Below are 113,026 nucleotides of genomic sequence, written 5' to 3'. Positions count from 1 at the left end.
TGCGGTCGTGGCCAGCACATTGGCTTCGCGGGCATTTTCCGCATTCTTGCGCACGGTGCTGGTGAGTTCTTCCATCGAGGAAGCGGTTTCTTCCAGTGAGCTGGCTTGCTGTTCCGTGCGCAGCGACAGGTCGCTATTGCCGGTGGAAATTTCCGTGGCGGCAAGGGCTACCGTGTCGGAATCCTGGCGGACGGAGGACACAACCGAAGTCAGCGATACCTGCATGCGCTGCAGCGCGGACAGCACGCTGACGCTATCGTTCGGAGCGACGCTGAGTTTTCCTGTCAGGTCGCCGGCGGCAAGCAGGCTGACGGCTTCGCACAGCTGTTTCGGTTCGGCGCCCAGCTCCTTGAGCAGGTGACGCGTGATGAGCCAACCCGCCAGGGCCGCCAGCACGATGGACAGCAAGCTGGCGCCGATCAGGATATTCCTGTTGAGAATGTAGCGTTCGTTGTCTTCCTGCAGGATGAGAGCGGAGCGCTGGTCCGTCAGAGCGAAATACTCATTGCTGGCGGCGACGAGGGCGGCCAGCAGCGGGCGGCATTCCTCGTTCATCTTGACGATGGCTTGTTCGGTTTTCTTTTGCAGCGCCAGGTCCACGATGCCTAGGGCCACGGGAGCATAGCGTTTTTCGATGCTGTCGATCTTGTTGATGATGGCGCGCACCTCGTCCGATACCTCCGGCTGCTGTGCCAGCTGCAGCAGCTGCTGCATGTTCTTGACGACATCGGCGTGCGCCTGCAAGACCTGCCTGCGTTCGATTTCCAGGTCTTCCGGCCTGGTGACGAGTACCAGGTTCCTGGCCGCCACGGCACGCATGTCGATCGCGTCACGCACGCGGTGCGCCGTATTGGCGCGGGCCGTGATGCCGTTGACATACTGGTCAAAGCCGGTGTTGAAGGTGGAAAAACTGCGCACGGACAAGACCGAGATGCCGATGAGGAAAAAGACCAGCAGGCCGAAAGCCAGAGTGAGCTGGGTGCGTACGGTGAATTTATCCATGATGTCTCTCCCAAAAATACGTGGTGACGATTAGAAAGGGGGCTTGCGCGGGACGCGGGCAGGCGATTGCCTGGCAACGGGTCGTGGCCTGCGCAGTGCTTCTCTATCCAGAACACGGATTCGTGGTGTGAGGATCGCGTTACTTGAAAACCGATTTAAATAATTTATTTGTTTTATTTATTAAAATCATTTTTACATAAAAAATTCAGTAAATCAATGAGATTTTACGGAGCAAAAAAACAACTTTTCGACATGCGCGGCTTGTTCCCGCGCCTGTGGAGCGGGTATGGGAGAAGCGTCCGAAGGGAGGCGGATCAGCCGGGAATTGGCGTGCCCTGGTGAAACGCCATTTGCCAGCGGCCATCGCGCCACTTCCACAGCGAACTGCGCAAGCTGGCGCTGGCGGGCAGGGCGCTGCTGGCGTGCCGCTGCGAGCGGTAGGTAACGAAGGCAACATCTTCGGCCAGCAAGCGGGCCTGGAAATCGCTGATGCTGCGCAGGCAAAAATCTTCTGCAGGCAGATCTGCCAAGGTCGCCGCGCGCGTCCAGAGATTGCCCGAGCTGCCGAATTCGACGAACTCGTCGGCCAGCAGAGCTGCCAGCCTGGCGCTGTCAGCGCGCACCGCCTGGCTTTGCAGCGCCGCTTCCAGCGCCTGCAACTGCGCCGCCAGGTGTGCGTTGCCTTGCGGACTGTCCCGCGTGCGGTCCATTGCCAAGGTCTTCAGATGGGAAACGCGCCGGCGCCCGATACATTCAGGCAGGCGACCTTGTCGCTGGAAAAATACTTGATTTGTCCCAGGCCGATGGCATAGCAGCCGTCACTGAGCGGGGAAATGGGGCCGGTGAGTTTCTCACCGCTGGTCAGGGTCACCACCCACGGCGTGGTGGCCGGTTTGCCCGCGTGGGTCAGGGCGTGTTGTACCAGGTCTGACATGTTGCCTCCGTTGGAAATCAAAACCCGATGATAGCAGTGTCGCACCGCCGCTGGTTTGCCGCTACGCGGGCCTGGTGCCTTACGCGTCGGCCAGCAGGTTTTTCGGCAGGGCCACCGACACCAGCTTCCAGTGCCACAGGCCGTCGCGCGCCAGGGTCAGCTCGCCGATATGGCTTTTGCTGTGTGCGCGCTGCACCACGACGCTATCCCAGGAGGTGTAGCGCAGTTTGTAGTCGGGTTTGGTAGTACGCTTGCGGCCGCTGATATCGCTGACCTTGGCGATCGGTTTTTCATAGCGGTCATTGAGCTTCATCAAGGCGACGATGCCCTCGGGCATCAGCATGGTATCGAGCAAAGGGTCGATGACGTCGGGGCTGATGTCGGCGGCCACTTCCGGCGCCGAGAACAGGGCATGCAGTTGCTGCCCCAGGCTGCCGCGCAGCTGGGGCAGGTCGATATGCGCGGCCAGGGCCTGGGTATCCTCGTCCATCGTGGCCGCGCGTATCTTGTTCATGGTGAAATACGGGCTGCCATAGAAGACGCCGGCCAGCGCGACCAGTGCCACTACAGCAAGAAGCATCATTCTTTTCATTGTGCAATCTTTTGGATGCCTGGCGACCCGGTGCGCCTGAAGTGTTGGCATTCTACATAATATTTCCCAAAATCAATATGGTAGTTTAGGTAAGTGTTGTTTTAGATCAAGTTTCGTCAGAGTAATTCTGGCGGCAAGGTGATGTCCGTCAGTTTCCAGTCCCAGATGCCATGGCGGCGCAGCAAAAATTGGCTGGCGGCGGGGCCGGCGCCGCTGCGCCGCAGCACCACTTCGTTCCACGAGCGGTATGCCATGCCAAAGTCGTGGCGCTTGCCGTCCGCCCCCTGCTTGCCGTGCAGGATCAATACCGTAATGCCGGGCGGCGAGACGATGGTGTCGAGCATTTCCTTGAAATCGTCTTCGTTGGCCGTTTCGCCGGCCGCCCGCAACTGGCGCGCCACGCTGGCGCGCACGGCGGGCAGGTCGGCCTGCTGCGCCAGGGTTTCCAGGCGCACGGATTTCGCCGCGATGCTGATGCGGTACATGGCGATGTAGGGGCTGACCCAGGTGAAGCCGATGGCGGCAACGGTAAAAATGATCGCGGTGGCGTACTTTCTTTTCATACTATATCTGCTTGGATCGCAGCTTGCCCGTGAGATTCAATAGCCGCCAAGGATCTGGTATTCCAGGCCCTGATTTCCTGCGCTGCGTACCTGGATCCTGACTTTCCTGAAGGTGATTTCTGCAGGAAAACTGGTGATCTCAAACGATAAGTCTTGCGAAAACGAAGGCCGTGCCAGGTTGCCCGCATACTCCCGGTAGGCAATGCGCAAGGTTTGATTGCTGTAGCCCTGGTATAGCAATTGCGAATTGATGGACCTGTCGATAGGTGCTGTTTCCACTCCCGGGCCGAATTTGATGCCGGGGCTGACATCTTCATGCCACCACGCCAGATCGCTTGCGATCATTACTTGGTCCAGCAGGCCATCATTGTTGCGGTCGGCAAAACAGGCATTCTTGCTCATTCCGGGTAGCAACATGTTGAATACCTGCCGTTCAGTGCAGTAAGCAGGTTTCCCCTCGACATCGGCGCGGTACAGGAAGTCACCCTCGATGACGGCGACACGTCCGCCGCCGATTGACACGGCGCGCCCGTCGTAAATCTGATACCCCGTTTTGCTTGTGTACTGGAAGGTGGACAATAGTGCTTCACCAGCAGTGACCTTTGAAACGATGTTCAGTTTCGGATCATGGCCGATGCGCTCCATCGTGCGGGTCGTCTCGCGGACCTCCATGGTGGCGCACCCGCTGAGTACCAGGGCAGCGATGGCGATGCGGCATAACTTTTTCATTGATTTCCTTGTTTGTCTTCGGAGCGCTCATGCGCAAGCAGGCGCGAGTAAGGGGAATGGTAGCTAAATATTGCCAAATGATAAGTTCAGTTGCCTGTGAAAGAAAGGAAAAATGCGCTTTTTCTCGCCGTGACAAGCGATGGCGGACCTCGATCAGCTTTATGGATGGCGGATGGTGTAGCATTCGTGCCGGCGCGGACCATCGCGCCGCAATATTGAGGACAACCATGAATATCACTATCAATCAGGTGCTGCAGTCGTATATCGATCCGCTCACCGCCAGCGAATACGCGGCGCTCGAACGCAGCCTGCTGGCCGAAGGCTGCCGCGACGCGCTGGTGCTGTGGAACGACGTGCTGATCGACGGGCATAACCGCTACGCCATCTGCCGCCAGCATGGCATCGAATTCAAGACCATCCAGAACACCAGCTTTACCTCGCTCGACGACGTCATGCTGTGGATGATCGACAATCACCTGGCGCGCCGCAGCGTGTCGGACTTCCAGCGCGGCGTGCTAGCCCTGCGCAAGAAGGAAATCGTCGCCGCGCGCAGCCCGGCTCCCGTCAGCGCCCAGGATGCGCCGGACGGCGAAAACGCGCCGAAGCCGGCCATGAGCACGCGCGAAGAGGTGGCCAAGGCGGCCCGCTTGAGCAGCAACCAGATCAGCCAGATCGAGAAGATCCAGAAGGCCGCTTCGCCGGAACTGGTGGAAGCCGTCCGCTCGGGCACGATCTCCATCAATGCGGCGGCCACCGTGGCGTCCCTGCCGCCGGAAGAACAGGTGGCGGCCGTCGCCGGCGGCAAGAAATTATTACGCCAGGCGGCCAAGGAAATCCGCGAACAGCGCGCCGCCACGCGCACGCCGCGCGAGCCGAAGGCACCCCACGTGTCACAGGACACGCCGGAAACGGGCAACGAGCCGTGGGCGGAAAACGCGGCGCAGGCGCCGTCCGAAGCGGAACGCCTGCGCGGCGAGATCGCCAGCCTGAAACAGAAAGTGGCGCAGCTGCAGGCGGAAAATACCGAATTGAACCAGCGCATCGCCGCGCTGATCGATGCATCCTGATTGCCGACTTGATTCTGGAGTAGTGCATGCTGCATAGCCGTACCCTGTTCGCCGCCATCGCCTGCGGCATCGTTGCCGTTTCTCCCGTGCTGGCGGCATCCAGTGCCGACATGGCCCGCTGGCAGGCGCAGGCCGCCAATGTCAGCATCGCGCGCGACACGTGGGGCGTGCCCCATGTGACGGGCAAGAGCGATGCGGATGCCGTCTTTGGCCTGATGTATGCGCAGGCCGAGGACGATTTCCCCCGCGTGGAACTCAATTACATCAACGCCATGGGGCGCCTGGCGGAAGTGGAGGGCGAGCGGGAGCTGTACCGCGACCTGCGCATGAAGCTCTTCATCGATCCGGCCGACTTGCAGGCGCAGTACCGCGCCAGCCCGCCGTGGCTGCGCAAGCTGATGGACGCCTTTGCCGATGGCCTGAATTTTTACCTGGCCACGCATCCGCACGTCAAACCGCGGCTGATCGCGCATTTCGAGCCGTGGATGGCCTTGAGCTTCAGCGAAGGCAGCATCGGCGGCGATATCGAATCGATCAACCTGGCGCAGCTCGAAGCGTTCTATGGCCAGCAAGCCAGGCCTGCCGCCGTGGCGCTGGCCAGCGTGGAGACCGGGTTGGATCCTGAACCCAGCGGCTCGAACGGCTTCGCCATCGCGCCCGCCATCACGAAAAACGGCCATGCGCTGCTGATGATCAATCCGCACACCTCGTTCTACTTCCGCCCCGAAGTGCAGGTCACCAGCGGCGAAGGCTTGAACGCGTATGGCGCCGTCACCTGGGGCCAGTTCTTTGTCTACCAGGGTTTTAACGACCGTCTCGGCTGGATGCATACCTCGGGCGGCGGCGATGTCATCGACGAATACCTGGAAAGCATCATCGACCGGGATGGCGCATGGTTCTACCGCTATGACGGCGGGCTGCGTCCCTTGAAGTCCGTGCCCATCACCTTGCCATATAGGCTGGCTGATGGCGGCATGGGCTCGAAAACCATCACCGTCTACTACAGCCACCACGGCCCCATCGTGCGCGCGCTGGACGGTAAATGGGTGGCCGTGCGCCTGATGAACGAGCCGTTGAGGGCGCTCATGCAGTCGTACACGCGCACCAAGGCGCGCGATTATGCGGCGTTCTACAAGACGATGGAGCTGCGCACGAATGCGTCGAACAACACGGTGTACGCGGATGCGGATGGCAATATCGCCTATTTTCACGGCAATTTCATCCCCGTGCGCGACCCGCGCTTCAACTGGAAGCAGCCCGTCGATGGCAGCGACCCCGCCACGGAATGGCAAGGGCTGCACACGGTGGCGCAAACCATCACCCTGTTCAATCCGAAGAATGGCTGGATCCAGAACACGAACAACTGGCCGTATTCGGCGGCCGGCGCCAACAGCCCGCGCCAGCACGACTATCCCGCCTACATGTCCGTGTATGGCGAAAACGCGCGCGGCCTGCATGCCGTCAAGGTTTTCCAGAACAGGACGGGTTTTACCCTGGACAGCCTGATCGCCGCCTCCTACGACAGCGAACTGACGGCGTTCGAATTTTTGCTGCCGCCGTTGTTCGCGGCGTACGATGCGCTACCGGAGAATTCGCCGCAAAAGCTGGCGCTGGCGGACAAGGTGGCTTTGCTGCGTGCCTGGGACTGGCGCTATTCGCTGACGTCCACCGCCACCTCGCTGGCCGTGTTCTGGGGCCAGGAGCTGGCCGAGCTGGCAGGCAAGCAGGCGCGCGAGCAGGGCGTGCCCGTGGTCGACTTTATGGCGACGGACAAGGTCACGGCGCAGCAGCGGCTGGCCGCACTGGCCAGTGCCGCCGATAAGCTGCGGCGCGATTTCGGCAACTGGCAAACGCCGTGGGGCGAGATCAACCGCTACCAGCGCCTGACGGGCGACGTGGCGCAGCCGTTCGACGATGCGCAAGCCAGCCTGCCCGTGCCTTACGCGTCGGGCAACTGGGGCGCGCTGGCCGCATATGGGCAGAGCAGCAAGAACACGACGCGACGCATCTACGGCGAGCGTGGCAACAGCTTTGTCGCGGCCGTGGAATTCGGCCCCCGCATCAAGGCGAAAAGCATCCTCGCCGGCGGCCAGAGCGGCGACCCGAAGTCGCCCCACTTCCAGGACCAGGCGGCCATGTATGCGCGCGGCGAATTCAAGGAGGTGCTGTTTTATCCCGAAGACGTGGCCCGGCACCTGGAGCGCAGGTACCGGCCGGGGGAGTAAGCGTTGCTGTTCATGGCAACAATGTGTCGGATTACGCTTCGCTAATCCGACCTACGGTACTGGTCCTGGGTTGATCTGAAATATCAAATCGCGTCGAGCGCCGTGCGCAAGTCATGCCGCAGGTCTTCGATGTCTTCGATGCCCACCGACAGGCGGATCAAGCCGTCGCCTATGCCCAGTTTTGCCCGCTGTTCGGGCGGGATGCTGGCATGCGTCATCAGGGCGGGGTGTTCGATCAGGCTTTCCACGCCGCCCAGGCTTTCGGCCAGGGCGAACACCTCGCAGCGTTCGAGGAAGCGCCGCGCGCCGGCCAGATCCGTATTGAGGTCGATCGAGATGATGCCGCCGAAACCATCCATCTGGCGCTGCGCCAGCGCGTGCTGCGGATGCGAGGCCAGTCCCGGATAAAACACCTTGCGCACTTCCTTTTGCTGCTCCAGCCACTGCGCCAGCGCCAGGGCGCTTTCGCAATGGCGCTGCATGCGGATGGCCAGGGTTTTCACGCCGCGCAGGGCGAGGAAGCTGTCGAACGGCCCCGCAATCGCGCCCACCGAGTTTTGCAAAAAGCCCAGCTGCTCGCGCCACTCCGCCTGGCGCTCTTCCGCGCCGACGATGGCGATGCCGCCGATGATGTCCGAATGGCCGTTCAAATACTTGGTGGTCGAGTGCACGACGATGTCGAAGCCGTGTTCCAGCGGGCGCTGCACCAGCGGGCTGGCGAAGGTGTTGTCCGCCACGGCGATGATGCCCCGTGCGCGGCAGATGTCGGCAATCGCCCGCAAATCCGCCAGTTTCAGCATCGGGTTGGTGGGCGTCTCCACCCATACCATCTTCGTTTCCGGGCGCAGCGCGGCCAGCAGGTTTTCCGGATTCGTCAAATCGACATACGTGAACTCATGGCCGGCCGAGCGGCGGCGCACCCGCTCGAACAATCGATACGTGCCGCCGTACATATCGTCGCCAGCGACGATATGGCTGCCCGCGTCCAGCAATTCCAGTACGGACGAGATGGCGGCCAGGCCCGAGGCAAACGCGAAGGCCGCGCTGCCGCCTTCCAGGTCGGCCACGCAGCGCTCGAGCGCCCAGCGCGTGGGGTTGTGCGAGCGGCCGTAGTCGAGTCCCTTGTGCACGCCGGGGCTGTCCTGCACGAAGGTGGAGGTGGCGTAAATGGGCGGCATGATGGCGCCCGTCGACGGGTCGGGCGACTGGCCGGCGTGGATGACGCGCGTGGCGAGGCGGCTCTTGCGGGGAATGTGCTGGCTCAAGATAGTGTCCTGCGTAAGTGGTTGAGAAGGTCGAAGCGGGTGATCAGGCCATAGAAGGCAGTATCGTCGGCGACGACGGCCGTCAAGCCCCGGTCCAGGGTGGCGCGCAGGGCGGGCAAGCCGCTGGACGGCGCCAGGGTTTCGATCTGCGTCGTCATGGTGGCGCCCACCAGACCCGCGAAATGGGCGGCGTCGCCCGAGACGTGCAGCAGCAAGTCCGATTCGTCGAGTATGCCGACCAGCTGGCCGCCATCGATGACGGGCAGCTGGGCCAGGTCGCTGGCACGCATGCGGTTGAAGGCCGTCAGCAGAGTGTCGCCCGGCGCCACGCTGACGACATCGCCCTCGTCGTAGCGGCGCCCGATCAGGTCGCGCAAGTCGCCCGACACGGCCCGCTGCAACAAGCCCTGGTCGCGCATCCAGCCATCGTTATAGACTTTGGATAGATAGCGCGTTCCTGTGTCGCAGACAAAGGTGACGACGCGCTTCGGCGTGGTCTGTTCACGGCAGTATTTGAGGGCGGCGGCCAGCAGCGTGCCGGTGGACGAGCCGCCGAGGATGCCTTCGGCGCGCAAGAGGGCGCGCGCGGAATCAAAACTTTCCTGGTCGCTGATGGTGTAGGCCTTGGTGACGCTGTCCATGTCGGCGATCGAGGGGATGAAGTCTTCGCCGATGCCTTCGACGGCCCACGAGCCGCTCGTGTCCGATACCTTGCCCGTGTCGATGTATTCAGTGAGGATGGAGCCTTGCGGGTCGGCCAGCACGAATTCCAGCTTCGGCTGCGCCTTGCGGAAGTAGCGCGTCAGGCCCGTCAGGGTGCCGGACGAACCGACGCCGACGACGATGGCGTCCACGTCATGGCCGCTTTGTTCCCAGATTTCGGGCGCCGTCGTCGTTTCGTGGGCCAGCGGATTGGCGGGATTGTTGAACTGGTCGGCAAAGAAGGCGCCCGGCAGTTCGCGCGCCAGGCGCGCCGCGTAATCCTGGTAGTACTCGGGATGGCCCTTGCCCACGTCCGAGCGCGTGGTGTGCACTTCCGCGCCCAGGGCTTTCAGGTGCAGCACTTTTTCCGTCGACATCTTGTCGGGCACGACGAGAATCACGCGGTAGCCCTTGATGCGGCCGACCAGCGCCAGGCCGATACCCGTGTTGCCGGCCGTTGCCTCGACGATGGTGCCGCCCGGCTGCAGGCGGCCGTCGGCTTCGGCCGCTTCGATGATGGACAGGCCGATGCGGTCCTTGATGGAACCGCCGGGATTTTGCGATTCCAGTTTCAGGAACAGCTGGCACAGGCCCGTGTCGAGCCTGGTCACTTCGACCAGCGGGGTATTGCCGATCAGCTTGTATAGCGCTGGCGGCTGGGGTGGGGATGGCATTCGATCATTCATGGTGGCTCCTGTCAGAGAAACAGCCGCCCGGGATTGTGTCCCGAGCCGCCTTCCGTGCCGCGCAGTGTAGGCGGGTGGACGAGTGCGGCGAACGAATGTTTGCATGCTTGCATATGCGCTTTGCGCATATCGGCTGCAGCGCGGCAACAGCGTGCGCGCTTCGAGTATGCGCCGTTTTTTTCCCGCTTGCCGCACCAATGACACGACTATTAAGCTGCCGCAAGCCCGCCATTGCGATTTATAATCACGCCTCGAAAAGGAACTAAACAGTATCCTGAAAACCAGACAAACAGGGCAGGCGGCAGTGGCAAAACTTTATTTCCGGTATTCCGCAATGAACGCGGGCAAGTCGACGGCCTTGTTGCAGGTCGCGCACAACTATGAAGAGCAGGGCCAGCAGGTACGCCTGTACACGGCCGCCATCGACAGCCGCTACGGCGTGGGTAGAGTGACTTCGCGCCTGGGCCCGCAGCGCCAGGTCGATATCTTCCATGCCGACACGAATTTCCTCAACGATATCCCCCAGGTCGCCTGTTTGCTGGTGGATGAAGCGCAATTTCTCAGCACGGCCCAGGTGCAACAGCTGCACCAGCTGGCGCAAGTGAAGGGCGTGCCCGTCATCTGCTACGGCTTGCGCACGGATTTCAAGGGCGAACCGTTCCCCGGCTCGGCCTATCTGCTGGCGCTGGCCGACGATATCGAGGAATTGAAGAATATCTGTACTTGCGGCAAGAAGGCCACGATGAACATCCGCGTGGATGAGCAGGGCCGCCGCATCAAGGAAGGCGAACAGATCAGCATTGGCGGCAACGAGAGTTACCGCCAGGCATGCGGGCGCTGTTTCTACTCGTAAATTATTCGGCGACGGGCGTGCCTACATCGGCATCGTCCGCCAGCGCCAGATCGCCCCGCTCGAAGGCGGCGAGGATGTCATTGGCGCGCGCCACGTCGTGTTCGCGCACCAGCACGCGGGCGCCGCCGATGGCGGCTGCCAGCAGCATGTCGGCCTGCATGTGCTGGTCGTCCGTCAGCAGCACGTCGATGCCGGCCGCTGCCAGGCAGCCGCGGATGACGTGCGCATCCGTGGGGATCATCAGCCGGGCAATTAAAACGTAGTCGTCGTGCATGGTCTCTCCTGGCGCGGTGGTATGCGCCATCTTAGCACCGGACCCGCTTTTACAGCTTGAACACGCCTACCACCTGGTTCAGCTCCTGCGCCTGCTCCTGCAAGGCGTCGGCGGCCGCGGCCGCTTCTTCCACCAGGGCCGCATTCTGCTGGGTTACCTGGTCCATTTGGGCGATGGCCTGGTTGACTTGCTCGATGCCGCTGCGCTGCTCTTCGCTTGCCTGGGCGATTTCGGCCATGATGGTGCTCACTTGCTGCACGCTGGCAACCACCGTGTCCATGGTGGCGCTGGCCTGGCTCACTTGCGCGTGGCCCAGGTCCACCGTGCTGGCGGATGCCTGGATCAAATCCTTGATATCTTTCGCCGCTGCCGTCGAGCGCTGCGCCAGGGTGCGCACCTCGGTGGCGACGACGGCAAAGCCGCGTCCCTGCTCACCGGCGCGCGCCGCTTCCACGGCCGCGTTCAAGGCCAGGATATTCGTCTGGAAGGCGATGCCGTCGATGACGCCGATGATGTCGGCGATCTTGCCCGAGGAACTGCGGATGGCATCCATGGCGCTGGCCACTTGCGCCACGGCGGCGCCGCCTTCGGCCGCCAGGCTGGAGGAGTCGTGCGCGAGCCGGCTTGCCTGCTGGGCATGGTCGACGTTCTGGCGCACGGTGGAACTGAGTTCTTCCATTGACGCGGCTGTTTCTTCCAGAGAACTGGCTTGCTGTTCCGTGCGGCTCGACAAGTCCAGGTTGCCGCTGGCGATTTCACTGGATGCCGTGGCGATCTGCCCGGCGCTGCCGCGCACATTGCTGACCACTTGCGACAAGTTGTCGCTGATGCGGTTCATGGCGAGCAGCAGGCGGCCGATTTCGTCCAGGCTGCTGGTATCGAGGTGCACCGTCAGGTCGCCGGCGGCAATCTGCGCGGCGGCCGTTTCGGCGGCGGCCAGCGGGCGCGACACGAGCGTGCGCACCAGCCAGTACAGCAGCAGGGCGAAGACGAGCAGGGCGACGAAGCCGGAAATGGCCAGCTGGTTGCGCATCTGGCGCGCTTCCAGGGTGATCTCGTCCGTGAACGTGCCGCCCGCGATGATCCATTGCCAATCCTTGAATTGACGGTAAAACAGCTGCTTTTCGCGCGCGAGGGCAGCCGTTTCGCCGGGCGCCGTCCACGTGTAGCGCATGGCGCCGTCTTTTTGCGCCAGCATTTCCTGGATGAACAGGCGGCCGTCGCTGGCCTTGAACTCGAGCGCGCTCTTGCCTTCGCTGTTCGGGTGCAGCACCAGGTGGCCGTAATTGGCGCCGGGCGCCGTGTCGACGATATAGATGTAGCCCGTCCGGCCGATCTTGACCTGGCGAATCTTCTCTTTGAGCATGGCCAGATTCTTGCTGATGTCCAGGCCGATGAACAGCACGCCGACCACCTTGCCGCCCGCATCGCGCACGGGATCATATTGCGTGATGTATTGCTTGCCAAATAAGGTGGCCATGCCAACGAAGCGCTGGCCGGCGCGCAGCGGCGCATAGCTGGGGTGGTTGTGGTCGAGCTGCGTGCCGATGGCCCGTTCGCCATCCTGCTTTTTCAGCGAGGTGCTGATGCGCACGAATTCATCGCCATTGGCGGCAAAAATGGTGGCGATCACGCCCGTCTGCGCCGTGTAGCGGTCGACCACGGCCGTGTCGAGGTTGAGCACCTTGCCGCCGTTGGCCAGGGCGGGTGTGGCTTTGCCGGCCACGGCCACCATCGCACCCGTGTCGACCGTGAACGGGCCGGGAAATTCGGCAGCGAACAGGCGCGCGAAGCTGGCCGCTTCGTTGACCATGGCCGTGTGAAACACTTCCGTGGTTGTCATGACGCTATTGAGTTCGCTGGTGACGGCCGCTTCGGCGCGCTGTTCCAGCGCAGCCGAGGTGCGGATGCTGATCAAGGTCGTCAGGCTGGCGAGGATCAGGCTGACCAGGGCAAAGGTAAAAATGGTGATCTTGCCGCCGACACTCCAGTGGCGGGGGGAGAATGATTTTGTAGGCATAGTGTGAGTCTGGCAAAGGGTAATCAGCTCGGCCATTCCTGGTCATGACATGACACGCGGGGAGGGGATCTGGTGGGGAATACTGTTGAAACTGAGGCGCGCCGGCGTTGGGAGCCGCGCACAGGCAAGCTGGATTTCAGGGCGCGATGATAGCATGTTGCTTGCGTTTTGTTACTAAGTGTTTCCCGCAGGAATCAATTTTTCGCGTAAAAACATCATCCGTATCAAGGATTATAAAAACGGCCTATTGACTTTTTCGATTTAAGTGATGCATTTGATCTTTGGTGCCGAGGGGCGATGTAATTTTTCTCACGAATGTTTCACTTTGTAATGAACGAGACGCTGCCTTTAATTCGCGTTTAAGCTTCCAGGAAGAAACTGATATTCCATGGGAGACTGCCAGGCCGTATCCTGTAGAATAATATGCAGACCAGTCGTGTATTCCCCTTACTGTCTTGCTGGCTGGCGCATGCATGGCTGCGCCGCCTGGAATTGATTCAACTAATTTTCGGAGAAGCCGATGAAGAAGCAAATGATGCTGGTCACCCTGGTGCTTGCCCTGTCGGCCCACGCTGGCGCAGCCCAGACGGACAAGAGCGCCGCTCCTCCGCTACCCATGAAGCCGCTGGCCCAGCAAACGCAGGCCGCCTTGTGGGCATCGCGCGTATTGACGCGCGTCCATTACAAGGCCATGCCGCTCGACGACGCCATGTCGGAGAAGATCTTCGACCGCTATTTCAAGTCCCTGGACGCGGAAAAGCTGTTTTTCGTGCAAGCCGACATCGACCGTTTCGCGCCCTTGCGCACCAAGCTCGATGACGCCATCATCAATGAAGACCTGACGGCGCCGTTTGCCATCTATAACCTGTACCAGCAGCGTTTCGACGAGCGCATGGCGTATGCGCGTGAATTGCTGAAAACCAAGTTCGACTTTACGGCCGATGAGAGCTACCAGCTCGACCGCGAAAAGGCCGCCTGGCCGAAGAACGACGAGGAAGTGCGGGACCTGTGGCGCAGGCGCGTCAAGAACGACTGGCTGCGCCTGAAACTGGCGGGCAAGGAAGACAAGGCCATCCGCGAGACGCTGGACAAGCGCTATGAGAGCTACACGACCCGTGCGCGCAAGCTCAACAGCGAAGACGTGTTCCAGATCTTTATGAACTCCTACGCCATGTCGATCGAACCGCATACCAATTACCTCGGTCCGCGCGCTTCGGACAATTTCGACATCGCCATGCGGCTGTCGCTCGAAGGCATCGGCGCCGTGCTGCAGACGCGCGATGAGTACACGGTGGTGCGCGAAGTCGTGCCGGGCAGCCCGGCCGGCTTGTCGGGCAAGCTGAAAGTGGGCGACCGCATCGTCGGCGTGGGGCAGGGCGAAAGCGGCCCCATTACCGAAGTGCTGGGCATGCGCATCGACGACGTGGTGCAACTGATCCGCGGCGCCAAGGATTCCGTGGTGCGCCTCGACATCCTGCCGGCCGACGCCGGCCCGGACGCCAAGCACGTGGTCTTGCCGCTGGTGCGCAAGAAAATCAGCATGGAAGAGCAGGCGGCGAAGAAATCGATCATCGAAGTGCGCGAGAACGGCGTCAAGCGCCGCATCGGCGTCATTTCCCTGCCGACGTTCTACCAGGACTTCGAAGCGCGCCGCCGTGGCGACAAGGACTTCAAAAGCGCCACGCGCGACGTCAGCCGCTTGCTGGCCGAGTTGAAGAAAGACAAGGTCGACAACGTCCTGATCGACTTGCGCAACAATGGCGGCGGATCGCTGAATGAAGCCGTCGAACTGACGGGCCTGTTCATCGACAAGGGCCCTGTCGTGATGCAGCGCAATGCCGAAGGCAAGGTCGAAGTGGAAAGCGATACCAGCGCCGGCCTGGCCTGGGATGGTCCGATGGGCGTGCTGATCAACCGCGGCTCGGCATCGGCCTCCGAGATTTTCGCCGCCGCCGTGCAGGACTACGGCCGTGGCGTGATCATCGGCGAAGGCAGCTTCGGCAAGGGCACGGTGCAGACCCTGTTCAACCTCGACCGTTTTGGCGGCAGCGAGAAAGCCCGTTTCGGCGAGCTGAAAATGACCATCGCCCAATTCTTCCGCATCAATGGCGGCACCACGCAGTTGCGCGGCGTCACGCCTGACATCAAGCTGCCAGCCATGTCGGACGCGGAAAACTTCGGCGAATCGAGCTATGACAATGCCCTGCCATGGGTGGCCATCAAGCCGGCGCCCTACATGCCGACGGGCGACCTGAAGGACATCGTGCCGCTGCTGGACAAGAAGCATGATGCGCGCGTGGCCAAGGACAAGGATTTCCAGTATTTGCTCGATGATATCGCCCTCGTCGTCAAGCAGCGCAAGGAAAACCAGATTTCGCTCAATGAAACCGTGCGCCGCAAGGAGCGCGATGCCCAGGAAGCGCGCGCCAAGGCCCGTGAAAAACGCCTGATCGCGCAGATTTCGAATCCTGCCGACGACCTGGTGGTCATTCCCGATCCGAAAGACGTGCTGAAGGGCGCGAAAGCGGCCAACAAGACGGCCAAGCAGATTGCCGCCGTGAAGGGCGCCTTGCGCACCGACGACGGCTTGCAGGGCGACGAGCGGGCCCTGAGCGCGGAACTGGACGCTGAAACGGCCGCGAAGAGCGCCAAGGACGTGCTGCTCAACGAAGCGGCGCGTATCCTGGCCGACGAAGTGGCGCTGATCAAGGCCGATACCCGCCTGGCCTCCAAGGTCTTGCCGTATGGCGCGGACACCAAGGCAACGCCGGTGACGGCGGCAAAGTAAGGCTTTTCACGCAGTAAAAAACCGGTTCCTTGCGGAGCCGGTTTTTTTTCGCCCCTGTCAGTTATCTGCCTGGTGTATTTCTATCATTCCAACAATCAATTGGATTGATATGCCGCGATGCAGCATAATTCACTTGTCTCCTCTATTCTCCTCCAAGAAAATAGATTCAGCCCGCTCTTTGTAGCGGGCTTTTTTTTTGCCTCAGATTTTGTGCGTGGGCAGTTGCACGTCGGGCTGGGCAGCCAGCAGGGCCGTTATCCAGCCGGCAAACGCCTGCAGCTTGGGCGTGGCCAATCGGCCTTGCGGCGTCAGCAGGGACATGGGCATCGGCGTCGGCGAACAGCCGGGCAGCACGGCCACCAGGGCGCCGCTGTCGAGGTGCGCGCGCACCTGGTACACGGCCGCCTGCGCCAGACCCAACCCTTGCAGCGCGCAATCGACGCTGGCGTCCGCGTCGTTGACGGCGATGGGGCCGGCCATCTGTACGCGCACGACCTCCTTGCCTTGAAGAAAATCCCAATCGAAGGCGCGCCCCGTACGGCCCGAGTAATGCATGATGCCCCGGTGCGCGGCCAGGTCGGCCAGGGTGTGCGGCGTGCCGTGCCGCGCCAGGTAAGCAGGGGACGCGCAGGTGACGAAGCGCATCAGGCCGACCTGCTTGCCGATGAAGGCGGAATCTTGCAAGGTGCCCACGCGCAAGGCGCAATCGATGCCTTCCTGCGTCAGGTCGACCAGGCGGTCTGTCAGGCTCAGCTGCAATTGCACGTCTGGCCAGGCGGCGTGGAATTGCGCGATATGGGGAATGATCAGGCGCCGGCCCACCGTGTTGGGCAGGTTGATGCGCAGCAAACCGCGCGGTTTTTTCGCGTCAGGGCCACGGAAGGCCAGTTCCGCCGTGTCGACGGCTTTCAGGATATCGAGGCAATGGTGAAAGTACTCGGCACCTTCCGGCGTGAGGGACAAACGGCGCGTGGTGCGCTGCAGCAGTTGCGTGCCCAGGTAGGCTTCCAGCTTTTGCAGGGTGGCTGTCAGCGCGGCGCGCGGCAAATTCAAGGTTTCGGCCGCCTTGGAAAAGCTGTTGGCCTCGACGATGCGCACGAAGGTCTGCATGGCCTTGATCTTGTCCATGGGATAGCTTTCATTGTTCATTTTATGTGAAAAGTGTAGGGCGATTATGCCCTAATTATCTTTGCCCCGGCTTTGCCTAGAATAGCGACATCCCTATCGAACCGAGGAAACAACATGAACAAGGCCTCACCTTCTGCTCCCCACGACATTGCGCCCGCCATGGTGCTGCTGCTGGCCATCGCTTCTGGCCTGATCGTCGCCAATCTGTATTACGCACAAACCCTCGTCGGGCCGATCAGCGCTTCGACGGGCCTGTCGGCCAAGGCGGCCGGGCTGATCGTCACCCTGACGCAGGTCGGCTATACCCTGGGCCTGCTGTTTGTCGTGCCCCTGGGCGACTTGCTGGAAAACCGCCGCCTGATCATCACTGCCCTGCTGGTGACGGCCACGGCCCTGGTGGTGGCGGCCCTTTCCACGGGCGCCATCGTGTTTCTCGCTGCCGCGCTGGCCATCGGCCTCGGTTCCGTGGCGGCGCAAGTGATCGTGCCGTTTGCCGCCCACCTGTCGCAGGAAGCGACGCGTGGGCAGACGGTGGGCAAGGTGGTCAGCGGCTTGTTGCTGGGCATTATGCTGGCCCGTCCCGTGGCATCGCTGGTGGCGGCCCATGCGAGCTGGCACGTGGTGTTTGGCGGCGCCGCCGTGCTGATGGTGCTGCTGGCGCTCGTGCTGCGCCGCGCCTTGCCCGTGCGCCAGCCCGTGTCGAGCATGAAATATCCGGCCTTGATGGCTTCGCTGTGGCATTTGCTGCTGGGCACGCCCGTGCTGCGCCGCCGCGCCGCCTATCACGCTGGCCTGTTTGGCGCCTTCAGCCTGTTCTGGACGGTCACGCCGCTGGTGCTGTCCAGCCCCGCGTTCGGCCTGTCGCAAACGGGTATCGCCATCTTTGCCCTGGTGGGCATGGCTGGCGCCGTTGCTTCGCCCATCGCCGGCCGTCTGGCCGATGCGGGGCACACCTTGCCAGCCACGGCCGCTGCGCTGGCGCTGGGCATCGTCGCCTTTGCCTTGCCGATGCTGGCGCCGGAGTCAAAACATGTGGCGCTGGGGCTGCTGGTCGTCGCTTCCATCGTGCTCGACATGGGCGTGGCGGCCAACCTGGTGCTGGGACAGCGCGCCATCTTCAGCCTGGGCGCGGAAGTGCGGGGCCGCCTGAACGGCCTGTATTTCGCCCTGTTCTTTGCCGGCGGCGCGGCCGGCTCGGCCATCGGTGCCTGGGTGTACGCCAGCTATGGCTGGCAAGCGACCTTGCTGACAGGCATGGCGTTTCCGGGCCTGGCCCTGCTGGTGTGGCTGGGAGAATTTTTACCGCAAGCCACGCGCCGCACGGCGTGAAACCCTGATGTCCGCTCATTATCACTGACGGCTATTTCTATCATCATGAAGATAAAGTGGCGTGATATGCCGCGATGCCGCAAGATGCACTTGTCTCCTCTATCTCCTCCAAGGAAATAGATTCAGCCCGCTCCCGCAGCGGGCTTTTTTTTGCCTGTTCAGATTAAATCACCACCAGATCGAGCGCCCGCATGAAGTTGGCCGCCTGCGCATGCGTGATGACGGCGCCCTTCAGCAGCGCCGCTTCGCTCAATTTGAAACCGTCGATATCGGCGCCGCGCAGGTCCGCGCCCTGGAACTTCGCCAGTTTGATCGTGGCGTTGCGCAGGCTGCCGCCTTCGAAGACGGCGTCGCGGAAATCGCAGCCGGCCAGGTAGGCGTCGGAAAAGTCCAGCTGTTTGAGTATCGCCTTGCGGAACGAAAAGCCGCGCAAATCGGCGCCCACCAGCAGGCTGTCTTCGAAGGTGAGGCCCAGGTGGGCCACTTCCTCGAACGAGGCGCCCGTCAGCTTGCAGCCGCGGTAGGTGGCCGAGGCCAGCTTGGCGCGCCGCCATTTTGTGTTGTTCAGGTCGCAGCCTTCGAAGCTGGCGTCGACGGCATCGACGGATTCGAAATCGGCGCTGCCCGCGCGGCAGCGGCGCCACGTGCTGCGCGCCAGCTTGCTGGCGAACATATTGGTGTCGGCAAAGGTGCAGCGCTCGAAGGTGCAGCCCTGCAAATCGAGGCGCGACAAGTCTTCGCCGTCGAACGCGCAATCGATGAAGTGGCGCACGGGCAGGGCCAGCTGCTGCTCGATGCCGGTGCGGTCCAGGGTCATGCCAGTTACTGCGGTGTCGTGTGTTGCCATCCGTCTCATTCCTAAAATAGAAAGCAGGGGAGGGATGGCGCGGCGGGAAAATGCACGAACCAGAACACCTCCCCGGCTGGTGTAACAGCCAAGGGTCAGCGCCGTGGGTCCGCGAGGGCGGGAGCATGCTGGACGGGGCCAGGCACTTACCGGGTTACCAACCGGTGCGCTCATTTTCGATCAGCGCGTATTGTAGCCTGTCCGAATCGCCCTTGCCAGTTTGCGCAAGGCCGGGTTAGTATCTTCTCAGGCGCAGCCACTGCGCCAACGTCGCTCGGACGGATCCGGGCGCTTACGTACAGAGATAACCATGACCGACAGCCAAGCTCCGCGCAGCTTTTCGCGCATCAATCGCCTTCCCCCCTACGTTTTCAATATCACCGCCGAACTCAAGATGGCCGCGCGCCGCCGTGGCGAGGACATCATCGACATGTCGATGGGCAATCCCGATGGCGCCACGCCGGCCCACATCGTGGACAAGCTGGTCGAGACGGTGAAACGCCCCGACACGCACGGCTATTCCGCATCAAAAGGTATTCCCCGTTTGCGCCGCGCCATTGCACACTGGTACAAGAAGCGCTACGAGGTCGACATCGACCCGGACAGCGAAGCCATCGTCACCATCGGCTCGAAAGAGGGCCTGGCGCACCTGATGCTGGCGACGCTCGACCGTGGCGACACGGTGCTGGTGCCCAATCCCAGCTATCCGATCCACATCTGGGGCGCCGTCATCGCTGGTGCCGACATCCGCTCCGTGCGCATGGGGCCGGGCGTGGATTTTTTTGCCGAGCTGGAACGGGCGATCCGCGAAAGCTACCCGAAGCCGAAGATGATGGTGCTGGGCTTCCCGTCCAACCCGACCGCGCAATGCGTGGAGCTGGAATTCTTTGAACGGGTCGTCGCGCTGGCGAAACAGCACAATATTCTGGTGGTGCATGACCTGGCGTATGCCGACATCACCTTCGATGGCTGGAGGGCGCCGTCCATCATGCAGGTGCCCGGCGCGCGCGACGTAGCCGTGGAATTTTTCACCATGTCGAAAAGCTACAACATGGCGGGCTGGCGCATCGGTTTCATGGTGGGCAATGCGGAACTGGTGGCGGCTCTGGCGCGCATCAAGAGCTACCACGACTATGGCAGTTTCACGCCCGTGCAGGTGGCGGCCATCGCCGCGCTGGAAGGCGACCAGAGCTGCGTGACGGAAATCTGCGCCCAGTACCAGCGCCGCCGCGACGTGCTGGTGAAAGGCTTGCATGAGGCGGGCTGGATGGTGGAAAAACCGAAGGCCTCGATGTATATCTGGGCGCATATCCCGCAAGCGTACCGCCACCTGGGATCGCTGGAGTTCGCCAAGCTGCTGCTGCAAAAAGCCAAGGTCAGCGTGTCGCCCGGCATCGGCTTCGGCGAATACGGCGACGAATACGTGCGCTTCGCCCTGATCGAAAACGAGGCGAGGGTACGGCAAGCGTTGCGAGGCATCAAGAATATGTTGCGTTCTGGCGACGGGAAAACGGAAGCGGCAGCATAAAAGTTTCCTCATGGAATTCTTCGTTGCCCTTAATATCACCGGTGCGTATTTCTGACATCACGAATATAAAGTGGTTTTATATGCTGCAACGCGGCATCATTCATCTGTCTCCTCTATCTTCCTCCAAGGAAATAGATTCAGCCCGCTCCCGCAGCGGGCTTTTTTTTTGCCCAATTGCCTTCCCGGTTTTTACCGCCGGGAACGGTGCAACGGCAATACGCTGCACAAGACCGCCATCGCATGACTTTTGTCATCGTCCACCGCGCTGGTCGCTGTCACCATCCCAAGTTGCATATATTGTCGCGTCAAACGCAGCCATGGGAGCGTCATGAACGATTGGCATCTGGTGAATTTGTTTATTCCAACGTTATTGCCCCTCGTCTTTTTGAGTGCCTTCTTTCTTTTTGACTTGTCCACGACGGAAAAGGCGCGGGCCAATCCGCTGGTTGCCATCAAGGATGGCCAACTGTCGTGGGCGGGGCTGGGCATGTGCGTCAACGGGCTGTATGAACTGCAGCATCCTGCCGCCGGCAAGGTGGTATCCCAATTGTGGAGCACGAATACGTTCTGGCTGGTGGTCGCCGTGCTGGTCTTTCATGCGCTGATTGCGGCGGCAGGACCTGTGTTTCCGACGAAAAAGTGTAGTTTCACCGGTGGCTTGAAAACGCTGCGCCACTATCGCGTGTTGCTTGCCTCGGCGATACTTACCATCGCGGCCGGATGGCTATACTCGGACATCCACTTGACAACACAGGGTTAACCTGACTAACCTGAAGCAAACAGGGACTTCGATCATGGCACAATTAGTACATCAATTCTTGCAAGATGAAGAGCGCAGCCGCAACCTGGTTGCGGCGGTCGGCACGAGCGCGGGAGTGATTTTGCTCACCTTGTCGATACTCAATACCTTCCTTTCCCGTTAATTTGTCCGCTAATCAGGTGCTGCCGCCGCCCGCAGGCAGCGTGTTGGTATGCGTGCGGCTGCAAGTGCTCGCTATCCCTCCCCATTTCCCGCAAACCGCCGCACCGCCACTTCCCATTGCTGCATCAGGCTGCCCGCCTGGTCGCGGCCGATGGTGGGTAAAAACGTCCTGTCGGCGCGCCAGTGCGACGCCAGCTCTTCCACGCCACGGTATTGGCCGATGGCCAGGCCCGCCAGATAGGCCGCGCCCAGGGCGGTCGTTTCAATCACTTGCGGGCGTACCACGGGGATGCCCAGCAGGTCGGCCTGGAATTGCAGCAGCAGGTTGTTGGCGCAGGCGCCGCCGTCCACGCGCAGTTCGGTGATGGGCGCTTGCGCGTCGCGCGTCATGGCATCCAGCAGGGCGGCGCTCTGGAAAGCGATCGCTTCGAGCGCCGCGCGGGCGATGTGGCCCACCGTGCTGCCCCGGCTCAGGCCCAGGATGGCGCCCTTGGCCGATGGCACCCAGTACGGCGCACCCAGGCCTGTAAACGAGGGCACGAAGACCACGCCGCCCGAATCGGGCACGGAGGCGGCCAGGCCTTCCGCTTCGCCCGCGTGGCCGATGGCGCCGAGGCCGTCGCGCAGCCACTGCACCACGGCGCCGCCGATGAAGACGCTGCCTTCGAGCGCATACGCGGGCTGCGTGCCCACCTGGCAGGCGGCCGTGCTGATCAAGCCATGCTGCGATTGCGCGCACTGCTCGCCCGTGTTGAGCAGCAAGAAGCAGCCCGTGCCATAGGTATTCTTGGCCATGCCCGGCGTGAAACAGGTTTGGCCGAACAGCGCCGCCTGCTGGTCGCCGGCGATGCCGCCGATGATGACGGGGCTGCCCAGCACCTCCGTATCCGTTTCGCCATACACGTGGCTCGATGGATGGACGGACGGCAGCAGGCTGGCTGGGATGCCCAGCCAGTCGAGCAGCTGGGCATCCCAGCAGCCTTCATGCAGGTTCCACAGCATGGTGCGCGAAGCGTTGGTGACGTCGCTCACGTGCAGGCGGCCGCCCGTCATCTTCCATGCCAGCCACGTGTCGATGGTGCCGAAGGCCAGTTCGCCGCGCATGGCCCGCGCGCGGGCACCGGGCACGGCGTCGAGTATCCAGCGCAGCTTGGTGCCGGAAAAATACGGGTCGAGCACCAGGCCCGTTTTCGCGTGGATGGCGCCGGCCAGGCCCCGCGCGCGCAAGTCCTCGCACAGCGCTTCCGTGCGGCGGTCTTGCCAGACGATGGCGTTGTAGACGGGTTCGCCCGTGGCGCGGTCCCACACCACCGTCGTCTCGCGCTGGTTGGTGATGCCCAGCGCGCCGAGGGCATCTGCCTTCAGGCCTGTCTTGGCCAGTACTTCGCGGCAGGTCGCCAGCTGGCTGTGCCAGATCTCCATCGGGTCGTGTTCGATCCAGCCCGGTTGCGGGAAGAGCTGGTGAAACTCGCGCTGCGCCACGGCGACGATGGCGCCCGTTTCATCGAACACCATGCTGCGCGAACTGGAGGTGCCCTGGTCGAGGGCCAGCAAATACGTCATGCCGCCACCTCTTGCGCCAGATGGACCGTCAGCCACTGCTGCAGGCGCGCCACGTCGGCCGGCGCGCAGCGCAAACCCAGTTTACTGCGCCGCCACAGGATGTCGTCGCTGCTTCTGGCCCATTCCACTTCGATCAGATAGCACGCCTCGGCCTCATACAGGCCTGGCGCCAGCTGCTCGCCCAGGTCGGCCATCGAAGCGGCGCCCGTCAGCAGGCGCGTGGCGCGGCTGCCGTACGCGCGCGCATAGCGGCGCGCCAGCGCGGGCGGCAGCCAGGCGTGATCGCGCTGGAAGCGGGCGAGGAAAGCGTCGAAATCATGGCTGTCCACCAGTCGATTCTCCTGCTGCAGGTCGCCGCCGGGCAGGGGCGCTTGCGACGTCCAGGCCGGGGCGCCATTCTCCAGCAGGGGCGCCAGCAAGCCCAATGCTTCCTCGGCCAGCTTGCGGTAGGTGGTGATCTTGCCGCCCCAGATATTGAGCAGGGGCGCGCCCGTCGCCGTTTCGCCGCGCGCCACTTCCAGCAGGTAGTCGCGCGTGACGGCCGACGCGTTCTGCGCGCTGTCGTCGAGCAGGGGGCGCACGCCCGAATACGTCCACACGACGTCGGCGGGGCCGATCTCGCGCTTGAAATAGCGGTTCGCCGCCTGGCACAGGTAATCGATCTCCGCCTGGCTGATCTTCACCTGGCTCACTTCCCCCTTGTATTCCTCGTCCGTGGTACCGATCAGGGTAAAGTCGTCCTGGTAGGGAATGGCGAAGATGATGCGCTGGTCCGGGTTCTGGAAGATATAGGCGTTCGGATGCTCGAACAGGCGCGGCACGATGATATGGCTGCCCTTGATCAGGCGCAGTCCCTGCGTCTTGCCGCCGCCGGCCGCGCCGGCAAATTGCGCCGTCCACGGTCCCGCCGCGTTGACGATGGCGCGCGCACGCAAGTTCTTGCGCTGGCCATCCTCGGCTTGCAGGGTGGCGTGCCAGGTGCCGCCATCGCGGCGCGCATCGATGCAGGCCGTGCGCGTGAGGATGTGCGCGCCGTGCTCCTGCGCGTCGAGCGCGTTGAGCACCACCAGACGCGCATCGTCGACCCAGCCGTCGGAATACACGAAGCCCTTGCGGTAGCCGGCCTTCAGCGGCGCGCCCGCCGCGTGCTTGTCCAGCGCGATGCCTTGCGAGGCGGGCAGGAAGGCCCGCTTGGCCAGGTGGTCGTACAGGAACAGGCCGGCGCGTATCATCCAGGCGGGGCGCTGGGCGGCGTCGTGCGGCATGACGAAGCGCATCGGCCACATGATGTGGGGCGCGGCGCGCAGCAGCACTTCGCGTTCCTGCAGCGCCTTGCGCACCAGTTTGAATTCATAGTATTCGAGGTAGCGCAGGCCGCCGTGTATCAGCTTGGTGGATGCGGACGAGGTGTGCTGCGCCAGGTCGTGCTGTTCGCACAGCACCACGCGCAAGCCGCGGCCGGCCGCGTCGCGCGCGATGCCGGCGCCATTGATGCCGCCGCCGACGACCAGCAGGTCGCAGTCGGCGGGCAGGGAGGAAAAGCGGGAAGCGGACATGGAAGGTTCGTCTTGTAAAAGTAAAAGGAAAAAAGGCGCCGCCTCAGGCAAGCAGCGACAGCACGGGCGGCAGCACCAGGGCCAGGCCGGCGACCAGCAGCAGCACGAAGACGGCGCGGCGCACGTGCTCGATGGGCAGGCGCGAAGGGTGGCGGCGCGCCAGCCAGGTCAGCCCCGTCACCAGCGGCAAGGCTTCGAGGGTCAGCCACAGGGCCGTCATGCTGAACTGGCCATGCGCCAGCACGAGGGCCAGGCGCAGCACGGCATTCGCGGCGAACAGTACGATCAGCGAATGGCGGATCATGTCGGCCGGCCATGGCTGGCGGTACAGGTGGTACACCATGGGCGGGCCGGCGCTGGCGAACAGGCCGCCCATCACGCCGGACACGCCGCCGAAGAACAGGAAGGCGGGCAGGCCGGATTGCCGCGCACGCGCGCTGGCGCGCATCACCAGCATGCACGCGCAGACGACGATGGCGCAACCGAGCAGGAAGCGCAGCAGGGTCACTTGCTGCGCGCTGAACCAGCCCAGCAGGGCCACGCCCGCACCCACGCCCAGCTGGCTGACGGCCAGTGCAGGGCCGAATACGGGCCAGGCCAGCTGCGGGCGCGTGCGGCCAAACGTGATGGCGGCATTCACCAGCACCAGCACGCTGACCACGTTGGCGACATCGCCCAGGCTGGCCAGGTGCAGCACGGCCGTCAGGCCCAGCAGGATCAGGCCGAAGGCAAAGCCCGTCAAGTTCTGCGCGTAACTGGCCAGCGCCACGCAGGCCAGGAACAGCAGATGCGACGCCACGCTCATGCCAGGCTCATTTCGCCAGCGACAGGAAGAAATCCTGCTGCGCGCAGCCGCGCCGCACGAACACGGGCGGCTGGCCCAACGGCGCATCGACTTCCACGCGCTGGCCGCCTTCGAAGGCGGCGCCGCTCCATAGGTGGATCCAGGCGTCGCCCTGCGGCAGGTAGGCGCTCCAGCGCGCAGCACCCGCCGCATGCACGGGCGCCACCAGCAGGTCGGGGCCGAACAGATACTGGTCCTGGATGGCGTAGGTGGCGCGGTCGTGCTCATAGTGCAGGAACAGGGGACGTTGCAGCGGCAGGCCGCGCGTCACGGCATCCTCGGCCAGGGCGCGGATGGTCGGCGCCAGCGCCACGTGCAGCTGCGTCATGCGGGCGAAGTGGCGGAACACCTGTTCATCCTGGTAGAACTGGAAGTTTTCGTCGGGACGGTTGCCTTCGTGCGTGCGCATCATCGACGTGAATACGGCCATCTCCGTCCAACGCTGGAACAGTTCCGCCGTGCGCAGGTTGCCGAACAAGCTCGTGTAGCCGCCGATATCGCTGTGGTGGTAGGCGTTGCCCAGGAGGCCGGACGACAGCGCGCCGCAGATCACCGTCTGCAAGCCATCGTGGCGGCTGAAGTCGACCGACTGGTCGCCCGCCCACAGCAGCGGGCAGTGCGCCTGTACGCCCGTATAGCCGGCGCGCATGAAGAAGGTGGCGTCGCCCGTCTTGCCGGCTGCTTCGATGGCGCGCGCATTGACTTCGGCCCACAGGGTCGGCCAGGCGTTGTGCATCAGGCGCGCATCGACGCCATTGTGCAGGCGCAGGTCGATCGGCAGGTATTCGCCGAAATCGGCCATCCAGCCGGACAGGCCGAAGTCGAGCATTTCCTGGCGCAGGATGCGTTCCTCGAACCACAGCGCGGCGGCCGGATTGGTGAAGTCGACGACGCCGCAATCGAATTCGCCGAAGTCCACCAGGTAGGCGCCGCCATCCATGGCCGTGGCCAGAAAGCCCTGCTGCAGCGCTTCCTGGTACAGGGTGCCGTCGTTGCACAGGTAGGGATTGACGTAGCCGAGGAAGCGGATGTCCTGTCTGGCCAGGTCGGCGATCCAGTTTTTCAGGTCCGGATAGCGCTGCGGCTGCCAGCGCCAGTCCCAGAACAGGCGCTTGCCGAACGAGGTCTGGCGCAAGCCCACCCAGTCTTCGCACCACAGGGCGCTGACGGGCAAGCCGTGCTCCTGCGCCTGCGCGAGGATGGCGCGCGCGTGATCTTCGCCGCCTTTCAGGCCCAGCATGGCGCCATTTTGCAGCCAGGCGGGCAGCTGTGGCTGGCGGCCGAAGCGCTGCGAGACGACGCCGACCAGGTCGACGAAGGTCTCGGCCAGCATGAATTCCAGGCGCTCGGGCATGGCCCAGAATTGCAGTTCGTGGAAATCCGGCTGGCGGAAATCGAAGTCCGCATACGCCGTCGTCTCCGCATGCAGGCAGTAGCGCTGCGAGGAGATAAAGCTCGGCTGCGGATAATTCGTGTGATAGTAGTCGCCGCCCGACTTGGATGTGACGTCCGCCTGCCATGTCAGGTGCGTCGACTTGTCGCGGCCCACGCCCGGCTCGGACGTCCACAAGGGGAAGTGGCGGCCGCGCAGGTCGAAGTACGACATCTGCTCGCCGCAGCCCCAGACATGCTCGTCCTGTTCCGCGGGCAGGCGCAGCCACAGGCGGTTCCAGCCCGGCGCCGCGTAGCGCACCACCAGGTGCACGCCATGCGGCGTCGCTTGCACGGCCAGCACCAGCTGCGGAGAATCTCCCGCATGGCGCGCAAAGCTCAGGGTGGCGCCGTCGCCATCCTGCGTGACGGCCAGCGCGCGCAGGGCGCTGCGCTCCTCGACATAATCTTCGATGGCGAAGTTACCGCGGTACATTTCCATGCTTTCGCGGCCCTGGCCGACGAACACGCATGGCGCAGCGGCGCCGTGGCGCAGCAGCAAGCGGCCGGCGCAGCGCAGGGCGACGCTGTCATTTTCCTGGTGTAGTGTGTACTGCATGACGATCAACTCCTGTGAAAACCGGCCGCCCTCATGGTGGCGTGGGGCGGGCCGGCGGTGCATCAACAAATAAGCACTAAATTAAAAGACGAGGAACATGCCGGCGGTCAGCTCGACGGGGCTGTAGCCGAAGTAGTTATTGTCCCCCCGGAACTGCAATACGCCCAGCTTGGCATGGCTGTTGTTGGCGATGCGCGTGGCATACGCGTAGAACGACAGGGTCGGCTGGAAGTTGTACAGGTAGCCCAGCGAGTAGGCTGTCGACGTGGGCTTGCCCACGCCATCGCCCGTGTTCGTGCCGAACGCGCCTTTGGCGTTGGCGCCGTCATAGCTGATGTGCGCCAGGCTGCCCTCGATGCGGTGCTTGCCGAGGTCGTAGGCGCCCGAGACGCCGAAGGCGTCGGCCGCATAGCCGCCCGCGTTCGACACGCGGTAGGAGGTGTAGGAGCCGCCCAAGGTAAAATCGTGCCACTTGTAGCGCGCGCCAACGATGTCCGTGACCTGGTTGCGCTTGAGGAAGTTCGGCGTGCCCCCCGTGCTGATGTCGTTGCTCTGCTGGTAATCCATGTGCGCATAGCCGAGGAACAGGTCGCCCTTCTTGTACAGCACGTTGGCGGCCCAGCTGCGGCCATCGTTTTCCAGGTCGGTGGCGGAAGACGCCTGCTGGCCGGCTGAATACGACACTTCCGCCGAGATGTTGTTCCAGGTGGGGCTGCGGTAGCGCAGCGCATTGCCGTAGAACAAGGCCGTGCCCGAATTGTTGCCGGCCAAACTCGTCGTCTTGCTGGCGTTGCCCGTGACGGGATCCTTCAGGTAGCGGCCCAGGGATTCGGGACGCGTGAGCGAGAACAGGGCGCTGAAGTCGTTGGCGCCGTAATTGTGCGCCGAGGCCAGGTCGGCGCCCAGCGAGACCCAGAACGGCGCCATGTACATGGTGCCGCCTTCGATCGAGCCCCAGGTGGTCGAGGCAAAGCCGACGGTGGAACCGCGGTTGAACAGCACGGACGAAGTGGTGTTGTTTTGCGTGCCGCCGCCCGCATTGCCGTTGAACAGGTTCAAGCCCGTCTCGACGCCGAAGATGGCCTTGTATTCATCACTGAAGACCCAGGCGCCCGTGAGGCCCAGGCGGCTGGCCATCTCGCCCTGGTTCAGGCGGTGGTTGGTCAGCTGGCGCCCGCTGGCATCCTTGCCGCGCGAAACTGTATAGCCGATGTCGCCACGGCCGTACAGTTTCCAGTTGAAGCCGGTGACCGGTTTCACGGGCGCCGCTGCCGGTGCGGCAGCCATCGCTGCTGCTGGTGCGGGCTGGGCCGCTTTCGCTTCCATCTGCGCCACCCGGTCCTGCAACTGGGCCAGCATGGCCTTCATGTCGCTCAGTTCGTCGGCGCGCGCGTTAGCGCTAACAAATGGTGCCGAGAGAAGCACGCCGGTGATGGCCGCAGCCAATGTGGTTTTGCGTAAAGTCGTTTGCATGATCTTGTCTCCTGTGTTTTTTATGAGTATGGTTGCTGATCCCTGCCTTGCCTACCTTGAAATAATCAAATCCCTCCCATGCACAAATATTTGATATCGAGGAAGTCGTCCATGCCGTAATGCGAGCCTTCGCGGCCCATGCCCGAATGCTTGACGCCGCCGAACGGCGCCATTTCATTGGCGATCATGCCCGTGTTGATGCCGACCATGCCAACTTCCAGTTCTTCCGCCACGCGCCAGACTCTGCCCAGGTCGCGGCTGTAGAAATAGCCGGCCAGGCCGAACTGCGTGGCGTTGGCCATGGCGACGACTTCCTCTTCGCTGCCGAAGCGGAACAGGGGCGCCAGCGGGGCGAAGGTTTCCTCGGTGGCGACCAGCATGTCGCTGTTCGCTTCCAGCACCACGCTGGGCTCGAAGAAGCTGCCGCCCAGCGCGTGGCGCTTGCCGCCGATGGCCAGTTTGCCGCCCTTGGCCAGCGCGTCGGCGATGTGCTGTTCGATCTTGCGCACGGCGTTTTCATCGATCAGCGGGCCTTGCGTGACGCCTGCTTCGGTGCCGGCCCCCAGTTTCAGCTCGGCCACCTTGGCCACCAGGCGGGCGGCGAAGTCGTCGTAGATGCCGTCCTGCACGTAGATGCGGTTGGCGCAGACGCAGGTCTGGCCGCTGTTGCGGTATTTCGACATCAGCACGCCTTCGACGGCCGCGTCGATGTCGGCATCCTCGAAAACGATGAAGGGCGCATTGCCGCCCAGTTCCAGCGACAGCTTCTTGATCGTGCCGGCCGCCTCGCGCGACAGCCAGGCGCCCACTTCCGTCGATCCCGTAAACGTGATCTTGCGCACCAGGTCGTTGTGGCACAGTTCCATGCCGATGGCCTGCGCCGCGCCCGTCACCACATTGAACACGCCGGGCGGCACGCCGGCGCGCAGCGCCAGTTCGGCCAGGGCCAGGGCCGACAGCGGCGTTTGCGACGCCGGTTTCAGGACCATGCTGCAGCCGGCGGCCAGGGCGGGGCCGGCCTTGCGCGTGATCATGCCGTTCGGGAAATTCCACGGCGTGATGGCCGCGCACACGCCGATCGGCTGCTTGATGACGACGATGCGCTTGTCGTTCGACGGCGGCGCGATCACGTCGCCATATGCGCGCTTGCCTTCCTCGGCAAACCATTCCAGGTAGGCCGCGTTCGAGACGATCTCGCCCTTGGCTTCCGCCAGCGACTTGCCTTGCTCGCTGGTGAGTATCAGCGCCAGGTCGTCCGCGTGCTGCAGGATCAGCGCATGCCAGGCGCGCAGCACCGTGGCGCGCGCCTTGACGGTCTGCTTGCGCCACAGCCGGAAGGCCGCGTGCGAGGCGGCGATGGCGCGTCGCGTCTCTGCGGCGCCCATGCGCGGCACGGTGGCGATCAAGGCGCCGGTAGCCGGGTTGGTGACATCGATGGTGGCGCCGTCATCGGCGTCGCACCAGGCGCCGTCGATCAGGCATTGCTGTTTCAACAGGCTTGCGTCTTGCAGGTTCAACATGAGGGTTCTCCTTGAATGGGGGCTTAGCCAGCTACAGATACTTGCGCGAGGCCGGCATCGACGATGATGTTCTGGCCCGTGATGCCGTCCGAGTCGTCGGCCGCCAGGAACAGGGCCGTGCGCGCCACGTGGCCCGCGTCGAGCCGGTATTTCAGGCATTGCAGTTCGATGAAGCGGCGGTCTTCTTCCGGATCGCGCCACAGCGCGGCCTGGCGGTCCGTGGCGATGGCGCCCGGGGCGATGGCGTTGACGCGGATATTCTGCTCGCCCAGTTCGCGCGCCAGGGTGCGCGACAGGCCCGCGATGCCCGCCTTGGAGGTGGTGTAGCCGACCAGGTTGGGGCGCCCGCGCATCCACGAGATCGAGCCCAGGTTGATGATGGAACCGCCGCCGGCGGCAGCCATGCCGGGCGCTACCTGCTGGATGGCGAACACGTGGTGTTTCAAGTTCAGCGCCAGGCAGTTGTCCCAGTATTCGGGCGTCAGTTCGGCCAGCGAATGACGGTCGTCGCGGCCCGCGTTGTTGAGCAGCACGCGGATGGCGCCAAAGCGCGCCTCGACGTCGGCCAGGCTGGCCTGGTAGGCGGCGATGTCGCGGATGTCGCTGTAGACAAAACAGGGCGCATGGCGGCACACGGGCGCCAGGCGCGCGGCCAGGGCGGCGCTGGCGTCGCGGTCGATGTCGCAAAAAGCCACTTGCGCGCCTTGCAGGGCGAAGTGTTCGACCAGCGCGGCGCCGATGCCGGAGCCACCGCCGGAAACGAAGACCACGCGGTCCTGCAGGCTGGGGTAGAGAGTGATGTTGGCGTTCATGCTGTCCTCAGGGTGAAGATCCGGATATCAATCCCGGTAAAGGGGTTCGGGGCGACCGGCCACGTCCAGGCGCACGGCAAAGAGGCCGCCGGCCTGCGGCTGGCGCGCCAGTTCGTCGTCGCTTGCGCCTTCGCGCGCGCTGGTGATGTACAGGGTGCGCAGGTCGGCGCCGCCAAAGGCGATCATGGTGGGGCGCGTGACGGGCACGCGCACGATGCCGATGATCTCTCCCTGCGGCGAAAAGCGCAGCACCCGGCCGCCTTCGTATTGCGCGCTCCAGTAGCAGCCTTCGGCATCGAGCGCCGCGCCATCGGGGCGGCCGCCGTAGACGGCGTCCTCTCCCTTGACGGGCAGGCGGGCAAACACCTTGCGTTCGCCCACCTGGCCGCTGGCCGCGTCAAAGGCGAAACGGTAGATCACGTGGTTCGGCGTGTCGGACTGGAACAGCGACTGGCCATCGGCCGCGAAGGCGAGGCCATTGCTGACTTTCACGCCAAGATCCTGTTGCGGCCCCCAGCCCAGGCGCGTGGCGCCCCTTTCCAGGCAAAACATGGCAGCCAGTTCCGCCGTGCGCGGTTCGTACATGGCGCCGGCCCAGAAACGCCCGGCGCTGTCGCAGCGGCCATCGTTGAAACGCATGTCGCGGCTGTCGTAGGGGGCGTCGGCCAGCTTGTCGAGCAAGCCTTCCTGCGGATAGAAGCGGTAGAAACCGTCGCGCAGGGCCGCCACCAGGCCGCCCTTTTCAGCCAGGGCGATGCAGCCCGGCTCGCACGGCACCCACCAGACGCGGTCGAGGCTTGTGGCCGGATCGTAGCGGTGCAGGCGGCGCCCGGCGATATCGATCCAGTACAAACACTGCTCGGCCACGCTCCACAGCGGGCATTCGCCCAGCTGGGCGCGCGCATCGAGCACGAGTTCAGCTTGCCATTCACGCATGCTGGCTCTCCTCGATGGCCAGGCGCATGGCGATGTGCAGACTCTCGCCGGGCGCCAGCAAGCGCATGCCGGTGTCACGCGCGCCGCGCGCGGCCAGCGCAAACGCGTTATTCGCGTGCGTGACGGGTTCGATGGCGATGAAGCTGCGCTCGTCGTTGGGCGCGAAGCACACGAGATGGCGGCAATTCTCGCTGGCCGACAGCTGCACGCTGTAGTCGCCGTAATCGAGGCTGGCGCGGCCCGTCCAGCCGCTGTAGCAATGGTCGCTGCGCCAGCCGGCCACCGGCTGCGGCGTGGCGAATGGCGACGCTTGCGCCACGGGCGCGAGGCCGGCCGGCAGGTGGTCATCGCCCATGCTCCACACGCCATCCCATTGCGCCTGCAGGCGCAGGCCTGGCGCCAGCGGAAAGTAGGGGTGAAAACCCAGGCCGGCGGGCATGGCGCGCGTATCGTCATTGCGCACGGATAAGGTCAGGCGCAGGCCGGCAGCGTCGAGCAGCACGGTTTGCCGCGCTTCGCAGGCGAACGGCCAGTCGGCCTCGCCGCCGTGCACCAGCAGCAGTTCGGCGCTGTCGTCCGCACGCGCCGCCACGTGCCAGGCGCGCTGCCAGCCGAAGCCGTGGATGCTGTGCGGCTCGGGCGGGAAGTTGGCGCGCAGCGCATGCGCCTGTTCCTGCGCCTGCAGCACGGCGTTGCCGATGCGGTTCGAATACGGCACCAAAGGGTAGCAGGCCATCTGCCGCACGTCGGCAGCGGCTGGCGCGGCGCGCAGGATGTCGCGCCCGCGCCAGCGGAAAGCCGCCAGCGCGCCACCCGTGGCCGGGTGGACGTCGGCGCGGCAGTCGCCGTGCGCCAGGGTGAAGGGAGGCTGGTGGTCCATTCTCAGCCCTTCAAGCCGCCCGAGGTCAGGCCGCTGACGACCTTTTCCTGGAAGATCACGATCAGCACGACGATGGGTACGATGGCCACCACCAGTGCCGCCGAAATGATCGGCCACGGGAAGGCGAACTCGCCCTGGTACAGCTGGATGCCGACGGGCAGGGTGCGGTAGGCCACGGCCGAATTCATCGACAGCGCCAGCAGAAACTCGTCCCAGGAATTCACAAACGCGAGGATGGCTGCCGTCGCCACGCCAGGCGCGGCCAGCGGCAGCACGATGCGCCACAGGGCGCTCAACCGGGTGCAGCCGTCGAGCATGGCCGCGTTCTCGATGTCGCGCGGGATATCCTGGAAAAAGCTCACCATCATCAGGGTGCAGATGGGCAGGTTCAGCACCGTGTACGGCAGCACCAGCGCCCAGTAGGAGTTCAGCAAGCCCAGGCTGCGCATGATCTCGAACAATGGCACCATCAGGGTCACCAGCGGGAACATCGACACGCCGATGATGGCGGTGAGGATCAGGCCGCGGAAGCGCAGGCGCAAGCGGGCAATCGCATACGCGGCCAGCGCGCTGATGAACAGGCTGAGCAGGGTCGACAGGCCGGCCACGATCAGGCTGTTGGTCAGGAACGTCAGCAGCGGCTGGTCCTGGAAGGCGGAGATGAAATTGCCGATGGTCGGTTCGTGCGGCCAGTAGGTGATCGGCTTTTGCGTCAGTTCGCTCTCGGTTTTCAGTGAGGTAAACAGGATCCACAGGGCGGGGAAGACGCCGTTGAGGATGACGATCGCGGCGGCGAACCAGCGCAGGCGCTTCGATGAAAACAGGCCGCTCATTCTTTGTCTCCTCTTACATATTTCAGATACACAAACGTGGTGGCCATCGACAGCAGGAACATGAAGACCGCCAGGGTCGAGCCGTAGCCCACGTCAAGGTAGTCGACGGTATTGGACTGGATGTACATGGCCAGGGTCTTGGTTTCGTCGCCAGGGCCAGGCATGTTGTACGGAATATCGAAGGACTGGATGGCCGTCAGGGTGCGGAAGATCAGCGCCACCAGCATCGATGGCACCAGCAGGGGCAAGGTCACTTCCGTGAATTGCTTCCATTTGCTGGCACCGTCCACTTCGGCCGCTTCATACAGCGAGGCGGGGATGGTCTGCAGGCCGGCCAGTAAAATGAGCGCCATGAACGACGATGTTTTCCAGATGGTCGTGATGCAGATGGCGGCCATGGTCAGCGCGGGCGAGTTGAACCAGATCTGCGGTTCCCAGCCCAGGCCGGGGATCAAGAGGTCGATGCGGCGGATGATGTCGTTCACCAGGCCGTATTCGCTGTGGAAGAACCAGGCGAAGATCAGGCCGACGAAGGCCAGCGGCAAGGCCCACGGAAGCAGCAGCGCCAGGCGCACGGGCCAGCGGTATTTGAACGGCATGTTGGCCAGCATGGCCAGGCCCAGGCCAGCCACCAGCGCGCCCGGCACGGTGACGACGGTGATGATGACGGTGTTTTTCAAGGACTTCCAGAACAGGCTGTCTTCCAGCGCCATCTTGTAGTTGTCCAGGCCCACGAAACTGGGCAGGCTGCCGCCGGACAGGCGGATGTCGAAAAAGCTGTTGTAGATCAGTTTGCTGACCGGGTAGGCCACGATCAGCATTAAAAAGAGAATCGCCGGCGTCAGCAGGACCCAGGCCAGCGTTGTTTCGCTGGGGTCCGTGATGCGGCTTTTCAGGGTGCGTTGCCTCATGATTTCCTCGTCTGTTGCGGTGTGCGTATGCGTGTGCCGCCCGCGCCGCCGTCGTGGCGGCACGGGTTCGGTCTCCTTAGCGCAGGATGCGCTTGACCCGGTTTTCGATCTCGGCCACGCCCGCCGCCGGCGTTTTCACGCCCGCCATCACGGCATTCGTGTTGACGCGCACGGCTTCGGACACTTCGCTGTAGCGCGGCGTGACGGGACGCGAACGGGCGCTTTGCACCACCGGCAAGGCATCGGCGAACCAGCCATTGACGGCCAGCACTTCCTTGTCCTGGTAGACGGACGGGTAGACGGGCAGGTTGGATGCCTTGATGGCCAGCTGCTTCGACACTTCCGGGCTCGACAGCCAACGCACCAGCTTGGCCGATGCTTCCTTGTTTTTCGAGAATGAAGACACGGCCCACTGCCAGCCGCCGATGCACGAGGCAGGTTTGCCGCCCGCCATGGCCGGCAGGCTGACGACGCCTACCTTGTCCTTTACGCTGCTGTCGGCGCCATCCTGGAAGTGGTTCCAGGCATAGCCCCAGTTGACGGCAAACAACACGTTGCCGGCCTGGAATTCCTTGCGCGTATCGTCGGTGGCCACTTCGGCGATATTCTTTTTCGCCACGCCCTGGTCGACCAGCTTGCGCCACATGGCCAGGCCCGCTTCCGCCTTGGGCTTGTCCAGGGTCAGCTTGCCATTGGTGACCAGTTCGCCGCCCTGGCTCCAGTACGGCAACAGGAAGGTGCAGACGGCGCCTTCGATGGCCTTGCCCTGGAAGCTGATGCCTTGCAGTTCCGGATTCTTTTCGCCGGCCTGGATGGTGCGCGCCACGCTGGCCAGCTCATCCCAGGTTTTCGGCGCCGCCAGCTTGTACTTGGCCAGCAAGTCCTTGCGGTAGTAGAGGAACATGGCGTCGGCAAAGGCGGGCAGGGCCACGACCTTGTTGTCGACCATATTGGCTTGCTTGTAGGCGGGCAAGTACTGGCCCATGATCTTGTCGCGGTCGGCGCCCAGGTATTTGTCCAGGCTTTCGATCCAGCCGGCCGACGCGTACTGGGCCGGGCGGATGATGTCGATCAGGAACACGTCCAGGGTGGTGTCGCCGGCCGACAGCACCGTGTTCAGGTATTTCTGCTGCAGTTCGGACGTGGCGCCGCCCGTTTCCAGGTCGATCTTGACGCCGGGATTGGCGGCCATGAACTTGGCGAACAGTTCGCGCATGACTTCGGGGCGCTCCTGGCCGCCGACGAACACCTTGACGGTTTGCGCGTGCGCGCCGGTGGCAAGGACGAAAGTGGCGCCGAGCGCCAGGACGAGGGATTTGATACGCATGATGTTGTCTCCTGTTTTTGGAATGGGTATGCCGGTCGTTCGCGGCTTATCTGGAGGGCAGTACCGCGCCCCCTTGCGGATCGAACAGATGGAATTTCTCCATGTCCAGCTGTACCGTCACTTGCTGTCCCGGCGCCAGGGCAAACGTGGGCGGCAGGCGCGCCGTCAATTCGCCGCCTTCGCACTGGAAGATGACCAGGGTTTCCGCACCCAGCGGCTCGACCACCACCACCGTCGCGGCCAGGGCGGCGCTGGCGGGACTGGCCGCTTCCAGCGTGATGTCTTCCGGGCGGATGCCGAATTCCACCGCGCGGCCGTCGAGCTTGCCGCACGCGGCCTGGCGCTCCGGCGGCAGGGCCAGGCGCGCCGCGCCCAGCACGATCTCGGCCTGGCCGGCGCCGTTGCGCGCCACCTTGGCGCCGAGGAAGTTCATCGGCGGCGAACCCGTGAAACCGGCGACGAATTTCGACACGGGCTCGTTGTAGATCTGGTCCGGCGTGCCGACCTGCATGATGTTGCCGCCAGACAGTACGACGATGCGCTCGGCCAGGGTCATCGCCTCGACCTGGTCATGCGTGACGTAAATGGTGGTGGCGCCGATGCGCTGGTGCAGCTTCTTGATTTCCGTGCGCATTTCCGAGCGCAGCAGGGCGTCCAGGTTCGACAGCGGCTCATCGAACAGGAACAGCTTGGCCTGGCGCACGATGGCGCGGCCCATGGCCACGCGCTGGCGCTGGCCGCCGGACAGGGCGCGCGGCTTGCGGTCGAGCAAGTGGTCGATTTTCAGGATGGTGGCGGCGGCGCGCACGCGCTGTTCGATTTCCGCCTTGGGGAACTTGCGCAGTTTCAAGCCAAAGCCCAGGTTGTCGAACACGGACTTGTGCGGATACAGCGCATAGTCCTGGAACACCATGGCGATGTCGCGTTCGCGCGGCGGCAAGTCGTTGACGACCTGTCCTTCGATGGAGATGGTGCCGCCCGTGATCGATTCCAGGCCCGCGACCATGCGCATCAGTGTTGATTTTCCGCAACCCGAAGGGCCCACGAAGACGACGAACTCGCCTTGCTTGATTTCCAGGTCGATGCCATGAATGACTTCGACGCCGTTGTCGTACTTCTTGACGACCTTTTCCAGTTTTACACCTGACATGCTTGTCTCCAAAAGATGCGAATGACGCGTCTGAGCGCGCTACGTGCGTTGCAACAGTGCGTTGCAACAGAATAATTAGTAGGCTCCCGTGTCGAGGGCTTTCGCCAGCGACGGTTTCAGGGCCGTGATAAAGGCATTGGCCTGGCGCATCATCATGCCCATGTCCGAAGCGATGGCCACGTAGTCATAGCCGTAACTGATGAAAGTGTGCACCATTTCCGGCGAGGGGCCGACAATGCCGATGGGTTTGCCGATGGCGCGCGCGCGGCGCGCCGCGTCGGCAATGGCCGTCTGCACGTCGGGGTGGCCGATATTGCCGATATGGCCCATGGCGGCCGACAGGTCGCCCGGTCCCACGAACAGGGCGTCGACCCCATCGACGGCGGCGATTTCTTCCAGCTGCGCCAGGGCGGCCGGGGTTTCCAGCTGGATAATCGAGAAGACGGCGCCGTTGGCGCGCGTGGCGTAGTCGGGCACGGTGCCATAGCGGCTGGCGCGGTGCATGGCGGCAAAACCGCGTGTGCCGGGAATGGCCTGGCCCGGTTGCGGATAGCGGGTGGCGGCCACGGCGCTGCGCGCTTCGGCCACGTTTTCCACGAACGGGAACATCAGCGTTTGCGCGCCGATGTCGAGCGCGCGCTTGATCTGCACCAGGTCGTTCCAGGCCAGGCGCACGACGGGGCAGGCCGGCGTGCCGCCGATTGCCTGCAGGATCTGGTAGGCGTCCTGGTAGTCGATGGGCACGTGTTCCATGTCCAGCACCAGCCAGTCGAAGCCGGCGCAGCCCATGGCTTCGGCCGTCACGGGCGTGCCGGCCATCAGCCAGCTGCCCAGCGGTACTGCTTTGTCCGCCAGCAAGGCGCGGAAACGGTTGTCCAGGATATCCATAGTTGTGCTCTCTAATATAGGTAGGGAAGGCGGCGGCGTCAGAAAATCGGCGGCTCCGGCGTGGCGGCGTTGCCCAGCAAGAAGTCCAGGTCGCAGCCCTGGTCCGCCTGCGTCACGTGTTCCATGTACAGCTTGGTGTAGCCGCGCGCATATTTTTGCGCCGGCGCCTGCCACTCGGCGCGGCGGCGCGCCAGTTCCTCGTCCGTCACCTCCATGTTCAGGGTGCGCGCGGCGATGTCGAGCACTATCATGTCGCCGTTGCGTACCAACGCCAGCGGACCGCCGACGGCCGCTTCGGGCGTCACGTGCAGCACGCAAGTGCCGTAGTGGGTGCCGCTCATGCGCGCGTCGGAGATGCGCACCATGTCGCGGATGCCCTGCTGCAGCAGCTTTTTCGGCACCGGCAGATTGCCCCATTCCGGCATGCCTGGCGCGCCGATGGGGCCGCCATTGCGCAGGATCAAGACCGTGTTTTCATCGATATCGAGGTCGGGCGCGTGGATCTGCGCCAGCATCTCCGCGTTCGAGTCGAACACGAGGGCGCGTCCCCGGTGTTTGGCGAACTTCGGATTGGCGGCCGATGGCTTGATGACGGCGCCGCCAGGACACAGGTTGCCGCGCAGCACGGCCAGCGCCGCGCCATCGGCCACCGGCTGCGACACCTTGCGGATGACGCTGTCGTCCAGGCAGACGGCATCGGCGATGTTCTCGCCCAGGCTGCGGCCCGTCACCGTCAAGGCCGTCAAGTCCAGCTGCGGCATGATTTCCTTGAGCAGGGCCGGCATGCCGCCCGCATAGAAGAAATCTTCCATCAGCTTGTCGCCGGAAGGGAACAGGTTGGCGATGACCGGTACTTTTTGCGCCATCGCATCCATTTCATCGAGCGACAGGGCCAGGCCGGCGCGCCCGGCGATGGCCACCAGGTGGATGGCCGCGTTGGTCGAGCCGCCGAGCGCCATGTAGGCGGCCACGCCGTTCGACAGCGCGGCGCGGGTAAAGAAGCGCGACGGCTTCAAGTCTTCCCACACCATGCCGACGATGCGCTCGCCGCATTGCGAGGCCATGCGCACGTGGTTGGCATCCATGGCGGGGATGCTGGTGGCGCCCGGCAAGGTAAAGCCCATCGCTTCGACGATGGACGTCATGGTGGACGCCGTGCCCATGGTGTTGCAGGTGCCGGGCGAGCGCGTCATCTTCGCTTCCAGCTTGATCCACTCGGGCTTGGCGATGTCGCCGGCCACGTAGTCGTCCCAGAATTTCTTGGTATGCGTGCCCGCGCCCACGCTCTGGCCGCGGTAGCGGTCGTTGAGCATGGGGCCGGCAGGACAGAAGATGGCGGGGATGTCCATGCTGATGGCGCCCATCAGCATGCCTGGCGTCGTCTTGTCGCAGCCGCCGAGCAGCACGGCGCCGTCGATGGGCAGCGAGCGCAGCAGCTCCTCCGTTTCCATGGCGAGGAAGTTGCGGTAGATCATGGTGGTGGGCTTGACCATCACTTCGCCCAGCGACAGGGCCGGCAGCTCGACGGGGAAGCCGCCGGCCAGCAGGATGCCCCGTTTGACGGCTTCGGCCCGCTCGCGCAGGTGCGAGTGGCACGGCGACAGGTCGCTCCAGGTATTGATGATGGCGATGACTGGGCGGTCGAGGAATTCCTCGCGGCGCAAGCCCATCTGCTGCAAGCGCTGGCGGTGGGCGAACGAGCGCATGTCGTCTGGGGCCAGCCAGCGCTGGCTGCGCAGGGATTCCAGCGTGCGGCGGGAGGTAGCGGAGCTCAATGTGTGTCCTTTTTGGTTGCCTGGCGCGCTGCGTATGGCGTTCCAGTGCGGCTGTCTCGGGTCTTGCTGTCAGTCTTTGTTAGCGCTAACATTGCAAGTACAGCGAAATATAATTTGAATCGCCGGGGGCTGTCAACAGATTTAATGCAGGGGGAATGCGCGCAGCCATTACACTATCGGCATGATTTCATTGGCGCCAATTTCCAGGGTGGAATTTCTGCGGCCCGGCCGGCGCGCGTTGCGGCACGCCGCGGCGCTGCGGCGCCACTCTGGCATCCCCTGTGCAGCCCGCCATGGCATGATGCATGGTGATCACCGATTTTTGAGAAGGCAGTACCCATGAACGACCCAGTACGCAAGCGGCGCGGCCTCGGCCGCAGCACCGTGTTCGATGTGGCCAAATTGGCACAGACCTCGGCCATTTCCGTGTCGCGCTATTTCAAGGAGCCGGACCGCGTGTCGCAGGAAACGCGCGAGCGCATCAAGAGCGCCATCGACCAGCTCGGCTATATCCGCAACGAGGCGGCCGGCGGCCTCGCGTCGACCCAGGGCCGCATCGTGGGCGCCATCGTGCCCAGCGTGTCGAATTCCATCTTTGCGGAAACCATCCAGGGCTTGTCGACTACCTTGTCGCAGCACAATTACCAGTTGCTGCTGGCCACCCACGATTATTCGATCGAGACGGAAGAGAAGGTGGTGCGCGCCTTTCTCGGCTGGTCGCCGCGCGCGCTGGTGCTGACGGGCGCCGACCACAGCGCCGCCACGGAAACCTTGCTGGCGGGCTTGCAGATTCCCGTCATCGAAACGTGGGATATCCGCCCCGAGCGGCCGTATCCGCAAATCGGCTTTTCGCATATCGCCACGGGGCGCGACATGACCTTGTACCTGCACGCGCAAGGCTACCGGCGCATCGTGTATGTGGACAGCGGCATCGGCAGCGATTTCCGCGCGCGCAAGCGGGCCCAGGGGTATGAGGAAACCATGTGGCAGCTGGGTTTGCGTCCTGAAATCGTGCAAGCTGTGGTGACGGCGCCGCTCGACGCGGGCGGGCAAGTATTCAGCGAGCAAATGGCGCGCGCCGAACGTCCCGACGCCCTGTTTTTTGCCAACGACAACATGGCTGCCGGCGCCATCTACGAGGCGGCGCGCCTGGGCATCCGCATTCCCGAGCAATGCGCGGTGGCGGGCTTTGGCGACTTCCCGTTCTCGGAAAAACTCATGCCCGCGCTGACGACGATCCGCGTACCGCGCTATGACATCGGCCGCCTGGCTGCACAGGCCATCCTGCAGCGCCTGGGCGAAGTGGACGAGGGCGCCGCGCCGCCAGCCTTGGCGCCGCTGGCCTACCAGCTGATCGCGCGGGCCAGCGCCTGACGGCCACGGGTGACGGCAGATATTGATGAATCATATTTCCATCATCACAACATGCAATTGGATAGCTATGCTGCGATGCGGCATCATGCACTTGTCTCCTCTACTTCCTCACAGGAATTAGATTCAGCCCGCTCCCGCAGCGGGCTTTTTTTTGCCTGTGCCCCGCCGCGTTCGAGCCTGGTCTCACATGAATATTAATAATGGATGCATGAAGTTTTACCATTATTTTTCATGGATGAAAGCCTCTATGATGTCTCCATACTTCACCAGGAGGCACTACCGCCATGACCGTCACAACACATAATCTGGGCTACCCGCGCATCGGCGCCAAACGCGAACTGAAGTTCGCACTGGAAGATTACTGGAAGGGCCAAAGCAGCCTGGACGCGCTGGAAGGCCATGGGGCCGAACTGCGCCAGCGCCACTGGCAAGACCAGAACGGGCTGGACCTGGCGCCCGTGGGCGACTTTTCCTTCTATGACCAGGTGCTGGACCTGAGCTTTACCTTGGGTAATTTGCCGCAGCGCGTGCGCCACTTGACTGGCGCAGCGCTCGACAACTATTTCCGCGTGGCCCGTGGCCGCTCGGCCAGCGACAGCGATTGCAGCTGTATTCACGCCGGTGAAATGACGAAATGGTTCGACACCAATTATCACTACATCGTGCCGGAATTTGCGGCCGATACGCAGTTCAAGCTCGACAGCAGCCGCCTGTTGCAGCAACTGGCGCAAGCGCGCCAGCTGAATGTAAAGGCCAAGCCTGTGCTGATTGGCCCTGTCACCTATTTGTGGCTGGGCAAGGCCAAGGACGACTCCGACAAGCTGGCGCTGCTGCAAGGCTTGCTGCCCGTCTATGTGCAACTGTTGCAGGAACTGGCCGCCCAGGGCGTGGAGTGGGTGCAGATCGACGAACCGGTACTCGTCACGGAACTGGGCAGCGCCTGGCAACAGGCGCTGGTCACGGCCTACGATGCCTTGAGCAAGGTCAACAACGTCAAACTGCTGCTGGCCACGTATTTCGGCAAGCTGCAAGATAACTTGGCACTGGCGTGCAAGCTGCCCGTGCAAGGCTTGCACCTGGATGCCGTCAACGCCCGCGAGGAAGTGGCGCAAGTGATCGCGCAATTGCCTGCCGCCAGCGTGCTGTCGCTGGGCGTGGTGAATGGCCGCAATATCTGGAAGACGGATTTGACGGAAGTGCTGGCGTGGCTGGAACCCGTGCACGCCAGCCTGCAGTCGCGCCTGTGGATCGCCCCGTCGTGCTCCCTGCTGCACGTGCCCGTCGACCTGGACAGCGAGCAACAGCTGGATACGGATATCCGGTCGTGGCTGGCTTTTGCCCGTCAAAAGCTCGATGAAGTGCGCACCCTGGCCGGTGCGCTGAATAATGGACGCGCCTCCGTGCAAGCGGCGCTGGACGTCAATCAGGCCGCTGTGCAAGCGCGCCGTCAGTCGCCGCGCGTGCACAATCCGGCAGTGAAGGCGGCCGTGGCCCGCATCGGCGCAAGCCTGGGCCAGCGCGCCGGCAACTATGCCGTGCGCGCCGCCAAGCAGGCTGCGCTGCTGCAACTGCCGCTATACCCGACGACGACCATCGGCTCGTTTCCGCAGACGGCGGAAATCCGCCAGGCCCGCAGCCAGTTTCGCAGCGGCCAGCTGGATGCAGTTGGCTATAAAAAACTGATGCAGGCGGAAATCGCGCATTGCGTCAAGGAACAGGAAACCCTGGGCCTGGATGTCTTCGTGCACGGCGAAGCGGAACGCAACGACATGGTGGAATATTTCGGCGAACAGCTCGACGGCTACGCCTTCAGCCAGTTCGGCTGGGTGCAATCGTACGGTTCGCGCTGCGTCAAGCCGCCCATCCTGTTCGGCGACATCAGCCGCCCGCGCGCCATGACGGTCGAGTGGAGCACCTACGCCCAGTCGCTGACGGACAAGCCGATGAAGGGCATGCTGACGGGCCCCGTCACCATCCTGAACGGGTCTTTCGTGCGCGACGACCAGCCCCGTTCCGTGTCGTGCCACCAGCTGGCGCTGGCCATGCGCGCCGAGGTGCAGGACCTGGAACAGGCCGGCATCCGCGTGATCCAGATCGACGAAGCGGCCTTGCGCGAAGGTTTGCCACTGCGTAAAGCCCAGTGGGCCGAGTACCTGCGCTGGGCCGTGGAATCGTTCCGTATCACGGCCAATGGCGTGGCCGACGAGACGCAGATCCACACGCACATGTGCTATTCGGAATTCAACGACATCATCGCGCAGATCGCCGACATGGATGCGGACGTCATCACCATTGAAACGTCGCGCTCCGACATGGAATTGCTGGATGCCTTCGATGACTTTAACTATCCGAACGCAATCGGCCCTGGCGTCTACGACATCCACTCGCCGAATATTCCTGGCCAGGAACAGATGGTCAAACTGATGCGCAAGGCGGCCGAGCGCATTCCCGCCCAGCGCCTGTGGGTCAACCCCGATTGCGGCCTGAAGACGCGCGGCTGGAAAGAGGTGATCCCCGCTCTGGCCAACATGGTGGCGGCAGCGAAAACCTTGCGCGGCGATAACGTGGCATAAGGATCGCAGGGGCAGGGGAGGCCGCTATGGCTGAGATATAGAACAATCGTATTTCTGTCATCACAACATGCAATTGGATAATGATGCTGCAATGCGGCATCATGCATCTGTCTCCTCTACTTCCTCACAGGAATTAGATTCAGCCCGCTTCCGTAGCGGGCTTTTTTTTGCCCTTGCGCATTATCGTGCAGGCCTCCACCGCTTCATCGCTTAAGATACCGTTGCCTGACCATACCCAAGGAGACAAGTTGATGATGCCTTTGCTTCGCGCCGCCGGCATGCTGGCGCTGATGGCGCTCGGTGCCTGTTCGGGGAACAAGCACCCGCTTGAGCGCCACCTGGCCCAATTGCGACCGGTCACGGTCGCAGCGTTGCCTGATATGGGCTGGCCAGCCGGCACGATGCTATGCCCGATGGGTGTTTATGAGAGCGGGATCAGCGACTCTGCGCCTCATGCGGATCGCGTTAACGCATTCCTGAAGCACAAGCAATTCCTGGGCGATGAGGGCCTTTGGTCGCTCATCGTTGTCAAACCGATGCCCGAAGGGGACGCCGGAATCGAGCAGTTGCTTTTCAAGCGCGCAGACTATGACGTGATCAATGATCCGCAACGCATCGAGCGCGATGCGGAGACAGTGCCAGCGGGGTTTGCGCCGCACGCTTGCGTAAGCGTCGAGCAAGCCCGCGTGCTGGTGACGCGCGAACAACGGTCGCATCGAAAGCTCGTCATTTTTGGAACGGCCCGGACGTGATATTGATAAAACATATTTCTATCATCACAACATACAATTGGATAGCTATGCTGCGATGCGGCATCATGCATCTGTCTCCTCTACTTCCTCACAGGAATTAGATTCAGCCCGCTCCCGTAGCGGGCTTTTTTTTGCCCGCGTCATGCGTCATGCGTGATGGGCTACAGCACATTCGCCGCCACGGCGGAACTGTAGTTGCGCGCCAGCGCCGCGATGATGGCGGCCATCGCCTGCGGGTTGTCCGTGGCGCCGAAATGCGCGGCATACAGGCGCTTGGCCGCTTCGACTTGCGCATTCGTCAGTTTCACGGCGTAGGCCATGCGCACGGTTTCAGAATTGTTCAGCGTCATTTTTCACCTTGAAGGCAGGAACTCCGGTTGGCTCTCGTGTCCCTTGCTCGCGCAAAGGATTGCAACTACAATAATTGCATTTGCAATCGTATAGGCAATGTCTGCCTTGCGCAAGTGATACGGAAATAGGAGCCGCCATGCAGTCACCCCATTTATTTCCCCATTCTCCACTGCCAGGCGGCGAAACGGGCGGTGCCGCCCATGCCTGCATGGCCGCGCTGGCGCCAGCGTCGGGATTGCCACTGGTACATGCTTCGCCGCGCCGCGCGCTGGGCGCCATGGCGGGCAGCCTGAAGCAGGGCGGCGCCGTGGTGGCGCGGATGCGCAAGGTGGGCACGCACGCGCCGCCGTTCTCGGACGGCGACGCATGGGAAGTGGGAGCGTCCGCGGGTGCCTGGGCTGTGCGCTACCGGCATGGCGCGACGCAGGCGGAAAAGCCGTTGCTCTACCTGTGCAGCCCCGCCTCGCTGCCGGCCTTGCGCGCGGTGCTGGCCGAGTCGGGTGAGCGTGGCATCGTCTGTAATGATGCGGAAACGCAAGCCTCGCACTGGCCGAAAGGCGTGCCCCCCGCGCTGCCCGCCTGGCTGGCCGCGCAGCACAATTGCATGCCGTTCGACCCGGCGACGGGCGAGGAAGTGCGCGCCATCCTGCGCTCGGCACTGGCAACGCTGTACCTGGAACAGCAGCCTGGCTATTACTACCTGGCCACACATGATGAAGATGACGATGCGGTGGCGGCGCCCTTGTCGGCCGCCGATGCGGCAGCGGCCAGCCTGGGCATGTACCGCGTGTCGCCGCCGGGCCCTGCACCAGGCCGGGTGCGCCTGTGCGGGGCGGGGAAGATGCTGGCCGTCGTTGCCGATGCCGCCCGCCTGCTGAAGGAGGACTGGGATATTGCCACGCAAGTGTGGAGTTGCCCCAGCTATACGCGCCTGGCGCGCGATGCGCAGGCGGCGGAACAGTGGAACCTGCTCCACCCGCGCGCCACGCCAAGGTTGGCCCATGTGCGGCGATGCCTCGATGACAGTGCCGCGCCCGTCATCGCCGTCACCGGCTATGGGCAGCATATCGCGGGCCAGATCGGCGGCTGCGTGCGCGGGCGTTTTATCGCCGTCGGTGCCGATACCCGGATGGAAACGAGTGCGCCATGGCTGGCCGTCACCGCGCTGAAAGCCCTGGCCGACGATGGCGCGCTGCCGGTGCAGTTCGTCGATTACGCGCTGCGGCGCTACGCCTTGCTCTGAACCTTGCTCTGGCCTGCGCCGCGGGCCGCCTCGGCGGCGCGCGCGAGGGCGGCGCTGAAGTCCTGCTGCTCGCCGCTGTCAAATTGCGCCAGGAACAGGTCGGCCACCGTGGCCTGGTACACGGCCCACATTTGCTTGCGCAGGATCTTTCCGTCTTCCGTGATGGAGACAAAGGCGGCGCGCCCGTCTTCCATCGAGCGCGTGCGCGTCACCAGCCGGTCCGTTTCCAGCTTGTCCACCAGGCGCGTGAGGTTGTAGCGTTCGATGGCCAGCGCATCGGCCAGCTCGTGCATGCGGCGCGAACCGTCCGGGCCGCTTTCGAGTCCCCACAGCACGTCATACCACGCATACACGGGCAGCTTGGCCGCCGCCAGACGGCGTTCGATCTCGCGGATCATCAAACGGTGCGTGCGCACGAATGAAAACCACAGGTCGGGCGCGGTTGCGGACTTGCTTGCAGGCTCAGTTGCAGACATCGGTATTCCTCCAGATCGATCACAGTTGCAAATGCAATTATAGCGCGATACAATGGTCGGCATAACGATTGCAAATGCAATGATTGCAATGGCAATCGATCATGACGATGTATGCCCACCCCCAGGAGACTGCCATGACCCCATCCCTCGCTGTACCCGATATCGATCCGCAGGAAACCAAAGAATGGCTGGAGGCGATGCAAGCCGTCGTCGCCGTGGAAGGGCGTCCGCGCGCCCACTACCTGCTCGACCAACTCGTCGATCATGACGCCGCGCAGCACGGCGGCATGCCCGGCCGCGTCACCACCGCCTACACCAACAGCATCGCCACGGCGCGCCAGCCCGCTTATCCGGGCGACCTGGCCATCGAGCGCCGCCTGAATGCCTACATCCGCTGGAACGCCATGGTGATGGTGCTGCGCGCGGCCAGGCACTCGAACGTGGGCGGCCACATCGCCACCTACCAGTCGGCGGCCGTGCTGTACGACGTCGGCTTCAGCCATTTCTTCCGCGGCCATACGGACCAGTTTGCCGGTGACCTGGTCTACATCCAGGGCCATTCCGCGCCCGGCATCTATGGCCGCGCCTATCTGGAAGGCCGCATCACGGAAGCGCAGCTGGACAATTACCGCCGCGAAGCGGGCCGCGAGGGCTTGTCGTCGTATCCGCATCCCCGTTTGATGCCGGATTTCTGGCAATTCCCCACGGTATCGATGGGACTGGGGCCGCTGACGGCCGCCTACCAGGCACGTTTCATGCGGTACCTCGAGTACCGCGGCTTGAAGGAGCACCAGGGGCGCAAGGTGTGGGCTTTCCTCGGCGATGGCGAGATGGACCAGCCAGAGTCCCTGGCCGCCATCTCCCTGGGCGGCCGCGAGCGCCTGGATAACCTGATCTTTGTCGTCAACTGCAACTTGCAGCGCCTGGATGGCCCCGTGCGCGGCAACAGCAAGGTCATCCAGGAACTGGAAGGCACCTTCCGCGCGGCGGGCTGGCATGTCATCAAGGTCATCTGGGGCGGCGGCTGGGATGCTTTATTGCAGAGCGACACGAGCGGCTTGTTACGTCAGCGCATGATGGAATGCGTGGACGGCGATTACCAGACCTTCAAATCGCAGAACGGTGCGTATGTGCGCGAGCATTTCTTTGGCAAGTATTCGGAACTGCTGGCGCTGGTGGCGCACATGACGGATGACGAAATCTGGCAGCTGACGCGCGGCGGACACGATCCCGAAAAAGTCCACGCGGCCTATGCGGAAGCCATGCGCACGACCGGCCGGCCCACCGTGATCCTGGCCAAGACCGTCAAGGGCTTCGGCATGGGCGAGGCGGGCGAAGGACAGAATATCAACCATCAGCTGAAAAAGATGAGCGCCGACGCCGTGCGCGCGTTCCGCGACCGCTTCGCCTTGCCCGTCAGCGATGCGCAGCTGGAAGACATGCCCTATCTGAAACCGGCACCGGACAGCGAGGAAGCGCGCTACTTTGCCGCGCGCCGGGCACAGCTGGGCGGCTACATCCCGGCCCGCATCAGCAAGGTGGCGCCCCTGCCCATACCGCCGCTGTCCGCGTTCGCCACCCAGCTCAAGGATAGCGGCGAGCGGGGCGCGTCCACCACCATGGCCTTCGTGCGCATCCTCGGCACCCTGCTGAAAGACCCTGCCCTGGGCAAGATCATCGTGCCCATCGTGCCCGACGAATCGCGCACCTTCGGCATGGAAGGCCTGTTCCGCCAGATCGGCATCCATTCCTACCTGGGCCAGCTGTACACGCCGCAGGATGCGGGCCAGCTCAGCTATTACAAGGAAGCCAAGGATGGGCAGATATTGCAGGAAGGCATCAATGAATCGGGCGCCATTTCCTCCTGGATCGCCGCCGGCACGTCGTACAGCAACCATGGCCTGGCCACCATTCCGTTCTACATCTTCTATTCGATGTTCGGCTTGCAGCGCGTGGGCGACCTGGCCTGGGCGGCCGCCGATGCCCGCACGCGCGGCTTCTTGCTGGGCGCCACGTCGGGCCGCACGACACTGATGGGGGAGGGACTCCAGCACGACGATGGCCACAGCCACGTGCTGTCGTCCGTGATTCCCAACTGTATTTCGTACGATCCCACCTATGCCTACGAGCTGGCCGTGATCATCCACGACGGCATGCGCCGCATGTTTGCCGAGCAAGAGGATATTTTCTATTACATCACCTTGCTCAACGAAAACTATCCGCACCCGGCCATGCCGGAAGGAGCCGAGGCGGGCATCCTGCAGGGGCTGTATCTGCTGCAGGAAAGCCCGGCAGCACCCACGGCAACCACGCCGCGCGTGCAGCTGATGGGCAGCGGTTCCATCCTGCGCGAAGTGCTGGCCGCCAGCGTGCTGCTGCAGCAGGATTTTGGCGTGGCGGCTGACGTGTGGAGCGCCACCAGCCTGACGCAAGTGCGGCGCGACGGCCTGGCCGTGCAGCGCTGGAACATGCTGCACCCGGACAGCGCGCCCCGCGTGCCATATATCGCGCAATGCCTGGCCGGCCGGCAAGGCCCGCTGGTGATCGCCACCGATTACATGAAGATCGTGGCCGACCAGGTGCGCCCCTTCGTGCACGACCGGCGCTTCGTTGCCCTGGGCACGGATGGCTTCGGCCGTTCCGATACGCGCGAATCCTTGCGCACCTTCTTTGAAGTGGACCGCCATTTCATCGTGCTGGCCGCCCTGACGGCGCTGGCTGACGGGGGCCAGCTGCCGCGCAACAAGATTGGCGTAGCCATCGCCAAATACGGCATCGACGTGGAAAAACTTGATCCCGCGTCCGTGTAACTTTTCGAGGAGTAATCATGAAACTGTATTACGCAACGGGCACGTGTTCCCTGTCGCCGCACATCGTGGCCATCGAGGCGGGCATCGCGCTGGAACTGGAAAGAGTCGATATTCGCAAGATTCCACGCGTTACGGAAACGGGCGCCGACTACGCGCAAGTGAATCCGAACCTGTATGTGCCGGCGCTGGTGCTGGACGATGGCACCGTCTTGCTGGAGGGCACGGCCATCGTGCAATATCTGGCCGATCTGTCGCCGGACAGCGGCCTGGCGCCGCCGCCGGGTTCCCTGGCACGCGTGCAGCTGCAATCGTGGCTGGGGTTTATTGCCACTGAGCTGCACAAGGTGTTCAGCCCCTGGCTGTTCCACCCGGAATACGGTACGCAGGCGCAGGACGTGGCCCGCTCGCGCCTGGCCGCACGCCTCGATTACGTCGAGCGGCAACTGGCGGCCGGCGGGCCGTATCTGCTGGGCGAGCGCTATTCCATCGCGGATGCCTATCTGTACACCATCCTCGGCTGGTCGGCGCATACGCAGGTGGATCTGTCGGCCTTCCCGCACGTGAGGCGCTTGATCGAGCGCGTCGGCGAGCGTCCCGCCGTACGCCAGGCGCTGCGCGAGGAGGCGAGCAGATATTGATAAATCATATTTCCATCATCACAACATGCAATTGGAATGATATGCTGCGATGCGGCATCATTCACCTGTCTCCTCTACTTCCTCACAGGAATTAGATTCAGCCCGCTTCCATAGCGGGCTTTTTTTTGCCCGTTTTTCAGGTACAAACCCGCGCACGCTTGCTTGTCATCATCGCCATCGTGTTGCTTTTGTGCATGCTAAACTGGGCCTTCCCCAGACCAAGGTTGCCCGATGCTTCAATTATTTCGCCACACGCTGGAGTCCACGCCCATTCTCGCCCTGTTTCTTGTCATCGGCGCCGGTTATGCGCTGGGGCGCATCAGCGTGTTCGGATTTTCTCTGGGCGTGGGCGGCGTGCTGTTCGCGGGGCTGGCGCTGGGCGCGTTTGCTCCCGGCTCCGTGCCGCCGCCGATGGTCGGCTCCATCGGTCTGCTGCTGTTCCTGTATGGCATAGGCGTGCAGTATGGCGTGCAGTTTTTCGCCGGCTTGCGCGGTGCGGGGCAGAAACACAATCTGATCGCTTTTATTGCCGTCATGGGCGGCCTGGCCGTGTCTGTCTGGGGCGGGCAGTGGATTGACATTTCTCTGCGCATGGCCAGCGGCGTGTTTGCCGGCGCCATGACCAGCACGGCTGCCTTGCAGGCGGCGCTGGAAGCGTCGCACGGCAATGGCGACGCGGCCGTCGGCTATGCCGTCGCGTACCCGTTCGGCGTCGTCGGCCCCATGCTGGGCCTGTACCTGGCGGGGCGCATCTTGAAACCCGTGCTGACGCCGCCGCCGGCGCCCATCGTCGTGTCCGAAATTACCATTGATGAAGCCAAATTGGCGGGTGCGGCCCTGTCCGAACTGGCCGATGGCCCCCTGGCGGGCGTGCAGGTGATCGGCGTGCGCCAGGGGCACCAGAACCGCTTGCCCGACCCTGGCCTCGTGCTCGGCGTCGGGGACGCGCTGATGGTGTCGGGCACGGTGGCGGGGGTGGAAGCGGCGCGCACGGCGCTGGGCCACCTGGACCCGGGCCGGCTGATGAAGGACCGCAGCGCGTTCGATGGCACCGAAGTGTTCGTGTCGGACGCGGAAATCGTCGGCGTGCCCCTGGGCGAGCTGAACCTGGCGAAAGACTTCCCCCTGCAGATCGCGTTCATACGCCGCGGCGACGCCATGATCCTGCCGCATCCGTTCCTGACCCTGGAATTCGGCGACAGGGTGATGGCCATTGCGCCGGCGAAACATGCGGCCGATGTGCGCAAGCTGTTCGGCAATTCCATCACGGCCACGGCCGAGTTCAGCTATGTCTCGCTGGGCATGGGCATGGTGCTGGGCGTGCTGCTGGGCCTGGTACCGATCCCCTTGCCGTGGATCGGTTCGTTCAGCCTGGGCCTGGCCGGCGGGCCGCTGGTGATGGCGCTGATCCTGGGCCGCCTGGGTAGGGTGGGCCGGATCAGCTGGCGCTTGCCGCTGTCGGCCAACCTGGTGATGCGCAACTATGGATTGACGATTTTCCTCGCTTCCGTCGGCATGGCGTCCGGCTTGCCCTTCGTGCAGCAAGTGGGCGCCGATGGCTTGCCCATGCTGGCGCTGGGCGCCGTGACGGTGCTGGTGGTGGTGGCCCTTGTCGTGATCCTGGGCAAGGTCTTCCTGCGCCTGCCGTTTCCTGAATTGCTGGGCATCGCGGCCGGCGCCACGGGCAACCCGGCCGTGCTGGTGTTCGCCAACCGCCTGGCCAAGTCGGACCGCCCGAACCTCGGTTACGCGATGATTTTCCCCAGCATGACCATCGTCAAGATCGTTGCCGTGCAAGTGCTGCTGCATCTGTACGGCTGATTGCGGCCACAGTCAGTCTCTTGCAGGGCCAGGCTGCTTGTCGGCGTCAACCAAGCGGATGCCAAAAGACAGCAGCAAGGCGGCAGCGGCGCATCCTGCGGCAAGCCACAGGTTGGCTGAGAGGCCCAGCCTGTCCACGGCCTGGCCGCCGGTCCACGCCCCAAGCGCAATGCCGATATTGAAGACACCGACATACAGCGCGGCGACGATCTCCACGGCCCCGGGCGCCGCCTTCATCATCAAGGTCATCAGGCCGACCGATACACCACCGTAGGCCAGTCCCCAGGCCAGCAACACCACGCCGCCGCCGATGCCGGAGTCGCCGACAGCCAGGAACAGCAGCGGCGTGAGCAGCAGGCCGCCCGAGATGGCGACGATGGTAGTCGCCGTGCGCCGCGCCGCCACGACACCGGCCAGGAAGTTTCCAATGATGCCCGCGCAGCCATAGGCAAACAGCAGCGCGCCCAGCCATTGCGTATCAAACCCCGACATGGACAGCAGTAGCGGGCGCACGAAGGTAAAGGCCATGAAATGGCTGGTCACCAGCAACAGGGTCAGAAGCAGCCCCGCTTGCAACTGCCTGTTGCGCAGCTGTTTGCCGAATTGGCGCAAGGTCGCCGCACCGGCAGCGGGCAGTGCGGGAATGACGGCCAGATGCAGCGCCAGTACCAGGCTGCTGAACAGCGCCATGACGCCGAAGGCCCAGCGCCATCCCGCAACGTCGCCGATTTGTGCGCCTAGCGGCACGCCCAGCACGGAAGCGGCCGCCACGCCACCGAAGATGATCGACGTTGCCAGGCCGGTCGAGCGCGCAGGAACCAGGCGGGAAGCGAGGCCGCCGGCGATGGCCCAGATGCCGCCCATGCAAAAACCGACGAGAACACGGGCAGCCAGCATCCACGCCATGTTCTGCGCCAGGGCCGAGGCAATGTTCGCGAGCACCAATAGTGTCAGCAAACCACAGAGAATCTTGCGCCTGTCCAGGCTGCCCGATGCGACCACGACCAGCGGCGCAAACATGGCCGCCAGCAATGCTGGCAGTGAGATCATCAGGCCGGCGGTTCCCGTGGAGGTGCCCAGGGTGTCAGCAATCGGCGTCAGCAGGCCGACCGGGAGCATTTCTGTCGTCACGACCGAAAAGGTGGCCATGCCGACGGCGCAGACAGCCAGCCACGGGTGGCGGACACGGGGTTGTGCGGCAGCGCAGGCGGACGTACTCATGGTTCATATCCTTCATGTGATCATTCGATAAACGGCGCATGCCCTGCTTGCAATGGAGATACGTCGCAGTGATAATACATACATCGCGTATGAATAGTATATATTCATACGCACTGTATGTAAACAATCATGCGCTACGTATGCAAGGAGGAAGCAATGGTTCGCCGCACCCGTGTGGAAATGGAAGAAACCCGAGCATCGTTGCTGGCTACGGCCCGCAAAGTGTTCAGCGAGCGCGGTTATGCCGACACGTCAATGGACGACCTTACCGCGCAGGCAGGCCTGACGCGTGGGGCCCTGTATCATCACTTCGGCGACAAGAAGGGCTTGCTGCTGGCGGTGGTGGAGCAAATCGACGCGGAAATGGATGGCCGCCTGCAAGCCATCTCCGACAGTGCCGAAGACTTGTGGGAAGGCTTTCGCAGCCGCTGCCGTGCCTATCTGGAGATGGCCCTGGAACCGGAAATTCAGCGCATCGTCTTACGCGATGCGAGGGCGGTCCTCGGTGGCGCTTCACCGGACTCGCAGCGCCATTGCCTCGAGTCGATGCAAAAGCTTATCCAGCAGCTGATTCACCGAGGCATCGTGGCCGACGCTTGCCCAGAAGCACTGGCTTCGATGATCTACGGCAGTCTGGCAGAAGCGGCGTTCTGGATCGCAGAAGGTGAGGAAGGCAATGCGCGTCTGATAAAAGGAGTGGCGGCATTGGAATTGCTGTTACGGGGGATGTTGCTTGACAGGTAATCGCGTCAAGTGGCCATCACGCCAGAAGCGGACACGTCTGGAGACGTGGAGGGCGATATTAAGCAGGGTTGGACTTATATGGACATGGAGGAAAAATATGCAAGTCAAGCGTATCGTTGCAAATTTCCCGGCGTCGGATCCGGGCCTGGCGCGGACGTTTTACCAGGACGTGCTGGGTCTGAGCCTGTTGATGGACCACGGCTGGATCATGACGTATGGTTCGCAAAGCGAGATGAGCGTGCAAGTGAGCTTCGCGACGGAAGGCGGCTCGAATACCGCTGTGCCCGACCTTTCCATTGAAGTCGATGACGTGGATGCCGCATTGGCGCGTATGCATGGGGCAGGGTTTCCCATTGAATATGGTCCTGCCGATGAACCTTGGGGCGTCAGGCGGTTTTTCGTGCGCGACCCTTTCGGCAAGCTCATTAATATCCTGTCGCACACCTAGACGCGGTCCCAAGGGCGGCAGTCAGCCAATTCCACCCGCTTCCCTTGCGCGCCAGCCTGTGTAAAAGGCCTGGCGCGCCTCCCAATCTGTTGTACAATCCTTGAGAACGGTCGTGCTTTTTTGTGCGCTGAGCTTCCTTGCGTGCAGTCATCACGGCAACCGATAAGAACAAGGAGACAGACATGGACCTGCATTACACGGCCGAGGAGAGCGCCTTCCGCGACACGGTGCGCGCCTTCCTCGACACCCATTTGCCGGCGGACTTGCAGCGCAAGGTGCGTCAGCATCTGCGCCTGAACCGCGACGATTACGTGCGCTGGCACAAGATTGTCGCGCAACAAGGCTGGGCCGCGCCGGCCTGGCCCGTCGAACATGGCGGCACGGGTTGGACGTCCGTGCAGCGCCACATCTGGGAAGACGAGTGCGCGCGCGCCGCCACGCCGCCGATCCTGCCATTCGGCGTCAACATGGTGGCGCCCGTCATCATGGCCTTCGCCAACGCCGAGCAAAAAGCATACTATCTGCCGCGCATCCTGAACTGCGACGACTGGTGGTGCCAGGGTTATTCGGAGCCGGGCGCCGGGTCCGACCTCGCTTCCCTGAAAACCACGGCCCAGCGCGATGGCGACCACTACATCGTGAATGGCCAGAAAACCTGGACGACGCTGGGCCAGCACGCGGATATGATCTTTTGCCTGGTGCGCACGGATAGCACGGTGCGCAAGCAGGAAGGCATCAGTTTCTTGCTGATCGACATGAAAACGCCGGGCATCACCGTGCGCCCCATCATCATGCTCGATGAAGAACATGAAGTGAATGAAGTCTTCTTCGACAACGTGCGCGTGCCCGTCAGCAACCTGGTTGGCCAGGAAAACAAGGGCTGGACCTACGCCAAGTATCTGCTGGGGCACGAGCGCACGGGCATCGCCGCCGTGGGCCGCTCCAAGCGCGAGCTGACTTTTCTCAAGCAGCTGGCCATGCAGCAGAGCAAGCGCGGCGCCCCGCTGCTGCACGATGCCGCCTTTGCGGCCAAGGTGGCTACCCTGGAAATCGAATTGATGGCGCTGGAAATGACGGTCTTGCGCGTCATCAGCGAAGAAGGCAAGGGACCGGGGCCGCAGGCATCGATGCTGAAGGTGCGCGGTTCGGAACTGCAGCAACAACTGACGGAACTGATGGTCGAAGCCATCGGCCCGCAAGCCTTGCCGTTCGACCCGGCATTCCTTGACGGCAGCGCGCCGCATGGCGCTGGCGGCGACGACCTGGCCGCGCCGCTGGCCGCGTACTACTTCAATTACCGCAAGACATCGATCTATGGCGGCTCGAATGAAATCCAGAAAAACATCATCACGCAGATGATCCTGGGCCTGTAAGCCAGAAGGAGACGACATGGACTTTCATTTTAATCAGGAACAGCAGCAATTTGCCGACGCGCTCAGGCGCTGGGTCGACAAGGATTACCGCTTTGAAACGCGGCAAAAGATCATCCATTCCGCCACGGGCACGTCCGATGCCGCCTGGGCCACCTTGGCCGAGCTGGGCATGACGGCCTTGCCGCTGCCGGCCGGCGCGGGCGGCTTCGACGGCACGGCCGTCGACATGCTGCTGGTGATGCAGGAACTGGGCCGCGGCCTGGTGGTCGAGCCCTACCTGGCCACCGTGCTGGGTGCGCGCTTTTTGACCCTGGCCGGTGGCCACGATGCCGTGCTGGAGCAGGTTGCCAGCGGCAGCCTGAAACTGGCTTGCGCGCTGGGCGAACGGCAGTCGCGCCACGATATGCATGATATCGCCACCACGGCAACCGCCAGCGGCGACGGCTTCGTGCTCGACGGCGAGAAAAGCGTCGTCATCCATGGAGCACAGGCCGGCGCGCTGATCGTCTCGGCGCGCAGCAGTGGCAGCCAGATGGACACGGATGGCATTTCGCTGTTCCTCGTGCCCGCCGACGCGCCGGGCGTTTCCGTGCGCGACTACCGCACCATCGACGGCCAGCGGGCCGCCACCGTCACCCTCGTGCAAGTGGTGCTGGGCCACGCGGCCCTGATCGGCCAGGCGGGGCAGGGCTGGGCCGTGCTGGACGCGGCGCTCGACTATGGCGCCGCCTTGCTGTGCGCGGAAGCCGTGGGCGCCATGGACGCCATCTTCGCCGCCACTCTGGACTACCTGAAGACGCGCCAGCAGTTCGGCGCGCCGATCGGCAAGTTCCAGGCCTTGCAGCACCGCATGGCCGACATGTTCATCCATCTGGAGCAGGCGCGTTCGATGGCCATGCTGGCTGCCGCCAAGGTCGACAGCGAGGATGCGTCCGAGCGGCGACGCACGGTCTCGGCCGCCAAGGCGCGGATAGGGCTGGCCGCCACCTTTGTCGGCCAGCAAGCCGTGCAATTGCATGGCGGCATGGGCGTCACGGACGAATTGCCCGCCGCCCACCATTTCAAGCGCCTCTCCATGATCGCCCTGACCCTGGGCGACGTGGAGCACCATATCGAGCGCTTTATCGCCCAGCCGGGCTTCTTGCCGACGGAGACCGCATGACCGCATCGACTGCTATCGCACCGAAACACTGGTATTTCGAAGACTTTACGCAAGGCCTGGAAATCGACCTGGGCCAGCGCCATGTGACGGAAAAAGAAATCATCGCCTTCGCCACGGATTTCGATCCGCAGCCGTTTCACGTCGACCATGCGGCCGCCGAAAAGACCATCTTCAAGGGCGTCATCGCCAGCGGCTGGCACACCTGCGGCATGATGATGCGCCTGGTGGTGGATAACCTGCTCAAGCATTCGTCCAGCATGGGTTCGCCCGGCCTGGACAGCATCCGCTGGCTCAAACCCGTGCGCGCGGGCGACACCCTGCAGCTGACCTACCAGGTCAAGGAAGTGCGTCCATCCACGTCGAAGCCGGACCGCGGCATCGTCATTTCCGTGTGGAGCGTGCGCAACCAGCATGGCGAAGTGGTGACCACCGTCGAAGGCATGGGCATGTTCGGCCGCCGTCCCGCAGGAGAAAATCATGCGTGATATCGCCGGCATTGCCGGTTTCCAGGCCCTGGCGGGGCAGCACGTGGCCGTTTCCGACTGGCTGACCATCACCCAGCAGCGCATCGACACCTTTGCCGACGCCACGGACGATCATCAGTGGATACACGTGGACGCGGAACGCTGCGCGCGCGAGTCGCCGTATGGCTGCACCGTGGCGCACGGCTTCCTGACCCTGTCACTCTTGCCGGCCATGTTGCAGGGCGCCTTGCACATGGCCGGCATCCGCATGGCCATCAACTATGGCCTGAATAAAGTGCGCTTTCCCGGTCCCGTGCCCGTGAACAGCCGCCTGCGCGCGCGGCTCGACATCCTCTCCGTCGACGACTTGCCGGAAGGGGCGCAAGTAAACTGGGCCGTCACCATGGAGCGGGAAGGCGACACGAAACCCGTGTGCGTGGCGGAGTTTTTGATGCGCTGCTATCCCTGATCACTCCCCTCCGACGCGCAATACCTGTCCCGTCCCGTATGCTTGGCGCGGTACAGCAGGGCGTCCGCGGCGCGGATCAGGGCGCTGGGATCCATGCCTTCCGTGGGCATGACGCTGGCCATGCCCAGGCTGACGGTGACGTGCGGGCCGACGCCTGATCTGGCGTGGGGAATTTGCAGCGCGCGCACCTCGTCGAGGATGCGCTGTGCCACCACTTCTGCCCCGTCGCGCGTTTCCTGCGGCAGCAGGATGATGAATTCCTCGCCGCCGTAGCGCGCCAGCAGGTCGGGCGGGCGCACGGCGCAGCGGCGCAGGGCGGCGCTCACCTGCTGCAGGCACAGGTCGCCCGCCTGGTGGCCATACGTATCGTTGTAATCCTTGAAGTGGTCGATATCGGCCATGATGATGGCCATCGGCACGCCGTCGCGCGCGCAGCGCCGCCATTCGCTGTCCATCGTGTCGTTGAAGCTGCGCCGGTTGGCCACGCCTGTCAGCGAGTCCGTCAGCGACAGTTCGCGCATGGCGTCGGCCTGCCGCTTGATGGTCAGCTGGCTGCGCACGCGGGCACGCACGACGGCCGCGTTGAACGGTTTCGTGATGAAATCGACGGCGCCCGCTTCCAGCGCCCGCGTCTCGTCTTCGGGCTGGTTCAGGGCCGTGACGAAGATGACGGGAATGGCGCTCAGTAGCGCCGATTCGCGCAGCGCGCTGCAGACGGCATAACCGTCCATGCCGGGCATGACGGCGTCGAGCAGGATCAGGTCCGGCTGTTGATTATGCGCAATTTCCAGCGCCTTTTCACCGCTCAGGGCGAACAGCACGTCGTGTTCCTCGCGCAGCAGCTGGTGCAGGATCTGGATGTTTTCCATGGCGTCATCGACGATGAGGATGCGCCCGTTCATGGCAAGGTTGGTCCAGCTCACTTGTTTTCCTCTCGTTTCAGCTGATCGAGCACGAGTTTTTCCGCCTCGGCAAAATTCAGCGTTTCAATCGCATGTGCCATCGCCAGTGCCGCTTCCCGGTCTGACTGTTGTATGGCGGGGTGCAGGGCGTGGAATTGCGCCAGCGCTTTCAAGTTGTTGTTGCGGATCAAGACCAGCAGTTCGGCCAGGCCGGCGTGCAGGTCGAGCGGCCCGCTGCCGGGCGCGGTCGCTGCCGGCTGGCTGCGCCGCAGGGGTGAGGGCAGGGTGCGCGCCGCTTCGATGACTTCGGCCATCGCCTGTTCCAGGCGGCCCAGCAAGGCGGCCGTGGCGTGCGATCGCCCCGTTTTCAGCGTTTTTTCCGTCTCGGCGGCCAGGCTGGCGATCTGCGTGGCGCCCAGGTTGGCCGCCACGCCGCAGACGCGGTGCAGCAGTTGCGCCGCCTGCGGCGCCTGGCCAGCGGCCAGCAGGCGCCGGGTTTCCTCGACGGCGTCGCCTTGCGAATTTTCAAAGCGCTTGAGCAGGGCCAGGAAGGCGCCGTAGTCGCCGCCGAAACGGTGCAGGGCCGCCGCCAGGTCGATGCCGGGCACCGCGGCCGGCAGGTCCAGCGTCTGCGTGGCGGCATTGCCTGTCTGGGCAGCGCCGTCGCCGCTGCTCAGGGGCGCGCGCACCAGCCGGGTCAGGGTCTGGATCATTTCGTCGACATCGATGGGCTTGGCCACATGCGCGTTCATGCCGCTGGCGATGGCGCGCAGACGGTCTTCGTCCATGGCATTGGCCGTCATGGCGATGATGGGCAAGTCCGGCAAGCCCAGGGCGCGGATGGCCAGGGTAGCGTCGTAGCCATTCATGACGGGCATCTGCAAATCCATCAGCACCACGTCCCAGGCGTCCGGCGTGCTGGTGAGCAAGTCGACGGCCAGCCGGCCGTTGGCGGCCACGGCCACGCGCGCGCCCGAGTGCAGCAAAATGTACTGCGCCACTTCCTGGTTGATTTCATTGTCTTCCACCAGCAGCACGCGCATGCCTGTGAGCAAACCCGACAAGGGCGTGGACACGGGCAGCGCGGAAGGGGAGCTGCGGCCTTCGCGCACGGCCGTCACGGCCGCCAGCAGGCGCGCCGGGGTGGCCGGCTTCGAGACGATGCCGGCCAGCATCAGGCTGTCGGCCAGGCGTTCGAGGTTTTCGCTATCCTGGTCGGCCACCAGCATGATCACGGGCGGCAGCGCCAGGAGCGCATCGGCGCGCGCCTCGGTGAGCATGGAAATGCCATCCATGCCGGGCATGGCCGCGTCGAGCAACACAAGATCGTGCGCCGGCCCGCCGCTGGCGTGGGCGCGCAGCAGCGCCAGGCCGGCCGCGCCGCTGTCGGCGCTGCGGCTGTGCCAGCCCTGCGCCGCGCACCAGTCTTCCAGCATGGCGCGCACGCTGGCGTTGTCGTCGATGATCAGCAGCGACAGGGCCTTGGGCATGCCCTTGCCGGGCGGCTCGGGCGGCGGCGCCACCTTGTCGAAGCGGCAGCTGAAGCGGAAGTCGGAGCCCTTGCCCAGCGCGCTTGTCACGCTGAGGGTGCCTCCCATCAATTCCACCATGCGCCGGCAGATGGCCAGCCCCAGTCCCGTGCCGCCGTATTTGCGGCTGGTGCCGCTGTCGCCCTGGGAAAACGCGTCGAAGATGCGTTCCTGTTCGGCCGCGCCTATGCCGATGCCCGTGTCGCGCACGGAAAACTCGAGGGTGGCGCTGGCAGCATCCTCGGCCACCTTGCCGATGGCCAGCACCACTTCGCCATGCGAGGTGAACTTGACGGCGTTGCCCACCAGGTTGATGAGTATCTGTTCCACGCGCAGGGCGTCGCCGATCAGTTCGTCCGGCACACCGGGGGCGAGCACGAAGACGGGTTCCACGCCGCGCGCCCAGGCGCTGCTGGCCAGCAAGACGCCTACGCTGTCGAGCATGCGTTCGAGCTGGAAACGGCGCTGTTCCAGCACCATCTGCCCCGCCTCGATCTTGGAAAAATCGAGCACGTCGTTGACGATATTGAGCAGTGATTGCGTGGCCATCTGGATCTTGCCGACATAGCTGCGCTCGCGCCGTTCCAGCGGCGACTCTTCCAGCAGCCGCGCCAGGCCGATGATGGCGTTCATCGGCGTGCGGATTTCATGGCTCATGTTGGCGACGAATTCGCTCTTCGCGATGCTGGCCGCCTCGGCCTTGTCGCGCGCGCGCACCATCTGTTCATTGAGTTCGTGCAGGCGCAATTCCGTGCGCTTGAGTTCGGAGACGTCCGAGGCCAGCACGAAGAAGCCCCGCACGCGGCCGCTGTCGTCGAAATCGGGGATGTAATTGGTCCACGTGTGGCATACCTGGCCGCCGGGATCGAGCAGGTCGCGCTCGAAGCTTTGCGGCCGGCCCGCCAGCACGCCCTCGACGTGGGGTGCATACACGTCGAACAGTTCCTGCCCCAGCAATTCGCTCATGTGGATGCCGGCCAGCTCGGCGCTGCTGCGGCCAAACCATTCGTTGTAGAATTTATTTGCAAATAGGCAACGCAAATCGGCGCCCCAGTACGATACCATGCCGGGCAGGTTGTCGGTGACGGTGCGGATGAAGCGCTCATTCTGTTCCAGGCGCCAGGTGGCGGCGTGCAGCACCTCGGTGGCGCGCTTGCGTTCCGTGATATCGATCGACACCCCCAGCACATGGCTGGCGCGCCCGGCATCGTCGCGCAAGACCACCTTGCGCGTGGTGAAGTGGCGCGTCGTGCCATCGGCCGTATTGATCGCTTCCTGTTCGATTTCCACCATCTGCCCCGTGGCCAGCAGCTTGCGGTCGGCGCTGACGAAGGCGGACGCCTGCTGCGGCGGGAAGAAATCGTGGTCCGTCTTGCCCAGCAATTGCTCGCGCGAGCGTCCCAGCGTCAGCTCCGCGTGGCGGTTGATCATTTCAAAGCTCAGCTTGTCGGCGCGCTTGACGAAGACCATGGCCGGGATGTTTTCGATGATGGTGCCAAACAGGTGTTTTGAACGGCGAAATTCCGCTTCGCTGCGCTTGCGCTCGGTAATGTCCAGCCACAGGCCCGATACGCCCAGCAACTGCTGTTCCGGGCCGAAAATCGGGTGATACGAGACGATCCAGTGACTCAGCTGCTCGCGCTGCTGGCCGCTATGGCCTTTCAATTCGATGTCGACAATGGGCTGTCCCGTCTCCAGCACCTGGCGCACGCAACGTTCCACCTCCGCGCGCACGGCGTCGTCGAACAGCATGGCGCCCACGGGGCGGCCCAGGTGCTGCGCCACGCTGGCGCCGTTGATGGCGGCCAGGTAGTGGTTGATCATGACGATGCGCAAGTCCAGGTCCACGAACAGCATGCCGATCGGCGCCGTCGCGTACACGGTTTCCAGCAGCCGCGTGGATTTTTCCAGGGCCAGCGTGCGTTCGGCCACCAGGCTTTCCAGTTGCGTGCGGTGGCGCCGCAGGTCGCGCTCCAGCGCGCCCAGGGCGCTGGCCATGTCGGCCGATTCGCGGTCCGTGTGCTTGTTCGAAAGCAAGGGTTTGCCTTGCGCCAGCGCGTGGATCTGCTGCGTCAGTTCCTGCAGGGTGCGGGCCAGGCGGCCACCCACGCGCCAGGCCAGGGCAAAGCCGGCGGCCAGCAGCAGCGCCAGGATGACGGATCCCGTGACTACCGAGCGCAGCAGTGCTTCTGCCACCGTGCTGGTGCGCATGGTGACGGCCACCGTCCAGGCGGCGTCCGGGGCGCGGCGAAAGCCCGTATACACATCGATGCCTTCCAGCGTGGCATGGCGCAGCACGCCTTCGCGCGCCTGGCTTATCTGTTCCAGCAGGGGCGCCGCAGTGCGCTGGCCCACATAGCGCTGCGGCGCCAGGGTACGCGCCACGTTGATGCCATCGGCATTGATGATGGCAGCGCCCAGGTAGGCTGGCAAGTGCAGCTCGCGCAGCAGCACGGACAGGTAGTCGGACGGGTACAGGGCTGTCAGCACGTAGGCGCTTCCCTCGTTGCGCGGCAGCGGCAGATTCAGGGCCAGCTGCGGCATGCTGTCCGGCGTCTTGGCCAGGCTGGTCAGCCGCGGCTTGCCGTAGTCGCGCGTGCGCTCCATGCTGGCAGCCCATTTTTGCGGCAAGGGCGGCGGCGCCTGGCTGGCGGGCAGGGCCGTATTGATCAGCTGGCGGCCCTTGGCGTCGGAGACGATGAAGCCGCTGACGGCCATGCCCGGCTGCAGCAGGCTGGCGGCCATGGCCCGCAGGGCGCCGATGTCGCCGGCTTGCAGGGCGGGCGAATCGGCCAGGATGCGCGCGGCCATCTGGGCGCCGTTCAGGTCGCGTTCGACGGCTGCCGCGACAGCCCGTGCCGCCTGCGCCGTTTCGCTGACGACATGGTCGCGTTCACGCGTGTAGCTTTGCGCCACGAGCAGCAGAAATACCAGCGCCGTCGGAATGACCCAGGCGAGCACCAGCCATGAAATTCTTGAGCGTATCGAAGGCAAATCTTGCACCCGGAAAGCTCCCAGAATGGATGAATCGACAGGCAGGCTCACGCTGGCGCTGGCTGACGTTGAATGAAAAGATGCTAGACGAATTTGATTGTTCTGACAAGCCTAGTTTCCGGCATGGAAAAAAGGTTGCGCAAGGCATACAGAAGAGGGGTAATGCCCATCCCGCCGTGGCGGCGGGATGGCAAGGCGGCTTACTGGACCAGGGTCAGCACGTCGACATCGATTTCCGGGCTTTCCATGAAGTCTTTTTCCACTTCACCGCGGATTTCCACCCGGGTCTTGGCATCGATCTTGCGGTTCATGAAGACCTTGTCGTCGATGTCCACGCGGATTTCCGCCGTACCATCGGAGAAGGTGTATTTCTCGTTGCCCACTTTGCGCAGCAAATGGCCGCGCAGCACGACGGCTTGGTCGTCGACGGGATTTTTCAGGATGGCCGCCACATTGCCGGGCGCGGCCGGGCCGGTCGTCGGTCCCACGTATTGGGCTTGCGCGCCACCGGCCAGCAAGGCGCAGGCGGCGGCCAGGGAAACGATGAGTTTGCGGTGCAGTGACATGGTATTCCTTTGATAGTGACTGGAGGCTCAGAAAAAGACGGCGGTGCGGGGAATGATAGCACCGGCATTACCGTAGGGCATGTTCGCCCGGACGCTGCCCGTGCTGGCCACGCCATCGTCGAGTTTGCTGTCGATCTGCTCCGCGTAGCTCTCCGGCAGGTTGTCGAAGCGGATGCCGTTGCCGGCGCGGCCGCCCACTTCGTCGTTGTACAGGTAGACGGCGCCGCCCTGGGCGCTGGTCATGAATTGCGAAGTGCCGTTGAACGAGCCGGTAATGAAGCCGCCCAGCGCCAGGTGCTGCGGCGCGAGAGTGAATTCGCGCGGCTGGCCATCGCCGATCTGGCCGTCGCCATTGCCATTGCCGGCCGAATTGGGCACGTGCACGGTGCCCTGGATATCGTCGCCGGGCAGGGCGCGGAACTTGTCCTGGTAGGCGTTGACGGCGGCCGTCAGCGCATTCGATTGCTGGATGATGTTTTTCACCTTGGCGCTGTCGATCAAGCCTTGCCCCTTGAGCACGCCACCGAGCAGCAAGCCGATGATGACCAGGACGATGGCGATTTCTACGAGCGTAAAGCCGTGCTGGCGGCGTGGGGGCATGGGGTTTCCTTGAAAAAAAAGTACGACAGCTTGAGATGGCAGTTTACTGCAATTGATGCCGGATGCGCATGGCCTTTCGGACAGCGGCTCATGGCGCCGCCCTTGCTTTCTTTTTGGCAAGCTCGTCGAGCCGACGCGCGAGGAAGGCCAGTTCGTGCGGGTCGCTGATCTGGCCGCTGGCGATCAGGCCGCCGATCACCAGGCGGGCGCCGTCGAGCTGGTCCATGTCTTCCAGGATGAACGCTTCCATTTCGCGCACCCACGCCGGCACATGCGGCCCCGTCGCCTGCTGGCGCAGCGCGCGCGCATAGCCGAGCGCCAGCGGCAAATCGTGCAACTGGTGTTTTGCCACCAGCACCGCCTGCGCCATGGCGGGCCAGCGGTGCTGCGGGTCGGCCGCAAAGCTGGCGGCGACAAAATTGAGCATGCGCCGCGCGCGCTGCGGGTCGGCTACCCCGGCATACACTTCGCTGGCGGCCACCAGCGCATACCGGCTGCGCGGATCGAGCGTTTGCGCCGTCTCCAGCCAGCCGGCCAGGCGGTCATAGTCGAGTTCGCGCCATGGCAGGCTGACGCCGGCCTGGTCTTCGAACGACTGCAGGTACAGCAGCATGGCCTTAGCCATGGCCAGCGGCTCGCCCAGGCTGGCCAGGCGCGCCACGCCATCCGGCGGCGCGGCGGGCAGCGGACGCGCCTGGGCGGGAGCATGCTGCTGCGCCAGGCGCCAGCCCAGCTGCAGCAGCAGGCATGCCGCCAGCAGCCAGCACAGGGGGCGCGGCACCTTGGACCAGGGACGCTGGGTGGTCGCCGCCATCAGATGTTCCTGCGGTAAAAGTCGCACAGCGCGCAGCTGGCCAGCAAGGCCACATAAATACAGGTTTGCGCCGCTACATTGGCCAGGGCTTGCCAGTCGCCCGTCGCGTACAGCAGCCACTCCGTGCGTGTAAAGGCGTCGAGGCGGGGCAGCAACAGGGCCAGCACATCGATGGCGCCGGTCATGGCGCGCTGCGGCCAGGAGTCGCCCGCTTGCGGGCCGTGGGCCAGCAGTTGCAGGCTGCCCAGCATGCGCGCCAGCAGATAGAAGCCGCCGGTGGCGGCCAGCGCAGGCAGGGCCTGCTGCAGGCTGGCCGCGCACAGCAGGCTGAAGGCGGCGACGATCCACAGTTCGCCCAGCAGCGACAGCGCCCACAGCGCGCATTGCCCGGGCGCGGCGAACAGCGCCATCAACATGCCGAAGAGTATGGCGGGTACGGCCGCCAGCGCTCCGTAGCCCAGCAGCTTGCCCAGCAGGTAGGCGGCGCGCGGCATGGGTAGCGCGAGCAGCAATTCCAGGCCCCGGTCGGCCGCTTCGCGCGCCATGCTGGTAATAATGAAAGTGGCCAGCAGGAAAATGCTGGCCAGGCGCAGGGTGGCCGCCAGCAGGGCCGCCTGCACGGCGCCGCTTTCCGTCAGCGCCAGTTGCTGCAGGAAGCCGGCCAGGGCGGCGGCGCCGCAGGCGGCCAGCAGGAACAGCCACGGCAGGCGGCTGCGCAGCGCTTCGAGCAGCGTGTAGCGGGCGATGGTGAGGGCGGGCAAGAGCATCGGCATCAGCGGGGCAGCCTTTGCGCCGCCACCATGCGGTTGAACAGGATGTTCGGCGACACCCAGGCGACGAGATCGTCGAACTCGCCGCCCGGCTGCTGCGGGCCGCTGGCGGCGCGGCTGATGAAGGTGGTGGCGTTCGATGCATTGTTGCGCTCGTCGACATTGTTGCCGAAAGGCACAGCCTGGCGCTGGCCCTGCACGCCCGTGGCGCCAAAACCGTTCTTGCCATGCGACATGATCATGGCGGGGATGTCGTTCAAGGCCGTCGCCTGCAGCAGGGCGCCGCCATTGCGCGTGACGATGCTGATGTCGCGCGGTGTGGTCAGATTGAAAAGCTGGCCGCTGTCGCTGAAGGCCGGCGTCACGCTGTAGCGGAACAGATGGTTCCAGCTGTCGCCCTGGCGCAGCCCCAGGGTGGCCCATGGCAGGAACCCGGCGCGTTTTTCGCCCGTGCAGCGCGTGCCGCGCCGGTCTTCCAGGCCACTCATGGCGGAGGCGGCGGGGCACGGCAGGTAGCCGTAGCGCAGCGCGTAGCCCGTCAGCGCTTCCTTCGCCTCATTCAGTGCCAGTTGCGTCTCGGCCACCTTGCGCTGCTCCAGCTGCACCGTCAATGGCGTGACCAGGCCGCCTATCATCAGGCCGACGATGACGAGCACGATGGCGATCTCGATCAGGGAAAAGCCGCTTTGGCGGCGCGCATGGCGGACGCTCATGGCAGGTTGCGCGCGGCGCGCATGCGTTGGTACAGGGCGGGCAAGGTAATCCAGGTCAGCATGTCGTCGAAGGCGCCGCCGGGCAGCGCGGCATTGCCGGTGGCGGGGCGGGCAATGAAACTGCGGCTGTCGCTGTCGTTGGCCGCTTCGTCGATATTGCCGCGCGCCGTATTGATCTGCGTCACGCCGCTGGCGGACGTGCCGTGATGCTCCTTGCCTTGCGAGAACAGTACGACGGGCAGGCATTGGGCGCTGACGTTGCATTGTGCCTGGCCCGCCACGAAGGCGAATTCGCCGCGCGCGCCGCGTTCGAGCACGACCCTGTTGGCGACAGCGGAAAACGAGACGATGGGCGCGCGCGCCATTTCCGGCGTGACGCTGTAGCGCAGCAGCTTGCCCCAGGCATCAACACCGTCCACGCCCAGCGCGACCCACGGCAAAAAGCCGCTGCATGCGGCATCGTCGGCACAGTCGGCTGCCCGTTCGCGCCCGTCGAGGGCGGAGGCGGCCGGACGTGGCAGCCGGCCTTGCGTGGCGGCAAAACCCAGCAAGGCTTCGCGCGCTTGCGCCAGGGTGGCCAGGGTGCGCTGCTGGCGTTCGGCCTCGCCCGTGCCGCGGCCGAAGGCGCTGATCAGCAGGCTGGCCGCGCCCAGGCCCAGCACGGCCACCAGCAGCAACAGGGCGGCGCCGCGCTGGCGACGAGGTTGGCAACGAGGGTGGCGTGGCGTCATGGCGGCGTCTCCTGCACCTCGGTGACCGTGCCGCTGGCCGGATCGTAGCGCTGGCCGGGTTTGAGCAGCACCACCTGGCCGTTCGACAGGCGCAGGGTCAATGTGCCGGGCTTGCCGTGGGCAAGGCGATTGTGCGGTTCGTTCTGCACTTCCTGGTTCAGCCAGACGGTGGAGTGGCCGCTGCTGCGCTGCACCACGCCATTCAATTCCACGGGCGGGGCGGGCGGTGGCGGCGGTGGTGGTGGCGCCGCCGCAGCCAGGGCGGGATCGGCTGGCGGCGGCCCGTAGCGCTGCGCGTCGAGCTGGGTGCGTTGCTCGGGCGACAGGAACACACGCCCCAGCTGCTGTGCCTGTGCATGGACAGTGAGCGCGGCGCCGGCCAGCAGCGCGCCAAGGATCAGGGTGCGTTTCATGGCCGCTCCTGCACGGGCACGCTGTTGACGGTCAGCCACAGCAGCTCGCATTCGGCGCCCAGGGCGGGCGCTGCCTGGCTGCCGGCCGCTCCGTGGCGCTTGAGCGTGCAATCCTGTACGGCGAAATAGCCGGCCTGGCGCAAATCGTCAAACAGGTTCAGCAAATCCATCTCATGCAGCAAATCCATCTGCAGGCGCATGCGGCTGCCGTGTAAATGATATTGCCCCATCTCCATGGGCAGCGGCACCTTCAGCGCTTGCTGCGGACTGATGTCATAGCTGATCGGCAGCAGTTTGCGCTGTTCCTGGCTGCGCCGGATGGCATCGATCCAGGCCAGGCGGTTTTCTTCGCCGATCAGGCCGCGCTGGCGCAGGGCCAGGAATTGCGGTTCGTAGGCGCGGATTTCCTGCTTTTCCGCTTCCACGTGGTTGAACAGTGTCGCCGCCGCCGCGCGCGTGTGCTGGGCCAGGTACAGCCGTTGCGCTTCGCGCGTGCGGTAGGCGGCGCTCAGACTGAGCAGCACTACGCTGGCCAGCAAGGTCAGGGCAAAGCACAGCAGGGCGCGGCGCACCAGGCGCAGTTCGCCCAGCCACGCGGGCAGGGTGCGCGCGGGCGTGGCAGCGCGCTGCATGCCGGGCAGGGGCGGCTGCTTGACGGGGCCGCTCATGGCTGCCACTCCAGCAAGAGGGTAAACCGGGCCTGGCTGTCCGGCGCTGGCGCGGCGCTCTTGCCGGACAGGGCCGCGCTGGGACGCAGGTCGAGCGGCGTTTCCTCGATCGTCACCTGCATGCGCGGCTGGCGCGCCAGGGTTTGCGCGAAGGCCGTGATGGCGGCCAGCGCGGCGCGGTAGTCATTGTTCGGCATGGCCACGTCCGCTTCCAGGCGCAGCGCCTGTGGCGGCGCGACCGGAATGCCGGCCATGGCGCTGCCGGGCGGCGAACTCGCAGCCTGCTGCTGCGGTGGCTGGCCGCCGGCCGCGCGCGCGGGCGCCCCGCCCGCATGCCAGTGCAGCTGGCCGAGCGCAACCTGCGGCGCCTGGTCCAGCGCGGCGCTCAGCATGCCCAGCAGGCGGCCCGGTTCCGGCGCCTGGCTGGCGATCATCTGGCCCAGGGTCACGGCCACTTTCATGTTCTGCGTCTTGGCCGGCGCCGGCGGCTGCGTCGACATGACGCTGCGGTAGCGTTCCTGGTAGGACGCCGTTTCCTGCGCCAGGCGCTGCGTGCCGGCTCCGTCGGCTATGCCGCCAAGCAGATTGATCACGCACCACAGGGCTGCTGACGCGCCGATCAGCGCGCTGGCGCCATACAGCGTCTTGCGCGCGCGCTGGAAGTGGTAGTAGCGGGCCAGCGCGCCGGGCGGATAGTGGCTGGATGGCGGATGCTTGCCCAGCAAGGTCAGCAGCAATTCGTCGGCCAGCGTCGGCGTCTGGCGCAAGCCGACCCGCCCGGCGGCCAGTTGCAGGTCGATGAAGTGGTAAGCCACTTCCACGCCGTTGTCGCACAATAATTCGAGCTTGGCGATCTGCGCGGCCGGCGCCAGGATGACGGTATTCAAGACGTCGCCGCGCGCCAGCATGCGTGTGCTGGTGAGAAATTGCCGCGTTTTTTCCGTTTCCAGCGCGATATTCACGGCCACGCCGTCGAGCGCGATGGTGGCCGTCTGGCGCGAAAAGCGCAGCTGGCCTTTTTCATAATAACTTTGCCGCAAGCCGCCCGACTGCTGCGTCACCAGCAGCAGGTGTTCGTGCGCGATCGACAGCTTTTTTACCAGCGCGATACTGAGCAGGCTGGTCGAATAGATGCCGGCCACGGGCACGCGCAAGTGCTCGAGCGCCTCCGTCCACGGCTGCAGCAAGCTTGGGTTGGTCAGGGCGAAAAACAGTACCTGGTCATCGTGGCGGCCCGTGCTTTCGCGGCCCAGCAGGGTGCTGCCCCGGTAGGGCGTGTCACGGTGCAATTGCTGCTTGCGCCGCTCGAGCAGGGCACGGCCCGCCTTGCCACGCACGTGGGGCAGCAGATGGCGCTGGAAATCTTCCTCGATCAAGTCCGTCAGCAGGTAGGCGGGCACGTCTTGCCGCTGTGCCTGCGGATCTTCCAGCCACGCGGCGAAACCGTCCAGCCCGGCCGCGCTGGCGGGGAAGGCCTGACCTGGGCCCAGCACGCCGTGGTTCCAGTCGTAGGCGTACAGGGTGTCGCTGGTGATGTAAAGTAATTGTTTGCGGAACACGGCGGCCTCAGGTCTCGAATCTCAAGTTTTGATCGTGCTGATGGTGTCGTAGATCGGCCCCAGTACCGACAGCATGATCCAGCCCAGCAGCAAGCCCAGGATGACCGTCATGGCCGGCTCGATCATGGCTTGCACTTTTTCAATCAATTCCTTCACTTCGCGGTTGTAAAAGTAGCTGACATTGCGCAAGGCCGTGTCCAGCGAACCCGTTGCCTCGCCCACCTTCAGCATGCGGATCACCAGCGGCGGGAAGATCCCCGTGTGCTGGAAGGCGGCGGTCACGCCGTAACCCTCGCCGATCAGCTGTGCGGCGCGGCGCAGGCCGGCCGCTACCACCTGGTTGCCGGCGATGCCTTCGGACAGGCGGATGCATTCGAGTATCGTGATGCCGGAGGCATACATCAGGGCAAAAAACGTGGCGAAGCGGGCCAGGATGATCTTGTGCAGCACGGGGCCGACCAGCCACAGCCGTAGCTTCAAGCCATCCCACGCATAACGGGCCGCCTCGCTGCGGCGGATGAGCGCGCGCAGGCCGAAAAACAGCAGCACGGGCAAGGCCAGCAGCAGATACCAGTAATCGATGAACACATTCGAGACAAAGATCAGCACGCGCGTATGCAGAGGCAGCTCGCCGCCCATGTTGCGAATGAATGCCGTCAGCTGGGGCACCAGATAGATCATCAGGAAAAACGTCACGGCCGCCACGACGATGGCCACGATGACGGGGTACATGACAATCTTGCGCGTCTGCGAGGCCAGCTCGTCCTGCCATTTCAAACTTTCCGACAGGTTCTTGAACACGTCGGCGATCCTGCCGCTCTGTTCGCCCGCCAGGATCAGGCTGGTGAATGTGGCGTCGAAGATGTCGCCATGCTGGGCCAGTGCGCCCGACAGGGGCAAGCCGCCCTCGATGCTTTCGATCAGATCCGTGACGACTTCGCGCAGGCGCGGGTGGTCCGTGCTTTCGCGCAAGTCGTTCAAGCCTTCCAGGATGGGCACGCCCGCGCCCGTCAATTGCTCCATGTGGAAGCAGAAATTAATCAGGTCGCGGCGGTGGATGATCCGCTTGCCCAGCAACACCAGGTACTGGCCCGTGATCTTGCAGTCGATCAAGTCGAGCTGCATGCGGTGCAGGCGCGCTTCCAGGTCCGGCACGTTGGCCGCCTCCATGCTGCCGGGAATCAATGCGCCGCTGGCATCCATGGCGCGGTAGACATATTGCGCCATCAGGCCAGCCTTTCCGTCAGGTCGACCACGCGGCCCACTTCTTCCAGTGTGGTCACGCCTTCGAGCACGCGGCGCATGCCGTCGTCGACGATGCCCTTGAAGCCGGCCGCGCGCGCCGCGTTCTTCAGTTCGCGGCTGCTGGCGCGACGCGCCGTCAACTCATCGAGTTCGGCCGTCATCTTGAGGATTTCCATGATTGCCAGGCGGCCCTTGTAGCCCTGATGCGCGCAGCGCTCGCAGCCCACGGCGCGGCAGATGGAGACGGGCGCCTCATCCGTGGCCAGGCCCAGCAGGCGGCGCTCGACGTTGTCGGCAATGACGGTTTCCTTGCAATGCGGACACAAACGCCGCACCAGGCGCTGCGCCACGATGCCGATGATGTTGCCGGCCATGATGTCGGGCAGGATGCCGATGTCGAGCAGGCGCGCGACGGAACCGATGGCCGAGCTCGTATGAAGGGTGGAATACACCTGGTGGCCCGTCATGGCGGCCGCAAAGGCCATTTCCGCCGTTTCGCGGTCGCGGATCTCGCCCACCAGGATGATGTCCGGGTCTTGCCGCATCATCGAGCGGATGCCGTCGGCAAAGCCCAGCTTGACGGATTCGTTGACGGAGGTCTGGCGTATCATGTTCATCGGATACTCGACCGGGTCCTCCAGGGTCATGATGTTGACGCTTTCCGTATTGATATGGTTGAGTATCGAATACAGGGTGGTGGTCTTGCCGCTGCCCGTCGGGCCCGTCACGAGGATCACGCCGTCGGGGCGCGCAATCATCAGTTTCAGCAAGTTCAGTTCCGCGTCGGCCAGGCCCAGGGCGTCCAGCGGGACGATGCCTTTTTGCCGGTCCAGCACGCGCAGCACGACGTTTTCGCCATGCGTGGTGGGCTGCGCCGAGGCGCGGAAGTCGATTTGCCGCCCGGAAAACTTGATGCTGATGCGGCCATCCTGCGGCGCGCGCGCCTCGGCGATATTCATGTTCGACATCACCTTCAGGCGCACGGCCATGGCCGGCCAGTACGATTTGTGCAGGCTGCGGATTTGCCGCAGGATGCCGTCGATGCGGTAGCGGATGCGCAGGAACGACTGTTCCGGCTCGAAATGGATGTCCGAGGCGCCGTTCTGCACGGCATCGGCCAGCAGCGCATCGATCAGGCGCGCCATGGGCTGGCTGTACTCGTCCGATGGCGAGGCCATGCTTTGATAGCTGACTTCGCCCGTTTCGATTTCGTGCAGGATGCCGTCGATCGACAGCTCGAAACCATAGTACTGGTCGATGGCGCGCGAAATGTCCGATTCGTTGACGAGTACGGTGGAAATCGTGATGCCCTTGACCAGCATGGCGCTGATCTGGTCGAGCGCCACGATGTTGCTCGTGTCGGCCATGGCCAGGATCAGGTTGTCCGCCTGCCGTTCATACACGATGGGAAACACGCGGTAGCGCTTGGCCACATCCTTTGGGATCAGTTTCAGGGCGATGGCGTCGACCACCAGGCTGGACAGATCCGCGCTGACCTGTTTCAGGTTTTCGCTGAGGGCCTCGCGCACGGTGGCTTCCGTCACAAAACCCAGGGTGATCAGCAGCTTGCCCAGCGGTTCGCTGCTGCGCCGCTGCTCGATCAGGGCGATGCGCAGCTGGTCTTCGCTGATCACGCCTTTCTGGATCAGCAGCTTGCCGAGGGGAAGTTTTGCCTGTTCTGCCATGTGATGCTTATTCCTGACGGGGTGTGATGATGGCCGGCTCGGCCGCTGCCGCGGGGGACGCCAGTTCGCGCAAACGCGTTTGCACGACGGCCTGGTCGAAGGCGGCGGGCGTCGTTTGCGCCAGGGTCAGGGCGCGCTGGTAATACGTGGCGGCCAGCCGGGGCTGGTTCAGCCGGTCCAGGCCCACGGCCAGGTTGAACGCATAGTCGGGATTGCCGGGCGCGGCGCCGTAGGCGCGGAAAAATTGCTGTTGCGCTTCGTTCCAGCGGCGCTGCTTGGCGTACACATTGCCCAATGCAAACAGCACGGGGGCGCTGTCGGGGCTGCGCGCCAGGATGGCTTTCAATTTTGCCTCGCTGAGCGCCACGTCGCCCTGGCGCAGCCCGATCAGGCCGGCCAGCGCCTCGCCATCGTCGGGATTGATTTCCAGTAAACGCACGTACAGCGCCGCCGCCTGCGCGCCCTGGTGCTCGCGCAAGGCCACGGCAGCCAGACCCAGCAGCGCGTCGCGGTTGGTGGCATCCTGCTGCAACACGGTTTCATATTGCTGACGAGCAGAGCCCAGCTGGCCCCCGTTGAAGGCTTGGTAGGCTTGCTGCACGCCGGGGTTGATTTGCGGCGCGGCGACACTGCGCTGCACCTGGATCTGGCTATTGTCGGGCGCCGCCACGGGCGGCAGGCTGGGCGGTGCGGGCGGTGCCATCTGCGCCAGCTGCGCCGCCACGGCGGCCTGGGCCGCCGCCTGTATCATCGCCTGCTGCTCCGCAGCACCTGTTTGCTGGCGCGTGTCGCGCGGATAGTCTGGCGGCAGTGCGGCGGGCGTCATGGCCTCGGGCGGCGCGGCACCCGTTGCCGGCAGCACCAGCACGGGACCGGCAACGCCGGTTGTGCCCGGAGCGTCCGTCAGCGGCATGGGCACGCCGGGCAGGTTGGCGCCCGCGCCGGGGCTGGTGCTGGCGCGCCAGTACCAATATCCCATGGAACCTGCCACCACCAGCAATATCGCCAGCAGCACGGCCAGGCGCACGGTGGCCGGATCGACGCTGATGGGGCCCGTGGGGCCTTTCGCCGGCGGATTGCTGCGGCTGGCGCGTGGCCTGGCCTGCGGCGGTTCGGGGCGAGGGGGCTGCTGCGGACTTGGCTGCGCGCCTTGCTGCGCAGCTGGCTGTGGATCTGGCTGGGCCGCATTCTGCGCCGGTTGCGGCGCGGGCGCGTCCGCCAGCGGTTCCAGGCGCAAGGTGCTTGGCGGCTGCACGGTCGATGGCGCTGGCGCTGGCGCGGGACGGGGCGGCAGGGCGTCGGCCGGCGCCAGTTCCAGTACCTGGTCGTAGGCTTCGGACGGCTTTTCCAGCTCCTCGTCGGAAAGGCTGTTCTGTTTGGCGCGCTCGGCCTTCTTGAGCGCCTGCATCAGCAAACTCATGGGAAGTCTCCCTGCAGGCGCGCCTGCGGCCGGACGGCCGGCGCCGGCGGGCCATCCGTGTATGGCTGGCTGTTGAGCGGCGTCTGGCCGGGCAGCAGGTAGCGGTAGTCGCGGTAATCGCCCTCGACGCTGGCATCCTTGACCACCACGGGGCGCATGAAGATCACCAGCTCCGTCTTGCTGCTTGCCTCATTGCGATAGGTAAACAGATTGCCCACGATTGGCAGGCTGGACAGGCCAGGCACGCCATCCTTGGCGTTGTCGACGGAATCCTGCATCAGGCCGCCCATCACGGCGATCTGGCCATTGCCCACTTTCATGATCGATTCCAGCTCGCGCGCCTGGATCACGGGCACGCGGCTGATCACGCTGGCGAGGGCCGGATTCGGGTCTTGCACATAGCCCACGATGCGCGTGATGGTGGGGCGCACGTTCAGGGTGACTTCATCGCTGTCGGAAATCTGCGGCGTGACGCTCATGACGAAGCCGACGGGCACCGTTTCCAGTTTCGACTCATAGGTGGCCGGCGTGGTGATGGTGCCTGTCGAGCTGATCACGGCAGGCGTCACCTTGATGGTAAAGAAGACATTGTTGTCGACCACTTTCAGCATGGCCGTTTGATTGTTCAGTACGCTGATCTTCGGACTGGACAGCACTTTCACCTTGCCGAACGATTCGAGCAGCTGGATGGTGGTGGAAAAACTGTCTTTCAGATAATTGAGCAGGAAGATGCCGGGCGTGGCGTTCGGCGTGACGCCGCTGGACAGGGCCGCCGTGCCCACTTGTCCCTGGCGCAGCTGCAGGCTGCCCGTCAGGCGCGCCCAGTTGATGCCTTGCTGGTATTCATTGCTCAGGCGCACTTCAATGATGGTTGCCTCGATCAGCACTTGCCGCTTGGCGCTGTGCAACACGGCGTCGAGGAATTCCGCGATCTTTTCATGCTGGCGCCCCGTGGCCCGCACGGCGATCAAGCCGCCTTCCACATTCACGACGACGGACGAGGGGCTGCCCTTGTTGGCCAGTTTTAACAGCGGCATGCCGTTCGCGTCCAGCGGCTGGCCAGGCGTGGCGTTCTGGCTGGTCCCCTGCTGGCCCGGAGCAGATTGACTTCCATTCGGATTGCCATTCTGGTTGCCATACTGCATCGGCGGCTGGGCGCCGTACTGGCCAGTCGCACCGGCGGCAGGGACGTTGCCGGCCTGGTTCTGCTGCTGTCCTTGCTGCCCTGGCTGGCCGGGCATGGTCGTCAATTGCTGGTTCAGCTGCGCCAGCGGGTCCACCTGCACGTCGTTGAGCGTGGTTTCGCGCAGCAGGTCGCGGATATTCTTTTCCAGGCTGTACCAGAAATTATTTTCCGAACGATTCACGACCAGGGTGGTCGAATTGTTATTGCCGCTGCCGCCACTGCCCTGCGTGTTGCCAACGGGGTTGCTGGCATTGTTCGACCCGCCGCCTGCCGTGGAAATTTGCGTGGCGATATTCACGCTGCTGTTGGTGCTGCGCGCCATGTTGACGTAATCGACCTTGTAATTGCGCCATACGGGCGCGTCGGGCAACACCGTCAGGTTCTTGCCATCGATTTCGTAGCGCATGTCGACTTGCTTGCCGATGCGCGCCAGCAGTTGCGGCAGGGTCTGGTTCAGCGCATTCAGGGTGACGCTGCCTTCGATCTGCGGGTGGATATCGATATTCATGCCCGCGTCGCGCGCCAGGGCAAACAGCAGCGATTGCACGGGCACCTTGTGCACGGTGACGCTGTAGGTTTCCATTTTGGGCGCCGGCAGGGGCGCTGCCAGTGCGCTGCTTTGCTGCACAGGTTCGGGAATGACGCCGGCCGGGAGGGGCGCGGCATTGATGTGGACAGGCGACAGCGGCGTTTGATGCGTGGCGCAGCCGGACAGCATGGTGCTGCAGGCGAGGGCGACCCAGGAGGCCAGCACAGGAATAGGGTGTTGATTCATGAAAAGTTCGCCCTTGAAGTCGTGTTGTGCTTTTGTAATTTTACCCAGCATGATCGCCTAAAAGCAATCGCTGTGCGTGCCCGGGAGGCAATATACCGAAATAAAGTCAGGGGGCGCCACGCCTTGTTTGTGGCGGCGCTGCGGCTTTCATTTCCGTGCGGATACTATCTATGTCTCTCAGCAATATTTTCTGCGGCGACGTGGGCGCCAGCCTGGCCCACACGGCTTCGGCGCTGGCCCGGTCGGCGAAGCTGCCGTAGGCGATGACCAGGCGCGCGGCGGCGTTTGAGGGGGCTGCGTCAGACAGACGAAACACGTGGAGGTCGTGCAGGCCGATGGCTTGCTGCGCCTGCTGCAGGAAGCTTTCCGCCGCGGCCTTTTCGGTGGCGGGCAGGCTGGCAATTTGCAGCACCAGTTGCTGCGGCCTTTGCTTTGCCAGCCAGTCGCGCGATTCGGCCAGCTTGCTGTCGAGCAGCGTGGGCTGCAATGGCGGCGGCGTGCGCGCAACGGTTGCCTGGAGCGCGCTTGCGGCTGCGTCGGCGGGCGCGGTGCGGCGCATCTGATCCTGGTTGCTCGTCAGCCATTGCCACAGCAGAGCAAAGGCCAGCAGCAGCATCAGCGCGCTCAAGACGCCCGCCAGCAGCTTGCCCGCATGCCAGGGCGGACGGTGGAAGGGGCTGTCGGCAATGGCCAGGCGCACGTGGCGCGCGCTGATGTCCTGCGCATCGTCCGCAAACGCGGCCAGCAAGGACTTGTCGGCCAGGATATTGACCCTGCGCACGATGCCCTGCGCGGCGCGCGCCAGCTGGCGCAGCGCGGCTGGCGTGAAGAGCAGCGGCGCCGTGCGGCCGGCGGCGGCCAGGCGGCATGCCAGGTAGTCGTCCAGCAAGGACTTCGGCAGGCGCGGCACGGTGAAACTGTGGGTGATGCGTTCCTTCAATTGGCGGTACTGGGGCAAGTCCAGCGTCTGCTGCAATTCCGGCTGGCCAAACAGGACGATCTGCAGCAGCTTGTGGCTGGCCGTTTCCAAATTCGTCAGCAGGCGCAGCGCTTCCAGGGTGGCGCCCGGCATGGCTTGCGCCTCCTCTGCCAGCAGCACCACCTGGCGTCCCGCCGCATGCCGGGCGATCAGCTCGCCGTGCAGGGCGTGCAGCACGGCGTCGGCGCGGCATCCGTCCAGCGCCAGGCCCAGCTCGGCGGCGATGGCGTGCAGGACGTCATCCGGTTCCAGGCGGGGATTGAGCAGATACAGCACGTCGACCTGGGGCGGCAGGCGTTCGGCCAGCATGCGGCACAGCATGGTCTTGCCGCTGCCCACTTCGCCCGTCAGCTTGATGATGCCTTCGCCTTGCGTGACGGCATACAGCAGCGCATCGAGCAGTTCGCCCCGGGTATTGCCCGCGTAAAAGAAGGCCGGGTCCGGCGTGATGCCGAACGGTGCCGTGCGCAAGTCGAAATGGCGCAGATACATGCCGTGCGGGGAGGGGGCGTAAGGCCGTCCGGGCGGCGCGGAGAGCGGGGCGTTCATGCCGCGATGCAATTGAGGAAAGCCTGTTCCAGGCTGGCGTCGGTCACGCCGCCATGCCGTGCGCGGCATTCGGCTGGCGTGCCCGTAAATACGATGCGGCCCGCATGCAGGATGGCCATGCGGTCGCACAATTCTTCCACGTCGGCCAGCGCATGCGAGGTGAGCAGCGCGCCGCGGCCCTGCGCGCGCGCTTGCCGCAGCACTTGCTTGAACTGTGCGCGCGCCTTTGGATCGAGTCCGCTCATCGGTTCGTCCAGCACCAGTTGCGGCTTGCCCGACAGCAAGCAGGCGGCCAGCCCCAGTTTCTGCATCATGCCTTTCGAATAATCGCGCGCGGGGCGCAGCAAGGCGTCCGGCGCCAGGTCCAGCGCGTCCAGGGCTTGCTGCTCGGCGTGCGCATCGGGGCGCACATTATGCAGGCGCGCCAGGTAGCGCAGGAAGTCGCCGCCCGTCAGGTAATACGGCGCCTGGAAACGTTCCGGCAGAAAACACAGGGGCTGGCGCGCCGCGCCGTGGCGGTGCGCCTGGCCGAAAATGGCGATCTCGCCCCGCTCCGGCATGCAAAAGTCGAGCAGGCATTTCAGCAGGGAAGTCTTGCCCGCGCCATTCACGCCGACCAGGCCGAACAGTTCCCCCGCGCGCACCTGCAGATCGACGCCGCGCAGCACGGCGCTGCCCGCCAATTGCAGATGCACGTTGTGGAACTCGATGGCGCAGGCGTTCATAGGGGTAATAGTCGGCAGCAAGACGGGGAATGACCCCCATTATTGCCATGGGCGCAGGTGGGCGGCAAGTGTTTCCTTGCAGAGTGTTGAAATGCGCAAAAATCAAACGATGGAATATATTTTCTTTAAGAAACAACAGGTTCTGGAATAAAATACTCCCGCGCGCCGCTGGCGTGCAGCGTCTGAAGAATTTGTCGAGGAGCAAGCATGGCAAGGCCAGAGAAAGTCCGGCTCGGTGAAATTTTGGTGCAGCAGAAATTGCTGACGGAAGAACAGTTGGGCCAAGCCTTGACGGAACAGAAGCGTTCGGGACGCAAGCTGGGCCGTGTTTTTGTCGAGCACGGCTTCGTCACGGAAGAGCAGATTTCTGGCGCGCTGGCGCGCCAGCTCGACATTCCCTACATCAATCTGAAGTTTTTCAACATCAATCCCGAACTGGTGCGGCTGCTGCCGGAAACCCAGGCGCGGCGCTTCCGCGCGCTGGTGCTGGAAGACCGCCGCGAAGGCTTGCTGGTCGGCATGTCCGATCCGACCGACCTGTTTGCGTACGATGAAATCTCGCGTCTGGTCAAGCGCCATATCGAGCTCGCTGTCGTCAATGAAACGGAAGTGCTGGCCGCCATCGACCGCATCTATCGCCGTACGGAAGATATCTCCACCCTGACGCGCGAGCTGGAGCAGGACCTGGGCGACGTTTCCGTCGACTTCGGCGCACTGGCCGCCAATCCGGGCCTGGAAGAGGCGCCCATCGTCAAGCTGCTGCAATCCGTGTTCGAGGATGCCACGCAGGTGCGCGCCTCGGACATCCACATCGAGCCGCAGGAAGGCCGGCTGCAGATCCGCTTCCGCATCGACGGCGTGCTGCACCTGCAGACGGAAGCGGACAGCAAGATCGCCAGTTCGCTGGCGCTGCGCCTGAAGCTGATGTCGGACCTCGACATTTCCGAAAAACGCCTGCCGCAGGATGGCCGCTTCGCCATCCGCGTGAAAAACCAGCGCATCGACGTGCGTATTTCCACCATGCCGACGCAGTACGGCGAATCGGTGGTGATGCGCTTGCTGAATCAGGGCGGCACGACCTTGCGCCTGGACGCCATCGGCATGCCGCCTGCGCTGGTGGCGCAGTTCCGCGCCATCGTCAGCCGTCCGAACGGCCTCGTGCTGGTGACGGGGCCGACCGGCAGCGGCAAGACGACGACTTTGTACTGCGCCTTGTCCGAGCTCAATTCCGTGGAAAAAAAGCTCATCACGGTGGAAGACCCCGTCGAGTACCGCTTGCCCGGCATTAACCAGGTGCAAGTCAACGACAAGATCGAGCTGAACTTCGCGCGCGTGCTGCGTTCGGCCTTGCGGCAGGATCCCGACATCGTGCTGGTGGGCGAGATGCGCGACCAGGAGACGGCGCAGATCGGCTTGCGCGCCGCCATGACGGGTCACTTGGTGCTGTCGACCCTGCATACCAACGACGCCATCAGCACGCCGCTGCGCCTGATGGACATGGGCGTGCCCCGCTACATGGTGGGCAGCTCGCTGCAAGCCGTGCTGGCGCAGCGCCTGGTGCGCGTGATCTGCGAAAGCTGCAGCACGCCGTACGCGCCCACGCCGAACGAATACGAATGGCTGCGCCTGGAACTGGGCGAGCTGGTCGAGCGCAACCAGTATTTCCACGGCAAGGGCTGCTCGCATTGCAACGGCATGGGGTACCGGGGCCGCACGGGCGTGTACGAATTGCTGGAAATCACGCGCGCCGTGGCCGACGCCGCCAACCATGCCGATCCTTCGCACTTCATGAAGGTGGCGACGGCGCAGATGGCGGGCGAAACCCTGCGCCGCCACGCCGTGCAGCTGGTGGTGCAGGGCCGTACGACGGTGATGGAAGCGATGCGCATCAGCAACCAGAGCGAGGATTGAGGTGCCGTTTTTCTCCTACAAGGCGCGCAGCGCCAGTGGCGAACTGCTGACCGGCGTGATGGAAGGCGCCGACAGCGGCGCCGTGGCCGACCAGTTGATGGCGGGCGGCAGCACGCCCGTCGACATCAGCGCCACCAGGCAGACGGTGACGAAGGCCGGCGCCAACCAGCTGGGCTGGTGGGCCAGGCTGACCGAGAAAAAAGTCACCCCCATGGATGTGCAGCTGTTCAGCCGCCAGCTGTACACCCTGCTCAAGGCGGGCGTGCCCATCATGCGCGGCCTGGCCGGCTTGCAGGAGTCTGCCATCAGTCCCGCGTTCGGGCGCATCATCAAGGATGTGCGCGAGTCGCTCGACGCGGGCCGCGAACTGTCGGCCGCCATGGCGCGCCATCCCGCCATCTTCACGCCGTTTTATCTGTCGATGGTGCGCGTGGGCGAAATGACGGGGCGCCTCGATGAAGTATTCCTGCGCCTGTTCGACCACCTGGAATTCGACCGCGACATGCGTGCGCGCGTGAAAACGGCGACGCGCTACCCGACCTTCGTCGTCTTTGCCATGCTGGCCGCCATGGTGGTGGTGAATATCTTCGTCATTCCCCAGTTCGAGAAGGTGTTCGCCAGTTTCCATGCGGAACTGCCCTTGATGACGCGCATCCTGATCGGCACCTCGCGCTTTACGGTGACGTACTGGCCCATCTTGCTGATGCTGGGCGTGGGTGGCTTTTTCGGCTGGCGCGCCTGGCTGCGCACGAAAGAGGGTCTGTATAAATGGGACCGCGCCAAGCTGCGCCTGCCGATCGCCGGCAAGATCATCCTGAAAGGCACGATGGCCCGCTTCGCGCGCAGTTTTGCCCTGTCGAGCACCAGCGGCGTGCCCATCGTGCAGGCCCTGACGGTGGTATCGCAAACGGTCGACAACACGTATCTGAGCGCGCGCGTGGAGCAGATGCGCGACGGCGTCGAGCGGGGCGAAAGCATCCTGCGCACCTCGGTGGCGGCCGGCGTGTTTACGCCCGTGGTTCTGCAGATGATCGCCGTGGGCGAGGAATCCGGTTCGCTCGACGACCTGATGGACGAGATCGCCGACATGTACGAGCGCGAGGTCGATTACGAGCTGAAGACCCTGTCGGCGCAGATCGAGCCGATACTGATCGTCTTCCTCGGCGCCATGGTGCTGGTGCTGGCGCTGGGCATCTTCCTGCCGATCTGGGACCTGGGCCGGGCGGCCCTGCACTGATGAGAAAACCGCTCCGCCAGCGCGGTTTCACCCTGTTCGAACTGGCGGTGGTGGCGGGCGTGTTTGCCATCCTGATGGCGGTATTCCTGAACCGGGTCAGCTATTACCAGCAACAGGCGCAGCAGGTGGCCGTGGCGCAGATGCTCGGCGTCTTGCGCACCAGTTTGCGGGTGCAGGTGCTGCAGTTGTATCTGGCGGACCGGCGCGACAGGATGCCGGCGCTGGCGCGGCAAAACCCGTTCGACTGGCTGGCCGACAAGCCGGCCAACTACCTGGGCGAGTTCGTGCAGGCGGACCTTGCAAAATTACCAACAGGGAATTGGTTGTACGACAAAAAAGATCAAAAAATCATCTATTTGTTTAGTAAAGGCAATATTTTTCCCACTACAGGGGTTGATGCAGTGAAATTTAAGGTAACCTTGCCGGGTGCAGACGCCGATCTTGACAAGCTCGCCCAGGAGCCCGATATCGTGGTGTGGAAAGCGCCGGAATCGGCAGCAAACTGACGCGCTTCCTGGTCCGGTGCAGCGACAGTTTCATGGCGTTGGTTTTGAAGTTTTTTTATTTGATTTTGGAGAAAGCAAGAATGAACAAGTCTTTACGTAGTATGAAAAGCGGCGCCCAGGCAGGTTTTACCCTGATCGAATTGATCGTCGTCATCGTCATCCTCGGCATCCTGGCCGCGACGGCGATTCCTAAATTTATCGACATGTCGACCGATGCGCGCGTGGCAAAGATGCAGGCGGCTGCTGGCGCCATCAAGGCGGGTGCGGCGCTGTACCATGCGCAGTGGCTGGTCGGCGGCGCGGTTGCCGATGCTTCAGGTGTTACTAGCGCGAAGATGGAAGGCAAGGACATCGCAGGTATTTATGGCTATCCAACTGTTGATACCATCATCGTGGCCGCAGGCCTGACCGACCCTGATTACAAGTTCTCGGGTGGTGTCGTGACACCCGATGGTACGCGCTCGGGCTGCTCGGTTTCCTATGTTGCTCCGACCAAGGCAGGCGACGCGCCGACCATCACGGTCGCGGCAACCGTGGATACCTGCAAGTAATAGTTGTAGACTCTGCAAGGAAAGTCAGGCCACGTCCGGCCTTCCTTGCGCACCACCAGCCCAACCCCAGGCGCCAGCCCGTTGGGCTTTTTTACGGGCCATCCATTGCAGCAGCCACCGACAGACTTTCCGCATCCGCATCGCCAAGCAGGGCCGCCACGCTCCCTGCGGCGTACGGCTGCGCGCGGCTTCACCTTGATCGAGCTGGTGGCCGTGCTGGTGCTGGCGGGCTTGCTGGCGACGTTTGCCGTCAACCGGTTTTTCCAGCGCGACACTTTTGACGCGCGCAGTTTTGCCGACCAGGTGACGAATATCGTGCGCTATGGGCAAAAGCTGGCGGTGGCGCAAAACCGTGCCGTGTTTGTGCACATCGATGCCAACAGCGTGGCGCTGTGCTTCGATGCCGGTTGCAGCGCTGACCAGAAGGTGGTGCCGCCCACGGGCACGAACAGCGGCAGCAAGGAAACGCAGCAGTATTGCCCGCGGAGCAATTGGCTGTGCGAAGGCCGTCCGTCCGGCGTTGCCCTGTCCACCGATGTGACAGGCGAGCCCAGCTTTTATTTCGATGCGCTGGGCAAACCGTATGCGCAGGACGATGTATTCCCGGCGCCATCGGATTTCCCGGCGCGGCTGAAAATCAGCATCCAGGGCGACGGCACGGAGCGCGTCGTCACGGTCGAAGGGGAGACGGGCTATGTCCATTAGCCAGCGGCGCCGGCGTGAACGCGGCGTGACCCTGATCGAACTGGTGCTGTTCATCGTCATCGTCGGCCTGGCCTCGGCCGCCATCCTGGGCGTGATGAGCCTGACGACAAAGCACAGCGCCGACCCGCAGCTGCGCAAGCAGGCGCTGGCAATTGCCGAAGGCATGCTGGAAGAAATCCAGCTGGCGCGTTTCACGTATTGCGATCCGCAAGACCCTGCCGCGCAAACGGCCACCAGCCCGGCCGGCTGCGCCATCCCGGAAGTGGCCGGACAAGAGCCAGGCGGCGTGACGCGGCCTTTCGACAACGTCAACGATTACGTGAGCGCGTATGGCACGGCCACGAATTACAAGACGGATGCGCAGGGCGCCGTCTGGGCTGCAGGTTCCCCCCAGGAATACGTTGCCTCTGTGGTGATCACCCAGGCAGCCCTGAACGGCTTGCCCGCCACGGAAGGTCTGCGTATCCAGGTGACGGTGCCGTATGCCGACCAGCAGATCGTGCTCGACGGCTATCGCGTGCGCTATGCGCCGAACAGTATCCCATGAAAAATTTTTTTGACGCCAGGCGCCTTGCGCGCGGCTTTACCCTCGTCGAGATGGTCATCGTGATCGTCATCACGGGCATCATCGGCACCATGGTCGCCGTCTTCATCCGCGTGCCCGTGCAGGGCTATATGGATGTCGCGGCGCGCGCGGCGCTGGCCGACACGGCCGATACGGCGGCGCGGCGCCTGACGCGCGACGTGCGCCTCGCCCTGCCCAACAGCGTGCGCGTGTCGAACAACGGCCTGTTCCTGGAATTGCTGCTGACCAAGACGGGCGGACGCTACCTGAGCGACAGCGACCCGTCGGGACTGGGCAGTGTGCTGAGCTTCGAGACGTCTCCCGCCCTCGGCGTTCCGGGCAGCTTTAGCGTCGTCGGCGCCATGCCCGCCAATGCGCTGGGCGCGCGCCAGGCGATCCAGGTGGGCGACCAGATCGTCGTCTACAACCTGGGCGGAGCTTACGCGCCGAACAATGCATATGCGTGCAGTCCGGCAAACGGCTGCAACCGCGCGGCAGTGACGGGCGTGGCCGGCAATGTCGTCACGCTTGGCAGCTATCCTTTCGCGACGGCGCCGGCGCCGCTGCCGTCGCCGTCGAACCGTTTCCAGGTGGTGTCGACGCCCGTGACCTATGCGTGCGATCTGGCGACCGGCACCTTGACCCGTTACGCGGGCTATGCCATCCAGGCCACCCAGCCGGTTGCGGCGGACTTGAAGGACGGCGCACTGCTGGCGCGCCAGGTAACGGGGTGCGCCTTCAGCTACACCGTGCTGGCCAATGTGCAGCGGGGCTTGGTGAATATCAGCCTGAGCCTGGGCGCGGCGAACAGCAATACGGGCGTGCTGCGCCTGGTGCAACAGGTGCAGGCGAGGAATACGCCATGACGCATTTGCTGCGCCACCGCGCGCGCCGCATGCGCGGTTTCAGCCTCGTCACGGCCATTTTTCTGCTGGTGGTGCTGGCCGCGCTGGCGGCCGTGATGGTGAATATCTCCACCTTCCAGCAGACGGAATCGGCCATGGACGTGCAGGGCGTGCGCGCCGAACAGGCCGCCCGCGCCGGTCTCGAATGGGGTTTGCAGAAACAGATCAGCGCGGGCCTGACCACTGGCGCGGCATGTCTCGGCGCCACCACGTTCAGCTTGCCGGCCGGCACGACGCTGTCGGCGTTCAGCGTCACCGTGCAATGCAGCACGGCCACGGGGCCCGGCACCTTGACCAGCTGGACCATCACGGCCACGGCTTGCAACCAGCCAGGAGCCGCCGGCTGTCCGAATGCGGGCAATAACGCCGATTATGTCCAGCGCCGCCTGCAAGCCGTGTTGTCGCAGTAAGGTCAACTAGGTGAAAAAAAGATCGCTAATTTATTGTTTTTACACAATAAAGTTGGCTTCATGAATTAAAATTGGCTGGATGCATTATCTGCGCGACAAGATCGGGCAGGCACTTACACTGGATAGTTCGCATGGGTTTATTCGCAAGAGCAAAGAAGTACGATGGCTGGCTGGCCACGGCGTTTGGCCGCGAAGGCGTCAGCGCTGTCGTTGTCGAACGTCCCGCCGGCGGCATGCCGCGCGTGCGGGGCGCCAGTTACCAGGCGGCCGCGCGGCCTGCGCCGGCCGAGGTGCTGGAAAAACTGGGCAAGGAGCTGCAGGCGGCAGCGCGCCACTGCACCAGCGTGCTGGCCGGTGGCGAGTACCAGCTGCTGTCGCTGGAAGCGCCGGCCGTGCCGCGCGAGGAGCTGAAGACGGCCGTGGGCTGGCGTTTGAAAGACATGCTGGACTTTCCCCTGGCCGAGGCCACCATCGACGTGTTCGACATCCCCGGCGACCCGAACGGCACCCAGCGGGGCAGCAGCGTGTTTGCCGTCGCCGCGCGCAACAGCGCCGTGTCGCGCCGCCAGGCGCTATACGCGGAATGCAAGATCGGCCTGTCCGTGATCGATATCCCCGAGATGGCGCAGCGTAATATCGCCACCTTGCTGGAAACACCGGGACGCGGCATCGCCGTGCTGTCTTTCGATGGCGACGGCGGCTTGCTGACCATGAGTTTCAATGGCGAACTGTACCAGGCGCGCCGCATCGACGTGACTGTGACGCAATTGCAGTCGCCCGACGCCAGCCAGTACTACGACCGCGTCACCTTGGAACTGCAGCGCTCCTTCGACCACTTCGACCGCCAGTTCCATTTCATTTCGCTGTCCCGATTGATGCTGATGACGGGCGCGGCCGATGGCTTGCACGCATATCTTGCCGACAATCTCTACATGCCCGTCGAGCAGCTGGACCTGGCCACGGTGCTGGACTTGTCGCAGGCCCCCGAGCTGCGCGACCCCGCCATGCAGGCGCGCTATTTCCTGGCCATCGGCGCAGGCTTGCGCGAGGTTGGCCTGCACCCGGGCAGGCACGAAGGGAAGGGCGCATGAGCCAGCAGATCAATCTGTTCAATCCCCAGTTTGAACTGAAAAAACACCATATGTCGGCGCGCACGGCCAGCCTGGGCCTGGGCGGCCTGGCGCTGGCGCTGCTGGCCGTGGGCGTGCTGGCCCAGCAAGCTTTGACCGGCCTGGCGCAGCGCGAAGCGGGCGTCAAGGCGGCGCTGGCGCAAGGCGAGGCGAAGCGCGACCAGATTCTGCGCGATTATCCTCCACGCAAGAAAGACCCGGCCCTGGCGCAGGAACTGGCGGCCGTCGAGGCACAGCGCCAGTTGCTGCAGGATGCGTCAAACGTGCTGGAAAGCGGCAAGCTGGGCAATACCCGCGGCTATGCCGGCTATTTCCGCGCGCTGGCGCAGGCCAGGGTCGAGGGCGTATGGCTGACGGGCGTGGATATCGCCGGCGCCGGCAATGATTTCGGCTTGCAGGGCCGCGCCTTGCATGCGTCGCTGCTGCCCGCCTACATCACGCGCCTGGGCCAGCAGGAAGTACTGCGAGGCAAGACCTTCGCCAGCCTCGACATCGGCCAGCCCGAGCAGCCGGCCGTGGCTGAGGGCAAGACGCCTGGCCTGCCTTATATCGCGTTCAGCCTGCAATCTGCGGATCGTGCCGCCACGCCGGCAAAACCTGTTGCCGGAGGAACACACTGATGCTGCCCTTGCTGAAGAAATGGGCCACCGCCTTTGACGCCCTCAGCCTGCGCGAGCGGCTGATGGTGTTCGGTGCCGCTGCGGCCGCCGTCCTGTTCGTGTTTTATTTCATGAGCTTCAATCCCCTGTTGGCGAAACGCGCCGCGCTGGAAGCGAGCATTGCACAAAAACAAAGCCTGTTGACCGCGACGAACAAGGAAATCGAGCTGACCATGCTCGCCCACGCCACCGATCCCGACCAGGAAGCGCGCACGCGCCTGGTGGCTTTGCAGGCGGAAACGGCGTCGCTGGCGCAGGCGCTGCGCGAGCAGCAGCATGGCCTGGTGGCGCCCGAGCGCATGGTCACCTTGCTCGAGCACTTGCTGCGCCGACACGCCGGATTGCGCGTGGTGTCGCTGAAAACCTTGCCCGCCAGCGCCGTGGGTGTGCGCCAGGCCGATGCAGCGAACGTCGATGCCGCTGCCAAGGCACCGAGCCCGGCACCCTTGCTGCACCAGCATGGCGTGGAAGTGGTGCTGCAAGGCAGCTATGCCGACATGGTGCAGTACATGCAGGCGCTGCAAGCGATGCCGACGCGCGTCTTCTGGGGCGCCGCCCACCTCGATTCTGCCAGCTACCCGGGCGCCACCCTGACCCTGACCTTACATACCCTCAGCATGGACGATACATGGATCGCACTTTGACCTTAGCTCCCGCACTGCGGGCGCCTTTCCTGGCGCTGAGCCTGGCATGGCCGGGCGCGCAGGCACAGGCGCTGGACGACCCGACGCGCCCGCCGGCGGCCCTGTGGGCGCCGGCCAACGCCGCGCCCGTCGTCGCGGCCCGGCCGCAGCTGCAATCGGTGCTCATCTCAACCCAGCCGGGCGGACGCCGCCTGGCCGTCATCGATGGCCAGACAGTCAAGGTCGGCGGCAAGGTGGGCGATGCCATGGTGACGGAAATCCACGACACGGCCGTCGTGTTGCGGCGTGGAAAATCACTGGAAACCTTCAAGCTGTATCCGAGCAGCAAGACCGACAATAAGACCGGTCGCAAGACCGACCGCAAGCAGGAGTAGAAGAAGTGGCCAAGCAACTCAATCAACACAAGGCGAGCATGTTCAAGATCAGTACGATGGCGGCTGTCATCAGCGTCAGCCTGGGCCTGGGCGGCTGCAACGTCGCGCCCGTCAAGCGCGACACCTATAATGCGATCACCGATGCCGTCAAGGGCGCGGCGGCCACCACGGCGCCAGCGGCTCAGCCGGACGCCGTGGAAGCGGCGCTGCTGCCGCCCGTGGCGGCCCTGGCCCAGCAATTGCCAAAGGCCCGCGCGGCGCTCGACGAGCGCTTCAATGTGGCGTTCAACAATGTGCCGGCGCGCCAGTTCTTCACCTCCATCGTGGCCGGCACGCGCTACAACATGCTGGTCCATCCCGACATCGGCGGCACGATTTCCGCCAATCTGAAGGACGTGACCTTGTTCCAGGCGCTCGACGCCGTGCGCGAACTGTATGGCTACGATTACAAGGTCGAGGGCACGCAGATCTACATCAAGCCCCTGACCATGCAGACGCGTTTGTTCCACGTCAATTACCTGACGGGCGCGCGCCGCGGCAGTTCCAACCTGCGCGTTTCGTCGACGTCGGTGGGGTCGGTCGGTTCGACCAATTCCGGCGGCTCGGGCAACAGCGGAAATGGCGGCAATAACAATCAGGGCAACAACAACGAGCAGAGCCAGCAAACGAATGGCGGTCAGGGCGGCCGTACGCTGGACAGCAGCAACCTGACGACTTCGTCCACGGCGGATTTCTGGCCGGAATTGAAGGCGGCGCTGGAAGCCATCGTCGGCAGCGCCGAAGGCGGGCGGCAAGTGGTACTCAGCCCGCAGTCGGGCGTGATCGTCATCCGCGCCATGCCGGAAGAGCTGCGCAATGTCGACATGTATTTGAAGGCCACGCAACTGTCCGTCGACCGCCAGGTGATCCTGGAAGCGAAAATCCTCGAAGTCGAACTCAACGACAACACGCAGACGGGCATCAACTGGGCCTCGTTTGCCTCGATCAAGAGCGGCCATACGAACCGCATTTCGACGGGTTTCATCCAGCCGGGCGGCACCCTGGCGCCGCTGCCGTTCAATGGCGGCCAGCCGCCCAACATGACGAATGGCAGCGGCTTGACGGCCAGCAGCGGCTTTGGCCTCAGTTCGGCGGCGAATTCGGCCGGTTCCATGTTCGGCCTGGCTTTCCAGACGGCCAATTTCGCGGCCATGATTTCCTTCCTGGAATCGCAAGGCTCCGTGCATGTGCTGTCGAGCCCGCGCATCGCCACCATGAATAACCAGAAGGCCGTGCTGAAGATCGGCACGGACGAGTTTTACGTGACGGGCGTGTCGACCACCACGAATACGACGGCCAGCGGCGCCACCACCAGCCCCAACGTGACCTTGCAACCGTTCTTTTCCGGCGTGGTGCTGGACGTGACGCCGCAGATCGATGCGGATGGCAACATCATCCTGCACGTGCACCCATCCGTCAGCCAGGTGTCGACCATCAGCAAGGAAATCGACCTGGGCAGCGCCGGTTCGCTGAAACTGCCGCTGGCCGCATCGAACACATCCGAGATGGACAGCATGGTGCGCAGCCAGGATGGCCGCATCGTCGCCATCGGCGGCCTGATGCGCCAGGCCACCACGGCGGACCGCTCGCAAGTGCCGGGCGCGGGAGATATTCCCGTGCTGGGCGCGCTGTTCCGCAATACGGGGCAGGTAATCCAGAAGCGCGAGCTGGTGGTGCTGATCAAGCCGACCATCGTCGATGGCGCCAATAGCTGGAATGAGGACTTGCTCGATTCGGGCAAGCGCATCGAGGCGCTCGACCCGCGCCGTCCGTCGGAGCGGCGCTAAATGTACCAGGCCCATTTCGGCTTGCGCGAGGCGCCGTTCGGCCTCACGCCCGATACCAGTTTCTTTTTCAACGGCCCGCAGTCGCAAAAGGCGCTCAACACCCTGCTGGTGGCGGCGCGCAACGGAGAGGGCTTCATCAAGATCACTGGCGAAGTGGGCACCGGCAAGACTTTTCTTTGCCGCAAGTTCATGCAATCGCTGGGGCCGGACTTCGTCACGGCCTACATCCCGAATCCGAACTTGCCGCCCCGTTCGCTGATCCTGGCGCTGGCCGACGACCTCGATGTATTGCTGGAAAAAGATGCTGATCAGCATCAATTGCTCAAATCCCTCAACTTGCGCCTGCTCAACCTGGCGGCGCAGGGCAAGCGCGTGCTGCTGTGCCTGGACGAAGCGCAGGCGATACCCGTCGACAGCCTCGAAGCGCTGCGATTGCTGACGAACCTAGAAACGGAAAAGCGCAAGCTGCTGCAGATCGTGCTGTTCGGCCAGCCGGAACTGGACGTCAAGCTGGCCCTGCCGGAAATCCGCCAGCTGGCGCAGCGCATCACCTTTCACTACCACCTGGGTCCGTTGTCGCGCGACGACGTGGATTTCTATGTGGCGCACCGCCTGCGCGTGGCTGGCTTTGATGGCGCGCGCCTGTTCAGCCGTGGCGGCGTGGGCAAGCTGTACCAGGCGTCTGGCGGCATCCCGCGCCTGATCAACATCATGGCGCACAAGGCGCTGATGGTGGCGTATGGCGAAGGCCGGCAGCAGGTGAGCGGCCGCCACGTGGCGCTGGCCGCCAGCGATACCCTGGCCAGCAAGCCGCGCCGCTTTTGGCGCAAGCCGTGGCCATGGCTGGCTGGCGCCGGCGTGCTGGCCGCCGCCTGCGGCGTGAGCTGGACTTTATTGAACCGATGACGAAGATGAGCCTGTAGATGAGCCTGATTAACAAGATGTTGCAAGACCTCGATGCCCGCGGCACTCCCGATGGACGCGGCGACGCGGCCGGCATCCGCTCCGTGCCCGAACGCGAGCGGGGCGTGTCGCGCGCGCTGGTCTTCGGCGGCGCTGCCGGCCTGACGGCCGCCGCCATCGCCCTGGGCTGGGTTTACCTGAAGCGTCCGGCCGTGCCGCCGGTGCTGGTCAGCGTGGCCAGCACGCCTGTTTTGGCTCCTGTGTCGGCCCCGGCGCCTGCCGCCGTTGCTCCCGCGCCCGTGCCCGTCGCGGCGGTGGAACCCGAGCCCGTGTTCCTGGCCGAGGAGGCCGCCCCCGCACCGAGCAAGGCGCGGCCCGTCGAATTGCGCCGCGTCGTGGAAAAAGCCGCCAAGCCCGCCGCCGCGCCCATGGTGAGGACGGCATTGCCCGCTGCCAGCGAACGCATCATCGACGGCAAGCAAGTCACTGCGCAGCAGCGCGTGGAGAACGAATACCGGCGCGCGCTGGCCCAGTTGCAGGATGGCCGCGTTTCCGACGCCATGCTGGCCTTGCAGCAGACCCTGCAGATGGACCCGCGCCACCAGGGCGCGCGCGAAACCCTGGTGCGCCTGCTGCTCGAAGCGCAGCGCCCGGACGAGGCGGCCCGCCAGCTGCAGCTGAGCCTGGCGCTGGACCCGAAACAGCCGGCGCAAGCCATGATGCTGGCCCGTTTGCAGCTGGACAAGACGAGCGGCGGCGCGGCGGCCCTCGACACCCTCATGCGCAGCCTGCCGTACGCCAGCGACAGCGGCGAATACCATGCCTTCCTGGCCGGCGTACTGCAGCGCGAACAGCGCTACCGTGAAGCGTCCGAGCACTACCAGCAGGCCCTGCAGACGGCGCCCGACAACAGCGTCTGGTGGATGGGCCTCGGCATCGCCTTGCAAGCCGACAACCGCCCGGCCCAGGCGCGCCAGGCGTTCGAGCGCGCCAAGGGCTTGCAAACTTTATCTCCCCAGTTGCAGGCGTTTGTCGAGCGCAAGCTGGTGCAGCTGACGGCGGCGACGGCGAAGTAACTTTTACCTCAAAGAAAGAAACCAGATTGAAGCCTCTCCATCTGCTCATCGTCCTTTGCTGCCTTGCCAACAGCGTACTTGCCGCGCCTGCCAGCGCGCCTGCCAGCTACGTTCTGGACAATACGGAAGTGCGCGATATCCGTGCGCAAGCCCTGAAGCGCGATTATCAGCTGTATGTCGCCTTGCCCGATTCCTATCGGCAGGGGAATAAACGCTATCCGGTGCTGTTCGTCGTCGATGCCAATTATTCGTTTGCCATCGTGCGCAATATCGCGCAGCGCCTGAACAAGCATGCGGGCATGGAAGAGGTGATCGTGGTGGGCTTGTCGTACGCCAACGGCGATGGCGGGGTGTACAGCCGCCGCCGCGATTACACGCCCACCACGCCACGCAAGCATGATTACCGCTCGGACATGCCGGGGCGGCAACCGGCGTTCGGCGAAGCGAAGGCGTATGGCCAGTTCATCTCGGGCGAAGTATTTCCCTTCATCGCCAGCAACTATCGCGTCAACATGCAGCGCAAGGTCTTCATCGGCCACTCCTACGGCAGCCTGCTGGGCCTGCAATTCCTGCTGACGGAACCGCGCACCTTCGAGCACTACATCCTCGGCAGTCCGTCGCTGTGGTACGACGCCGGCGTCATGTTCGACCGCGAACAGGCGTATGCCGCCAGCCACAAGGACTTGCCCGCGTCCGTATTCTTTGGCATCGGCGGCCTGGAAAAACTGGCGGCGGGCAAGAAGCGTTCGCGTTCGGAAGAGGACGCTGACATGGTGGCCGACTTGCGCGAGTTCGACGGGAAGTTGACATCGCGCAAGTATCCCGGCCTGAAGACGCGCTTGCGCGTCTTCGCGGATGAAGATCACGCGAGCGTGTTTCCTTTCGTGCTCACGCATGGATTGCGGGCGTATTTGACGTCCGCAAAATGAAGGGTGCAGGGCGCCGCCCGCCAGACAGTGCCAGCGTCGCCATGCATACTCCGACCGCCGGAAGCGGTCATCGATAAGGTCAGCTGACATGCGTACATTGAATGAATTATTGGATAGTGAAGACCCGGCGTTTCCGCTGATCAGGCAATGGGCCAGCGAGGCCGACATCCCGGTGGAATTGCTGCCGCCCTCGGCCGGCAGGGAGGATGTGCTGCTGAGCCTGCAAGTCACCACGCGTTCACCCCTCGGCGCGATCGCCTATGAAACCGGCGGCATCCTGGTGGATGACGGCTGGCTACGGATATTGGGGTCCGGCCATGACAAGCTGGGCCGGAACATTGTTACGTGGAACGAAGGAAAGGCCGAGGGCTTTCTGTTGGTGGCCGATGACGTGCTCGGCGGTTTTTTTGCCATCAACGGCGGCGCACTCGGGGCCGACCAGGGCAAGCTGTATTACCTCGCCCCCGAGACACTGGCGTGGGAAGCGCTGGAGATCGGCTACACGGCGTTCATCGAATGGGCTTTTACTCGCCAGTTGCGGCAGTTTTACGGCCGGCAGCCCGGCGATGCGCAGGACTTTGACGAATTGCCCGAATTGCCCTTGCCCGGCGAACTCTGCCTGAATTTTTATCCGTTTCTGTGGACGCAAGAAGGTTCCCTCAAGACCAGTTCGCGGCGCGCCATTCCGGTGGAAGAGCAGTGGGCGCTTAACATTGATCTGCAACAGAAGTTGCTCGATGCTCCTGCGGGCGCGAACTGAGGCATGGCTTGCGGGCGTATCTGAAGGCATCGCCATGCGCATCCCGGGCCGGCGAAATGGCGTTTCAACCCCCGATTCAAGCGCTTTGTCGCAATGGCCGGCGCGAGAAAAGGGCAAGGGGATAGCATACAGTGGGCTTTCTCGCGATGCGCCGCCCGCCAGCGAGTGTCCGATATTGCCGCGGCAGGCAACGGATGCTTCTCAATGACCTCGACCAGGATGACTACGCATGAAATTGACACTTCCACATATCCTTGCCACCTGCCTGCTGGGCGCCTTCGGTGCGATCGGCAGCGCGCACGCGGCTCCCGCCGATGCCGAACTGGTCGCCTTGGTGCAGCGCCATGCGCAGGCGCAGAGTAACTTTGATCAAGTGGCCTTGAACGCCATCACGGCGGAGAATTATGTGGAAATATCGCCGGTAGGCGAGGTGGACGGGCGTGAAAAAATGCTCGCCTTCTATGCGCCGGAGCAGAAGCGGCCGAGTCCACAGCTCCAGGTCGATGAACCGGTGGTGCGCCTGTTTGGCGATATGGCGCTCATCTCGGCGCGCCTGTCCTACCGTCTCAACCAGGATGGGACAGCCCGCAGCTTCGCCCTGCGCGCCGGTTATGTCGCTCGGCTTGTCGACAAGCAATGGCTGCTGGTCAGCGCACAGTACACGGGCATCCGCCCGCCGAAACCGTGAAGTGCCCCGTGCCTGGCGCCCGGCGTTGCCCGGTCAGTCTACAACCTCGCCTCGTCCCCCCACACATGCCGCATGCTGAAATGCAGGCCGGCATCGTCTTCGTGCAGTGACGACACGATGGCGTAACGGCTGTCGGCCGTGTCGCGGGGAGACAGTTGTGCCAGCTCGGCGGGGGCCAGCGGCGCGCCCAGCGGGTCGCTGAGCGGATGCACGTGGCCGGCGCCCCGTTGCGTCACCACTCCCAGCTCGCCGCTGCGCAGCCGCACCAGGGTGCCGGGCGGATATTTTCCCAGCAGGTTGACGAACTGTTCGCCCAGCAGCGCGTCGATGGGCACGCCCTGGTCGAGGAAGATATGCTGCAGCGCCTGGTCGGGCACGATGGAGCGGCGGTAGTTGCGCGCCGAGACGCGGGCGCAATAGCGGTCGGCCAGGCCGATCAGCTTGGCATTTTGCAGGATTTCATCGGCCGTGCGCCCCTGCGGGTAGCCGCTGCCATCGTCGTTTTCATGGTGCAGGAGCACGCAGCTCAGCCATTCCTCGTCATCGACGCCCGCGCAGCGCAGCAATTCCGCGCTTTCCTGCGGATGCTGGCGCACGATGCGCATTTCGTCGTCATTCAGGGGGCCGCGCCGGTCCTGGAAACTGTCGTGGTGGCGCAGCATGCCCACGTTCATCGTCAGCGCGGCCGCGCCGATCAACAGCAGTTCATCGTGGGACTTGTGCATGCTGCGGCCCACCAGCATGGCCAGCAAGGCCGTTTCGATGCAGTGGCGCACGGCGTAGCTGCCGGCGATCTGGTTGAGCAGGATGCTGGCCAGGGCGATATCGGCATCGTGTTCCAGCGCGCGCAGCAGTTCGCGGGCGATGTCGCGCACGTCGCGCTCGGCATTGTTTTCGCTGCGCAAGGCCAACAGCAAGCGTTCCAGGCGCTGCGCCGCCTCGTTGAGCAGGCGCAAGACGGACGGCTGGTCCGGCGTGCCCACATACAGGCCCAGCTGCATTAGCCGCCCCAGCTGTGCGCCATCCGTGATGATCTGCCCCTTGCGCAGTTGCGGGCCGGCACTATGGTCCGCGAGAAACAGATCCCAGGGCAGGGGTTCGCCGGGAACCAGGTCGGCCGGGCCGATGCGACGCTGTACCATGTTGTTGTTCCTCAGTCATTCTCTGCGCCGCAGCGCAGCAGTGCCGTATTTACATTAAATGCTGCGCAGGCGCTCCAGCGCCAGGCGCAAGGTCTCGTCTTTCTTGGCAAAGCAGAAGCGCACGATGCCCGATTCCTTGCCCTGCGCATAAAACGCGGACACGGGAATGGCGGCCACCTTGATTTCCGCCGTCAGCCATTCGGCGAACTGCGCTTCGGTCTCTTGCGAAATAGCATCGTAGCGCACGCACTGGAAATACGTGCCGTCGGCCGGCAGCAGGCTGAAGCGGCTGCCCGCCAGGCCGTCGCGGAACAGGTCGCGCTTGCGCTGGTAAAACGCGGGCAAGTCCAGGTAGGGCTGCGGGTCCGCCATGTAGGCGGCCAAGCCGTGCTGCATCGGCGTGTTGACGGTAAAGACGTTGTACTGGTGCACCTTGCGAAACTCCGCCGTCAAGGCGGCCGGGGCCGCCACATAGCCGACCTTCCAGCCCGTCACGTGATACGTCTTGCCAAAGCTGGAAACGATGAAGCTGCGCGCCGCCAGTTCCGGGTTGCGCGAGAGCGACGCATGCGGCACGCCGTCGTACACCATGTGCTCATACACTTCGTCGGACAGGATCAAAATTTGTGTGCCGCGCACGATGTCGGCCAGCGCGGCCACATCGGCAGGGCGCAAAATCGTGCCCGTCGGGTTGTGCGGCGTATTGATGATGATCAAACGCGTCTTGCTGCTGACGGCGGCGGCGAGCTTGTCCCACGGCACGCTGTAGCCCTCTTCGACCACCTGCATGGAGACCAGCACGGGCACGCCGCCGGCCAGCGCGATGGCGGGGAGATAGCTGTCGTAGGCTGGTTCGATGACGATGACTTCGTCGCCCGGGTGCACGCAGCACAGGATGGCCGTGGTGAGCGCCTGCGTGGCGCCGGCCGTGACGGTGATTTCCGTGCCTGCGTCATAGTTGTGGCCGTACAGGCTGGCGATCTTCGCGGCAATGGCTTCGCGCAGGGGGGCGGCGCCCGTCATCATCGGATACTGGTTGTGGCCGGCGCGCATGGCGTCGCTGACGAGGTCGACCAGTTCTGGGGCGCAATCGAAATCGGGAAAGCCCTGGCCCAGGTTGACGGCGCCATGCTGGGCCGCCAGGCTGGACATGCGGGTAAACACGGTGGTACCCACGAGAGGCAGGCGGGTGGTCAGGGCGGGAGTCGGGTAGGGCAGGGACGGGCTGTTCATGAACGGTAGGGTCGCGGTGCGGAAAGTGGAATCGTTTCCCATTCTAGCGCAGCGCGCCCCGTTGCGTGTGGGGCTTTGGCGTCTCAGCCTGGCAATGCCCAGCCTTCCGGCACCATGATCTTGAACATGCCGGCCTTGGCCGTCTTGCGGGCCAATTTCAGTAGGGCCTTGTCCTTGGTGATGAGGATGTCGGCGTTGGCGTCGCGCGCCAGTTCGAGGAATTTCTGGTCATCCTTGTCCGTGCAGACGGGCAGGCGCACGCCGGAGACGGGCGGCGCCACCACGCTGATATGCGCGTCGAAGCGGGCGGCGGCGACGGCGCGGCTGGCTTCGTCGAGCGGCAGATGTTTGTAATGCAACACGACCAGATATTCCGCGCGGCAATCTTCGCGCGTGATGGCGTGCACGGCGCCGCTTTCCATGGCCGCCAGCAGCGGCGCCCAGCGCGGGTCGTTGAAGACGAACAGGTCGAGGCAAACGTTGGTGTCGAGGACGAGTTTTTGTGGAGCAGGTATCATGTCGGCAATTCTATTCTGTAGTGATAATTTATGTTGATCGTGCTTTCGCCCGCCAAGAGTCTCGACCTGGAGACGCCGCCAACAACCTCGTTGCACAGCACCCCCGATTTCCTCGACCATTCCGCCCAGCTGATCGAGCGCATGCGCCAGTTCTCGCCTGCCGAAGTGGGCAGCCTGATGGGCATTTCCGACGCCTTGTCCGCCTTGAACGTGGCCCGCTACGCTTCCTGGACGCCCAAGCTGGCGGAAGCGCGCCAGGCCATCATGGCTTTCAATGGCGACGTGTATGCCGGTTTCGAGGCCCGCAGCCTGCAGCCGGCCCAGCTCGACTATGCCCAGTCGCGCGTGCGCATCCTGTCAGGCCTGTACGGCTTGCTGCGCCCGCTGGACCTGATCCACCCGCACCGCCTGGAAATGGGCACGCGGCTGTCGACGACGCGCGGCAAGGATTTGTACGCGTTCTGGGGCGATACCATCACCAATGGACTGAACCGCACGGCCAGGGAGCAGGGCGCCAAGGTGCTGGTCAATCTTGCTTCCGAAGAATATTTTAAATCCGTCAAGCCGCGCCAGCTGGACGTGCCCGTCATCGCGCCCGTGTTCGAGGACTGGAAGAACGGCAAGTATAAAATCATCTCGTTCTACGCCAAGCGCGCGCGCGGCATGCTGGCCCGCTATGCGGCAGTCAACCAGATCCGCGACCCGCAGCAGCTGAAGCAATTCGATGTCGATGGCTATGGTTTCGTGCCGGAAGCGTCGAACGATACGAGCTGGGTGTTCCGGCGCAAGGTTGGCGAATAAGTAAAAAAACCGGGCTAGCCCGGTTTTTTATTGCAGCTTACTGCCAGAATTTCCACCACTTGCGTTCCTTGTTCACCCCTTCCGGGCTGAGGAATGCCGTGTTCGGGTAGTTCTTGGTCAGCACGCGCAAGGCATCGTCGCGCAAGTCGGTCAAGCCCAGCTTGTCATACGAGCGGTACATGATGAACAGCGCTTCTTCGATGGCCGGCGAGGCACGGAAGTCGCTGACCGTCGTTTGCGCGCGGTTGGCGGCGGCCAGGTAGGCGCCGCGGCGGAAGTAATAGCGCGCCACGTGCACTTCGTATTTCGCCATGGCATCGATCAAATAGTTCATGCGGGCCAGCGAATCGGGCGCGTATTTGCTATTTGGGAACTTGTCGACCAGTTGCTTGAAGGCCGCAAACGCTTCGCGCGTAGCTTTCGGGTCGCGCTCGGTCGGGTCTTGCTCGTACAGGAAGTTCAGGAAGCTGATCTGGTCGTTAAAGCTGATCAGGCCACGCAAGTAGTACATATAGTCTACATTGGCGTGGTTCGGATGCAACTTGATGAAGCGTTCGACGGCAGCCAGTGCCTGCGCCTGGTCTCCCGACTTATAATACGCGTAAGCGATCTCCATCTGCGCTTGCAGAGCATAGTTGCCGAAAGGATAGTTAGCCTCCAGCTTCTGGAACAGGCCGATTGCAGCTTCATAGTGCTGCCCGGCCATTTCTTCACGCGCCTCCGAGTATAATTTCGTAACGGACCAGTTTTTGGTCTCATCCACTTTTTCAGGCAACAAGCTGCAAGCGGACATGCCGAGCAGAACGACTGAAGCGACTACCAACGATAATTTTTTTTGCATGACGTTTTGCAAGAAGGTTTTAACCAAGATTTTACAATAGGCTGATTATAGCCGATGGGAATGCTGTGATATTAACTCCGAAGCCTAATTTGGCTGACCCCGCGTTTGACTCCCTTTCTGACCATGCTGCCGAAGAGGCGTTTGACGGCGATTTTGCCGCCGACGACGTCTTCGAGGAAATGGCCCCGATTACATTGGAACTGACGCCGGACGCCTGCGGCCACCGCCTCGATAAAGTCATCGCCCAGCTGGTGCCGCAATACTCGCGCAGCCGCTTGCAATTGTGGCTGGAAGCCGGTTTCGTGACCGTCGATGGAAAAGTTGCCAAACGCAACATGACCGCCTATGGCGACGAGAAGATCGTCATTCTGCCGCAAAGCGCGCCGGAAGACGAGGCTTTTAAGCCGGAAGCGATGGAATTGAACATCGTGCACGAAGATGAGCATATCATCGTCATCAACAAACCGGCCGGACTGGTCGTCCATCCGGGCCCTGGCAACTGGTCGGGCACCTTGCTCAACGGCTTGCTGCACCACTGCCCGCAGCTGGCGGGCGTGCCGCGCGCGGGCATCGTGCACCGCCTGGACAAGGATACGAGCGGCCTGATGGTCGTCGGCAAGACCCTCGCTTCGCAAACGGACCTGGTGCGCCAGTTGCAGGCGCGCACCGTCAAGCGCGAGTATTTCGCGCTCGTGTGGGGCACGCCGAAAATGGCGGGCACCATCGATGCCTCCATCGCGCGCCACCCGCGCGACCGCGTCAAGATGGCCGTCTCGGAGAATTTCACCGCCAAGCCTGCCATCACGCACTATGAATTGATCGGCAGCGGCGAACTCGATCGCCGTCCTGTGAGCCTGATGCAATGCCGCCTGGAAACAGGCCGCACGCACCAGATCCGCGTGCACATGCAGCACCTGGGTTTTGCGCTGGTCGGTGACTACGTGTACGGCAAGCAGCACCTGGTGTCCGTCTTCTCGCGCCAGGCACTGCAGGCGCGTCGCCTGGGCCTCGTGCATCCGGGCACCCTGGAAGCGTGCGAGTGGATCGTGCCGCTGGCCGATGATTTCGCTCAGCTGATCGCCACCGCCGGCATTCCCGAGCCGGAACAGGTCTGATGACGGCTGCCTTGCCTTATATCACGCCCCATTGGCCAGGCTTGCCCGCGAACGTGGGCGCGCTGGCGACCGTGCGCGCGGGCGGCGTCAGCCAGGGTCCGTATGGTGACGGGCAGGGCGGTGGCGGCTTGAACCTGGGCACGCACGTGGGCGATGATCCTGCGCATGTGCTGGCCAACCGCGCGCGGCTGGCGACCGTCTTGCCAGCGCAGCCGGCCTGGCTGTCGCAGGTGCATGGCGTGGCCGTGGCCGATGCCGGGAAGCTGGACGGTTGCGTGCCCGATGCCGACGCCAGCGTGGCCACGCAGCCTGGTGCCGTGTGCGTCGTGATGACGGCCGATTGCCTGCCGGTGCTGTTCTGCTCGACGGATGGTATGGTCGTGGGTGCGGCCCATGCGGGCTGGCGCGGCCTGGCCAATGGCGTCTTGCAGCGCACGGTGGACAGCATGCGGGCGCAGGGCGCGACGGATATCCTTGCCTGGCTGGGGCCTGCCATTGGTCCGCAGCAATTCGAAGTGGGACACGACGTGCTGCAAGCGTTCCGCGACGGCGCGCGCGATGATGTTGAGCGGCAAGTATTGAGCTCCGCCTTCGCCGCCATCGCTGGCAAGCCGGGCAAGTACCTGGCCGACATCTATGCGCTGGCGCGCACCATGCTGCTGCGCGATGGCGTGGCGCAAGTGGCGGGCGGGGAATATTGCACCGTCAGCGATGCGGCGCAGTTTTACTCGTACCGGCGCGATGGCGTCACGGGACGACAGGCCAGCTTGATCTGGCGCAAATAATCTGCACGGCAGACACTTATGTGTCTGCCGTTTTTGTTTTATCGTCTGCTGAGGCCAGCGCGCGGGCCTGCAGTTCCGCGATGCGCGCCGCCTTGCGTTTGCGTCTCCTTGAGCCCGTCAGATAGAATAGGATGGACAGCGGGATGACGCAGTACAGCACGAAGGTCATCACCCCGGCGACGATGGACGGTTCCGTCAGCGCCATGAGGCCGACGACATAGATCCAGGCAACAGCGGTCATGAGCATCATTGGTATTGGCAGTCAGTAAGAGTTTGCATGCAGGTGGCCCGGAAGTAATTATTTATCAATTCTTGAATGGATTTATATAGCTATGAACATGCCCGATCCTCAAATGATGACCAAGGAATGGATGGCGCAGATCAGCAATCCTGAACAGTGGAAGACGTGGTTCAACATGGTACCGCAGCCCCAGGGCAATCCGATTGCCGGCATTTTGCAGGATGCGGGCGCCAGCATCAAGCCGGAAGCGATCGAGCAACTGAAAAATGCCTACGTGGCCAAGCTGACGGGCTTGTGGGCCGACTTTATGGCCGGCAAGGCGCCGGAGCTGAAAGACCGCCGTTTCTCCGCACCTGCCTGGCACGCCAGCCCCCTGTCGGCTTTCAATGCGGCTGCCTACCTGCTGAACGCGGAGTTTCTCAGCGCCATGGCCGACGCCGTGGAAGCGACGCCGCACCAGAAGCAAAAGATTGCGTTTGCCGTGCAGCAAATCGTCGACGCCATGTCGCCCGCCAACTTTCTCGCTACCAATCCCGACGCCCAGCAAACCCTGATCGAGACCAAGGGTGAAAGCCTGGCCAAGGGTTTGAGCAATATGCTGGCCGATATGGGCAAGGGCCGCATCTCGCAGTCCGACGAATCGGCCTTCGAAGTGGGCCGCAACGTGGCCACCACGCCGGGTACGGTGGTGTTTGAAAATGCCTTGTTCCAGCTGATCCAGTACACGCCAAGCACCCCCACGGTACACCAGCGGCCGCTGCTGATGGTGCCGCCATGCATCAATAAATTCTATATCCTTGACTTGCAGCCGGAAAATTCGCTCGTGCGCTATGCGGTGGAGCAGGGCAATACCGTGTTTCTGATGTCCTGGCGCAATCCGGACATGAGTATGCAGCACCTGACGTGGGACGATTACGTCGAGCAAGGCGTGATCGAAGCCATCCAGGTTACGCAGGAAATCAGCGGCCAGGACAAGCTCAATATGTTTGGCTTTTGCGTCGGCGGCACCATCGTCTCGACGGCGCTGGCCGTGCTCAAGGCGCGGGGCGAGAATCCGGCCGCCAGCCTGACCCTGTTGACCACCTTCCTCGATTTCTGCGACACGGGCGCGCTCGACGTCTTTATTGACGAGCCGCAGGTGGCGCTGCGCGAGCAAACCCTGGCCAAGGGCGGCCTGATGTCGGGCCGCGACCTGGGCAGCACTTTCTCCAGCCTGCGACCGAACGACCTCGTGTGGAACTACGTGCAGTCGAATTATCTGAAGGGCAAGGAGCCGCCCGCGTTTGACTTGCTGTACTGGAATGGCGATGGCACCGGCTTGCCTGGCCCCATGTTCTGCTGGTATCTGCGCAACACTTACCTGGAAAACAGCTTGAAAGTGCCGGGCAAGCTGACGGTGGCCGGGGAAAAGGTCGACCTGAGCAGTATCGACGCGCCCGCTTTCATCTACGGTTCGCGCGAAGACCATATCGTGCCGTGGGGCGCGGCGTATGCCAGTACGGCCGTGCTGAACCCGAAAAAACCGAAAGCCAACCGCTTCATCCTCGGCGCTTCGGGCCACATCGCCGGCGTGATCAATCCTGCCTCGAAGAAAAAACGCAGCTACTGGAGCAATGACGCAGGCAAAGGCGCCCGCACGGCGAAAGCCAAGCCCTTGACTGCCGAGCAGTGGATGGAAGGCGCGACCGAGCACGTGGGCAGCTGGTGGCCCGAATGGGCGGCCTTCCTGGCCGAACACGGCGGCGCGCAGGTCAAGGCGCCTGGCAAGCCGGGCAACAAACGCCACGCGGCAATCGAGCCGGCGCCGGGGCGGTATGTTAAAGTCAGGGCGGACTAGTTTACAAAAGCTTCTGGCCTGGCAAGACCGGCGTAATCTCCGGTCTTGTCAAGAATCTACTTTTAGTTGCGTTGCAATAAATGCGGGAATCTACTACCCTGATGTGCAATGGAGCCGTTTTCCACTCTATAATGGAAAACGTAGGCAGGTGCGAAAGCGGACCCACGTTCGCTTTTTTTTCGGATTAACTCAGTATGCGCTGCGGCGCAATAAGTGGAACTTGTGATGAGTAGTGCAAAAAAAAGTATAGACCGCCTGATTAAAAAATATCCCAACCGCCGTCTGTATGACACGCAAACCAGTTCCTACATCACCTTGACGGACGTCAAGCAGCTGGTGTTGGACAATGAGGTGTTTACCGTCGTCGATGCCAAATCCAATGAAGATTTGACGCGCAGCATCTTGCTGCAAATCATTTTGGAAGAGGAAGCGAATGGCGCGCCCATGTTCTCGAGCAGCGTGCTGTCGCAGATCATCCGCTACTATGGCCACGCCATGCAGGGCATGATGGGATCCTACCTGGAAAAGAACGTGCAAGCGTTCACCGATATCCAGCACAAATTCACGGGCACGTCGGCCGGCAGTTTCGAAGGCAAGCCATTCAGCCCGGAAATGTGGACCCAGTTCATGAATGTCCAGGGCCCGATGATGCAAGGCATGATGAACAACTACATCGACCAGAGCAAGAGCCTGTTCGTGCAGATGCAGGAACAGATGCAAAGCCAGAGCAAGAATCTGTTCGGCACCTTCCCGTTCGTGCCGCCGGTTCCTCCAACCGACAAAAAGTAATCGATCCGATACACTCACCGGGCGATTCGGTCGCCTGGTAGTTGTATTGGCGTCATCAAAACAGCATAGTTCTGCCAGCAAGGGGCGGCTCGGGGTACAATAGCCGATTCGCCTCACCATTTTACTAGCTGCCAACTATGTCTGAAATTCACCGTATTCCCGTTCCTTCCGCCCAGCCCGAGGCCATGCTGGCCATGCCAGGTGCGGCGCCGAAAGTGGGCTTTGTCTCGCTCGGCTGCCCGAAAGCGCTGGTCGACTCCGAACAAATCCTGACCCAACTGCGCGCCGAAGGCTACGAAACGGCGAAATCCTACGCTGGCGCCGATCTGGTGATCGTCAATACCTGCGGTTTTATCGATGCTGCCGTGCAAGAGTCGCTCGACGCCATCGGCGAAGCGCTGGCTGAAAACGGCAAAGTGATCGTGACCGGTTGCCTGGGCGCCAAGAAAGATGCTGCCGGCGACGACATCATCATGAAGGTGCACCCGAAAGTGCTGTCCGTCACGGGCCCGCACGCGCTGGCCGAAGTGATGGATTCCGTCCACTTTCACCTGCCGAAACCGCATGCGCCATTCCTCGACCTGGTGCCGCCGCAAGGCGTCAAGCTGACGCCGAAGCACTATGCCTACCTGAAAATTTCCGAAGGCTGCAACCACCGTTGCAGCTTCTGCATCATCCCATCGATGCGCGGCGACCTCGTCTCGCGTCCGATCGGCGAACTGATGATCGAAGCGGAAAACCTGTTCAAGGCCGGCGTCAAGGAATTGCTGGTCATTTCGCAAGACACCTCGGCGTATGGCGTGGACGTGAAATTCCGTTCCGGCTTCTGGAATGGCCGTCCCGTGAAAACCCACATGACGCAGCTGACGGAAGCGCTGGGCGAACTGGCCAAGTCCTATGGCGCCTGGGTGCGCCTGCACTATGTGTATCCATACCCGCACGTGGACCAGATCATCCCGATGATGAGCGGTGGCCACATCCTGCCTTACCTCGACATTCCGATGCAGCATGCGCACCCTGACGTGCTCAAGCGCATGAAGCGCCCGGCCAGCGGCGAGAAAAACCTCGACCGCATCCAGGCCTGGCGCGCCATCAATCCGGACCTGACGATACGCTCGACCTTCATCGCCGGTTTTCCAGGCGAAACGGAAGCGGAATTCGAGTACTTGTTGGACTTCCTCAAGGAAGCGCAGATCGATCGCCTCGGCTGCTTCGCCTATTCGCCTGTCGAAGGCGCGACCGCCAACGCTATCGCCAACCCCGTGCCGGAAGAGCTGCGCGAAGAGCGCCGCGGCCGCGTGATGCTGCTGCAGGAAGAAATTTCCAAGAAACGCTTGCAAGCCAAGGTCGGCAAGACCGTGCGTGTGCTGATCGATGAAGTCACCCGCTCCGGCGGCGTGGGCCGTTCGTCCGCCGACGCGCCGGAAATCGATGGCGTCGTGTATGTGAAGCCGCCATTCGAGCCGCACCGCAAGCTGGCGGTCGGCCAGTTCGTCGATGTCACAATTACGTCCGCAGATGCGCATGACCTGTGGGGTGCTGCAGAGTAACGCTGTCTTGGTTGACTGATCGCGTTGATGTTGTTCTGCAAAGAGGGATCGCCAGTTGGCGGTCCCTCTTTTTTTTCGTGTGTTAAATGGCGCGGCGCCGGCGCTGCATCCAAGCGATACCGGCCAGGCCCAGCATCAGCATGGCATAGGTTTCAGGTTCGGGTACGGGGACCAGCACGGGACTGATCGTCAGCCTGGTGTCGGGCGACCAGCGTACGCGGATGCTATTCGAACCGGGATCGAAAGGATGGTAATAGGTGTAGGCGAAAGAGTCGCCCGTCTTCAAGGTGCCAAAATCGATGGTATCGGGATAGCTGCCGGTGAAATACGCTGAAATCTTCAAGCCGCCTTCAGCCGAATACTCCAGTACATTGACGCCGCAGCGCATGTAGATATTGCCATTGTTGCAGTCGTGGTAGTAGTTCTGTCCATTGAACACCAGGTTGTAGGCTTCGTTTTTCGTGATGATATTGTCGCCATTGGCATTGTTGACATTAAAGCTTCCTTCCAGGCGCAAGTCGGGGTTCCATGCGCCGCCGTTCAAGTCATCATAAAAACCGGTATAGGAAAAATTGACCAGGTAAGGCGTGGCCGGAGCGGCCAGCGCCGTCGTCGTGGCCGCGGCCAGGGCGCAAGCCAGTACTGCATTTCTCAACATGGGGTATCCCTTCAGATTGAAATGTATAAATTCAAAATATTAAAAATAAAGCATGCAAATAATACATGATTAATATTAAGCCACTATCGGATTTATTCTTTCATACACCATGCGCCTGACGCCAGTTGTACGGCGGTTTCTGAGCAAAGCCCTTACAATCAAGGCGGATCGCAATTATTGCAGTCCGCTTTTTTATTTGCCGACACCATGACCACACCCAAATCTCCGCAAACCGCGCTGATCCACAGCGATTACCAGGCGCCGCAAGGCTTTGCCGCGTTTCCCAACGCCATACATCACGCCTCGACCGTGCTGTTCAAGGATGTGGCGGCCATGCGCTCGGGCGACTGGAAAGAGAAGAATGCCTATACCTACGGCTTGCACGGCACGCCCACCACCTTCACGCTGGAAGCGCGGCTGGCCGAGATCGAAGGGGGCAAATATTGCCTGCTGGCGCCGTCGGGCCTGGCGGCCATCGCCATGGCGGACTTTGCCCTGCTGAAAACGGGCGACGACGTCTTGTTGCCGGAAAATATCTACAACCCGAACCGCGAACTGGGACGCTGGCTGTCGCAGGACTTCGGTATCACGGCCCGCTATTACGATCCGCTCATCGGCGCCGGCATCGCCGGCTTGATCCAGGAGAATACCAAGCTCATCTGGACGGAAGCGCCCGGTTCCGTGACGATGGAAGTGCCGGACTTGCCCGCCATCTGCGCAGCCGCCCACGCGCGCGGCGTGCTGGTAGCGTTGGACAACACCTGGTCGGCCGGCTTGGCCCTGCGCGGCTTTGAGCTGGGCGTGGACATCATCATGCAGGCGCTGACGAAATACCAGTCGGGCGGCTCCGATGTGCTCATGGGCGCGCTCATTACGCGCGAGCGGGCGCTGCACGACCGCCTGGCGCAGGCGCACATGCGTCTGGGCATGGGCGTGGGGGCGGACGACGCCTACCTGCTGCTGCGCGGCTTGCCCACCATGAAACTGCGCTTTGACGCCCACGATGCGGGCGCGCGCACGGTGGCCGCCTGGCTCAAGGGACGCAGCGAAATTGCCACGGTGCTGCATCCGGCTTTCGAGGATTGCCCCGGCCACGCCATCTGGCAGCGCGATTTCACGGGCGCGGGCGGCCTGTTTTCCGTGCTGTTCGATGCCCGCTACACGGAAGCGCAGACGGACCGCTTCGTCGATGCCCTGCAGTTGTTCAAGATTGGCTACAGCTGGGGTGGCGCAAACAGCCTGGTGATGCCGTACCGCATCGCGGCCATGCGCAAGGGCTGGAAGTTGCCGGGCCAGCTGGTGCGCCTGAACGTGGGACTGGAAGATCCGCAGGATCTGATCGCCGATATCGAACGGGCGTTCGCGGCGATGTAGGCAGCGGCAAGCCGTTGGCTTGCCGCGAAGCACCTTTTACATGGGCACGGGCTTGTTGTTGTTCAGGTCGAGGAAGCCGCGCAGCAAGCGGTAGGCTTTCCACAGCCAGGCCACGCCCCACACGATGAGTGCCAGCGGAATGCCGATCAGCGTGATCCACAGGATGGCGCCGACGACGATCCAGGCCGCATACCACCAGAAGGAACGGATCATCCAGCTGTGATGGCTGTGCACGAAGGTCCCGGCCGCCTCGTCCCGCTTCACATAATTGATGATGAGCGGAATGAAGGAAAATGCGCCCAGCGAAAACACAAAGCTGGCGCCATGTATCAGGTACAACCACCAGGCCAGGTTCTTGGTCTGCTGGAGTTGGGTATCCAAAATAATATCTTGTGACATGAAAGCTCCCGTCGTTGCTCAATTTTTAATTGTAACAAGCAAAGCGGCACGGGAGCGCAGTCCATGCAAAAAGGCAGAATACATTGTTGAAACGAGATCGTTATCCCACCCTGGCCGCGCGCGCCAGGTCATGGCTGCGCCAGGCCTTGCCGGCCTTGCCGGCCTTGCTGCTGTGTGCCACCGCGGCCCACGCCGCCGCCCCCCTGGAAGCGGAGTTTGCCGCTGGCTTAAAGGAAGAGGGCCTGGCGGGCGCCGTCTGGAGTGAAGTCTTGCCTGACGGAACAGTCAAGGTCGGCGCGTCCGGCTTGCGCGATGCCACCAAGAAAATACCCATGCAGGCGGACACGCGCATGCAGGTGGGCTCCGTGGGCAAGGTGGCGCTGGCGCTGGGCATCTTGCGCCTGGTCAGCGAAGACCGGCTCACGCTCGACACGCCCTTGCAGCAGGTGCTGCCGGAACTGGCGCTGAAAAATCCGTGGCAAGCCAGCGACCCCGTGCGCATCCGCCACCTGCTGGCGCATACCTCGGGCCTCGATAATGTGCGCTTCTGGCAGGCGTTCAGTCTGAACCCGGCGCCGGAGACGCCGCTGGCCGAGGCCTTTGACGGGGGCCGCAATCTGCTGCGCGTGCGCGCGCGGCCCGGCAGCCGCTATGCGTACTCCAACATGGGGTATGGCTTGCTGGGCATGGTGATCGAGAAAGTCACGGGCCAGCCGTATGAACGCTACCTCGATGCGCAGCTGCTGCAGCCGCTGGGCATGGCGGACAGCACGTTTGCCTATGTTACGCAAATGAGTACGCAAATGAGCAAGCAGGCGGGTCCGCATGCGGATCCGCGCCTGGCCATGGGCCATTTCGAGCATGGCGTGGCGCAGCCGGCCGTGCCCCAGTACCTGCGTCCGGCCGCGCAATTTACCACCACGGCGGCCGACATGGGCAAGCTGGCGCAATTCCTGATGGGCGATGGCAAGCTGCAGGGCAAGCGCTTCATCGACCTGGCGCTGATGGGCGCCCTGTCCGAACCGGCCGGCACGGATGCGGCGCAGGCGGGCCTGGCAACGGGCCACGGCCTGGCGCTGGCCGTGCGCGACCGCCACAACGTGGTGGGCGCCTGCCACCCTGGCACGGCCGTGGGTTTCCGCGCCATGCTGTGCATCTATCCGGAACAGGACAGCGCGTTTTTCGTGGCCTTCAATACAGATGCCGAGCAGGCCGACTATGAACGCTTCAACCGCCTGCTGCTACGCGACCTGGAACTGCCGCTGCGCGCGCCGGCCCCGCGCGGCACGCCCGCGCCCACGGTGGAAAACTGGCAGGGCGTGTATGTGCCGTCGCCCAGCCCCATGGCGAGCATGGCCTGGGTCGATGCCGTCTTCGGCTTTACGCGCCTGAAATGGGATGGCGAATCGCTGTTCCTGATCCCGTTCCAGGGCGAGCCGAAGGAACTGGAACCGGTGGGCGGCTTGCTGTTCCGTGCCAGCGACCGCAGCACGCCGTCGCACGTGCTGATGCAGGAGGATGGCAAGCATGTGCTCAGCGATGGCTTGCGCAGCTACGAGCGCGCGTCGATGCTGCGCATGCTGGTGCTGTGGGGCAGCCTGGCGCTGGGCGTTGCCGGCTTGCTGTACGTACTGGTGGTGGGCGTGTGGCGCGCCGCGCTGCGCAGCCTGGAGCGGGGCGACCATCTGTTCGCGCCCTTGCTGTCGCTGCTGGCGCTGCTCCTGCCGCTGCCGTTCTTTTATTTCCAGTCCTACCTGCGCCTGGGCGACGTCACCATCGCCAGCGTGCTGCTGGCGCTGGCGACGGGCGCGCTGCCGCTGGCGACGGCGTTCGGCCTGGCGCGCTGCTGGCGCAGCCGCGGCACGGCGGCCGAGGCGGGTTCGTGGGCGAAATGGGATTGGGTCGCCTTGCTGGCGGCCTTGCAGCTGCTGCTGGTGCTGGCCTGGTGGGGACTGCTGCCGCTGCGTATGTGGCAGCTGTAGCGGGCGCTCAGCGCCAGGCTTGCAGCAGCCGGCGCCACCAGGGTTGCGCCGGCCTGGCCCTGTTACCGTGTGCGGAACGCTTGGCGCGATAACTGGCCGCCGCCATCTGCAGGCCGACGCGGTCCATCGCCGCCATCGCCTCCGCTTCCTCTGGCGACAAGCCTTGCAGCAAGGCTTGCGCACGTGGATCGAGCAGGAAGGCGTCATGCAGGGCGTCGTCCGTGTACAGCCTTGCCAGATAAGTTTCCAGTGCGGGCGAACTCATGCGCTTCGCCCCGCGCGCAAGGCGGCGCGCGCCAGTTCCAGCTGCTCCAGCACGTGCTCGAACGACGGGTAATTGCCGTCGCGTTCGAGGATCACCGTCAACGGTTGCGGCGCATGGCGCGCCAGCACGGTCAATAAAGCGAAGACTTCGGGCGGCACGTCGTGCAGATGGTCGTCCAGCAGGCGCTGGCCGCCGCCCGGCGCGGCTATCCAGTGGCCGCCGCTCAGGTGCACGGCGCCGACCCTGTGCAGCGGCACGCGCAGCAGCAGTTCCTCCGGCGCCTCGCCAGCATTGACGGCATTCGCATACAGGTTGTGCAGGTCGAGCAGCAGCGGTACTTGCGCGCCGTGGATAATCTGCGCCACCCACTCGGCTTCATCCAGGGTGCTGGCCGGCGGCTGGACCAGGGTGGCGATGTTTTCCATCAGCGGCGCGCTGCCGACGATGCGCGTGGCTAGCGCGATATTGGCGATCGCGCCGGCGGCGCTCTGCGGCGTGCGCGGCGGCGCCGCCAGGTGGCCGATTTCCACGCCGCCGGCGCGCACGAAACTCAGGTGCTCGGACCACGATTCGGCTTGCACCTCTCGCATCAGGCGCGCCATCGCATGCAGGCGGCGCGGGTCGGCGGTAATCGTCGAGGCCAGCCCCATGCCGACGCCGTGCAGGCTGACCGGCACCTGGCGCGCCAGGCTGCGCAAGGCGGCGATGCCGGCGCGCGAGGCGCGGTAATAATCGTCGGCGATCACTTCCAGCACGTCGATGTGCGCCAGGTTGGACAGGATGCCGGAAGCCAGTTCGCCGCGCCAGCCCAGGCCGACGCGGTCGCGCGTGGCGCCCTTGCTAGCTGCCACAGCCACCGCCGCAGCCGCCACAGCCGCCGGAAGAACCGCCGCCATCGCCGCCGCCGTCGCCACCGCCCGATGACGAGTCGCCCGAGCTGCTGGACGAGGAGTCGCTGCCCGTGTTTTGCCGGGGTACCGGGTACAGTTCGGCGACATAGGCGTACACGGACAAGGGCAGGGCGCCGAGGCCGAAGATGGCGGCCAGCAGGGCCATGTCGGCGCTGCTGCTGCCTGCGTTCAGGCGCGACGAACGCATGTTCAGGCGGCCAAACAGCATGCGCAAGTCGGTCAGCAGCCGCTGCGCGCTCCAGCTGGTCGCCTGGGTGCGCAAGCCGCGTAGCATGAGCAGGAATATCACCAGCAGCAGCGCCAGGAACAGCAGGTTGTAGTGCTGGCGGCTGATGGCGATGACGGCCTTGACGGCGGCCACCGTCAGCAGCAGGTAGCGCGCGGCCCCGGTGATGCGTGCGCGCCGGCGCAGCAGCCGCGGGCCGACCAGCAATTCCTGCCACTTCAGGGAATCCAGGTAGGCGCGGCACGACGGCAGCGTGTCTGCCTGCTCGGCCAGTTCCCTGCTGTGGCCTTGGCGGCCCAGGTACAGCCGCAGCACGTCGCGCTCGATGTCGTGATTGGCGAAGCGCAGGCTGTCGGCGCTGGCTGTTTCCAGCAGCGGGCCATCGGCGCGCAGCAAGCCGCGGTCGACCAGCACGATGGCGGCAATTTTCACGGCTTCGAGGGCGCCGCCGCGCAGGAAGGCGATGCGGTAGGGATCGTCGGCCAGCGACAGCTTGGCATGCGGATTGCGCAGCTCCTGGCGGATCAGCAGCTCGCGCGCAAGGTAGTACACGAGCAGGCCGAAGATCAGGTAGGCGAGCAGGAACCAGGGTCCGCTCCAGTCAAAGGGATTGAGGCCGTTCACCGCATCTGCTCCGCGTGTTCGCGCAAGTGTCCGGTAATCGTCATCAAGCCCGCAAAGGCGGGCAGGGCCTGCCCCGGTGCCAGGCGCGCCGTTTCGCGCGCCGCCGACATGGCTTGCAAGGCGGAATGCAGGGCAGGGTCGCCCAGCTGGTCGACAAACGCTTCGAGCGCCTGCTTGCCGGACAGCGCAGACTTGCCCTCCAGCTGCGCCAGCGAGGCCGCCGCCGCGCGCAGCGGACCGGCCGCGTCGGCGATGGCGCCGGCCAGCTGTTCCTCATTCAGGCTCAATAGCATATACCGTTCGCGCATGCGCACCTGCTGGTTCAGCAGCACTTGCCGCAGCCGGCGCAGCACGGCGTCGCGGCTGGTGTGCAGGCTGGCGAAAGGGTCAAGGCCATGCAGCACCTTGTGGCGCGCGATGATGTCGGCGAACTTGACGGCGAAGGCGTCGGCGGCCTGCGTCAATTCACTCTCGAGCAGGAACATCACCTGCAAATCGATGGCGGCGTGCGCCAGGCGCAAGGGCCCGCGCAGCGCATCGGCCGCCTGCGGCGTAAAGCGCTTGAGCAGTAATAGCAGGTTGACGTCGGAGGTGGCGCGTACCTGGCCATCGGCGGCCGAGCCAAACAGCACGGCGGCGGCAAGGTCGTCACCAAACGCGCTGTGCGCGGCGGCGACAAACACATCCAGGTGGCGTTGTATCTCTTCTGGCAGCGGTGGCGGCATGCGGTGTACTTTCACGATCGGTTGGCGGGATGAACATAAGTTTGCAATATAGCAAACTTATGCCATCGTGCGCGCACCGTCCGCCAGATACGCCAACTCAGGTCAATACGTTGAGCAAGCCATCGAGTCCCACGAAGTTCAGCGCCACGTCGGCCTGCGAGCGCACCACGGGCTTGGCACGGAAGGCCACGGACAGGCCGGCGATGCCCATCATTTTCAAGTCGTTGGCGCCGTCGCCCATGACGATGGCTTCAGACGGCGAAATGCCCATCTCCTTGCACACGCGCTCCACCGTGCGCTGCTTTTCTTCCGCGTCGACGATCCCGCCGAGGACTTTGCCCGTCAGCTTGCCGTCGACGATTTCCAGTTCGTTCGCGTGCGTGTAGTCGAGGCCCAGGCGCTCTTTCAGGCGTTCGGTGAAGAAGGTGAAGCCGCCCGACACCAGCAGGGTTTTCAGGCCGGCCTTCTGCACGGCCGCCAGCATGGCTTGCGCGCCCGGCGACAGTTTCAGGCGCTCGTCGTAGACGCGCTGCAGGGCCGATGCGTCGAGGCCTTCGAGCAGGGCCACGCGCTGCTT

At 63.8% G+C, this 113,026-nt stretch carries 106 protein-coding genes (2 of these 106 cut by a window edge); 47 read left to right on the top strand and 59 right to left on the bottom strand.

Annotation, left to right across the window (positions count from 1 at the left end):
* The 6 genes from CSQ91_RS29360 to CSQ91_RS09760 form a co-directional block, all read right to left on the bottom strand.
* Positions 1-1,002: the 5' portion of a methyl-accepting chemotaxis protein gene (locus CSQ91_RS29360; protein WP_099388123.1), read on the bottom strand. It extends 723 nt beyond the left edge of the window; the window shows 1,002 of its 1,725 coding nt (coding positions 1-1,002); the start codon lies at positions 1,000-1,002; its stop codon lies beyond the left edge, outside the window.
* 314 nt (positions 1,003-1,316) lie between these two features.
* Entirely contained in the window at positions 1,317-1,712 is a 396-nt protein-coding gene (locus tag CSQ91_RS09780) for a nuclear transport factor 2 family protein (RefSeq protein WP_052139901.1), read from the bottom strand.
* A gap of 11 nt (positions 1,713-1,723) precedes the next feature.
* A complete protein-coding gene (locus CSQ91_RS09775; RefSeq protein ID WP_092605562.1) occupies positions 1,724-1,936 on the bottom strand; it encodes a hypothetical protein in 213 nt (70 codons plus the stop codon).
* Between the two features lie 79 nt (positions 1,937-2,015).
* A complete protein-coding gene (locus CSQ91_RS09770; RefSeq protein WP_180278388.1) occupies positions 2,016-2,519 on the bottom strand; it encodes a DUF2939 domain-containing protein in 504 nt (167 codons plus the stop codon).
* Positions 2,520-2,644: 125 nt separating this feature from the next.
* Complete coding sequence (locus CSQ91_RS09765) at positions 2,645-3,091, bottom strand: DUF2939 domain-containing protein (protein ID WP_034755159.1); 447 nt, start codon at positions 3,089-3,091, stop codon at positions 2,645-2,647.
* 36 nt (positions 3,092-3,127) lie between these two features.
* Complete coding sequence (locus CSQ91_RS09760) at positions 3,128-3,820, bottom strand: hypothetical protein (RefSeq protein WP_099388121.1); 693 nt, start codon at positions 3,818-3,820, stop codon at positions 3,128-3,130.
* Positions 3,821-4,047: 227 nt separating this feature from the next.
* Between CSQ91_RS09760 and CSQ91_RS09755 the strand changes: the two genes are divergently transcribed.
* Both CSQ91_RS09755 and CSQ91_RS09750 read left to right on the top strand, forming a co-directional pair.
* Entirely contained in the window at positions 4,048-4,887 is an 840-nt protein-coding gene (locus CSQ91_RS09755; protein WP_099388120.1) for a hypothetical protein, read from the top strand.
* 26 nt (positions 4,888-4,913) lie between these two features.
* Positions 4,914-7,112 carry a penicillin acylase family protein gene (locus tag CSQ91_RS09750; RefSeq protein WP_099388119.1) on the top strand — a complete coding sequence of 733 codons (2,199 nt, stop codon included), beginning with the start codon at positions 4,914-4,916 and terminating at the stop codon, positions 7,110-7,112.
* Between the two features lie 83 nt (positions 7,113-7,195).
* Here the strand turns inward: CSQ91_RS09750 and CSQ91_RS09745 are convergent, their stop codons facing one another.
* Together CSQ91_RS09745 and CSQ91_RS09740 are read right to left on the bottom strand one after the other, a co-directional pair.
* Positions 7,196-8,377, bottom strand: a complete 1,182-nt coding sequence (locus tag CSQ91_RS09745) for a trans-sulfuration enzyme family protein (RefSeq protein ID WP_070281950.1) — start codon at positions 8,375-8,377, stop codon at positions 7,196-7,198.
* Positions 8,374-9,765, bottom strand: a complete 1,392-nt coding sequence (locus CSQ91_RS09740) for a pyridoxal-phosphate dependent enzyme (RefSeq protein WP_373630441.1) — start codon at positions 9,763-9,765, stop codon at positions 8,374-8,376. Before CSQ91_RS09740 ends, CSQ91_RS09745 begins: the two co-directional genes overlap by 4 nt.
* A 304-nt stretch (positions 9,766-10,069) precedes the next feature.
* Here CSQ91_RS09740 and CSQ91_RS09735 point away from each other — a divergent pair, with 304 nt between their 5' ends.
* Positions 10,070-10,618 carry a thymidine kinase gene (locus CSQ91_RS09735; protein ID WP_034778598.1) on the top strand — a complete coding sequence of 183 codons (549 nt, stop codon included), beginning with the start codon at positions 10,070-10,072 and terminating at the stop codon, positions 10,616-10,618.
* Between the two features lies 1 nt (position 10,619).
* Here the strand turns inward: CSQ91_RS09735 and CSQ91_RS09730 are convergent, their stop codons facing one another.
* Positions 10,620-10,892, bottom strand: coding sequence for a putative signal transducing protein (locus CSQ91_RS09730; protein ID WP_034778595.1), 273 nt, complete (start codon positions 10,890-10,892; stop codon positions 10,620-10,622).
* A 49-nt stretch (positions 10,893-10,941) separates the two neighbouring features.
* A complete protein-coding gene (locus CSQ91_RS09725) occupies positions 10,942-12,912 on the bottom strand; it encodes a methyl-accepting chemotaxis protein (RefSeq protein WP_180278387.1) in 1,971 nt (656 codons plus the stop codon).
* Positions 12,913-13,432: 520 nt separating this feature from the next.
* Here CSQ91_RS09725 and CSQ91_RS09720 point away from each other — a divergent pair.
* On the top strand, positions 13,433-15,700 hold the full coding sequence (locus CSQ91_RS09720; protein ID WP_099388117.1) for a carboxy terminal-processing peptidase: 2,268 nt from the start codon (positions 13,433-13,435) through the stop codon (positions 15,698-15,700).
* Between the two features lie 201 nt (positions 15,701-15,901).
* Here the strand turns inward: CSQ91_RS09720 and CSQ91_RS09715 are convergent, their stop codons facing one another.
* Complete coding sequence (locus CSQ91_RS09715) at positions 15,902-16,828, bottom strand: LysR family transcriptional regulator (RefSeq protein WP_099388644.1); 927 nt, start codon at positions 16,826-16,828, stop codon at positions 15,902-15,904.
* Positions 16,829-16,942: 114 nt separating this feature from the next.
* Between CSQ91_RS09715 and CSQ91_RS09710 the strand changes: the two genes are divergently transcribed.
* Complete coding sequence (locus tag CSQ91_RS09710; protein WP_099388116.1) at positions 16,943-18,157, top strand: MFS transporter; 1,215 nt, start codon at positions 16,943-16,945, stop codon at positions 18,155-18,157.
* A 163-nt stretch (positions 18,158-18,320) separates the two neighbouring features.
* Here the strand turns inward: CSQ91_RS09710 and CSQ91_RS09705 are convergent, their stop codons facing one another.
* The gene (locus CSQ91_RS09705) at positions 18,321-19,004 is read right to left on the bottom strand and encodes a pentapeptide repeat-containing protein (protein WP_373630440.1); all 684 of its coding nucleotides are present in this window, start codon (positions 19,002-19,004) and stop codon (positions 18,321-18,323) included.
* A gap of 310 nt (positions 19,005-19,314) precedes the next feature.
* Here CSQ91_RS09705 and alaC point away from each other — a divergent pair, with 310 nt between their 5' ends.
* From alaC to CSQ91_RS29185, 3 genes are all read left to right on the top strand, one after another.
* Positions 19,315-20,532 (top strand): alanine transaminase, encoded by a 1,218-nt coding sequence (gene alaC, locus CSQ91_RS09700; RefSeq protein ID WP_099388114.1) that lies wholly within the window; start codon positions 19,315-19,317, stop codon positions 20,530-20,532.
* A 328-nt stretch (positions 20,533-20,860) separates the two neighbouring features.
* On the top strand, positions 20,861-21,292 hold the full coding sequence (locus CSQ91_RS09695) for a hypothetical protein (RefSeq protein WP_099388113.1): 432 nt from the start codon (positions 20,861-20,863) through the stop codon (positions 21,290-21,292).
* Between the two features lie 34 nt (positions 21,293-21,326).
* Positions 21,327-21,455 (top strand): hypothetical protein, encoded by a 129-nt coding sequence (locus tag CSQ91_RS29185; protein ID WP_257217274.1) that lies wholly within the window; start codon positions 21,327-21,329, stop codon positions 21,453-21,455.
* A 71-nt stretch (positions 21,456-21,526) separates the two neighbouring features.
* Here CSQ91_RS29185 and glpK read toward each other — a convergent pair whose 3' ends face one another.
* The 15 genes from glpK to araD all read right to left on the bottom strand — a co-directional run bounded on the left by glpK (position 21,527) and on the right by araD (position 39,843).
* Complete coding sequence (gene glpK, locus CSQ91_RS09690; RefSeq protein WP_099388112.1) at positions 21,527-23,017, bottom strand: glycerol kinase GlpK; 1,491 nt, start codon at positions 23,015-23,017, stop codon at positions 21,527-21,529.
* Entirely contained in the window at positions 23,014-24,573 is a 1,560-nt protein-coding gene (gene glpD / locus CSQ91_RS09685) for a glycerol-3-phosphate dehydrogenase (protein WP_099388111.1), read from the bottom strand. Before glpD ends, glpK begins: the two co-directional genes overlap by 4 nt.
* A 43-nt stretch (positions 24,574-24,616) precedes the next feature.
* Positions 24,617-25,378, bottom strand: a complete 762-nt coding sequence (locus CSQ91_RS09680) for a TSUP family transporter (protein ID WP_099388110.1) — start codon at positions 25,376-25,378, stop codon at positions 24,617-24,619.
* A gap of 7 nt (positions 25,379-25,385) precedes the next feature.
* The gene (locus tag CSQ91_RS09675; protein WP_099388643.1) at positions 25,386-27,407 is read right to left on the bottom strand and encodes an alpha-glucosidase; all 2,022 of its coding nucleotides are present in this window, start codon (positions 27,405-27,407) and stop codon (positions 25,386-25,388) included.
* An 81-nt stretch (positions 27,408-27,488) separates the two neighbouring features.
* On the bottom strand, positions 27,489-28,880 hold the full coding sequence (locus CSQ91_RS09670) for a porin (protein WP_099388109.1): 1,392 nt from the start codon (positions 28,878-28,880) through the stop codon (positions 27,489-27,491).
* Between the two features lie 65 nt (positions 28,881-28,945).
* Positions 28,946-30,400 carry an NAD-dependent succinate-semialdehyde dehydrogenase gene (locus tag CSQ91_RS09665; protein ID WP_099388108.1) on the bottom strand — a complete coding sequence of 485 codons (1,455 nt, stop codon included), beginning with the start codon at positions 30,398-30,400 and terminating at the stop codon, positions 28,946-28,948.
* A gap of 23 nt (positions 30,401-30,423) precedes the next feature.
* Positions 30,424-31,212 (bottom strand): SDR family NAD(P)-dependent oxidoreductase, encoded by a 789-nt coding sequence (locus CSQ91_RS09660; RefSeq protein ID WP_099388107.1) that lies wholly within the window; start codon positions 31,210-31,212, stop codon positions 30,424-30,426.
* 27 nt (positions 31,213-31,239) lie between these two features.
* Entirely contained in the window at positions 31,240-32,148 is a 909-nt protein-coding gene (locus tag CSQ91_RS09655) for an SMP-30/gluconolactonase/LRE family protein (protein ID WP_034778562.1), read from the bottom strand.
* The gene (locus CSQ91_RS09650; RefSeq protein WP_099388106.1) at positions 32,141-33,028 is read right to left on the bottom strand and encodes an aldose 1-epimerase; all 888 of its coding nucleotides are present in this window, start codon (positions 33,026-33,028) and stop codon (positions 32,141-32,143) included. The genes CSQ91_RS09655 and CSQ91_RS09650 overlap by 8 nt, the downstream gene beginning before the upstream one ends.
* Before the next feature lie 2 nt (positions 33,029-33,030).
* Positions 33,031-33,861, bottom strand: a complete 831-nt coding sequence (locus CSQ91_RS09645; protein ID WP_034755232.1) for a carbohydrate ABC transporter permease — start codon at positions 33,859-33,861, stop codon at positions 33,031-33,033.
* A complete protein-coding gene (locus CSQ91_RS09640; protein WP_099388105.1) occupies positions 33,858-34,772 on the bottom strand; it encodes a carbohydrate ABC transporter permease in 915 nt (304 codons plus the stop codon). Before CSQ91_RS09640 ends, CSQ91_RS09645 begins: the two co-directional genes overlap by 4 nt.
* Before the next feature lie 76 nt (positions 34,773-34,848).
* Positions 34,849-36,099, bottom strand: coding sequence for an ABC transporter substrate-binding protein (locus tag CSQ91_RS09635; RefSeq protein ID WP_034778560.1), 1,251 nt, complete (start codon positions 36,097-36,099; stop codon positions 34,849-34,851).
* 46 nt (positions 36,100-36,145) lie between these two features.
* The gene (locus CSQ91_RS09630) at positions 36,146-37,249 is read right to left on the bottom strand and encodes an ABC transporter ATP-binding protein (RefSeq protein WP_099388104.1); all 1,104 of its coding nucleotides are present in this window, start codon (positions 37,247-37,249) and stop codon (positions 36,146-36,148) included.
* A gap of 75 nt (positions 37,250-37,324) precedes the next feature.
* Positions 37,325-38,137, bottom strand: a complete 813-nt coding sequence (locus CSQ91_RS09625; protein ID WP_099388103.1) for an HpcH/HpaI aldolase family protein — start codon at positions 38,135-38,137, stop codon at positions 37,325-37,327.
* A gap of 38 nt (positions 38,138-38,175) precedes the next feature.
* Positions 38,176-39,843 carry an L-arabinonate dehydratase gene (gene araD, locus CSQ91_RS09620; protein ID WP_373630474.1) on the bottom strand — a complete coding sequence of 556 codons (1,668 nt, stop codon included), beginning with the start codon at positions 39,841-39,843 and terminating at the stop codon, positions 38,176-38,178.
* Positions 39,844-40,251: 408 nt separating this feature from the next.
* Here araD and CSQ91_RS09615 point away from each other — a divergent pair, with 408 nt between their 5' ends.
* The 3 genes from CSQ91_RS09615 to CSQ91_RS09605 all read left to right on the top strand — a co-directional run bounded on the left by CSQ91_RS09615 (position 40,252) and on the right by CSQ91_RS09605 (position 44,611).
* Positions 40,252-41,286 carry a LacI family DNA-binding transcriptional regulator gene (locus tag CSQ91_RS09615; RefSeq protein ID WP_099388101.1) on the top strand — a complete coding sequence of 345 codons (1,035 nt, stop codon included), beginning with the start codon at positions 40,252-40,254 and terminating at the stop codon, positions 41,284-41,286.
* A 284-nt stretch (positions 41,287-41,570) separates the two neighbouring features.
* Complete coding sequence (metE, locus tag CSQ91_RS09610; protein WP_099388100.1) at positions 41,571-43,859, top strand: 5-methyltetrahydropteroyltriglutamate--homocysteine S-methyltransferase; 2,289 nt, start codon at positions 41,571-41,573, stop codon at positions 43,857-43,859.
* 251 nt (positions 43,860-44,110) lie between these two features.
* The gene (locus tag CSQ91_RS09605; RefSeq protein ID WP_099388642.1) at positions 44,111-44,611 is read left to right on the top strand and encodes a hypothetical protein; all 501 of its coding nucleotides are present in this window, start codon (positions 44,111-44,113) and stop codon (positions 44,609-44,611) included.
* A gap of 161 nt (positions 44,612-44,772) precedes the next feature.
* Here the strand turns inward: CSQ91_RS09605 and CSQ91_RS09600 are convergent, their stop codons facing one another.
* Positions 44,773-44,961, bottom strand: a complete 189-nt coding sequence (locus CSQ91_RS09600) for a hypothetical protein (protein ID WP_034781057.1) — start codon at positions 44,959-44,961, stop codon at positions 44,773-44,775.
* Between the two features lie 137 nt (positions 44,962-45,098).
* Between CSQ91_RS09600 and CSQ91_RS09595 the strand changes: the two genes are divergently transcribed.
* The gene (locus CSQ91_RS09595; RefSeq protein ID WP_143450990.1) at positions 45,099-46,205 is read left to right on the top strand and encodes a transketolase-like TK C-terminal-containing protein; all 1,107 of its coding nucleotides are present in this window, start codon (positions 45,099-45,101) and stop codon (positions 46,203-46,205) included.
* Here CSQ91_RS09595 and CSQ91_RS09590 read toward each other — a convergent pair.
* Positions 46,190-46,681, bottom strand: coding sequence for a MarR family winged helix-turn-helix transcriptional regulator (locus CSQ91_RS09590; protein WP_099388098.1), 492 nt, complete (start codon positions 46,679-46,681; stop codon positions 46,190-46,192). The genes CSQ91_RS09595 and CSQ91_RS09590 overlap by 16 nt on opposite strands.
* A 134-nt stretch (positions 46,682-46,815) precedes the next feature.
* Here CSQ91_RS09590 and aceE point away from each other — a divergent pair, with 134 nt between their 5' ends.
* The 3 genes from aceE (at position 46,816) to CSQ91_RS09575 (ending at position 51,950) form a co-directional block, all read left to right on the top strand.
* Complete coding sequence (gene aceE, locus CSQ91_RS09585) at positions 46,816-49,491, top strand: pyruvate dehydrogenase (acetyl-transferring), homodimeric type (protein WP_099388641.1); 2,676 nt, start codon at positions 46,816-46,818, stop codon at positions 49,489-49,491.
* A gap of 17 nt (positions 49,492-49,508) precedes the next feature.
* Complete coding sequence (gene gstA / locus CSQ91_RS09580; protein WP_099388097.1) at positions 49,509-50,129, top strand: glutathione transferase GstA; 621 nt, start codon at positions 49,509-49,511, stop codon at positions 50,127-50,129.
* Between the two features lie 231 nt (positions 50,130-50,360).
* On the top strand, positions 50,361-51,950 hold the full coding sequence (locus CSQ91_RS09575) for an aspartate:alanine exchanger family transporter (RefSeq protein ID WP_099388096.1): 1,590 nt from the start codon (positions 50,361-50,363) through the stop codon (positions 51,948-51,950).
* A 12-nt stretch (positions 51,951-51,962) separates the two neighbouring features.
* Here CSQ91_RS09575 and CSQ91_RS09570 read toward each other — a convergent pair whose 3' ends face one another.
* Entirely contained in the window at positions 51,963-53,171 is a 1,209-nt protein-coding gene (locus CSQ91_RS09570) for an MFS transporter (RefSeq protein ID WP_099388095.1), read from the bottom strand.
* 156 nt (positions 53,172-53,327) lie between these two features.
* Between CSQ91_RS09570 and CSQ91_RS09565 the strand changes: the two genes are divergently transcribed.
* From CSQ91_RS09565 to CSQ91_RS09540, 6 genes are all read left to right on the top strand, one after another.
* A complete protein-coding gene (locus tag CSQ91_RS09565) occupies positions 53,328-53,915 on the top strand; it encodes a TetR/AcrR family transcriptional regulator (protein WP_034781153.1) in 588 nt (195 codons plus the stop codon).
* 97 nt (positions 53,916-54,012) lie between these two features.
* A complete protein-coding gene (locus CSQ91_RS09560; protein WP_099388094.1) occupies positions 54,013-54,363 on the top strand; it encodes a VOC family protein in 351 nt (116 codons plus the stop codon).
* 182 nt (positions 54,364-54,545) lie between these two features.
* A complete protein-coding gene (locus tag CSQ91_RS09555; protein ID WP_099388093.1) occupies positions 54,546-55,736 on the top strand; it encodes an acyl-CoA dehydrogenase family protein in 1,191 nt (396 codons plus the stop codon).
* Between the two features lie 16 nt (positions 55,737-55,752).
* Positions 55,753-56,898, top strand: a complete 1,146-nt coding sequence (locus CSQ91_RS09550) for an acyl-CoA dehydrogenase family protein (RefSeq protein WP_099388092.1) — start codon at positions 55,753-55,755, stop codon at positions 56,896-56,898.
* Positions 56,895-57,383 (top strand): MaoC family dehydratase, encoded by a 489-nt coding sequence (locus tag CSQ91_RS09545; protein WP_034781070.1) that lies wholly within the window; start codon positions 56,895-56,897, stop codon positions 57,381-57,383. Before CSQ91_RS09550 ends, CSQ91_RS09545 begins: the two co-directional genes overlap by 4 nt.
* Positions 57,376-57,831 (top strand): MaoC family dehydratase, encoded by a 456-nt coding sequence (locus CSQ91_RS09540; RefSeq protein WP_099388091.1) that lies wholly within the window; start codon positions 57,376-57,378, stop codon positions 57,829-57,831. Before CSQ91_RS09545 ends, CSQ91_RS09540 begins: the two co-directional genes overlap by 8 nt.
* Here the strand turns inward: CSQ91_RS09540 and CSQ91_RS09535 are convergent.
* From CSQ91_RS09535 to CSQ91_RS09455, 17 genes are all read right to left on the bottom strand, one after another.
* On the bottom strand, positions 57,822-58,754 hold the full coding sequence (locus tag CSQ91_RS09535; protein WP_092605503.1) for a diguanylate cyclase domain-containing protein: 933 nt from the start codon (positions 58,752-58,754) through the stop codon (positions 57,822-57,824). The genes CSQ91_RS09540 and CSQ91_RS09535 overlap by 10 nt on opposite strands.
* Positions 58,751-63,223 (bottom strand): PAS domain-containing protein, encoded by a 4,473-nt coding sequence (locus CSQ91_RS09530; protein ID WP_257217273.1) that lies wholly within the window; start codon positions 63,221-63,223, stop codon positions 58,751-58,753. Before CSQ91_RS09530 ends, CSQ91_RS09535 begins: the two co-directional genes overlap by 4 nt.
* A gap of 233 nt (positions 63,224-63,456) precedes the next feature.
* On the bottom strand, positions 63,457-63,822 hold the full coding sequence (locus CSQ91_RS09525; protein WP_099388089.1) for a YgiW/YdeI family stress tolerance OB fold protein: 366 nt from the start codon (positions 63,820-63,822) through the stop codon (positions 63,457-63,459).
* Positions 63,823-63,849: 27 nt separating this feature from the next.
* Positions 63,850-64,422 carry a prepilin-type N-terminal cleavage/methylation domain-containing protein gene (locus tag CSQ91_RS09520; protein WP_034781076.1) on the bottom strand — a complete coding sequence of 191 codons (573 nt, stop codon included), beginning with the start codon at positions 64,420-64,422 and terminating at the stop codon, positions 63,850-63,852.
* A gap of 88 nt (positions 64,423-64,510) precedes the next feature.
* On the bottom strand, positions 64,511-65,236 hold the full coding sequence (locus CSQ91_RS09515; RefSeq protein ID WP_099388088.1) for a hypothetical protein: 726 nt from the start codon (positions 65,234-65,236) through the stop codon (positions 64,511-64,513).
* Entirely contained in the window at positions 65,236-66,009 is a 774-nt protein-coding gene (locus CSQ91_RS09510) for an ABC transporter permease subunit (RefSeq protein ID WP_180278386.1), read from the bottom strand. Before CSQ91_RS09510 ends, CSQ91_RS09515 begins: the two co-directional genes overlap by 1 nt.
* Entirely contained in the window at positions 66,009-66,719 is a 711-nt protein-coding gene (locus tag CSQ91_RS09505; protein ID WP_070281979.1) for a prepilin-type N-terminal cleavage/methylation domain-containing protein, read from the bottom strand. The genes CSQ91_RS09510 and CSQ91_RS09505 overlap by 1 nt, the downstream gene beginning before the upstream one ends.
* A complete protein-coding gene (locus CSQ91_RS09500; protein WP_099388087.1) occupies positions 66,716-67,450 on the bottom strand; it encodes a hypothetical protein in 735 nt (244 codons plus the stop codon). The genes CSQ91_RS09505 and CSQ91_RS09500 overlap by 4 nt, the downstream gene beginning before the upstream one ends.
* On the bottom strand, positions 67,447-67,863 hold the full coding sequence (locus CSQ91_RS09495; RefSeq protein WP_099388086.1) for a hypothetical protein: 417 nt from the start codon (positions 67,861-67,863) through the stop codon (positions 67,447-67,449). The genes CSQ91_RS09500 and CSQ91_RS09495 overlap by 4 nt, the downstream gene beginning before the upstream one ends.
* Positions 67,860-68,531, bottom strand: coding sequence for a hypothetical protein (locus CSQ91_RS09490; RefSeq protein ID WP_244517382.1), 672 nt, complete (start codon positions 68,529-68,531; stop codon positions 67,860-67,862). The genes CSQ91_RS09495 and CSQ91_RS09490 overlap by 4 nt, the downstream gene beginning before the upstream one ends.
* Positions 68,528-70,090 carry a hypothetical protein gene (locus CSQ91_RS09485; protein WP_070281980.1) on the bottom strand — a complete coding sequence of 521 codons (1,563 nt, stop codon included), beginning with the start codon at positions 70,088-70,090 and terminating at the stop codon, positions 68,528-68,530. Before CSQ91_RS09485 ends, CSQ91_RS09490 begins: the two co-directional genes overlap by 4 nt.
* A 21-nt stretch (positions 70,091-70,111) precedes the next feature.
* Positions 70,112-71,317 (bottom strand): type II secretion system F family protein, encoded by a 1,206-nt coding sequence (locus tag CSQ91_RS09480; RefSeq protein ID WP_070256783.1) that lies wholly within the window; start codon positions 71,315-71,317, stop codon positions 70,112-70,114.
* Positions 71,317-73,020, bottom strand: coding sequence for a GspE/PulE family protein (locus CSQ91_RS09475; protein ID WP_099388085.1), 1,704 nt, complete (start codon positions 73,018-73,020; stop codon positions 71,317-71,319). The genes CSQ91_RS09480 and CSQ91_RS09475 overlap by 1 nt, the downstream gene beginning before the upstream one ends.
* 7 nt (positions 73,021-73,027) lie before the next feature.
* Positions 73,028-74,440, bottom strand: a complete 1,413-nt coding sequence (locus tag CSQ91_RS09470; protein ID WP_099388084.1) for a tetratricopeptide repeat protein — start codon at positions 74,438-74,440, stop codon at positions 73,028-73,030.
* Complete coding sequence (locus CSQ91_RS09465) at positions 74,437-76,401, bottom strand: secretin N-terminal domain-containing protein (protein WP_099388639.1); 1,965 nt, start codon at positions 76,399-76,401, stop codon at positions 74,437-74,439. The genes CSQ91_RS09470 and CSQ91_RS09465 overlap by 4 nt, the downstream gene beginning before the upstream one ends.
* A gap of 106 nt (positions 76,402-76,507) precedes the next feature.
* On the bottom strand, positions 76,508-77,929 hold the full coding sequence (locus CSQ91_RS09460; RefSeq protein WP_257217272.1) for an ExeA family protein: 1,422 nt from the start codon (positions 77,927-77,929) through the stop codon (positions 76,508-76,510).
* Positions 77,926-78,654, bottom strand: coding sequence for an ABC transporter ATP-binding protein (locus CSQ91_RS09455; RefSeq protein ID WP_099388082.1), 729 nt, complete (start codon positions 78,652-78,654; stop codon positions 77,926-77,928). Before CSQ91_RS09455 ends, CSQ91_RS09460 begins: the two co-directional genes overlap by 4 nt.
* A gap of 207 nt (positions 78,655-78,861) precedes the next feature.
* Here CSQ91_RS09455 and CSQ91_RS09450 point away from each other — a divergent pair, with 207 nt between their 5' ends.
* The 18 genes from CSQ91_RS09450 to CSQ91_RS09365 all read left to right on the top strand — a co-directional run bounded on the left by CSQ91_RS09450 (position 78,862) and on the right by CSQ91_RS09365 (position 94,433).
* Positions 78,862-80,565, top strand: coding sequence for a GspE/PulE family protein (locus tag CSQ91_RS09450; RefSeq protein WP_034781098.1), 1,704 nt, complete (start codon positions 78,862-78,864; stop codon positions 80,563-80,565).
* 1 nt (position 80,566) lies between these two features.
* On the top strand, positions 80,567-81,802 hold the full coding sequence (locus CSQ91_RS09445; protein ID WP_034781100.1) for a type II secretion system F family protein: 1,236 nt from the start codon (positions 80,567-80,569) through the stop codon (positions 81,800-81,802).
* Positions 81,802-82,308, top strand: coding sequence for a type II secretion system protein (locus CSQ91_RS09440; RefSeq protein WP_099388081.1), 507 nt, complete (start codon positions 81,802-81,804; stop codon positions 82,306-82,308). Before CSQ91_RS09445 ends, CSQ91_RS09440 begins: the two co-directional genes overlap by 1 nt.
* Positions 82,278-82,859, top strand: coding sequence for a type II secretion system protein (locus tag CSQ91_RS29355; protein WP_306508612.1), 582 nt, complete (start codon positions 82,278-82,280; stop codon positions 82,857-82,859). Before CSQ91_RS09440 ends, CSQ91_RS29355 begins: the two co-directional genes overlap by 31 nt.
* A 105-nt stretch (positions 82,860-82,964) precedes the next feature.
* Entirely contained in the window at positions 82,965-83,564 is a 600-nt protein-coding gene (locus CSQ91_RS09430; protein WP_099388638.1) for a prepilin-type N-terminal cleavage/methylation domain-containing protein, read from the top strand.
* On the top strand, positions 83,554-84,111 hold the full coding sequence (locus CSQ91_RS09425; RefSeq protein WP_099388079.1) for a type IV pilus modification PilV family protein: 558 nt from the start codon (positions 83,554-83,556) through the stop codon (positions 84,109-84,111). Before CSQ91_RS09430 ends, CSQ91_RS09425 begins: the two co-directional genes overlap by 11 nt.
* Positions 84,108-84,995, top strand: a complete 888-nt coding sequence (locus CSQ91_RS09420; protein ID WP_099388078.1) for a prepilin-type N-terminal cleavage/methylation domain-containing protein — start codon at positions 84,108-84,110, stop codon at positions 84,993-84,995. Before CSQ91_RS09425 ends, CSQ91_RS09420 begins: the two co-directional genes overlap by 4 nt.
* Positions 84,992-85,444, top strand: a complete 453-nt coding sequence (locus tag CSQ91_RS09415) for a hypothetical protein (protein ID WP_070256806.1) — start codon at positions 84,992-84,994, stop codon at positions 85,442-85,444. Before CSQ91_RS09420 ends, CSQ91_RS09415 begins: the two co-directional genes overlap by 4 nt.
* A 131-nt stretch (positions 85,445-85,575) precedes the next feature.
* Entirely contained in the window at positions 85,576-86,535 is a 960-nt protein-coding gene (locus CSQ91_RS09410; protein WP_099388077.1) for an agglutinin biogenesis protein MshI, read from the top strand.
* Positions 86,532-87,194 (top strand): MSHA biogenesis protein MshA, encoded by a 663-nt coding sequence (locus tag CSQ91_RS09405; RefSeq protein ID WP_099388076.1) that lies wholly within the window; start codon positions 86,532-86,534, stop codon positions 87,192-87,194. The genes CSQ91_RS09410 and CSQ91_RS09405 overlap by 4 nt, the downstream gene beginning before the upstream one ends.
* Positions 87,194-87,877, top strand: a complete 684-nt coding sequence (gene gspM / locus CSQ91_RS09400; protein WP_099388075.1) for a type II secretion system protein GspM — start codon at positions 87,194-87,196, stop codon at positions 87,875-87,877. Before CSQ91_RS09405 ends, gspM begins: the two co-directional genes overlap by 1 nt.
* Entirely contained in the window at positions 87,862-88,251 is a 390-nt protein-coding gene (locus tag CSQ91_RS09395) for an MSHA biogenesis protein MshK (protein WP_099388074.1), read from the top strand. Before gspM ends, CSQ91_RS09395 begins: the two co-directional genes overlap by 16 nt.
* A 38-nt stretch (positions 88,252-88,289) precedes the next feature.
* Positions 88,290-90,077 carry a pilus (MSHA type) biogenesis protein MshL gene (gene mshL / locus CSQ91_RS09390; protein ID WP_099388637.1) on the top strand — a complete coding sequence of 596 codons (1,788 nt, stop codon included), beginning with the start codon at positions 88,290-88,292 and terminating at the stop codon, positions 90,075-90,077.
* Positions 90,078-90,983 (top strand): ExeA family protein, encoded by a 906-nt coding sequence (locus CSQ91_RS09385; protein WP_034781117.1) that lies wholly within the window; start codon positions 90,078-90,080, stop codon positions 90,981-90,983.
* A gap of 17 nt (positions 90,984-91,000) precedes the next feature.
* Positions 91,001-92,056, top strand: coding sequence for a tetratricopeptide repeat protein (locus CSQ91_RS09380; protein ID WP_257217270.1), 1,056 nt, complete (start codon positions 91,001-91,003; stop codon positions 92,054-92,056).
* Positions 92,057-92,082: 26 nt separating this feature from the next.
* Complete coding sequence (locus tag CSQ91_RS09375) at positions 92,083-92,985, top strand: alpha/beta hydrolase (RefSeq protein WP_099388073.1); 903 nt, start codon at positions 92,083-92,085, stop codon at positions 92,983-92,985.
* Positions 92,986-93,073: 88 nt separating this feature from the next.
* Positions 93,074-93,745, top strand: a complete 672-nt coding sequence (locus tag CSQ91_RS09370) for a DUF2625 family protein (protein WP_099388072.1) — start codon at positions 93,074-93,076, stop codon at positions 93,743-93,745.
* 229 nt (positions 93,746-93,974) lie between these two features.
* Positions 93,975-94,433, top strand: coding sequence for a nuclear transport factor 2 family protein (locus CSQ91_RS09365; protein ID WP_099388071.1), 459 nt, complete (start codon positions 93,975-93,977; stop codon positions 94,431-94,433).
* 38 nt (positions 94,434-94,471) lie between these two features.
* Here CSQ91_RS09365 and CSQ91_RS09360 read toward each other — a convergent pair whose 3' ends face one another.
* From CSQ91_RS09360 to CSQ91_RS09350, 3 genes are all read right to left on the bottom strand, one after another.
* Positions 94,472-95,575 carry an HD-GYP domain-containing protein gene (locus CSQ91_RS09360; RefSeq protein ID WP_034781130.1) on the bottom strand — a complete coding sequence of 368 codons (1,104 nt, stop codon included), beginning with the start codon at positions 95,573-95,575 and terminating at the stop codon, positions 94,472-94,474.
* 54 nt (positions 95,576-95,629) lie between these two features.
* Positions 95,630-96,808, bottom strand: coding sequence for a pyridoxal phosphate-dependent aminotransferase (locus tag CSQ91_RS09355; protein WP_099388070.1), 1,179 nt, complete (start codon positions 96,806-96,808; stop codon positions 95,630-95,632).
* Between the two features lie 83 nt (positions 96,809-96,891).
* Positions 96,892-97,326 carry a putative toxin-antitoxin system toxin component, PIN family gene (locus CSQ91_RS09350; RefSeq protein WP_034781135.1) on the bottom strand — a complete coding sequence of 145 codons (435 nt, stop codon included), beginning with the start codon at positions 97,324-97,326 and terminating at the stop codon, positions 96,892-96,894.
* A gap of 30 nt (positions 97,327-97,356) precedes the next feature.
* Between CSQ91_RS09350 and yaaA the strand changes: the two genes are divergently transcribed.
* Positions 97,357-98,127: a peroxide stress protein YaaA gene (gene yaaA / locus CSQ91_RS09345; RefSeq protein WP_099388069.1), complete on the top strand. Its 771-nt coding sequence runs from the start codon at positions 97,357-97,359 to the stop codon at positions 98,125-98,127.
* 37 nt (positions 98,128-98,164) lie between these two features.
* Here yaaA and CSQ91_RS09340 read toward each other — a convergent pair whose 3' ends face one another.
* Positions 98,165-98,968 (bottom strand): outer membrane protein assembly factor BamD, encoded by an 804-nt coding sequence (locus CSQ91_RS09340; protein ID WP_034781139.1) that lies wholly within the window; start codon positions 98,966-98,968, stop codon positions 98,165-98,167.
* An 89-nt stretch (positions 98,969-99,057) separates the two neighbouring features.
* Between CSQ91_RS09340 and CSQ91_RS09335 the strand changes: the two genes are divergently transcribed.
* Positions 99,058-100,083, top strand: a complete 1,026-nt coding sequence (locus CSQ91_RS09335) for an RluA family pseudouridine synthase (protein WP_034781141.1) — start codon at positions 99,058-99,060, stop codon at positions 100,081-100,083.
* Positions 100,083-100,868, top strand: a complete 786-nt coding sequence (pgeF, locus tag CSQ91_RS09330; RefSeq protein ID WP_099388068.1) for a peptidoglycan editing factor PgeF — start codon at positions 100,083-100,085, stop codon at positions 100,866-100,868. The genes CSQ91_RS09335 and pgeF overlap by 1 nt, the downstream gene beginning before the upstream one ends.
* A gap of 16 nt (positions 100,869-100,884) precedes the next feature.
* On the opposite strand, the gene CSQ91_RS09325 is transcribed toward pgeF, so the two are convergent.
* On the bottom strand, positions 100,885-101,109 hold the full coding sequence (locus tag CSQ91_RS09325) for a hypothetical protein (RefSeq protein WP_306508607.1): 225 nt from the start codon (positions 101,107-101,109) through the stop codon (positions 100,885-100,887).
* A gap of 91 nt (positions 101,110-101,200) precedes the next feature.
* Between CSQ91_RS09325 and phaC the strand changes: the two genes are divergently transcribed.
* The 3 genes from phaC to rimO all read left to right on the top strand — a co-directional run bounded on the left by phaC (position 101,201) and on the right by rimO (position 105,285).
* The gene (gene phaC, locus CSQ91_RS09320) at positions 101,201-102,946 is read left to right on the top strand and encodes a class I poly(R)-hydroxyalkanoic acid synthase (protein ID WP_180278385.1); all 1,746 of its coding nucleotides are present in this window, start codon (positions 101,201-101,203) and stop codon (positions 102,944-102,946) included.
* A 225-nt stretch (positions 102,947-103,171) separates the two neighbouring features.
* On the top strand, positions 103,172-103,735 hold the full coding sequence (phaR, locus tag CSQ91_RS09315) for a polyhydroxyalkanoate synthesis repressor PhaR (RefSeq protein WP_010399000.1): 564 nt from the start codon (positions 103,172-103,174) through the stop codon (positions 103,733-103,735).
* A gap of 194 nt (positions 103,736-103,929) precedes the next feature.
* Positions 103,930-105,285 (top strand): 30S ribosomal protein S12 methylthiotransferase RimO, encoded by a 1,356-nt coding sequence (gene rimO, locus CSQ91_RS09310; protein ID WP_170846336.1) that lies wholly within the window; start codon positions 103,930-103,932, stop codon positions 105,283-105,285.
* Between the two features lie 82 nt (positions 105,286-105,367).
* Here rimO and CSQ91_RS09305 read toward each other — a convergent pair whose 3' ends face one another.
* Complete coding sequence (locus CSQ91_RS09305) at positions 105,368-105,943, bottom strand: PEP-CTERM sorting domain-containing protein (RefSeq protein WP_099388067.1); 576 nt, start codon at positions 105,941-105,943, stop codon at positions 105,368-105,370.
* Between the two features lie 207 nt (positions 105,944-106,150).
* Here CSQ91_RS09305 and CSQ91_RS09300 point away from each other — a divergent pair, with 207 nt between their 5' ends.
* Positions 106,151-107,317: a cystathionine beta-lyase gene (locus CSQ91_RS09300; protein ID WP_099388634.1), complete on the top strand. Its 1,167-nt coding sequence runs from the start codon at positions 106,151-106,153 to the stop codon at positions 107,315-107,317.
* 36 nt (positions 107,318-107,353) lie between these two features.
* Here CSQ91_RS09300 and CSQ91_RS09295 read toward each other — a convergent pair whose 3' ends face one another.
* Positions 107,354-107,716 carry a DUF4870 family protein gene (locus CSQ91_RS09295; protein WP_070256844.1) on the bottom strand — a complete coding sequence of 121 codons (363 nt, stop codon included), beginning with the start codon at positions 107,714-107,716 and terminating at the stop codon, positions 107,354-107,356.
* Positions 107,717-107,802: 86 nt separating this feature from the next.
* On the opposite strand from CSQ91_RS09295, the gene CSQ91_RS09290 reads away from it, so the two are divergent.
* Positions 107,803-109,698: a serine hydrolase domain-containing protein gene (locus CSQ91_RS09290; protein WP_180278384.1), complete on the top strand. Its 1,896-nt coding sequence runs from the start codon at positions 107,803-107,805 to the stop codon at positions 109,696-109,698.
* 7 nt (positions 109,699-109,705) lie between these two features.
* Here the strand turns inward: CSQ91_RS09290 and CSQ91_RS09285 are convergent, their stop codons facing one another.
* The 5 genes from CSQ91_RS09285 to serB all read right to left on the bottom strand — a co-directional run.
* The gene (locus CSQ91_RS09285; RefSeq protein ID WP_099388065.1) at positions 109,706-109,963 is read right to left on the bottom strand and encodes a hypothetical protein; all 258 of its coding nucleotides are present in this window, start codon (positions 109,961-109,963) and stop codon (positions 109,706-109,708) included.
* Positions 109,960-110,814 carry a DUF692 domain-containing protein gene (locus CSQ91_RS09280; RefSeq protein WP_180278383.1) on the bottom strand — a complete coding sequence of 285 codons (855 nt, stop codon included), beginning with the start codon at positions 110,812-110,814 and terminating at the stop codon, positions 109,960-109,962. The genes CSQ91_RS09285 and CSQ91_RS09280 overlap by 4 nt, the downstream gene beginning before the upstream one ends.
* On the bottom strand, positions 110,804-111,724 hold the full coding sequence (locus CSQ91_RS09275) for a TIGR04222 domain-containing membrane protein (protein ID WP_099388063.1): 921 nt from the start codon (positions 111,722-111,724) through the stop codon (positions 110,804-110,806). Before CSQ91_RS09275 ends, CSQ91_RS09280 begins: the two co-directional genes overlap by 11 nt.
* Positions 111,721-112,449 (bottom strand): nucleotidyltransferase domain-containing protein, encoded by a 729-nt coding sequence (locus CSQ91_RS29350; protein ID WP_143450989.1) that lies wholly within the window; start codon positions 112,447-112,449, stop codon positions 111,721-111,723. The genes CSQ91_RS09275 and CSQ91_RS29350 overlap by 4 nt, the downstream gene beginning before the upstream one ends.
* Positions 112,450-112,546: 97 nt before the next feature.
* Positions 112,547-113,026: the 3' portion of a phosphoserine phosphatase SerB gene (gene serB / locus CSQ91_RS09265; RefSeq protein WP_070256887.1), read on the bottom strand. Its footprint extends 363 nt past the window's final position; the window shows 480 of its 843 coding nt (coding positions 364-843); the start codon falls outside the window, past its right edge; it ends in the stop codon at positions 112,547-112,549.

Source organism: Janthinobacterium sp. BJB301 (assembly GCF_002735685.1).
In the GTDB taxonomy this organism is placed as follows: domain Bacteria; phylum Pseudomonadota; class Gammaproteobacteria; order Burkholderiales; family Burkholderiaceae_D; genus Janthinobacterium; species Janthinobacterium lividum.
Note: the sequence above shows the minus strand (reverse complement) of the source record. Positions and strands in the feature narration are given on the sequence as shown.

What these genes read in the sequence shown, in the direction of transcription:
- CSQ91_RS09515 (WP_099388088.1), bottom strand. Translation starts at nt 65,236, where the DNA reads ATGGCGGCGACCACCCAGCGTCCCTGGTCCAAGGTGCCGCGCCCCCTG.
- CSQ91_RS09325 (WP_306508607.1), bottom strand. Translation starts at nt 101,109, where the DNA reads ATGACCGCTGTTGCCTGGATCTATGTCGTCGGCCTCATGGCGCTGACG.
- CSQ91_RS09665 (WP_099388108.1), bottom strand. Translation starts at nt 30,400, where the DNA reads ATGTTGAACCTGCAAGACGCAAGCCTGTTGAAACAGCAATGCCTGATC.
- CSQ91_RS09380 (WP_257217270.1), top strand. Translation starts at nt 91,001, where the DNA reads ATGAGCCTGATTAACAAGATGTTGCAAGACCTCGATGCCCGCGGCACT.
- CSQ91_RS09460 (WP_257217272.1), bottom strand. Translation starts at nt 77,929, where the DNA reads ATGAACGCCCCGCTCTCCGCGCCGCCCGGACGGCCTTACGCCCCCTCC.
- CSQ91_RS09590 (WP_099388098.1), bottom strand. Translation starts at nt 46,681, where the DNA reads ATGTCTGCAACTGAGCCTGCAAGCAAGTCCGCAACCGCGCCCGACCTG.
- CSQ91_RS09520 (WP_034781076.1), bottom strand. Translation starts at nt 64,422, where the DNA reads ATGCCCCCACGCCGCCAGCACGGCTTTACGCTCGTAGAAATCGCCATC.
- CSQ91_RS29185 (WP_257217274.1), top strand. Translation starts at nt 21,327, where the DNA reads ATGGCACAATTAGTACATCAATTCTTGCAAGATGAAGAGCGCAGCCGC.
- glpK (WP_099388112.1), bottom strand. Translation starts at nt 23,017, where the DNA reads ATGACGTATTTGCTGGCCCTCGACCAGGGCACCTCCAGTTCGCGCAGC.
- CSQ91_RS09710 (WP_099388116.1), top strand. Translation starts at nt 16,943, where the DNA reads ATGAACAAGGCCTCACCTTCTGCTCCCCACGACATTGCGCCCGCCATG.
- CSQ91_RS09425 (WP_099388079.1), top strand. Translation starts at nt 83,554, where the DNA reads ATGTCCATTAGCCAGCGGCGCCGGCGTGAACGCGGCGTGACCCTGATC.
- CSQ91_RS09770 (WP_180278388.1), bottom strand. Translation starts at nt 2,519, where the DNA reads ATGATGCTTCTTGCTGTAGTGGCACTGGTCGCGCTGGCCGGCGTCTTC.
- CSQ91_RS09475 (WP_099388085.1), bottom strand. Translation starts at nt 73,020, where the DNA reads ATGGCAGAACAGGCAAAACTTCCCCTCGGCAAGCTGCTGATCCAGAAA.
- aceE (WP_099388641.1), top strand. Translation starts at nt 46,816, where the DNA reads ATGACCCCATCCCTCGCTGTACCCGATATCGATCCGCAGGAAACCAAA.
- rimO (WP_170846336.1), top strand. Translation starts at nt 103,930, where the DNA reads ATGCCAGGTGCGGCGCCGAAAGTGGGCTTTGTCTCGCTCGGCTGCCCG.
- CSQ91_RS09355 (WP_099388070.1), bottom strand. Translation starts at nt 96,808, where the DNA reads ATGAACAGCCCGTCCCTGCCCTACCCGACTCCCGCCCTGACCACCCGC.
- CSQ91_RS09720 (WP_099388117.1), top strand. Translation starts at nt 13,433, where the DNA reads ATGAAGAAGCAAATGATGCTGGTCACCCTGGTGCTTGCCCTGTCGGCC.
- CSQ91_RS09545 (WP_034781070.1), top strand. Translation starts at nt 56,895, where the DNA reads ATGACCGCATCGACTGCTATCGCACCGAAACACTGGTATTTCGAAGAC.
- CSQ91_RS09660 (WP_099388107.1), bottom strand. Translation starts at nt 31,212, where the DNA reads ATGAACGCCAACATCACTCTCTACCCCAGCCTGCAGGACCGCGTGGTC.
- CSQ91_RS09525 (WP_099388089.1), bottom strand. Translation starts at nt 63,822, where the DNA reads ATGTCACTGCACCGCAAACTCATCGTTTCCCTGGCCGCCGCCTGCGCC.
- CSQ91_RS09670 (WP_099388109.1), bottom strand. Translation starts at nt 28,880, where the DNA reads ATGCAAACGACTTTACGCAAAACCACATTGGCTGCGGCCATCACCGGC.
- CSQ91_RS09650 (WP_099388106.1), bottom strand. Translation starts at nt 33,028, where the DNA reads ATGGACCACCAGCCTCCCTTCACCCTGGCGCACGGCGACTGCCGCGCC.
- CSQ91_RS09395 (WP_099388074.1), top strand. Translation starts at nt 87,862, where the DNA reads ATGGATCGCACTTTGACCTTAGCTCCCGCACTGCGGGCGCCTTTCCTG.
- gspM (WP_099388075.1), top strand. Translation starts at nt 87,194, where the DNA reads ATGCTGCCCTTGCTGAAGAAATGGGCCACCGCCTTTGACGCCCTCAGC.
- CSQ91_RS09675 (WP_099388643.1), bottom strand. Translation starts at nt 27,407, where the DNA reads ATGCAGTACACACTACACCAGGAAAATGACAGCGTCGCCCTGCGCTGC.
- CSQ91_RS09490 (WP_244517382.1), bottom strand. Translation starts at nt 68,531, where the DNA reads ATGAGCGGCCCCGTCAAGCAGCCGCCCCTGCCCGGCATGCAGCGCGCT.
- CSQ91_RS09695 (WP_099388113.1), top strand. Translation starts at nt 20,861, where the DNA reads ATGAACGATTGGCATCTGGTGAATTTGTTTATTCCAACGTTATTGCCC.
- CSQ91_RS09465 (WP_099388639.1), bottom strand. Translation starts at nt 76,401, where the DNA reads ATGAATCAACACCCTATTCCTGTGCTGGCCTCCTGGGTCGCCCTCGCC.
- CSQ91_RS29350 (WP_143450989.1), bottom strand. Translation starts at nt 112,449, where the DNA reads ATGCCGCCACCGCTGCCAGAAGAGATACAACGCCACCTGGATGTGTTT.
- CSQ91_RS09555 (WP_099388093.1), top strand. Translation starts at nt 54,546, where the DNA reads ATGGACCTGCATTACACGGCCGAGGAGAGCGCCTTCCGCGACACGGTG.
- CSQ91_RS09450 (WP_034781098.1), top strand. Translation starts at nt 78,862, where the DNA reads ATGGCAAGGCCAGAGAAAGTCCGGCTCGGTGAAATTTTGGTGCAGCAG.
- CSQ91_RS09645 (WP_034755232.1), bottom strand. Translation starts at nt 33,861, where the DNA reads ATGAGCGGCCTGTTTTCATCGAAGCGCCTGCGCTGGTTCGCCGCCGCG.
- CSQ91_RS09640 (WP_099388105.1), bottom strand. Translation starts at nt 34,772, where the DNA reads ATGAGGCAACGCACCCTGAAAAGCCGCATCACGGACCCCAGCGAAACA.
- CSQ91_RS09305 (WP_099388067.1), bottom strand. Translation starts at nt 105,943, where the DNA reads ATGTTGAGAAATGCAGTACTGGCTTGCGCCCTGGCCGCGGCCACGACG.
- CSQ91_RS09560 (WP_099388094.1), top strand. Translation starts at nt 54,013, where the DNA reads ATGCAAGTCAAGCGTATCGTTGCAAATTTCCCGGCGTCGGATCCGGGC.
- CSQ91_RS09500 (WP_099388087.1), bottom strand. Translation starts at nt 67,450, where the DNA reads ATGACGCCACGCCACCCTCGTTGCCAACCTCGTCGCCAGCGCGGCGCC.
- CSQ91_RS09540 (WP_099388091.1), top strand. Translation starts at nt 57,376, where the DNA reads ATGCGTGATATCGCCGGCATTGCCGGTTTCCAGGCCCTGGCGGGGCAG.
- CSQ91_RS09655 (WP_034778562.1), bottom strand. Translation starts at nt 32,148, where the DNA reads ATGCGTGAATGGCAAGCTGAACTCGTGCTCGATGCGCGCGCCCAGCTG.
- CSQ91_RS09350 (WP_034781135.1), bottom strand. Translation starts at nt 97,326, where the DNA reads ATGATACCTGCTCCACAAAAACTCGTCCTCGACACCAACGTTTGCCTC.
- phaC (WP_180278385.1), top strand. Translation starts at nt 101,201, where the DNA reads ATGAACATGCCCGATCCTCAAATGATGACCAAGGAATGGATGGCGCAG.
- CSQ91_RS09680 (WP_099388110.1), bottom strand. Translation starts at nt 25,378, where the DNA reads ATGAGCGTGGCGTCGCATCTGCTGTTCCTGGCCTGCGTGGCGCTGGCC.
- CSQ91_RS09750 (WP_099388119.1), top strand. Translation starts at nt 4,914, where the DNA reads ATGCTGCATAGCCGTACCCTGTTCGCCGCCATCGCCTGCGGCATCGTT.
- CSQ91_RS09725 (WP_180278387.1), bottom strand. Translation starts at nt 12,912, where the DNA reads ATGCCTACAAAATCATTCTCCCCCCGCCACTGGAGTGTCGGCGGCAAG.
- phaR (WP_010399000.1), top strand. Translation starts at nt 103,172, where the DNA reads ATGAGTAGTGCAAAAAAAAGTATAGACCGCCTGATTAAAAAATATCCC.
- CSQ91_RS09570 (WP_099388095.1), bottom strand. Translation starts at nt 53,171, where the DNA reads ATGAGTACGTCCGCCTGCGCTGCCGCACAACCCCGTGTCCGCCACCCG.
- CSQ91_RS09385 (WP_034781117.1), top strand. Translation starts at nt 90,078, where the DNA reads ATGTACCAGGCCCATTTCGGCTTGCGCGAGGCGCCGTTCGGCCTCACG.
- gstA (WP_099388097.1), top strand. Translation starts at nt 49,509, where the DNA reads ATGAAACTGTATTACGCAACGGGCACGTGTTCCCTGTCGCCGCACATC.
- CSQ91_RS09760 (WP_099388121.1), bottom strand. Translation starts at nt 3,820, where the DNA reads ATGAAAAAGTTATGCCGCATCGCCATCGCTGCCCTGGTACTCAGCGGG.
- CSQ91_RS09635 (WP_034778560.1), bottom strand. Translation starts at nt 36,099, where the DNA reads ATGCGTATCAAATCCCTCGTCCTGGCGCTCGGCGCCACTTTCGTCCTT.
- CSQ91_RS09410 (WP_099388077.1), top strand. Translation starts at nt 85,576, where the DNA reads ATGGGTTTATTCGCAAGAGCAAAGAAGTACGATGGCTGGCTGGCCACG.
- glpD (WP_099388111.1), bottom strand. Translation starts at nt 24,573, where the DNA reads ATGTCCGCTTCCCGCTTTTCCTCCCTGCCCGCCGACTGCGACCTGCTG.
- araD (WP_373630474.1), bottom strand. Translation starts at nt 39,843, where the DNA reads ATGCGCTCGTTCGCCCACCGCCAGCGCTTGCAGCAGATGGGCTTGCGC.
- CSQ91_RS09365 (WP_099388071.1), top strand. Translation starts at nt 93,975, where the DNA reads ATGAAATTGACACTTCCACATATCCTTGCCACCTGCCTGCTGGGCGCC.
- CSQ91_RS09455 (WP_099388082.1), bottom strand. Translation starts at nt 78,654, where the DNA reads ATGAACGCCTGCGCCATCGAGTTCCACAACGTGCATCTGCAATTGGCG.
- alaC (WP_099388114.1), top strand. Translation starts at nt 19,315, where the DNA reads ATGACCGACAGCCAAGCTCCGCGCAGCTTTTCGCGCATCAATCGCCTT.
- pgeF (WP_099388068.1), top strand. Translation starts at nt 100,083, where the DNA reads ATGACGGCTGCCTTGCCTTATATCACGCCCCATTGGCCAGGCTTGCCC.
- CSQ91_RS09615 (WP_099388101.1), top strand. Translation starts at nt 40,252, where the DNA reads ATGAACGACCCAGTACGCAAGCGGCGCGGCCTCGGCCGCAGCACCGTG.
- CSQ91_RS09295 (WP_070256844.1), bottom strand. Translation starts at nt 107,716, where the DNA reads ATGTCACAAGATATTATTTTGGATACCCAACTCCAGCAGACCAAGAAC.
- CSQ91_RS09705 (WP_373630440.1), bottom strand. Translation starts at nt 19,004, where the DNA reads ATGGCAACACACGACACCGCAGTAACTGGCATGACCCTGGACCGCACC.
- CSQ91_RS09575 (WP_099388096.1), top strand. Translation starts at nt 50,361, where the DNA reads ATGCTTCAATTATTTCGCCACACGCTGGAGTCCACGCCCATTCTCGCC.
- CSQ91_RS09550 (WP_099388092.1), top strand. Translation starts at nt 55,753, where the DNA reads ATGGACTTTCATTTTAATCAGGAACAGCAGCAATTTGCCGACGCGCTC.
- CSQ91_RS09625 (WP_099388103.1), bottom strand. Translation starts at nt 38,137, where the DNA reads ATGGATATCCTGGACAACCGTTTCCGCGCCTTGCTGGCGGACAAAGCA.
- mshL (WP_099388637.1), top strand. Translation starts at nt 88,290, where the DNA reads ATGTTCAAGATCAGTACGATGGCGGCTGTCATCAGCGTCAGCCTGGGC.
- CSQ91_RS09495 (WP_099388086.1), bottom strand. Translation starts at nt 67,863, where the DNA reads ATGAAACGCACCCTGATCCTTGGCGCGCTGCTGGCCGGCGCCGCGCTC.
- CSQ91_RS09340 (WP_034781139.1), bottom strand. Translation starts at nt 98,968, where the DNA reads ATGCAAAAAAAATTATCGTTGGTAGTCGCTTCAGTCGTTCTGCTCGGC.
- CSQ91_RS09565 (WP_034781153.1), top strand. Translation starts at nt 53,328, where the DNA reads ATGGTTCGCCGCACCCGTGTGGAAATGGAAGAAACCCGAGCATCGTTG.
- CSQ91_RS09715 (WP_099388644.1), bottom strand. Translation starts at nt 16,828, where the DNA reads ATGGACAAGATCAAGGCCATGCAGACCTTCGTGCGCATCGTCGAGGCC.
- CSQ91_RS09420 (WP_099388078.1), top strand. Translation starts at nt 84,108, where the DNA reads ATGAAAAATTTTTTTGACGCCAGGCGCCTTGCGCGCGGCTTTACCCTC.
- CSQ91_RS09405 (WP_099388076.1), top strand. Translation starts at nt 86,532, where the DNA reads ATGAGCCAGCAGATCAATCTGTTCAATCCCCAGTTTGAACTGAAAAAA.
- yaaA (WP_099388069.1), top strand. Translation starts at nt 97,357, where the DNA reads ATGTTGATCGTGCTTTCGCCCGCCAAGAGTCTCGACCTGGAGACGCCG.
- CSQ91_RS09775 (WP_092605562.1), bottom strand. Translation starts at nt 1,936, where the DNA reads ATGTCAGACCTGGTACAACACGCCCTGACCCACGCGGGCAAACCGGCC.
- CSQ91_RS09595 (WP_143450990.1), top strand. Translation starts at nt 45,099, where the DNA reads ATGCAGTCACCCCATTTATTTCCCCATTCTCCACTGCCAGGCGGCGAA.
- CSQ91_RS09510 (WP_180278386.1), bottom strand. Translation starts at nt 66,009, where the DNA reads ATGCCGATGCTCTTGCCCGCCCTCACCATCGCCCGCTACACGCTGCTC.
- CSQ91_RS09285 (WP_099388065.1), bottom strand. Translation starts at nt 109,963, where the DNA reads ATGAGTTCGCCCGCACTGGAAACTTATCTGGCAAGGCTGTACACGGAC.
- CSQ91_RS09730 (WP_034778595.1), bottom strand. Translation starts at nt 10,892, where the DNA reads ATGCACGACGACTACGTTTTAATTGCCCGGCTGATGATCCCCACGGAT.
- CSQ91_RS09755 (WP_099388120.1), top strand. Translation starts at nt 4,048, where the DNA reads ATGAATATCACTATCAATCAGGTGCTGCAGTCGTATATCGATCCGCTC.
- metE (WP_099388100.1), top strand. Translation starts at nt 41,571, where the DNA reads ATGACCGTCACAACACATAATCTGGGCTACCCGCGCATCGGCGCCAAA.
- CSQ91_RS09505 (WP_070281979.1), bottom strand. Translation starts at nt 66,719, where the DNA reads ATGAGCGTCCGCCATGCGCGCCGCCAAAGCGGCTTTTCCCTGATCGAG.
- CSQ91_RS09630 (WP_099388104.1), bottom strand. Translation starts at nt 37,249, where the DNA reads ATGTCAGGTGTAAAACTGGAAAAGGTCGTCAAGAAGTACGACAACGGC.
- CSQ91_RS09765 (WP_034755159.1), bottom strand. Translation starts at nt 3,091, where the DNA reads ATGAAAAGAAAGTACGCCACCGCGATCATTTTTACCGTTGCCGCCATC.
- CSQ91_RS09415 (WP_070256806.1), top strand. Translation starts at nt 84,992, where the DNA reads ATGACGCATTTGCTGCGCCACCGCGCGCGCCGCATGCGCGGTTTCAGC.
- CSQ91_RS09370 (WP_099388072.1), top strand. Translation starts at nt 93,074, where the DNA reads ATGCGTACATTGAATGAATTATTGGATAGTGAAGACCCGGCGTTTCCG.
- CSQ91_RS09480 (WP_070256783.1), bottom strand. Translation starts at nt 71,317, where the DNA reads ATGGCGCAATATGTCTACCGCGCCATGGATGCCAGCGGCGCATTGATT.
- CSQ91_RS09740 (WP_373630441.1), bottom strand. Translation starts at nt 9,765, where the DNA reads ATGAATGATCGAATGCCATCCCCACCCCAGCCGCCAGCGCTATACAAG.
- CSQ91_RS09440 (WP_099388081.1), top strand. Translation starts at nt 81,802, where the DNA reads ATGAGAAAACCGCTCCGCCAGCGCGGTTTCACCCTGTTCGAACTGGCG.
- CSQ91_RS09605 (WP_099388642.1), top strand. Translation starts at nt 44,111, where the DNA reads ATGATGCCTTTGCTTCGCGCCGCCGGCATGCTGGCGCTGATGGCGCTC.
- CSQ91_RS09300 (WP_099388634.1), top strand. Translation starts at nt 106,151, where the DNA reads ATGACCACACCCAAATCTCCGCAAACCGCGCTGATCCACAGCGATTAC.
- CSQ91_RS09360 (WP_034781130.1), bottom strand. Translation starts at nt 95,575, where the DNA reads ATGGTACAGCGTCGCATCGGCCCGGCCGACCTGGTTCCCGGCGAACCC.
- CSQ91_RS09470 (WP_099388084.1), bottom strand. Translation starts at nt 74,440, where the DNA reads ATGAGTTTGCTGATGCAGGCGCTCAAGAAGGCCGAGCGCGCCAAACAG.
- CSQ91_RS09780 (WP_052139901.1), bottom strand. Translation starts at nt 1,712, where the DNA reads ATGGACCGCACGCGGGACAGTCCGCAAGGCAACGCACACCTGGCGGCG.
- CSQ91_RS09600 (WP_034781057.1), bottom strand. Translation starts at nt 44,961, where the DNA reads ATGACGCTGAACAATTCTGAAACCGTGCGCATGGCCTACGCCGTGAAA.